Origin of the sequence: Streptomyces sp. GbtcB6, assembly GCF_019091475.1 — a bacterium.
Lineage (GTDB): Bacteria > Actinomycetota > Actinomycetes > Streptomycetales > Streptomycetaceae > Streptomyces > Streptomyces hyaluromycini.
The window spans coordinates 111,552-224,887 of record NZ_JAGXJL010000010.1 but is presented as its reverse complement, the minus strand read 5'-3'; the positions used below and the strand labels follow the sequence as shown (position 1 = coordinate 224,887).

General features: G+C 69.6%; 105 protein-coding genes, 3 tRNA genes, 2 pseudogenes and 1 riboswitch (1 of these 111 only partly in view). Of the genes and pseudogenes, 41 read left to right on the top strand and 69 right to left on the bottom strand.

Going from position 1 to position 113,336, the window contains the following annotated elements; translation table 11 throughout:
• Both KVT45_RS19370 and KVT45_RS19365 read left to right on the top strand, forming a co-directional pair.
• Positions 1 to 943 carry the 3' portion of a pyridoxal phosphate-dependent aminotransferase gene (locus KVT45_RS19370; RefSeq protein ID WP_217549104.1) on the top strand. Its footprint begins 284 nt before the window's first position, so 943 of the gene's 1,227 nt are visible here — the last part of the coding sequence; the start codon falls outside the window, past its left edge; it ends in the stop codon at positions 941 to 943.
• Positions 944 to 1,105: 162 nt separating this feature from the next.
• Positions 1,106 to 2,146 (top strand): adenosine deaminase, encoded by a 1,041-nt coding sequence (locus KVT45_RS19365; protein ID WP_217549102.1) that lies wholly within the window; start codon positions 1,106 to 1,108, stop codon positions 2,144 to 2,146.
• A 7-nt stretch (positions 2,147 to 2,153) separates the two neighbouring features.
• Here the strand turns inward: KVT45_RS19365 and KVT45_RS19360 are convergent, their stop codons facing one another.
• Entirely contained in the window at positions 2,154 to 2,783 is a 630-nt protein-coding gene (locus KVT45_RS19360) for a TetR/AcrR family transcriptional regulator (RefSeq protein WP_217549100.1), read from the bottom strand.
• A 151-nt stretch (positions 2,784 to 2,934) separates the two neighbouring features.
• On the opposite strand from KVT45_RS19360, the gene KVT45_RS19355 reads away from it, so the two are divergent.
• The gene (locus KVT45_RS19355; RefSeq protein WP_217549098.1) at positions 2,935 to 3,564 is read left to right on the top strand and encodes an NAD(P)-dependent oxidoreductase; all 630 of its coding nucleotides are present in this window, start codon (positions 2,935 to 2,937) and stop codon (positions 3,562 to 3,564) included.
• A 26-nt stretch (positions 3,565 to 3,590) separates the two neighbouring features.
• Here KVT45_RS19355 and KVT45_RS19350 read toward each other — a convergent pair whose 3' ends face one another.
• The 8 genes from KVT45_RS19350 to KVT45_RS19315 form a co-directional block, all read right to left on the bottom strand.
• The gene (locus KVT45_RS19350) at positions 3,591 to 4,646 is read right to left on the bottom strand and encodes a UDP-N-acetylmuramate dehydrogenase (protein WP_217549096.1); all 1,056 of its coding nucleotides are present in this window, start codon (positions 4,644 to 4,646) and stop codon (positions 3,591 to 3,593) included.
• A gap of 102 nt (positions 4,647 to 4,748) precedes the next feature.
• A complete protein-coding gene (locus KVT45_RS19345) occupies positions 4,749 to 6,185 on the bottom strand; it encodes a DHA2 family efflux MFS transporter permease subunit (RefSeq protein WP_217549094.1) in 1,437 nt (478 codons plus the stop codon).
• Positions 6,186 to 6,279: 94 nt separating this feature from the next.
• Positions 6,280 to 6,861 carry a TetR/AcrR family transcriptional regulator gene (locus KVT45_RS19340; protein WP_217549092.1) on the bottom strand — a complete coding sequence of 194 codons (582 nt, stop codon included), beginning with the start codon at positions 6,859 to 6,861 and terminating at the stop codon, positions 6,280 to 6,282.
• Between the two features lie 122 nt (positions 6,862 to 6,983).
• Positions 6,984 to 7,412 carry a MaoC family dehydratase gene (locus tag KVT45_RS19335; RefSeq protein WP_217549090.1) on the bottom strand — a complete coding sequence of 143 codons (429 nt, stop codon included), beginning with the start codon at positions 7,410 to 7,412 and terminating at the stop codon, positions 6,984 to 6,986.
• A gap of 7 nt (positions 7,413 to 7,419) precedes the next feature.
• A complete protein-coding gene (locus KVT45_RS19330; RefSeq protein WP_217549088.1) occupies positions 7,420 to 7,881 on the bottom strand; it encodes a MaoC family dehydratase N-terminal domain-containing protein in 462 nt (153 codons plus the stop codon).
• A 116-nt stretch (positions 7,882 to 7,997) separates the two neighbouring features.
• On the bottom strand, positions 7,998 to 8,162 hold the full coding sequence (gene rpmG / locus KVT45_RS19325) for a 50S ribosomal protein L33 (RefSeq protein WP_003948671.1): 165 nt from the start codon (positions 8,160 to 8,162) through the stop codon (positions 7,998 to 8,000).
• A gap of 89 nt (positions 8,163 to 8,251) precedes the next feature.
• Positions 8,252 to 8,324 (bottom strand) — tRNA-Met (locus KVT45_RS19320).
• A gap of 46 nt (positions 8,325 to 8,370) precedes the next feature.
• Positions 8,371 to 8,443, bottom strand: a tRNA-Thr gene (locus tag KVT45_RS19315).
• A gap of 266 nt (positions 8,444 to 8,709) precedes the next feature.
• Between KVT45_RS19315 and KVT45_RS19310 the strand changes: the two genes are divergently transcribed.
• Complete coding sequence (locus KVT45_RS19310) at positions 8,710 to 9,978, top strand: amidohydrolase family protein (RefSeq protein WP_217549086.1); 1,269 nt, start codon at positions 8,710 to 8,712, stop codon at positions 9,976 to 9,978.
• A gap of 188 nt (positions 9,979 to 10,166) precedes the next feature.
• Positions 10,167 to 10,823 carry an SDR family oxidoreductase gene (locus KVT45_RS19305; protein WP_217549084.1) on the top strand — a complete coding sequence of 219 codons (657 nt, stop codon included), beginning with the start codon at positions 10,167 to 10,169 and terminating at the stop codon, positions 10,821 to 10,823.
• Positions 10,824 to 10,833: 10 nt separating this feature from the next.
• Here the strand turns inward: KVT45_RS19305 and KVT45_RS19300 are convergent, their stop codons facing one another.
• Together KVT45_RS19300 and KVT45_RS19295 are read right to left on the bottom strand one after the other, a co-directional pair.
• Positions 10,834 to 11,046, bottom strand: a complete 213-nt coding sequence (locus tag KVT45_RS19300; protein WP_217549082.1) for a hypothetical protein — start codon at positions 11,044 to 11,046, stop codon at positions 10,834 to 10,836.
• A gap of 194 nt (positions 11,047 to 11,240) precedes the next feature.
• Positions 11,241 to 11,322 (bottom strand) — tRNA-Tyr (locus KVT45_RS19295).
• Between the two features lie 227 nt (positions 11,323 to 11,549).
• Between KVT45_RS19295 and KVT45_RS19290 the strand changes: the two genes are divergently transcribed.
• Positions 11,550 to 12,038 carry a YajQ family cyclic di-GMP-binding protein gene (locus KVT45_RS19290; protein ID WP_217549080.1) on the top strand — a complete coding sequence of 163 codons (489 nt, stop codon included), beginning with the start codon at positions 11,550 to 11,552 and terminating at the stop codon, positions 12,036 to 12,038.
• Between the two features lie 88 nt (positions 12,039 to 12,126).
• Here KVT45_RS19290 and KVT45_RS19285 read toward each other — a convergent pair whose 3' ends face one another.
• Complete coding sequence (locus KVT45_RS19285; protein ID WP_217549078.1) at positions 12,127 to 12,393, bottom strand: GlsB/YeaQ/YmgE family stress response membrane protein; 267 nt, start codon at positions 12,391 to 12,393, stop codon at positions 12,127 to 12,129.
• A gap of 202 nt (positions 12,394 to 12,595) precedes the next feature.
• Here KVT45_RS19285 and KVT45_RS19280 point away from each other — a divergent pair, with 202 nt between their 5' ends.
• On the top strand, positions 12,596 to 13,840 hold the full coding sequence (locus KVT45_RS19280; protein WP_308310825.1) for an amino acid permease: 1,245 nt from the start codon (positions 12,596 to 12,598) through the stop codon (positions 13,838 to 13,840).
• 73 nt (positions 13,841 to 13,913) lie between these two features.
• Here KVT45_RS19280 and KVT45_RS19275 read toward each other — a convergent pair whose 3' ends face one another.
• Together KVT45_RS19275 and KVT45_RS19270 are read right to left on the bottom strand one after the other, a co-directional pair.
• Complete coding sequence (locus tag KVT45_RS19275) at positions 13,914 to 14,480, bottom strand: SMI1/KNR4 family protein (protein ID WP_217549074.1); 567 nt, start codon at positions 14,478 to 14,480, stop codon at positions 13,914 to 13,916.
• A gap of 129 nt (positions 14,481 to 14,609) precedes the next feature.
• Positions 14,610 to 14,900: pseudogene (locus tag KVT45_RS19270) on the bottom strand (YccF domain-containing protein); the annotation flags it as partial.
• 118 nt (positions 14,901 to 15,018) lie between these two features.
• Here KVT45_RS19270 and KVT45_RS19265 point away from each other — a divergent pair.
• Entirely contained in the window at positions 15,019 to 15,420 is a 402-nt protein-coding gene (locus tag KVT45_RS19265; protein ID WP_217549072.1) for a YccF domain-containing protein, read from the top strand.
• Between the two features lie 538 nt (positions 15,421 to 15,958).
• Entirely contained in the window at positions 15,959 to 18,103 is a 2,145-nt protein-coding gene (locus KVT45_RS19260; protein WP_254647002.1) for a protein kinase, read from the top strand.
• Positions 18,104 to 18,365: 262 nt separating this feature from the next.
• Here KVT45_RS19260 and KVT45_RS19255 read toward each other — a convergent pair whose 3' ends face one another.
• Complete coding sequence (locus KVT45_RS19255; protein ID WP_217549068.1) at positions 18,366 to 18,998, bottom strand: hypothetical protein; 633 nt, start codon at positions 18,996 to 18,998, stop codon at positions 18,366 to 18,368.
• 53 nt (positions 18,999 to 19,051) lie between these two features.
• On the bottom strand, positions 19,052 to 19,498 hold the full coding sequence (locus KVT45_RS19250) for a hypothetical protein (RefSeq protein ID WP_217549066.1): 447 nt from the start codon (positions 19,496 to 19,498) through the stop codon (positions 19,052 to 19,054).
• Between the two features lie 506 nt (positions 19,499 to 20,004).
• Between KVT45_RS19250 and KVT45_RS19245 the strand changes: the two genes are divergently transcribed.
• The gene (locus tag KVT45_RS19245; RefSeq protein ID WP_217549064.1) at positions 20,005 to 20,925 is read left to right on the top strand and encodes an aminoglycoside phosphotransferase family protein; all 921 of its coding nucleotides are present in this window, start codon (positions 20,005 to 20,007) and stop codon (positions 20,923 to 20,925) included.
• Positions 20,926 to 20,936: 11 nt separating this feature from the next.
• On the opposite strand, the gene KVT45_RS19240 is transcribed toward KVT45_RS19245, so the two are convergent.
• Entirely contained in the window at positions 20,937 to 22,301 is a 1,365-nt protein-coding gene (locus KVT45_RS19240; protein WP_217549062.1) for a tetratricopeptide repeat protein, read from the bottom strand.
• 207 nt (positions 22,302 to 22,508) lie between these two features.
• On the opposite strand from KVT45_RS19240, the gene KVT45_RS19235 reads away from it, so the two are divergent.
• Both KVT45_RS19235 and KVT45_RS19230 read left to right on the top strand, forming a co-directional pair.
• Positions 22,509 to 23,066: an ATP-binding protein gene (locus KVT45_RS19235; protein ID WP_308310824.1), complete on the top strand. Its 558-nt coding sequence runs from the start codon at positions 22,509 to 22,511 to the stop codon at positions 23,064 to 23,066.
• A gap of 314 nt (positions 23,067 to 23,380) precedes the next feature.
• Positions 23,381 to 23,683: a hypothetical protein gene (locus tag KVT45_RS19230; protein ID WP_308310823.1), complete on the top strand. Its 303-nt coding sequence runs from the start codon at positions 23,381 to 23,383 to the stop codon at positions 23,681 to 23,683.
• Positions 23,684 to 24,090: 407 nt separating this feature from the next.
• Here the strand turns inward: KVT45_RS19230 and KVT45_RS19225 are convergent, their stop codons facing one another.
• Positions 24,091 to 24,870, bottom strand: coding sequence for a GntR family transcriptional regulator (locus KVT45_RS19225; RefSeq protein WP_217549060.1), 780 nt, complete (start codon positions 24,868 to 24,870; stop codon positions 24,091 to 24,093).
• Between the two features lie 161 nt (positions 24,871 to 25,031).
• On the opposite strand from KVT45_RS19225, the gene KVT45_RS19220 reads away from it, so the two are divergent.
• The 5 genes from KVT45_RS19220 to KVT45_RS19200 all read left to right on the top strand — a co-directional run bounded on the left by KVT45_RS19220 (position 25,032) and on the right by KVT45_RS19200 (position 30,706).
• Positions 25,032 to 25,379, top strand: a complete 348-nt coding sequence (locus KVT45_RS19220) for a hypothetical protein (RefSeq protein ID WP_217549058.1) — start codon at positions 25,032 to 25,034, stop codon at positions 25,377 to 25,379.
• On the top strand, positions 25,379 to 26,680 hold the full coding sequence (locus KVT45_RS19215) for an FtsK/SpoIIIE domain-containing protein (RefSeq protein WP_217549234.1): 1,302 nt from the start codon (positions 25,379 to 25,381) through the stop codon (positions 26,678 to 26,680). Before KVT45_RS19220 ends, KVT45_RS19215 begins: the two co-directional genes overlap by 1 nt.
• Positions 26,677 to 26,865 (top strand): hypothetical protein, encoded by a 189-nt coding sequence (locus KVT45_RS19210; RefSeq protein WP_217549056.1) that lies wholly within the window; start codon positions 26,677 to 26,679, stop codon positions 26,863 to 26,865. The genes KVT45_RS19215 and KVT45_RS19210 overlap by 4 nt, the downstream gene beginning before the upstream one ends.
• A 299-nt stretch (positions 26,866 to 27,164) precedes the next feature.
• A complete protein-coding gene (locus KVT45_RS19205) occupies positions 27,165 to 28,520 on the top strand; it encodes a replication initiator (RefSeq protein ID WP_217549232.1) in 1,356 nt (451 codons plus the stop codon).
• A 218-nt stretch (positions 28,521 to 28,738) separates the two neighbouring features.
• Positions 28,739 to 30,706 (top strand): recombinase family protein, encoded by a 1,968-nt coding sequence (locus KVT45_RS19200; protein ID WP_217549054.1) that lies wholly within the window; start codon positions 28,739 to 28,741, stop codon positions 30,704 to 30,706.
• Here the strand turns inward: KVT45_RS19200 and KVT45_RS19195 are convergent.
• The 12 genes and pseudogenes from KVT45_RS19195 to KVT45_RS19140 all read right to left on the bottom strand — a co-directional run.
• A pseudogene (locus tag KVT45_RS19195) lies at positions 30,684 to 30,800 on the bottom strand (YccF domain-containing protein); the annotation flags it as partial. The gene KVT45_RS19200 and the pseudogene KVT45_RS19195 overlap by 23 nt on opposite strands.
• The gene (gene htpX / locus KVT45_RS19190) at positions 30,797 to 31,660 is read right to left on the bottom strand and encodes a zinc metalloprotease HtpX (RefSeq protein WP_089099496.1); all 864 of its coding nucleotides are present in this window, start codon (positions 31,658 to 31,660) and stop codon (positions 30,797 to 30,799) included. The gene htpX and the pseudogene KVT45_RS19195, both read right to left, overlap by 4 nt.
• A gap of 250 nt (positions 31,661 to 31,910) precedes the next feature.
• Positions 31,911 to 33,434, bottom strand: a complete 1,524-nt coding sequence (locus KVT45_RS19185) for an NADH-quinone oxidoreductase subunit N (RefSeq protein WP_217549052.1) — start codon at positions 33,432 to 33,434, stop codon at positions 31,911 to 31,913.
• Entirely contained in the window at positions 33,431 to 35,005 is a 1,575-nt protein-coding gene (locus KVT45_RS19180) for an NADH-quinone oxidoreductase subunit M (protein ID WP_217549050.1), read from the bottom strand. The genes KVT45_RS19185 and KVT45_RS19180 overlap by 4 nt, the downstream gene beginning before the upstream one ends.
• A gap of 6 nt (positions 35,006 to 35,011) precedes the next feature.
• A complete protein-coding gene (locus KVT45_RS19175; RefSeq protein WP_217549048.1) occupies positions 35,012 to 37,006 on the bottom strand; it encodes an NADH-quinone oxidoreductase subunit L in 1,995 nt (664 codons plus the stop codon).
• Positions 37,003 to 37,380, bottom strand: coding sequence for an NADH-quinone oxidoreductase subunit NuoK (gene nuoK / locus KVT45_RS19170; RefSeq protein WP_089099500.1), 378 nt, complete (start codon positions 37,378 to 37,380; stop codon positions 37,003 to 37,005). Before nuoK (KVT45_RS19170) ends, KVT45_RS19175 begins: the two co-directional genes overlap by 4 nt.
• Positions 37,380 to 38,057 carry an NADH-quinone oxidoreductase subunit J gene (locus KVT45_RS19165; RefSeq protein WP_217549047.1) on the bottom strand — a complete coding sequence of 226 codons (678 nt, stop codon included), beginning with the start codon at positions 38,055 to 38,057 and terminating at the stop codon, positions 37,380 to 37,382. Before KVT45_RS19165 ends, nuoK (KVT45_RS19170) begins: the two co-directional genes overlap by 1 nt.
• Positions 38,054 to 38,653, bottom strand: a complete 600-nt coding sequence (locus KVT45_RS19160) for an NADH-quinone oxidoreductase subunit I (RefSeq protein ID WP_217549045.1) — start codon at positions 38,651 to 38,653, stop codon at positions 38,054 to 38,056. Before KVT45_RS19160 ends, KVT45_RS19165 begins: the two co-directional genes overlap by 4 nt.
• 2 nt (positions 38,654 to 38,655) lie before the next feature.
• The gene (locus tag KVT45_RS19155; RefSeq protein ID WP_217549043.1) at positions 38,656 to 39,624 is read right to left on the bottom strand and encodes a complex I subunit 1 family protein; all 969 of its coding nucleotides are present in this window, start codon (positions 39,622 to 39,624) and stop codon (positions 38,656 to 38,658) included.
• A complete protein-coding gene (locus KVT45_RS19150) occupies positions 39,621 to 40,955 on the bottom strand; it encodes an NADH-quinone oxidoreductase subunit C (protein WP_217549041.1) in 1,335 nt (444 codons plus the stop codon). Before KVT45_RS19150 ends, KVT45_RS19155 begins: the two co-directional genes overlap by 4 nt.
• The gene (locus KVT45_RS19145) at positions 40,952 to 41,557 is read right to left on the bottom strand and encodes an NADH-quinone oxidoreductase subunit B (RefSeq protein WP_217549039.1); all 606 of its coding nucleotides are present in this window, start codon (positions 41,555 to 41,557) and stop codon (positions 40,952 to 40,954) included. Before KVT45_RS19145 ends, KVT45_RS19150 begins: the two co-directional genes overlap by 4 nt.
• Positions 41,548 to 41,958, bottom strand: a complete 411-nt coding sequence (locus KVT45_RS19140) for an NADH-quinone oxidoreductase subunit A (RefSeq protein WP_217549038.1) — start codon at positions 41,956 to 41,958, stop codon at positions 41,548 to 41,550. Before KVT45_RS19140 ends, KVT45_RS19145 begins: the two co-directional genes overlap by 10 nt.
• Before the next feature lie 248 nt (positions 41,959 to 42,206).
• On the opposite strand from KVT45_RS19140, the gene KVT45_RS19135 reads away from it, so the two are divergent.
• From KVT45_RS19135 to KVT45_RS19115, 5 genes are all read left to right on the top strand, one after another.
• Complete coding sequence (locus tag KVT45_RS19135) at positions 42,207 to 43,397, top strand: sensor histidine kinase (RefSeq protein WP_217549037.1); 1,191 nt, start codon at positions 42,207 to 42,209, stop codon at positions 43,395 to 43,397.
• Between the two features lie 162 nt (positions 43,398 to 43,559).
• Positions 43,560 to 44,909, top strand: coding sequence for a sensor histidine kinase (locus tag KVT45_RS19130; protein ID WP_217549036.1), 1,350 nt, complete (start codon positions 43,560 to 43,562; stop codon positions 44,907 to 44,909).
• Between the two features lie 320 nt (positions 44,910 to 45,229).
• Complete coding sequence (locus tag KVT45_RS19125; RefSeq protein WP_150133667.1) at positions 45,230 to 45,937, top strand: response regulator transcription factor; 708 nt, start codon at positions 45,230 to 45,232, stop codon at positions 45,935 to 45,937.
• Between the two features lie 202 nt (positions 45,938 to 46,139).
• On the top strand, positions 46,140 to 48,068 hold the full coding sequence (locus KVT45_RS19120; protein WP_217549035.1) for a 2-oxoacid:acceptor oxidoreductase subunit alpha: 1,929 nt from the start codon (positions 46,140 to 46,142) through the stop codon (positions 48,066 to 48,068).
• 4 nt (positions 48,069 to 48,072) lie between these two features.
• Entirely contained in the window at positions 48,073 to 49,134 is a 1,062-nt protein-coding gene (locus KVT45_RS19115; protein ID WP_217549230.1) for a 2-oxoacid:ferredoxin oxidoreductase subunit beta, read from the top strand.
• 101 nt (positions 49,135 to 49,235) lie between these two features.
• On the opposite strand, the gene KVT45_RS19110 is transcribed toward KVT45_RS19115, so the two are convergent.
• On the bottom strand, positions 49,236 to 49,574 hold the full coding sequence (locus KVT45_RS19110) for a helix-turn-helix domain-containing protein (RefSeq protein WP_217549228.1): 339 nt from the start codon (positions 49,572 to 49,574) through the stop codon (positions 49,236 to 49,238).
• Between the two features lie 155 nt (positions 49,575 to 49,729).
• Between KVT45_RS19110 and KVT45_RS19105 the strand changes: the two genes are divergently transcribed.
• The 3 genes from KVT45_RS19105 to KVT45_RS19095 all read left to right on the top strand — a co-directional run bounded on the left by KVT45_RS19105 (position 49,730) and on the right by KVT45_RS19095 (position 52,172).
• Positions 49,730 to 50,581 (top strand): SDR family oxidoreductase, encoded by an 852-nt coding sequence (locus KVT45_RS19105; RefSeq protein WP_217549034.1) that lies wholly within the window; start codon positions 49,730 to 49,732, stop codon positions 50,579 to 50,581.
• Positions 50,582 to 50,710: 129 nt separating this feature from the next.
• Entirely contained in the window at positions 50,711 to 51,676 is a 966-nt protein-coding gene (rarD, locus tag KVT45_RS19100) for an EamA family transporter RarD (RefSeq protein ID WP_217549033.1), read from the top strand.
• A 31-nt stretch (positions 51,677 to 51,707) separates the two neighbouring features.
• Entirely contained in the window at positions 51,708 to 52,172 is a 465-nt protein-coding gene (locus tag KVT45_RS19095) for a VOC family protein (RefSeq protein ID WP_217549032.1), read from the top strand.
• 9 nt (positions 52,173 to 52,181) lie between these two features.
• Here the strand turns inward: KVT45_RS19095 and KVT45_RS19090 are convergent, their stop codons facing one another.
• The 6 genes from KVT45_RS19090 to KVT45_RS19065 form a co-directional block, all read right to left on the bottom strand.
• Entirely contained in the window at positions 52,182 to 53,333 is a 1,152-nt protein-coding gene (locus KVT45_RS19090; RefSeq protein ID WP_217549030.1) for a tetratricopeptide repeat protein, read from the bottom strand.
• Between the two features lie 196 nt (positions 53,334 to 53,529).
• Positions 53,530 to 54,420, bottom strand: a complete 891-nt coding sequence (locus KVT45_RS19085; protein ID WP_217549028.1) for an ABC transporter permease — start codon at positions 54,418 to 54,420, stop codon at positions 53,530 to 53,532.
• Positions 54,407 to 55,444, bottom strand: coding sequence for an ABC transporter ATP-binding protein (locus KVT45_RS19080; protein ID WP_217549026.1), 1,038 nt, complete (start codon positions 55,442 to 55,444; stop codon positions 54,407 to 54,409). The genes KVT45_RS19085 and KVT45_RS19080 overlap by 14 nt, the downstream gene beginning before the upstream one ends.
• 58 nt (positions 55,445 to 55,502) lie before the next feature.
• Positions 55,503 to 56,756: a DUF2092 domain-containing protein gene (locus tag KVT45_RS19075; RefSeq protein WP_217549024.1), complete on the bottom strand. Its 1,254-nt coding sequence runs from the start codon at positions 56,754 to 56,756 to the stop codon at positions 55,503 to 55,505.
• Between the two features lie 319 nt (positions 56,757 to 57,075).
• On the bottom strand, positions 57,076 to 58,029 hold the full coding sequence (locus KVT45_RS19070; protein ID WP_217549022.1) for a CHRD domain-containing protein: 954 nt from the start codon (positions 58,027 to 58,029) through the stop codon (positions 57,076 to 57,078).
• A 132-nt stretch (positions 58,030 to 58,161) separates the two neighbouring features.
• Complete coding sequence (locus KVT45_RS19065; protein WP_217549020.1) at positions 58,162 to 59,172, bottom strand: polyprenyl synthetase family protein; 1,011 nt, start codon at positions 59,170 to 59,172, stop codon at positions 58,162 to 58,164.
• A 1,025-nt stretch (positions 59,173 to 60,197) separates the two neighbouring features.
• Positions 60,198 to 60,394, top strand: a riboswitch (cyclic di-AMP (ydaO/yuaA leader).
• A gap of 5 nt (positions 60,395 to 60,399) precedes the next feature.
• On the opposite strand from KVT45_RS19065, the gene KVT45_RS19060 reads away from it, so the two are divergent.
• Entirely contained in the window at positions 60,400 to 60,888 is a 489-nt protein-coding gene (locus KVT45_RS19060) for a transglycosylase SLT domain-containing protein (protein ID WP_217549018.1), read from the top strand.
• Between the two features lie 13 nt (positions 60,889 to 60,901).
• Here KVT45_RS19060 and KVT45_RS19055 read toward each other — a convergent pair whose 3' ends face one another.
• Entirely contained in the window at positions 60,902 to 61,708 is an 807-nt protein-coding gene (locus KVT45_RS19055) for an HAD family hydrolase (protein ID WP_217549016.1), read from the bottom strand.
• Positions 61,709 to 61,857: 149 nt separating this feature from the next.
• Between KVT45_RS19055 and KVT45_RS19050 the strand changes: the two genes are divergently transcribed.
• Positions 61,858 to 62,463, top strand: a complete 606-nt coding sequence (locus KVT45_RS19050) for a hypothetical protein (RefSeq protein WP_217549014.1) — start codon at positions 61,858 to 61,860, stop codon at positions 62,461 to 62,463.
• Between the two features lie 17 nt (positions 62,464 to 62,480).
• On the opposite strand, the gene KVT45_RS19045 is transcribed toward KVT45_RS19050, so the two are convergent.
• The gene (locus KVT45_RS19045; RefSeq protein WP_217549012.1) at positions 62,481 to 63,692 is read right to left on the bottom strand and encodes an FAD-dependent oxidoreductase; all 1,212 of its coding nucleotides are present in this window, start codon (positions 63,690 to 63,692) and stop codon (positions 62,481 to 62,483) included.
• Between the two features lie 27 nt (positions 63,693 to 63,719).
• Positions 63,720 to 64,985 (bottom strand): ATP-grasp domain-containing protein, encoded by a 1,266-nt coding sequence (locus KVT45_RS19040; RefSeq protein ID WP_308310822.1) that lies wholly within the window; start codon positions 64,983 to 64,985, stop codon positions 63,720 to 63,722.
• A 256-nt stretch (positions 64,986 to 65,241) separates the two neighbouring features.
• On the opposite strand from KVT45_RS19040, the gene fahA reads away from it, so the two are divergent.
• The 8 genes from fahA (at position 65,242) to KVT45_RS19000 (ending at position 74,842) form a co-directional block, all read left to right on the top strand.
• Complete coding sequence (fahA, locus tag KVT45_RS19035) at positions 65,242 to 66,453, top strand: fumarylacetoacetase (RefSeq protein ID WP_217549224.1); 1,212 nt, start codon at positions 65,242 to 65,244, stop codon at positions 66,451 to 66,453.
• Positions 66,454 to 66,828: 375 nt separating this feature from the next.
• The gene (locus KVT45_RS19030) at positions 66,829 to 67,767 is read left to right on the top strand and encodes a M56 family metallopeptidase (RefSeq protein WP_217549010.1); all 939 of its coding nucleotides are present in this window, start codon (positions 66,829 to 66,831) and stop codon (positions 67,765 to 67,767) included.
• A 187-nt stretch (positions 67,768 to 67,954) separates the two neighbouring features.
• A complete protein-coding gene (locus tag KVT45_RS19025; protein ID WP_217549008.1) occupies positions 67,955 to 68,746 on the top strand; it encodes a GntR family transcriptional regulator in 792 nt (263 codons plus the stop codon).
• Between the two features lie 33 nt (positions 68,747 to 68,779).
• Positions 68,780 to 69,007, top strand: coding sequence for a ferredoxin family protein (locus tag KVT45_RS19020; RefSeq protein ID WP_217549007.1), 228 nt, complete (start codon positions 68,780 to 68,782; stop codon positions 69,005 to 69,007).
• A 16-nt stretch (positions 69,008 to 69,023) separates the two neighbouring features.
• On the top strand, positions 69,024 to 70,370 hold the full coding sequence (locus KVT45_RS19015; protein WP_217549004.1) for an ABC transporter substrate-binding protein: 1,347 nt from the start codon (positions 69,024 to 69,026) through the stop codon (positions 70,368 to 70,370).
• Positions 70,367 to 71,281, top strand: coding sequence for an ABC transporter permease (locus KVT45_RS19010; RefSeq protein ID WP_308310821.1), 915 nt, complete (start codon positions 70,367 to 70,369; stop codon positions 71,279 to 71,281). Before KVT45_RS19015 ends, KVT45_RS19010 begins: the two co-directional genes overlap by 4 nt.
• Entirely contained in the window at positions 71,265 to 72,035 is a 771-nt protein-coding gene (locus tag KVT45_RS19005; protein ID WP_217549002.1) for an ABC transporter ATP-binding protein, read from the top strand. Before KVT45_RS19010 ends, KVT45_RS19005 begins: the two co-directional genes overlap by 17 nt.
• Before the next feature lie 11 nt (positions 72,036 to 72,046).
• A complete protein-coding gene (locus tag KVT45_RS19000) occupies positions 72,047 to 74,842 on the top strand; it encodes a fumarate reductase/succinate dehydrogenase flavoprotein subunit (protein WP_217549000.1) in 2,796 nt (931 codons plus the stop codon).
• 27 nt (positions 74,843 to 74,869) lie between these two features.
• On the opposite strand, the gene recQ is transcribed toward KVT45_RS19000, so the two are convergent.
• Positions 74,870 to 76,885: a DNA helicase RecQ gene (gene recQ, locus KVT45_RS18995; RefSeq protein ID WP_254647035.1), complete on the bottom strand. Its 2,016-nt coding sequence runs from the start codon at positions 76,883 to 76,885 to the stop codon at positions 74,870 to 74,872.
• Positions 76,886 to 77,178: 293 nt separating this feature from the next.
• Here recQ and KVT45_RS18990 point away from each other — a divergent pair, with 293 nt between their 5' ends.
• Positions 77,179 to 77,703, top strand: coding sequence for a hypothetical protein (locus KVT45_RS18990; protein WP_217548998.1), 525 nt, complete (start codon positions 77,179 to 77,181; stop codon positions 77,701 to 77,703).
• A 116-nt stretch (positions 77,704 to 77,819) separates the two neighbouring features.
• On the opposite strand, the gene nuoN is transcribed toward KVT45_RS18990, so the two are convergent.
• Genes nuoN through KVT45_RS18920 form a run of 14 tightly spaced genes read right to left on the bottom strand, consistent with a single transcriptional unit; the run spans position 77,820 to position 93,656 of the window.
• The gene (gene nuoN / locus KVT45_RS18985) at positions 77,820 to 79,469 is read right to left on the bottom strand and encodes an NADH-quinone oxidoreductase subunit NuoN (RefSeq protein WP_217548996.1); all 1,650 of its coding nucleotides are present in this window, start codon (positions 79,467 to 79,469) and stop codon (positions 77,820 to 77,822) included.
• Positions 79,466 to 81,037, bottom strand: a complete 1,572-nt coding sequence (locus KVT45_RS18980) for an NADH-quinone oxidoreductase subunit M (RefSeq protein WP_217548994.1) — start codon at positions 81,035 to 81,037, stop codon at positions 79,466 to 79,468. Before KVT45_RS18980 ends, nuoN begins: the two co-directional genes overlap by 4 nt.
• A 5-nt stretch (positions 81,038 to 81,042) precedes the next feature.
• A complete protein-coding gene (gene nuoL / locus KVT45_RS18975; protein WP_217548992.1) occupies positions 81,043 to 82,938 on the bottom strand; it encodes an NADH-quinone oxidoreductase subunit L in 1,896 nt (631 codons plus the stop codon).
• A gap of 14 nt (positions 82,939 to 82,952) precedes the next feature.
• Positions 82,953 to 83,252, bottom strand: coding sequence for an NADH-quinone oxidoreductase subunit NuoK (nuoK, locus tag KVT45_RS18970; protein WP_046726439.1), 300 nt, complete (start codon positions 83,250 to 83,252; stop codon positions 82,953 to 82,955).
• On the bottom strand, positions 83,249 to 84,091 hold the full coding sequence (locus KVT45_RS18965) for an NADH-quinone oxidoreductase subunit J (RefSeq protein WP_217548990.1): 843 nt from the start codon (positions 84,089 to 84,091) through the stop codon (positions 83,249 to 83,251). Before KVT45_RS18965 ends, nuoK (KVT45_RS18970) begins: the two co-directional genes overlap by 4 nt.
• Positions 84,088 to 84,696: an NADH-quinone oxidoreductase subunit NuoI gene (gene nuoI / locus KVT45_RS18960; RefSeq protein ID WP_217548988.1), complete on the bottom strand. Its 609-nt coding sequence runs from the start codon at positions 84,694 to 84,696 to the stop codon at positions 84,088 to 84,090. Before nuoI ends, KVT45_RS18965 begins: the two co-directional genes overlap by 4 nt.
• Positions 84,689 to 86,059, bottom strand: a complete 1,371-nt coding sequence (nuoH, locus tag KVT45_RS18955) for an NADH-quinone oxidoreductase subunit NuoH (protein WP_217548986.1) — start codon at positions 86,057 to 86,059, stop codon at positions 84,689 to 84,691. The genes nuoI and nuoH overlap by 8 nt, the downstream gene beginning before the upstream one ends.
• Positions 86,056 to 88,560 carry an NADH-quinone oxidoreductase subunit G gene (locus tag KVT45_RS18950; protein WP_217548984.1) on the bottom strand — a complete coding sequence of 835 codons (2,505 nt, stop codon included), beginning with the start codon at positions 88,558 to 88,560 and terminating at the stop codon, positions 86,056 to 86,058. Before KVT45_RS18950 ends, nuoH begins: the two co-directional genes overlap by 4 nt.
• Positions 88,557 to 89,906 (bottom strand): NADH-quinone oxidoreductase subunit NuoF, encoded by a 1,350-nt coding sequence (gene nuoF, locus KVT45_RS18945; protein ID WP_217548982.1) that lies wholly within the window; start codon positions 89,904 to 89,906, stop codon positions 88,557 to 88,559. Before nuoF ends, KVT45_RS18950 begins: the two co-directional genes overlap by 4 nt.
• On the bottom strand, positions 89,903 to 90,673 hold the full coding sequence (nuoE, locus tag KVT45_RS18940; protein WP_217548979.1) for an NADH-quinone oxidoreductase subunit NuoE: 771 nt from the start codon (positions 90,671 to 90,673) through the stop codon (positions 89,903 to 89,905). Before nuoE ends, nuoF begins: the two co-directional genes overlap by 4 nt.
• A complete protein-coding gene (locus KVT45_RS18935) occupies positions 90,670 to 91,992 on the bottom strand; it encodes an NADH-quinone oxidoreductase subunit D (protein ID WP_217548977.1) in 1,323 nt (440 codons plus the stop codon). The genes nuoE and KVT45_RS18935 overlap by 4 nt, the downstream gene beginning before the upstream one ends.
• Positions 91,989 to 92,732, bottom strand: coding sequence for an NADH-quinone oxidoreductase subunit C (locus tag KVT45_RS18930; protein ID WP_217548975.1), 744 nt, complete (start codon positions 92,730 to 92,732; stop codon positions 91,989 to 91,991). Before KVT45_RS18930 ends, KVT45_RS18935 begins: the two co-directional genes overlap by 4 nt.
• A complete protein-coding gene (locus tag KVT45_RS18925) occupies positions 92,729 to 93,283 on the bottom strand; it encodes an NADH-quinone oxidoreductase subunit B family protein (RefSeq protein ID WP_053654534.1) in 555 nt (184 codons plus the stop codon). Before KVT45_RS18925 ends, KVT45_RS18930 begins: the two co-directional genes overlap by 4 nt.
• A gap of 13 nt (positions 93,284 to 93,296) precedes the next feature.
• Positions 93,297 to 93,656, bottom strand: a complete 360-nt coding sequence (locus KVT45_RS18920; RefSeq protein ID WP_007383963.1) for an NADH-quinone oxidoreductase subunit A — start codon at positions 93,654 to 93,656, stop codon at positions 93,297 to 93,299.
• 745 nt (positions 93,657 to 94,401) lie between these two features.
• On the opposite strand from KVT45_RS18920, the gene KVT45_RS18915 reads away from it, so the two are divergent.
• The gene (locus KVT45_RS18915) at positions 94,402 to 95,208 is read left to right on the top strand and encodes a C40 family peptidase (protein WP_217548973.1); all 807 of its coding nucleotides are present in this window, start codon (positions 94,402 to 94,404) and stop codon (positions 95,206 to 95,208) included.
• 262 nt (positions 95,209 to 95,470) lie between these two features.
• Positions 95,471 to 96,097: a peptide deformylase gene (def, locus tag KVT45_RS18910; protein ID WP_217548971.1), complete on the top strand. Its 627-nt coding sequence runs from the start codon at positions 95,471 to 95,473 to the stop codon at positions 96,095 to 96,097.
• Positions 96,098 to 96,106: 9 nt separating this feature from the next.
• Here the strand turns inward: def and KVT45_RS18905 are convergent, their stop codons facing one another.
• Positions 96,107 to 97,390 (bottom strand): geranylgeranyl reductase family protein, encoded by a 1,284-nt coding sequence (locus KVT45_RS18905; protein ID WP_217548969.1) that lies wholly within the window; start codon positions 97,388 to 97,390, stop codon positions 96,107 to 96,109.
• Positions 97,391 to 97,488: 98 nt separating this feature from the next.
• On the opposite strand from KVT45_RS18905, the gene KVT45_RS18900 reads away from it, so the two are divergent.
• On the top strand, positions 97,489 to 98,025 hold the full coding sequence (locus KVT45_RS18900) for a GNAT family N-acetyltransferase (protein ID WP_217548967.1): 537 nt from the start codon (positions 97,489 to 97,491) through the stop codon (positions 98,023 to 98,025).
• 110 nt (positions 98,026 to 98,135) lie between these two features.
• A complete protein-coding gene (locus tag KVT45_RS18895; protein ID WP_308310820.1) occupies positions 98,136 to 98,444 on the top strand; it encodes a PASTA domain-containing protein in 309 nt (102 codons plus the stop codon).
• Between the two features lie 15 nt (positions 98,445 to 98,459).
• Here the strand turns inward: KVT45_RS18895 and KVT45_RS18890 are convergent, their stop codons facing one another.
• From KVT45_RS18890 to KVT45_RS18875, 4 genes are read right to left on the bottom strand one after another with little or no spacing between them, the layout of a single operon-like run.
• A complete protein-coding gene (locus tag KVT45_RS18890; RefSeq protein WP_089099844.1) occupies positions 98,460 to 99,155 on the bottom strand; it encodes a demethylmenaquinone methyltransferase in 696 nt (231 codons plus the stop codon).
• A gap of 24 nt (positions 99,156 to 99,179) precedes the next feature.
• A complete protein-coding gene (locus tag KVT45_RS18885; protein ID WP_217548962.1) occupies positions 99,180 to 100,565 on the bottom strand; it encodes an acyltransferase in 1,386 nt (461 codons plus the stop codon).
• Positions 100,565 to 103,000: a bifunctional polysaccharide deacetylase/glycosyltransferase family 2 protein gene (locus tag KVT45_RS18880; protein ID WP_217548960.1), complete on the bottom strand. Its 2,436-nt coding sequence runs from the start codon at positions 102,998 to 103,000 to the stop codon at positions 100,565 to 100,567. The genes KVT45_RS18885 and KVT45_RS18880 overlap by 1 nt, the downstream gene beginning before the upstream one ends.
• A 22-nt stretch (positions 103,001 to 103,022) precedes the next feature.
• The gene (locus KVT45_RS18875) at positions 103,023 to 103,400 is read right to left on the bottom strand and encodes a hypothetical protein (protein WP_217548957.1); all 378 of its coding nucleotides are present in this window, start codon (positions 103,398 to 103,400) and stop codon (positions 103,023 to 103,025) included.
• Between the two features lie 305 nt (positions 103,401 to 103,705).
• Here KVT45_RS18875 and KVT45_RS18870 point away from each other — a divergent pair, with 305 nt between their 5' ends.
• The gene (locus KVT45_RS18870) at positions 103,706 to 104,743 is read left to right on the top strand and encodes a chitinase (protein ID WP_217548955.1); all 1,038 of its coding nucleotides are present in this window, start codon (positions 103,706 to 103,708) and stop codon (positions 104,741 to 104,743) included.
• 82 nt (positions 104,744 to 104,825) lie between these two features.
• Here the strand turns inward: KVT45_RS18870 and KVT45_RS18865 are convergent, their stop codons facing one another.
• The 9 genes from KVT45_RS18865 to KVT45_RS18825 form a co-directional block, all read right to left on the bottom strand.
• Positions 104,826 to 105,278, bottom strand: coding sequence for a hypothetical protein (locus tag KVT45_RS18865; protein ID WP_217548953.1), 453 nt, complete (start codon positions 105,276 to 105,278; stop codon positions 104,826 to 104,828).
• 12 nt (positions 105,279 to 105,290) lie between these two features.
• Positions 105,291 to 106,490 carry a cyclic dehypoxanthinyl futalosine synthase gene (mqnC, locus tag KVT45_RS18860; protein WP_217548951.1) on the bottom strand — a complete coding sequence of 400 codons (1,200 nt, stop codon included), beginning with the start codon at positions 106,488 to 106,490 and terminating at the stop codon, positions 105,291 to 105,293.
• A gap of 163 nt (positions 106,491 to 106,653) precedes the next feature.
• On the bottom strand, positions 106,654 to 107,442 hold the full coding sequence (locus KVT45_RS18855; protein WP_217549220.1) for a 2-phosphosulfolactate phosphatase: 789 nt from the start codon (positions 107,440 to 107,442) through the stop codon (positions 106,654 to 106,656).
• Positions 107,439 to 108,380, bottom strand: coding sequence for a sulfatase-like hydrolase/transferase (locus KVT45_RS18850; protein WP_217548949.1), 942 nt, complete (start codon positions 108,378 to 108,380; stop codon positions 107,439 to 107,441). Before KVT45_RS18850 ends, KVT45_RS18855 begins: the two co-directional genes overlap by 4 nt.
• A complete protein-coding gene (locus KVT45_RS18845) occupies positions 108,377 to 109,612 on the bottom strand; it encodes a hypothetical protein (RefSeq protein ID WP_217548947.1) in 1,236 nt (411 codons plus the stop codon). The genes KVT45_RS18850 and KVT45_RS18845 overlap by 4 nt, the downstream gene beginning before the upstream one ends.
• On the bottom strand, positions 109,609 to 110,388 hold the full coding sequence (locus tag KVT45_RS18840; protein ID WP_217548946.1) for a hypothetical protein: 780 nt from the start codon (positions 110,386 to 110,388) through the stop codon (positions 109,609 to 109,611). Before KVT45_RS18840 ends, KVT45_RS18845 begins: the two co-directional genes overlap by 4 nt.
• A gap of 13 nt (positions 110,389 to 110,401) precedes the next feature.
• Positions 110,402 to 111,361: a hypothetical protein gene (locus KVT45_RS18835; protein ID WP_217548944.1), complete on the bottom strand. Its 960-nt coding sequence runs from the start codon at positions 111,359 to 111,361 to the stop codon at positions 110,402 to 110,404.
• Positions 111,348 to 112,109 carry a hypothetical protein gene (locus KVT45_RS18830; protein WP_217548942.1) on the bottom strand — a complete coding sequence of 254 codons (762 nt, stop codon included), beginning with the start codon at positions 112,107 to 112,109 and terminating at the stop codon, positions 111,348 to 111,350. The genes KVT45_RS18835 and KVT45_RS18830 overlap by 14 nt, the downstream gene beginning before the upstream one ends.
• Positions 112,110 to 112,201: 92 nt before the next feature.
• Positions 112,202 to 113,146, bottom strand: coding sequence for a putative PEP-binding protein (locus KVT45_RS18825; RefSeq protein ID WP_217548940.1), 945 nt, complete (start codon positions 113,144 to 113,146; stop codon positions 112,202 to 112,204).
• Positions 113,147 to 113,336 lie beyond the last annotated feature (190 nt).

Genomic DNA, 113,336 nt, shown 5'->3' with positions numbered 1-113,336 from the left:
CTACGAGGTGGACGCCTCCCAGGTCCTCGTCACCAACGGCGGCAAGCAGGCCATCTACGAGGCCTTCGCCGCGATCCTCGACCCGGGCGACGAGGTCATCGTCCCCGCCCCGTACTGGACGACATACCCGGAGTCCATCCGCCTGGCCGGCGGTGTCCCGGTCGAGGTCGTCGCGGACGAGACCACCGGCTACCGCGTCTCCGTGGAGCAGCTGGAGGCGGCCCGCACCGAGAAGACGAAGGTCGTGCTCTTCGTCTCCCCGTCCAACCCGACCGGCGCGGTCTACAGCGAGGCCGAGACCGAGGCGATCGGCCGCTGGGCCGTGGAGCACGGTCTGTGGGTCCTCACGGACGAGATCTACGAGCACCTGGTCTACGGCGACGCGAAGTTCACCTCGCTGCCGGCGATCCTGCCCGAGCTGCGCGACAAGTGCATCGTGGTCAACGGTGTGGCGAAGACGTACGCCATGACCGGCTGGCGGGTGGGCTGGGTCATCGGCCCCAAGGACGTCGTCAAGGCGGCCACCAACCTCCAGTCGCACGCCACGTCCAACGTCTCCAACGTGGCGCAGGTCGCCGCCCTGGCCGCCGTCTCCGGCGACCTGGAGGCCGTGGCGAAGATGCGCGAGGCCTTCGACCGGCGCCGCCAGACGATCGTGCGGATGCTCAACGAGATCGACGGCGTGCTCTGCCCGGAGCCCGAGGGCGCCTTCTACGCGTACCCGTCGGTCAAGGCGCTGCTCGGCAAGGAGATCCGCGGCAGGCGCCCGGCCTCCTCGGTGGAGCTGGCCGAGCTGATCCTGGAGGAGGCCGAGGTCGCCGTCGTCCCCGGCGAGGCCTTCGGCACGCCCGGCTACCTGCGCCTGTCGTACGCGCTGGGTGACGAGGACCTCGTCGAGGGCGTGAGCCGGATGCAGAAGCTGCTGTCGGAAGCCAAGGACTGACGTTCTCCGCGAAAACACGCTCCACGCGCGCGTACGGGCCGTCTCCCTCCGGGGAGGCGGCCCGTTCCCGTGTGCGGACTTCGGTGCGCTCTCGTGTGCGAGCAAGGCCACTAACGGGGAATCCGCTACCGGTACGACAGCCGCGTACGGCAGGATCCTGGAATGGAGCACGTACGTGATGTCACTGAGCTGCCGAAAGCTCATCTGCATCTGCACTTCACCGGTTCGATGCGGCCGGAAACCGTCCTGGAACTGGCCGACAAATACGGCGTACGCCTCCCCGAGGCGCTGACCGACGCCCTGACCAGCGGCGAACCACCGAGACTACGAGCCACCGACGAGCGGGGCTGGTTCCGCTTCCAGCGCCTGTACGACGCTGCGCGCTCCTGCCTGAGAGAGCCCGAGGACATCCGGCGGCTGGTGCGGGAGGCCGCCGAGGAGGATCTCAAGGACGGTTCGGGCTGGCTGGAGATCCAGGTGGACCCGACGTCGTACGCCCCGCGGCTCGGCGGTCTGATCCCTGCCCTGGAGATCATCCTGGACGCGGTCGAGACGACCTCCAGGGAGACCGGCCTCGGCATGCGTGTCCTGGTGGCCGCGAACCGTATGAAGCACCCCTTGGACGCACGGACGCTGGCGCGGCTCGCCGTCCGGTACGCGGACCGGGGCGTGGTCGGCTTCGGGCTGTCCAACGACGAGCGGCGGGGCATGGCGCGGGACTTCGACCGGGCGTTCCACATCGCGCGCGAGGGCGGCCTGCTGGCGGCCCCGCACGGCGGCGAGCTGACCGGCCCGGCGTCGGTCCGGGACTGCCTGGACGACCTGCACGCCTCCCGGATCGGGCACGGGGTGCGCGCGGCGGAGGACCCGAGGCTGCTCAAGCGGCTCGCGGACCGGGGCATCACCTGCGAGGTCTGCCCGGCCTCCAACGTGGCTCTGGGCGTCTACGAGAAGCCCGAGGACGTCCCGCTGCGCACCCTCTTCGAGGCGGGCGTCCCGCTGGCCCTGGGCGCCGACGACCCGCTCCTGTTCGGCTCCCGGCTGGCCGCGCAGTACGACATCGCGCGCGTGCACCACGCCTTCACGGACGCCGAACTGGCGGAACTGGCCCGCCAGTCGGTCCGGGGCTCGGCGGCACCGCAGGACATGAAGGCAAAGCTCCTGGCGGACATCGACGCCTGGCTCGTCGCGCCGGTGTCCTGATTCCCGGTCACGCCCCGGTGGCTGGGCGGGCGCGCTCCTCGGCGACGGAGAGCCCGCCCAGCAGGGTGCGGGCGATGCGGGCGGCGAACGTGTCGACCGGCGGGCGCTCGCCGGTCGAGGTCGCCTCGTAGGCGAAGACGCGCTGGACACAGGCGCCGAGGAGCAGGGCGGCGGCCGCGGTGGTGTCGGCGTCGGGCCGGATCCGGCCGACCGCCTTCTCGGCGCACAGGTAGGCGTCGAGGGCTCTCATCGGCACATGCGGTCCCGCGCCGATGGTGCGCAGCCTGTCGTCGAGCTTCCGCTTGAGCTGCTGCTCGGCGTAGAGGGAGGCGGCGATCGGGAAGCTCTCCTCGTAGAAGAGCGCGGCCTGGCGGGCGATCTGAGTGAGGTTGTCCTCCAGGCTGCCCCGGCCGGGTTCCACGGTGAGCTCGCCGAGCAGCGGGAGAAGCCGCGGCAGCCGCTCGGTCAGCACGTGCACGAACAGTTCTTCCTTGCTGGGGAAGTACTTGTACAGGGCCGCCTCGGAACAGCCGGCCGCCCTGGCGATCTCCTTGGTGGTGGCACGGGCGAGCCCGACGGTGCGCATCAGCTCGTGAGCGGCGTCGAGGATGCGGACGCGGGCCGGTTTCTGCTCCATGGCACCCAAGGATCACATGCCCCTTCCTGCGGCTTCGACGGACTTCCCCGAAGGGCCTTGACTGGTGAGTGAATACTTACCCACTCTAGGAGGAGACAAGGGTGAGTGAATACTCACCCACCACTCTTGCTGTCCTGGAACGGGAGCAGTCATGAATCTCACTGTGTTCGGCGCGACCGGCGGGATCGGTCGGGAGCTGGTCCGTCAGGCGCTGGCGTCCGGCCACCGGGTCACGGCGGTCGTCCGCGACCCCGCCCGGCTGACCGTGACCGGTACGGGCCTGGAGGTGGTCCGCGCGGACCTCACCGACCCCGAGGTGATCCGCCCGGCGCTGAGCGGCCGGAACGCGGTCCTGTCCGGCCTGGGCCCGCGCGGCCGGGGCGATGCCGGCGTCGCCGCCCGGCTGACCCGCACGGTCCTGGCCGCCATGGAGGCGGAGGCCGTACGACGGCTGGTGGTGGTCAGCGCCGCGCCGGTGGGCCCGGAACCGGACGACGGCCTCCTGGACCGCTCCATGCGCGGTCTGGTCTCCACCATCCTCAAGCCGGTCTACGACGACCTGCGCGAGATGGAGGCCGAACTGTCCCGCAGCGGCACCGACTGGACCTCCGTACGCCCGCCGCGCCTGCAGGACAAGCCGCTGACCGGTACCTACCGCACGGTGGTGGGCGGCTTCCCGCGCAAGGGACGCTTCATCGCGCGGGCGGACGTGGCCCACGCGATGCTGGCGATGATCGAGGACGCCGGGACGGTGAAGCAGGGGGTGGGAGTGGCGTACTGAGCCTCCGGCTCGCGGCTCCTGCCTCTCTAGAGGCTCACGCCGACGGTCACCGGCTCGTTGACCAGGGTCACGCCGAAGGCCTCCCGGACCCCGGCGACGACCTCCCGCGCCAGCGCCAGCAGATCCTCGGTCGTGGCCCCGCCCCGGTTGGTCAGCGCCAGCGTGTGCTTCGTGGAGATCCTGGCCGCGCCACTGCCGTACCCCTTGGTGAACCCGGCCTTGTCGATCAGCCAGGCCGCCGAGGTCTTGGTTCGCCCGTCCCCCGCCGGGTAGGCGGGCGGCTCGGCCACGTCCCCCAGCCGCTCCCGCACGCGCGCGTGGAAGGCGGCGAACTGCTCGTGCGTGAGGATCGGGTTGGTGAAGAAGGACCCCGCCGACCAGGTGTCGTGGTCCTCGGGATCCAGCACCATCCCCTTCCCGGCGCGCAGCTTGAGCACCGCCTCGCGGGCCTCGGCGAGCGGCACCCGGTCCCCCGGCTCCACCCCGAGCGCTCGCGCGGCCTCCGCGTACCGCACCGGCGCCGACAGCCCGTCGGCGTCCTCCAGCCCGAACCGGACGCGCAGGACGACGTACCGCTCGGGGTCGGCCTTGAACCGGCTGTGCCGGTACGAGAACGCGCACTCCTCGTTGGTCAGCGTCACCGTCTCGCCGGTCCGCCGGTCGTAGGCGACGACCTGGGTGACGGTCGCGGAGACCTCCTGCCCGTACGCCCCCACGTTCTGGATGGGCGTGGCCCCGGCGGAACCCGGGATCCCGGCGAGGCACTCGATGCCCGCGAGGCCGGCCTCGACGGCGCGGGCGACCGCGTCGGTCCACACCTCGCCGGCCGCCAGCTCCAGCGTCGTGCCGCGCAGTTCGAAGCCGGTGGTGGCGATGCGCAGGGCGGTGCCGTCGAAGCCCTTGTCGCCGATGACCAGGTTCGAGCCGCCGCCGATGACCAGCAGCGGGGTCCCGCTGTCGTCGGCCGCGCGGACGGCGGCGACCACCTCGGCGTCGGTGGTCGCGGTGACCAGCCGGGTGGCGGGGCCGCCGAGCCGGAAGGTGGTGAGGGGGGCGAGGGGGGCGTCGTGGAGTTCCTGCACGCGCCCAAGACTACGAGACGCCACCGGCAGTCCCGCCGCCAAGAGCGGCACGCGCGCGTGGGGCCCCGTCCGCCGGAAACGGGGCCCCATGCGCGCGTGCCGTCAGCCGCCGACGGTCTCCAGCGCCGGGGCCGGCTCCTCCTCGGCGACGAGCCGCGCGGCGCGCCGCCGGCCGGGGATGACCAGGGCCGCGATCCCGGCGAGGGCCACCACGGCCGAGCCGGTGAACAGGGCGGGCTTCAGCCCGTCCACGAAGCTCTGGGCGCTCTCGTAGCCGCCCTGGGCGGAGAAGATGGACGACATGACCGCGACGCCGAGTGCGCCGCCGACCTCGCGCAGCGCGTTGTTGGCGCCGGAGGCGATGCCCTGTTCCTGCGGCCGTACGGCGGACATCACCAGGTTTGCGGCCGGGGCGAAGTACAGGGCCATGCCGATACCGCTGACGATCAGGCCGGGCAGCTGGGCCGCGTAGGAGGCGTCGGCGGTGACGACGTAGGCCAGGTAGCCGAGCCCGGCGGCCTGCAGGAAGAGTCCGGCCGCGACGACCGGGCGGCCGCCTATCCGGTCGGACAGGATGCCCGCGATCGGCGCGACGATCATCGGCATGCCGGTCCAGGGCAGCATCCTGAGGCCCGCTTCGGTGGGCGAGTAGCCGAGCACACCCTGCATGTACTGGCTGAGCAGGAAGATCGACCCGAACATCCCTAGGAACATCAGCAGGCTGGCCGCGTTGATCCCGGAGAAGGCGCGGGAGCGGAAGAGCCGCATCGGCAGCATGGGGTTCCTGGCGCGGCTGCCGTGGAAGACGAAGCCGACGAGCAGGGCGGCGCCCGCGAACAGCCCGGTGAGCACGAGCGGGCTGGTCCAGCCGTCGGCGGGGCCGCGGACCAGGCCGTAGACGATCCCGAAGAGGCCGCCGCTGGCGAGCAGGGTGCCGGGTATGTCGAGCGGGGCGCCGGTGCCGTGGGACTCGGCGAGGCGGAGGCGGGCGAGCGGCAGCAGGGCGAGGCCGAGCGGCACGTTCAGCCAGAAGATCCAGTGCCAGGACACGTGTTCGGTGAGGCTGCCGCCGATGAGCGGCCCGGAGGCGACCGCGAGCCCGTTGACGGCACCCCAGATGCCGTACGCCATCCCGCGCTTGGCCTCGGGCACGGCCGCCGTCAGCAGGGTGAGGGTGAGCGGCATCATGATCGCCGCGCCGACGCCCTGCACCGCGCGGGCGGCGATCAGGGAGTCGATGCCGGGCGCCATGGCCGCTGCGGCGGAGGCGGCGGTGAAAACGGTGAGCCCTGCGAGGAAGAGCCGGCGCCGGCCGAAGCGGTCGCCCAGGGCGGCGCCGAACATCAGCAGGACGGCGAAGGTGAGCGTGTAGGCGCTCACCGTCCATTCGAGGTCGTCCAGGGCTCCGCCGAGGTCCTTGCGGATGGAGGGCAGGGCGGTGGTGACGACGAGGTTGTCGAGGGCCGCCATGAATCCGGCGACACTGGTGATGACGAGCGCCCATCCGGCGCCCCCGCGGCGTGCTGTCTCTTGTGACATCGCTCCCCCAGAGCGTGCTATGCGTTGGTTAGTTAGTGATCACTAAATTTCTGGCCCACGAAAAGGCCCGGGTCGGGAACGGCGGACCACCCCGTCACCCGTCGTTGCACTTCTCCAGCCCTCCCGTGGCCCCGGCATCCGGGAACATCCCCTGCCAGACCCGGTGTTCCGGCGGAAACCCCATGGCCGAGTACGTGTTGATGAGCATCCCCTTGGCCAGGAAGGCCGTGGTGGCGTCGACATCGACCCCCGAGAGCAGATGGACGGCGTCCCAGAGCCGCATCCAGCCGTCCCGCACCAGCTCACCGAACTCGTGCTCGCCCTCCGCCTCCGCGGCCGCGACGGTGATGTACGTCTGCATCTGCATCTGGAGCCGCTCCGGCCGCTCCTGGATCAGCCGCACATACGCCTCACCCATGGCACGCAGGGCCTCCTCGCCCTTCAGCCCCTCGGCCGTCTTCTCGAAGACCTCGCGCATGTCGTCGATGCAGCGCTGCGAAGCCGCGGCGAACATCGCCTTCTTGCCCGGGAAGAGCCGGAAGAGGTACGGCTGCGAGACCCCGACCCGCTTGGCGATCGCCTCGGTGGAGGTGCCGTAGTAGCCCCTCTGCGCGAACTCCGCGATCGCCGCGCGGATGACGCTCTCGCGCCGCTCCTCTGCGCTCATCCTGACCATGCGAGAAAGTTAGTACTCAATCACTAACTACGTCAAGGGGGCCCGGACCGCTGCACTACAGGGACCGCATGCGCGTAAGGAGCGCCCCGCAAAGGAGGGCGCTCCTTACCGAGTCGCCGGGCTCAGCCCAGCCGCACGACCGCACGCGACATGCCCAGCACCTTCTGCCCGGCGCTCATCGCCGTCAGGTCGACGCGCACGGTGTTGTCGTCGAGCTTGGCCGCGACCTTGCCGCTGACCTCGATCAGGGCGCCCTGGTCGTCGTTCGGGACGACGACGGGCTTGGTGAAGCGGACGCCGTAGTCGACGACCGCGCCCGGGTCACCGGCCCAGTCGGTCACCACCCGGATCGCCTCGGCCATGGTGAACATGCCGTGCGCGATGACGTCCGGCAGGCCGACCTCCTTGGCGAACTTCTCGTTCCAGTGGATCGGGTTGAAGTCCCCGGAGGCGCCCGCGTACCGCACCAGTGTGGCGCGGGTCACGGGGAAGGTCTGCGCCGGGAGTTCGGTGCCGACCTCGACGTCCTCGTAAGCGATCTTCGCCGTCATCGGATCCTCACACCCCCTCTTCCACGTCCGCCGCGCGGGCCACCAGCTTGGTCAGGGCGCTCACCACGAGCTCGCCCGCCTCGTCGTGGACGTTGCCGCGGATGTCGATGACGTCGTTGCCCGCGAGGGACTTGATGGCCTCGATGGTCGAGGTCACGGTCAGCCGGTCGCCGGCGCGCACCGGGCGCCGGTAGGCGAACTTCTGGTCGCCGTGCACCACCCGGCTGTAGTCCAGGCCCAGCTGCGGGTCCTCGACGACCTGTCCGGCCGCACGGAAGGTGATCGAGAAGACAAAGGTCGGCGGGGCGATCACATCGGAATAGCCGAGCGCCTTGGCGGCCTCCGCGTCCGTGTACACGGGGTTGGCGTCGCCCACCGCCTCGGCGAACTCACGGATCTTCTCCCGGCCCACCTCGTAGGGCTCGGTGGGTGGGTAGGTCCGTCCCACGAAGGACTGGTCGAGCGCCATTGGCCCGGCACCTCCTGATATCTGCTGTGATGCCCCACAAAGTAGCGGGAAAGCCGTCCCCCGAAACGCCGTGAGGCCGCCCCCGGGTGGGGACGGCCTCACGAACGAGCCTGTTGTTATCGCGTCTCGCGGTGCGCAGTGTGCGCGTTGCAACGCGGGCAGTGCTTCTTCATCTCCAGTCGGTCCGGGTTGTTACGCCGGTTCTTCTTGGTGATGTAGTTCCGCTCCTTGCACTCCACGCAGGCCAGCGTGATCTTCGGGCGGACGTCGGTGGCAGCCACGTGAGTGCTCCTTGACGAACGGATGGGATGGTTTAACGCATAAAAGAGTAGCCGATCGAAGGACCGACCCCACAATCGGCTACTGTCAGTAGCGGTGACCGGACTTGAACCGGTGACACAGCGATTATGAGCCGCTTGCTCTACCGACTGAGCTACACCGCTTTGATGAGATCGGCCCCCGTCTCGCGACGGGAACCTCTCACACCAGAGCCCCAATACGGAATCGAACCGTAGACCTTCTCCTTACCATGGAGACGCTCTGCCGACTGAGCTATTGGGGCGAGCGATGAAGACATTACACGCTCGGCCGCCGTTCACCCAAATCCGTTTCCCGCCGCCCTTCCCGGCCCCTTCCGCACGGCTCACGGCAGCCTCCCGGACCCCTTCCGGAACTCCCCACACGCGCGCGGCGAACCGTTCCCCGCAGGTCCGACGGCTGCGGTACGACTATTGCGCTCCTCCCCGCCGCACGCGGCTCGCCACCCTAGGCTCGACTCACTCTGCGTGATCTTGAGTCCAATGCCTGGACCGACCCTCATGGAGCGCGATGCCCGACAGCCAGCCGCAGCCGCCCTCGTCGTCGTCCAACCCGCAGGGTTCCTCGGGCCAGTCCGACCCGGCCGCGCTTCTGCTGTGCGGGGCGCGGCTCACCGACGGCCGGACCGTGGACGTACGGCTGGGCTGCGGACGCATCGAGGCGGTGGGTACGGCCGGCAGCCTGACATCGGGCCCGCCCCGCGCGGGCGGCACGCGTGTGGACCTGACCGGCTACCTCCTCCTCCCGGCCCCCGCCGAACCGCACGCCCACGGCGACACCGCGCTCTCCGCCGAACACGGCGGCCCCGTCTCGTACGAACCCGAGGACGTCCAGCGCCGCGCCACCGAGGCGGCCCTGCTCCAACTCGGGCACGGTGCGACGGCGGTACGCGCGCACGTGCGCGTGGGCGACGTCCAGGGGCTCGGCGCCCTTGCCGCCGTCCTCCAGGCGCGCCGTTCGCTGCGCGGGCTCGCGGAGCTCACGGCGGTCGCGATGCCACGCGTGCTGACCGGGATCGCCGGCGCCGACGGGCTCGCGATACTGCGGGACGCCGCGAAGATGGGCGCGTCCGTGGTGGGCGGTTGCCCGGACCTGGACCCCGATCCGACGGGCTATGCGGAAGCGGTCCTGGAGGTGGCCTCCGAACACGGCTGCCCTGTCGACCTGCACACGGACGCCGCCGACCCGGCCCGGCTGGCCAGGCTCGCGGCGATGGCCGGCGGAATGCGCCCCGGCGTGGTACTCGGCCCGTGCGCCGGGCTCGCACGCCTGCCCTCCGAGGTGGCCGCGCGGGTCGCGGACCAGCTCGCCGCGGCCGGCATCACGGTGGTGTGCCTGCCACAGGGCGGCTGCGGCTCCGTCGACCGCCGCGGCACGGCTCCGGTACGGCTGCTGCGCGCGGCCGGGGTGCGAGTCGCCGCCGGCAGCGGCGCTCTGCGCGACCTGTCGAACCCCGTCGGCCGCGGCGACCCCCTGGAGGCGGCCTACCTCCTGGCCTCCCGCCACGGCCTGCGCCCCGAGGACGCCTACGACACCGTGAGCGCGGCCGCCCGCGCCGCCCTCGGCCTCCCCGAGGTCCGCGTGGAGGCCGGCTTCCCCGCCGAGCTCCTCGCCGTACGCGGCGACCACCTGGCCGGCGCGCTCTCCCTCGCCTACAGCCGGATCGTGGTGCACCGGGGGCGCGTGGTGGCACGCACGAGCGCAGTCCGCGAGTACTGCAACTCGGCGGTGGCGGCGGAGCTGGGCCTGCCGCGGCAAGGGCGGGGCGAGTTGTCCTGAGGGACACGGGCGCATGGCGGGAGCGTGGGCGCCGGCGGGCAGGTGGGGGCGCGGGAGCACGCGGCACGGAGCGAGGCGCCCCCACAGGAAGCTCGAACCGGACCGGCGCACTCGGTGGCACCACGCGTGCGTGTGGGGCGCATGAAGTCGTGCGGCGGATGCGGGGCTTCGGGCGTACGGTCTGAGACATGCGCATTGTCATCGCTGGTGGTCATGGTCAGATCGCGTTGCGGCTGGAGCGGCTGCTCTCCGCGCGCGGGGACGAGGTCGCGGGGATCATCCGGAGAGCCGAGCAGGGCGACGACCTGCGGGCGGCCGGTGCCGAACCGGTGCTGCTGGACCTGGAGTCGGCGTCGGTCGAGGAGGTCGCGACGCATCTGCAGGGAGCGGACGCGGCGGTGTTCGCGGCGGGCGCGGGCCCGGGCAGCGGTGCGGCCCGCAAGGAGACGGTCGACAAGGGCGCGGCGGTGCTGTTCGCGGACGCGGCCGTGCGCGCGGGCGTACGCCGTTTCGTGGTCGTCTCCGGAATGGGCGCGGACCCGGCGCACCAGGGTGACGAGGTCTTCGATGCGTACCTGCGGGCCAAGGGCGAGGCCGACGCGCATGTGTCCCGGCAGAGTGCCCTGGACTGGACGATCCTGCGTCCCGGTGCGCTGACGGACACGCCGGGCACCGGTCTGGTGCGTCTGGAGGCGCACACGGGCCGAGGTGCGGTCACGCGCGACGACGTGGCCGCCGTACTCGCGGAGTTGGTGGACACCTCGGCGACGGCGGGCCTGACCCTGGAGCTGATCGGCGGGTCGACGCCGGTCACGGTGGCCGTGAAGTCGGTGGCCGGGAACTGAGTTCTCGTTCTCAGAACAACGGCAGCTGTCCGGGGAACTCGGGCACGACGTAACCGTCCAACGCGGGCTGTAGGGCACCGATCTGGGCCTGCTGCCGCGAGCCCGAGCACGAGACCAGTTCCCCGTTCTCACGCGCCCCGGGCGGGTCGTGCCGCGCGAAACGGCCCGCCACGACGGCGATTTCGCGGCGGCACACCGGGCAGGTTCTACGTCGGGAGGACATGTGTTCAGTGTGCCCCGGAGCATGGCCCACACGACGGACCACTGCCCCCGGCCGCAGCACTTACATGATCTTCATCACGCCTCCGAACGCCTCCGCGTCCACGCGGCCGGGTTCCCGTGAAGGCGTGCACACGGACACACGACGAAGGGCCCGTGACCTGCTCGAAAGCAGGTCACGGGCCCTTCGTTCCCGTGTGGCGGCGCCAGGATTCGAACCTGGGAAGGCTGAGCCGGCAGATTTACAGTCTGCTCCCTTTGGCCGCTCGGGCACACCGCCGGGGTTTTGCCACCAGCTCGAACCGCTTTTCGGCGGTGCTCCCTGGCAACGACGTAAACAATACCCGATCCACAGGGGTGCTCCGCCACCCGATTGATCGCCGCCCGCGGGACGCGGGATGGCTAGGCTGGTGAGGATGCGGCCCGGTCCCCACACCGGGCTCGGCGGCCGCCGCCGCGCGCCGGAACGCATCCCGTTACGCCCCCCGATACAAGGAGCCACAGGACATGGCCGACTCCAGTTTCGACATCGTCTCGAAGGTCGAGCGGCAGGAGGTCGACAACGCCCTCAACCAGGCCGCCAAGGAGGTCTCGCAGCGCTACGACTTCAAGGGCGTGGGCGCCTCGATCGCCTGGTCCGGCGAGAAGATCCTGATGCAGGCGAACTCCGAGGAGCGGGTCAAGGCGATCCTCGACGTCTTCCAGTCGAAGCTGATCAAGCGAGGCATCTCGCTGAAGGCGCTGGACGCGGGTGAGCCGCAGCTCTCCGGCAAGGAGTACAAGATCTTCGCGTCGATCGAGGAGGGCATCTCCCAGGAGAACGCGAAGAAGGTCGCGAAGATCATCCGTGACGAGGGTCCCAAGGGCGTGAAGGCGCAGGTCCAGGGCGAGGAACTGCGTGTCAGCTCCAAGAGCCGCGACGACCTCCAGGTCGTGATCGCGCTCCTGAAGGGCCAGGACTTCGACTTCGCACTCCAGTTCGTGAACTACCGGTAGGCAGCGCCGTCGAAGCACGAGAAGGGCGGGTACCTCGTGGTGCCCGCCCTTCTCGTGCCCTCTCGTGCGCCGGCTCCGGCCGGGGTGGTCAGTCGCGCGAGTTGCCGAACAGGATGCGATAGGCGATCAGCAGGACCAGTGAGCCGCCGATCGCCGCCACCCAGGTCGCCCCGTCGTAGAAGTTCTTGGCGATCGGATGGTCCAGCCAGCGGGCCGATATCCAGCCGCCGAGGAACGCACCCACGATGCCGATGAGGGTCGTGCCGATGAAGCCGCCCGGGTCGCGTCCCGGCAGCAGGACCTTGGCGACGGCGCCGGCCAACAGTCCCAGGATGATCCAGCTGATGATGCCCATGACCTGAACCTGCCCTTCCGCGCTGTGTTCGCACTGTTCCGGCCCTGTGACTTCGGTCTGGGCCGGCTGTGCCGGACAGGTTGTGCCGGACAGGCTGTCCGAGCCATCCGTATGTGTCCGTCGCGCGTGTGTTCGTGCCTTGTCGATGACGAGGACGCCTGGGCGACACCGCACGGTTGCGGTGATCAGTAGGGTGCGGCTCGTGGTTTCCTCCCCTTCCGGTCTGCGGCGCACGCTGGGCGTGCGCGACGCTGTGGTCGTCGGACTCGGCTCGATGGTCGGGGCCGGCGTGTTCTCCGCCCTGGGCCCCGCGGCCCGCGCGGCCGGGTCGGGGCTGCTTCCCGGGCTGGCCGTCGCCGCGCTGGTCGCCTACTGCAACGCCCTGTCGTCGGCGCGCCTGGCCGCGCGGTACCCGCAGTCGGGCGGCACCTATGTGTACGGACGGGAGCGGCTCGGCGCCTTCTGGGGGTATCTCGCGGGCTGGGCGTTCGTCGTCGGCAAGACGGCGTCCTGTGCCGCGATGGCGCTCACCGTGGGCGCGTACGTCTGGCCGGGGCAGGCGCACGCGGTGGCGGTCGCGGCGGTGGTGGCGCTGACCGCCGTGAACTACGGCGGCATCCAGAAGTCGGCCTGGCTGACGCGGGTGATCGTGGCCGTGGTGCTGGCGGTCCTCGCTTCCGTGGTGGTCGTGTGCCTGACGTCCGGGGCGGCGGACGCGGGGCGGCTGAACATCGGGCTGTCGTCGGGCGTGGCCGGGGTGCTCCAGGCGGCCGGCCTGCTGTTCTTCGCGTTCGCCGGGTACGCGCGGATCGCGACCCTCGGCGAGGAGGTACGGGACCCGGCGCACACCATCCCGCGTGCGATCCCGCTGGCCCTGGGGATCACGCTGGTCGTGTACGCGTGCGTGGCGGTGGCCGCGCTCTCGGTGCTGGGCACGGACGGGCTCGGGCGGGCGGCCGCGCCGCTGGCCGAAGCGGTGCGGGCGGCCGGGGTGCCGGGGCTGGTGCCCGTGGTTCGGGTGGGGGCCGCGGTGGCCGCACTCGGCTCGCTGCTGGCTCTGATCCTGGGCGTGTCGCGGACGACGCTGGCCATGGCCCGCGACGGTCATCTGCCTCCGGCGCTGGCCGCCGTGCACCCGCGTTTCCAGGTCCCGCACCGCGCCGAGCTGGCCGTCGGCGCGGTGGTCGCCGTGGTCGCGGCGACCGCGGACGTCCGGGGTGCCATCGGGTTCTCCTCCTTCGGTGTGCTGGCGTACTACGCGGTGGCCAACGCCTCGGCGTGGACGCTGGATCCGGCGCCGCGGGCGCGGCTGGTTCCGGTGGTGGGACTGCTGGGGTGCGTGATCCTCGCGTTCGCGCTGCCGGTGACGTCGGTGGCCACGGGGGCGGCCGTACTGGCGGTGGGTGCGGCGGCATACGCCGTACGGCGGTGGGCTGCGGCCCGGTAGACATGGTGACCGCGACCGCTGCCGCTACCTCCGGCGGAGGGCGATGGCAGCCGTGCTCGGAAGGCCCCGTGTCTCAGGAGGCCTGCTCCGGAGCCGTGCGTATCCGGAAGTCGGCCCAGGGCGCCAGGTCCGTGCCCTCGTCGGTCTCCTCGTACCAGCCCGTGCCCTCCAGCCATACGCACAGCCAGTCGGTGAGGCTGGGCGCGTCCACGAACCAGGCGCCGTCGGCGTCGTCGGCGTTCGGCTCGTAGAGCAGGACCGTGGCCTGCGGGGTCCTGCAGTCCACGCACGCGTACATACCGCAACCCCAGTGGGATATCGGCAGGATGCCCTCGGGCCAGGGCCAGTCCGGATTCTTGCGGCCGTACTCACGGTTGCTGAGGTACTGGGCGACGGCGGCCGGTTCACCCGAGGGCGCTGCGTCGAGCAGAGGCAGCAGGCCGTACGACGGGCCGAAGCCGCCGTCGCCCACCCGCTCGTAGAGCGCGGCGAGGAGAGGCGGCAGAGGGAAGCCCAGGGCCTGACCGGCGCGGTCGAGCGTGGCGGCGTCGACGGGCGCGGGGAGCGAAGGCCAGCCCCACGGCCGGGAGTTGCGGGCCTGCGCGGTCACCCGTGTCAGCAGCTGCTCGATCTCGGTCATGGCTTCATGATGCAGGCCGCCACTGACAACCGGGCCGGCCTGTGGACAACCTCCCGCCGACGCTCCGGCCTGTGGACAACTCGTGGGCCGGAGACGTCGGATGAGGTCGGACGAGGGGATGAGGAATGGTCAGCGGGTCGCGAACGGCTGGTCCGTGGGAACGATCTCGCGTCCGAGCGGGAGCAGGGAGACCGGGATCAGCTTGAAGTTGGCGATGCCGAACGGGATCCCGATGATCGTCAGGCACATGGCGATGCCGGTGACGATGTGGGCGAGGGCCAGCCACCAGCCCGCGAGAACCAGCCACAGGACATTGCCGATGCAGGACGGGGCACCCGCGTCGCGTCGCTCCACGGTCGTGTACCCGAAGGGCCACAGGGCGTACACGCCGATACGGAACGCCGCTATGCCGAACGGGATCGTCTCGGGACGTTCCCAATCACGCTACAAGGGCGCTGCGCTTCCGCCTGGACGCCTGACCGGCTGATACTTGTGGCAGCAGGCATGCCGACGGAGTGACCTGGAGAGGGTACCGATCATGAAGCTGTTCAACCTGCTACTCAACATCCTGTGGCTCGTCTTCTGCGGCTTCTGGATGGCGATCGGCTACGCGATCGCAGCGCTGATCTGCTTCGTCTTGATCATCACCATCCCGTTTGGCATCGCGTCCCTGCGCATCGCCGGCTACGTCCTGTGGCCGTTCGGGCGGACCACGGTGGAACGACCGGACGCCGGCGCCGGATCCTTCATCGGCAACGTGATCTGGGTGATCTTCGCGGGGTGGTGGCTGGCTCTGGCCCATCTGATCACGAGCATCCCGCTGTTCCTGTCGATCATCGGGATCCCCTTTGGATGGGCGAACCTGAAGCTCATCCCTATCTCGCTCATGCCTTTGGGTCGCGAGGTAGTAGCCACGGACGAAGGGTTCGGCGGGCGCTGACCACTCTGGGTTCACAGCGGCCGGGAACCGAGTGCGCCTGCCGATCGCGGTCTGACCACAACCTGCGGGCAGTCCGCGGTCCGAGTGACCCGAGGCCAAACGGAAGCGCGGACCGCCTGATCTTCCTGGCAGAGGAGAGTTGAACCGCTGGAGTCAACGCATCGCCGGATGTAGCACAAGATGGGGCGCGCTGAACACGCACATGTGTGACTGATCGCTTTAGTTGGTTCTGACCGTGGTTACGTGATGGCTACGCCAGATCTATCGCCCACTGCTACATCCGGCTGTCACACCACAGGAACGCGGTCAGAGTCGCGCCGGAAGCTTTGCCCGATGGTGACGCGGTGCCGTGTTGGGTCGGGCCACGGTTAGCTCCTCGGCGATGCGCCACCGTGCCCTGCCTTGTGATCGCACTCCGTCAAGCGACACCACGAAATGCGCTAGCGTCCGTGCTGCCCGCAGCAGCCGGGACTGCAAGCCTCTAACCCACCTTGAGGTGTGGGGAGGGCTCGATTACCGCGGAGTCGCAGGAGGGGCCTTGAGCTGGCAGGACGAGAATACGCCGCCGGTGGTCGGGGAGTACCGTGTTGAGCGCCGCATCGGCGCGGGTGGCATGGGGGTCGTCTATCTGGCTGTGTCGCCGTCGGGCCGACGTGTCGCCCTGAAGATCATCCGAGGGGAGTTTGCGTACGACGCCGATTACCGTGCCCGGTTCCGGCACGAGATCGAGGCCGCTCGGCAGGTCAGCGGGGCGTTTACGGCCTCGGTGGTGGGCGCCGATGCAGATGCCGATCCTCCCTGGATGGCGACGCAGTATTTTGACGCCCCGACGCTCTCGGAACACGTGCGCGAGAACGGCGCGTTCGGCGAGGACGCTGTACGACGGCTGGGCCGGGGACTCGCCGAGGCCCTGCGTGACATCCACCGGGCCGGCTTGGTGCACCGCGACCTCAAGCCGGGCAATGTGCTGCTGCCCGAGGACGGCCCCCGTGTCATCGACTTCGGCGTCGCCCGGGTACTGAGCGCGGAACCGCTGACACGGAGCGGCAAGATCCTGGGCACGGTGTCCTTCATGGCACCGGAGCAGCTGAGCACGCCGCGCGAGGTAGGGGCGGCGGCCGACGTGTTCGCACTGGGCGGGGTCCTGACGTATGCGGCGACGGGCCGGGGACCGTTCGACGGCGACACGGGCGCCCCACCCATCGCGGTCGCCATGAAGATTGCGCATGACGCTCCGGACCTCGCGGGAGTCCCGTCGGCTCTGCGTCCCGTCATCGCGAAGTGCTTAAGCAAGGACTCCACCGGCCGACCCTCCCCCGCCGATCTGCTCGCTTTGCTTCAGGAACAGGGGATAGAGACAGCAGGGTCAGAGGAACCTGAGAAGACGACGGAACCGGAAGGCTCCGCACATGGTCCCCGGCGACGGCCCCGGACGCGCACCTACCTGCTTGCCGCTGTCACCGCTATTGCGGTGACAGCGGCGGTCCCAGAGTTTCTGGGGGGCGATGCGGGAGGAGCTCAGGGTGACGCCAAGGACTCGGCATCGCCCTCGGTCCACGCCTCATCGACACGAACTGCCCCCGCCATCGAACCAGTTGCGGCTCTGCGGCCGAAAGGGTGGGGTTTGTGGGAGAAAAAGCCGACCATCACCACAGGGCACCACGACTATGACAGCCTCCCCTCCTGTGCCGGTACCGGGGATGTACTTGTGTGCACGGAGGTCGGTGTGGTGGCTGAACGGATCGACGTCGCCTCCGGACGGACCGTGTGGAGCAAGCCGTACACAGGCCCGTCCACGGATACAGGCTCGGTCGTGGGGTTCGCCGGAGACACGGTCCTGGTCGACGACGCTCGGATCGATGCAAAAGGCAGGGAACAGCTCAAAGGCTTCGACGTGAAGACCGGTGACCTGCTGTGGTCCGCCTGGATGACATCGCCGAGCTTCAGCGTGCAGAAGGCCACGGTCACGACGGTTGACCACCCGGAGGCGGACCGAGTCCGGATCGACCGCAGGGATGCGCGCACGGGAAAGCTGGTCGGGTCCAGAACCTTTCCCGCCGGCGAGTACTACACCGTCTTCTGCGGTGAAGACGGTGCGCTGTATCTGCTCAAGGCCGGGGCAGATGAAGGCTTCATCACATCCGTCGCCGTCCTTGATGACGCCACGCTGCGCACGACCAAGGTTCTCGCCACTTTCGACAAGGACCCCGGTACGCCGGTGGCGGCCGACGGCGACACGGTGTCCTTCCTGCTCGACGGCCAGAGCGTCACCCGCGTCACCAGGGCGGACGGAAGCATCGAACGCCTTCCCCTCCGGGATGCCCCGAAGGGCACTGCACGCACGCAGGGGGACACGCTCTACATCAGCCGGGCGGACGGCATGCTGGCCTCGTACGACCTCCGGACAGGCCGGCGAAACTGGACCGTGGAGACGGGAGGCGAATCTCCCGTTCGCCCGGTGCTTGCCGGCGGCCGGCTGTACAGCGCGGCCATTGACGGGCGGATTACCTGTGTCGATGCTGCGACAGGAAAGACCCTGTGGCGCAGTGCGGCACGACGCGACCCGAACTTGAGCATCGAGAGTCCCGTCGACGAGCGCCCTGAACCCGTGGTGCTGAACGGCGTGGTGTACGCGGGAGCCAGCACGGGATCCGTCTTTGCGGTCGCCCCGACCACAGCGTGAGCGTGCGTGAAGAGAAGAGCAGCCCACCCGCGAGACTGAAGCTGTAGTCAGGTAGGCGCTAGGACGGTGCCGACTCGTCACGCACAGAACGACGCTGATGGCCGGAGTGGCAACTGGGACGCTGAGTCCCAGTGAACCGTACGTCGGCTGCAGGCCAATCGGATACGCACCCGAGGCGAGGCATCACGGAAGCGCGGCCACAGCCAACTATCGCGCTCAGTGGCCAACTGGAGCACTCTGAAGACTATGCGGTGGCCGCGGGTCACATGAGCTGGTCATCTGTGCGCATCACGCGGCGCACGTCAACCAATTTCTTTTCTGCGCTATCAGAGTCCGACTCCACACGCGCCATCATCTCTTCAGTGAATGTCCGCCCTCCATACTTCTTCTTCACCTCGACAAAAAGGTGGTCTACTCTATCCAGACACAAAAGGGAAGCTTGGGCCGCAATCAATGACTTCCGCAACCGTTCTTCGACACTTGCAGTCTCCAGAGCCATCTGCCGAATTTCCGAATCCTCACTTGCGATCAAAGACAGCTGCAAGCCAAGAAGGTTGAGATGGGAGTTCAGGACGTACAGTTCAAGTCGCTGATCGATCGAGAGTCCTGCGTGGCCCTGAATTCCCTCAATCCGTTCACAGAGCCGCTCCACGTCATAATAGACGTGCGCAACATCTGACAACTGCGCGTTCGCCTTCATGCCTATCAGGGTGTCGCGGATTTCGATAGCCTGCGTGCGAGTTCCATGGAGCTCGGGCAAGAGGGCGGACGCAAGAGCATTCTTTCGCTGTCGCCACTCGCGAAACTGCCCAACGGCTGGTACGAGACCTGCGCCAAAAAGTAGCAGAGTGGCAACTACCAGCCCCCATGTGGCCAGAACGAGCGGTTCATCCATTTTTGACTCCTTCTGTAATGACGCTTAGCTGATGAATGACTCCGACCACCCTTCTACCCAACGAGCGCGTTGACCGCGATGGCGGCGCCAACGAGGCCGAAGGTCGAGAGCCCCGCGATCCACACGGAGTAGGCGCGAGGACGGGCCACGCGCGGCATGGGTACGCCGAGCTGAGTGCACCGGTCGTTCAACGGCCTGTGGAGCACCTCCCACCCCTGGTCTCGCTCGAACCTCTCCAGCCAAACTGCATCCGCGATTGCACTGAGTCGGTGCCTCATCAGCAACTCAACGGACATGAACGCGACCACTGCCGAGAGAAGTCCAGACCCGAGCCGCGCGAGTTGACCGGATCCGGGCCCGAGGCCAATCGTCATCAGGAACGCCTGCGCAGTGAGGGCGATGCCGGGTACCTGCCAGACCATCTGATCGAGACCCACATGCCGTGCTGCAACAACTTGATACATGACGAGGCGCTCGTCCGGACTCGGTTGCGTCGCCATCTGAGCCCCCATTGATCGGCGTTGGAGAACAAGCTCTGCTCGTGACTGATACCACCGAGCGATGGCAAGCATCCCCGGGAGGCCGGGAACACCGCCGCCCGCCTCAATTTCCGTCTCATTAACTCCTGTTCACAGTGGTTCAGGCGAGACGTGTAGTCGTCCCTTCGCGGGCTGCGGGTTGCTCATGAACCCATGTGAACACCCCTGCACCCACCACCACAGTTGGAAAGCGTGTTGGTGAGTTTGGAGGGGGGCCGGACACAGCGAACTGCACAACGTCGCATGTGAAAGCAGTCGGGCTCGGCGAGGCCGCTTGGCGGTCGTTCGCCCAGGGCAGTGGCGGAAACAGCCCCAAATGATCGCCGCTTCCCAAGCCGAGGGCTCCTGTCCTCGCTGAGATGGCCTGCTGTGGGTACTGTCCTCGACGTGTGTCCGGTGCGCGTCGGGTTGGTCACCCGTGGGCGTGCGCTGGTTGATCGCGCGCGACTAGGGGAGCTGGTACGGGCATGGCGGTTGACGCTGCTCGGGAGTCGGAAGATGCGTTCACGTCGGCAGGGGCGACACGTGTGATGGTCGGCGCTTGCCGGATGGCTGGGCTCGATGCCGCCGGCGCGGAGCTGATCAGGTTAGGGGAGAACGCTCTCTTCAGGCTGGCCTCGGCTCCGATGATCGTGCGTATCGCCCGCTCGGTCGAGTATCTGCCGTCGGTGCGTCGAGAGGTTGCCGTGTCGCGCTGGCTGGCAAGTGAGGGGTTTCCGGCGGCTCGTGTGGTCGATGACCTTGAGCAGGTGGTCGTGGTCGATGGGCACCCGGTGACCTTCTGGCATCTGATCGTTGAAGGCGGCCGTGGGGCTACCTATGGAGAGTTGGGTGCCGTCCTGCGGGATCTCCACTCGCTGACGCTGCCTGACGGCTTGGAGCTACCTCGGTACGACGCTTTCGGGCGTTCGGACTTGCGGCTTGAGCGGAGTGTCGGGGTAGCGGATGACGATCTCGACTTCCTGCGCAAGCGGGGGCAGGAACTGAAGGAGCAGTTGGCGGGGTTGCGGTTCGAGTCGTCGTTGGGGCCGGTGCACGGGGACGCTCACACGGACAACCTGATGGTGAGTCGGACTGGCGTCGTGTATCTGATCGACTTCGAGAACTTCTGCATTGACCACCCGGAATGGGATCTTGAGGTGGCGGCACACGAGTACGACCGGTTGGACTGGGTGACTGATGAGCAATATGACGCCTTCGTAGGCGCCTACGGACGTGACCTGAGGGAGTGGCCGGGGTTCGAGACGCTGTGTGCCGTTCAGGAGTTCAAGATGACTACCTGGCTCATGCAGAACGTGGCTGAGGGAGAGAAGTTGGCTGCGGAGTTCGCTCGACGGATGGCGTCGTTGCGAGACGAGAGTGCACCGCGCCGGTGGCTCCCTTATTGAGGACGTAGTGCCTACTCGTCCAAGCTGGCCAGTGCTTCGGAGACTCGGTTGTTGAATTGTTTCACGATCGACGTCCCTGTATGGGTACTGATTCCTTGCTGAAAGTCTGTGACGTAGCGAAGGAATCGGGCCGATTGCAGTGATTCGCCTTCTTCGACTGCCTGAGTGGCTGCAACGATTGCGCTGTCCAGGTCGCCGTTCAGGATGTGGCTCTCCGCCAGTACCATGCGACAAAATCCCAGTGTGCGCGCGTATTGCGGATCTGTTTTGGCGACGGCTTTTTCGGCGAATCGGAGTGCCTCGGCCGGCCGCTTGAGGTCGCGGAAGCAGTGGGAGAACTCGCCGATTAGTTCTGCTTCGTCGAAGTAGGCGAGCCATTCGGGGTCGTCGGCTGTGGCTCCCTCGAAATGGCGTTCTGCCTCGTTCATCGCGCGTGACGCTCCGGTGAGGTCTCCGGCGCTGGATAGGGCGCGGGCCTCGTGGACCGCATACATGGCCCTGGCGCGTGGTATTGCGCTGCCTTTGGCGCCTTCGACTGCGGATCGCGCCAGTTGCAAGGCGCGTGACGTGTGTCCCAGGTAGTTCGCCTGGTGGCTGAGGTTGGCCAGGACGGATGCGCCGAACATCCGGTCGCCGGTAACCTGGGTGAGTCGTAGGGCATGGAGGAGATAGCGGTTCGCCAGTCCGTGATTCCCGATGTCGTATGCCATCCACCCCAGTACTTCGGCAGTCTCCGCAGTCACTGTGAAGAGGGCATGGCCGACTTTTTCCGAGTAGCTGGCATTCAGCAGGGGTAATACTTCGTGCCGAAAGTAGTGTCTTAACGCCTTGTGGCCGTGACCTCCGCCGTACAGGAAGTCCAGACGCATGAACATTTCGGTAGCGGTGCGGATCGCGCGCACGTCGCGCATGCCGACACGCTGTGAAGCGTGCCTGTCGGCGTCCACTCCATCGGGACGGGCCACGATCCATGAAAGAACTGCGGCGTTTATCTCTCCGTCCGGGACGATCAGAAGGCTGCCCGATTCCGGCTCGGTGCGCTCCTCAGCGAGATTCTCCAGCGCTGTCAGGGCGTCAGGTAGGACGGCGAGGTAGGCAACTGGCTGGGGCGCGGCCGGCTCCGGGGCTCCGAACAGGCCTAGATCTCCCGGAGTGATTCGGCGTCCCAGCTTGGAGCCGAACACGTCCGCCATGATTGCGGCTGCCTCCGCCCGGATGCCCGCTCCATCCCGCCAGCGCTGTACGGCGACGTGGGTCGTTCCGAGTGCGCTGCCGCGCTGCTGCGCAAGATCTCGCATGCGCTTGGCGAGACCCTTGTTCGAGAACCCGGCCTCATCCATGAGGGAGATCAACTGCGCGTTTGGCTCCCGGCTCATGCTTCCCTGCCAACCCGAGAATGACGGCGAGTGTTCATCGTGTCACAGCGAACTCATCCGAGGGGGTTCATTGGTGAACCCCCTTTGCCTTTGCCGGTGTTCACGTGAACCCCCTGGTGAACGCTCCCGACTGAGCCCCTTGCGCCGTTCACTGGTCGTGACAGATCGGCGGGCTACGAAGCTCGCCCGCGCTCGGGAGGGAACGCCGTGGAAGCGCAGCAGAGCAAACACACAGCGAACGTCTCGGCGACGGGCGCTCAGCGCCTCTCCATGTACGACCCGGGCAACGGCCACTCTCGGATGTTGAAGGTCTATGCGGAGGACCCGGACTGCGTGAAAGCCGCGCGGGACATGACCGGCTCCTACCTCCAGGCCTGGGGGTTGGCGTACGCGGTCGACGACGCACGGCTTGTTGTGTCGGAGCTGGTCGGGAACGTCGTCCACCACTCGGTGCCGGATGACCGCTTGTCGAAGCCCGATGCCAGACGCCGGATCGGCGTGTGGCTGATCAACTGGCCCGGACTGCTCGGGATCGGCGTCTCCGACGAGGACTCGAACCCGCCCGACCTTCCAGCCGGCGAGTTCATCTCGCCCGAACTGGCCGATGACTTCCGTGAGGTGCTGCTGCCAGACAGGGGGCGCGGGCTGCTGATCGTTCAGCGGCTGGCGGATGCCGTCTGGTGGTCGCCGGGGCTCAAGGGCAGTGGCAAGACCGTGTGGGCCCGCCTGGATCTCGATCGACTCTGGGCCGAGAACTCGGCCTGACGGGCCCCGGGGCGCCGTCCGCCTTGCTCCCACGCGATCGGGAGCGACGGCAACCCGGTAACCGGCCGGAGCCCGACCCCTCCGGCCACAGGCGTGGCCCCTCCTGCGGGCCCATTCCTTTCCCTCCCTGCGGGAGGGGCCGCGCTTCACAACCTCATACCGAGACCGGGCCACCCCATCAGCCCTGGAAAAGCGAAGGGTGGCCCGGCTGGGAACACGGCGGTTCCCGGTGCCTGATGGTACCGGGGCCGTTGTGCTGCATGTCGGCCTTGGTCCAACGAAGTTGATGACCCGTTACATGGATCAGGGCAGAGGTGGACAACGTGACTGGCTCCGATGAGGACTGGCTGAACGACGGTCTCGACTCGACGGGATCGGGCTCCGAGCTTTGGGTGTCCGGCGTCGACTACATCGCGGGGTGGCGTGAGGCGCAGGAGGCTGCCGATCGACTGAACCGGGCGCTCCTAGCCGTGGGCTTCGAGCTGTCTGCCGTGCGAGCCGTGGCCTCGACGGATGAAGACGGCCACGGGGTTGTGCGGCTTGCGGGCTGGCCTGGTGCGGTGGAGCGGCTCGCTCAGCTCCTGGAGAGCGCTCGCGGCGATGGTGATGCGGCGTGAGGCGCCTTCTCGCTGGTGAGCGGTGCGCGTGGGCACGTCGCCGGCCGTCGAGACTTTGGGCGGTAGCTGCCATGGGGCGAGTGAACAGGGGGCCTTACGCTCGCCAGCGGATCGGGCAGTCCTTGGACCTGCCCGCAAGAGCCCGATCGGCCCCCTGTTCTTCGAGGCTCGCCCCATGGGAGCTGCCTAAAGTCTCGGCAGCCGGCGACCCCCAGCCCCATGGGCCCCGGCCTACGTCGGCCGGTCGTCGCCTCGACTCCTTGGGCGTGCTGTGGGCGGGGGCGTCGGGCGACCGGACGGGATCGGCGGTCACGCCGCACGCCCGGCCGGGGCGGCCGGGCGCCCCGGCGCGCCGAAGGCGCGCCCTTGAGGAAGTGAAGGCTGTTTCGACCGATCCTCGCCCGCGGTCATGGGCGGGTGCGTCGCGCGGGCTGCTTGTCGGCGGTGATCCGATAGGCGAGTTCGGCACGGTCCGCCCCGAAGCGCAGCTCTTCGAGGATCAGGGGGCGGTCGTCGGCATCGTGCGCGACGCGGGCGACGTGCAAGACCGGGGTCGCGTCCGGGAGCTGGAGTGCGGTGCGCTCGTCGGGCAGCGGCATGTGCGCGCGTACCGTCTCGGTCCACGACAAGGCGTGCCCGGCCTGGGTGAGCACCCAGTAGACCGCTGCCGCAGGCTTGCACGGCTCCTCACCGAGCAGGGGGACGGCTTCGGCGACCTCGAACGGGATCAGCGTCCGGTGCATCGCACGCGTACCGGTGCTGGGATCGATGAGCAGCCGATCGCACCCGAACAGGGCCTCTTCCTCGCCGAGTTGGAGCAAGCGGCCGGTGGTCTTCGTGGTGCGGGTGCGGTAGGTGTTCGGTTCCTCGGCTTCCTGCCAGATGTCGCCAGTGGGCATCACGAACTTGCCCTCCGCGGTGCGGGTGATACGCCGTTCCAGGGTGAGAGTGGGCTGCCCCGAGGAGCGGACGAAGCTGCCCTTGCCGTGCCGGACGTCGATCAGTCCTTCCGCCCGCAGGGCTGCGATGGCGTTGCGGACGGTGGGCCGGGAGACGCCGTAGCGGGTCATGAGCTGGGCTTCGGACGGCAGCAGGGAGTCGGGGGCGAACTCGCCCGACAGGATCGCTTCGCGGATCGCGGCGGCCACCTGCTGGTAGAGGGCTCCGGGGCGTTGGATCTCCGACATCTGCTCTCCGGGGTGTCGTCGTAGGCACGTCGCACGCGCGACATCACTCGTCAGCATAAGTACTTGCGCACTCGCCGTACAGGACTTCATAGTCGTCACTCGTAAGGACAAGTGACGTCAGAGTGAGTCTAGTGTCTCGATTGGCCAGGGAGGCCGAAGTAATGCAGTCCATTCCCGTGGACACGGCGCGGCTGGGCGTACTGCGGTGCGCCATCGCGCCCGAAGCGAAGATCACCAACACCGAGACACAGGAGGTGAAACGCGACCGGGACGGCAACCCGGTCTGGACCGTCGCCGTCACCGTGCGGCAGGACGGGCGGCGGATCTCCGTCATCGAGATCGCCGTCAGCGGCCAACCTCGGGGCATCGAGGAAGGCCAGATCCTCAAGGTCACCGGACTGACCGCGTTCATGTGGTCGATGGGCGACCGCCACGGCGTCAGCTTCCGCGCCGACACCATCACCCCCGCGCACGGAACTCCCGCGCAGAGCAAGGGCGGTGAGGCGTGATGGGGCCGATCCTGCTCGCGTTCGCTCTCGCCGTACTGGCCTGGATGCTCGTGGTCGGTGACCTGGTGCGCCGGCACCGGCCGGTCTGGCACTGGTACCTCGCCGGCTACCCCGTCACGGCCTTCCGGGTGGTGGCGACCTGGCGCAAGGTCGCGATGCTTAACGACCTGTCCGTGTCCCGGCGCCCGCCCCGCGGGCTCCTCGGCGACCTGGTCGTCAAGGGCGATCCGCTGCGGCCGCTCATCCCGCGCGCCTCGTTCCCCCGCGCCACCCGCCTGGGCCTGACCGTGACCGTACGCCTGCACGCCGGACAGACCCCGGCGACCTACATGAAGGCGGCGGACGCCCTGGTGCACGCCTGGAAGGTCCACGCGGTCCGGGTCACCTCGCCCGAACGCGGACTCGTGCTGCTGACGGCGACCGCCACCGATCCGCTCCAGAGGCCCGGCTTAGCCACCGCGCCAGCCGAACTCCTCTCCGCGCTCATCGGTGTGATGGAGTCCGGCGGCGCCTGGGTGATGAACCTCAGGTTGGTGCCGCACTGGCTGATCGCCGGGGCCACCCGATCCGGCAAATCCACCCTCCTGGCCCGGCTGATCACACAGCTGGCCCCGCAGCGGGTCGCCCTGGTCGGGATCGACTGCAAGGGCGGCATGGAACTCGGCCTGTTCGCCGAACGGCTCAGCGCACTCGCCACCTGCCGCAGTGAAGCGGTCACCGTGCTCTTCGCGCTGGCGGCCGACATGCGGGAGCGCATGAGCGCCTGCCGGTCGGCCGGCGTCCGCTCGATCTGGGAGCTCCCCGACAAGCTCCGCCCGGTGCCCGTCGTCGTGATCGTCGACGAGATCGCGGAACTGTACCTGTCCGACGGCACCCGCGAGAGCAAGGCAGAGGCGGAGCAGTGCTCCACGCTCCTGCTGCGGCTGGCCCAGCTCGGGGCTGCCCTCGGCCTGCACCTCGTCGTCGCCGGCCAACGCGTCGGCTCCGACCTCGGCCCCGGCGTCACCGCCCTGCGCGCCCAGCTCGGCGGCCGCATCTGCCACCGCGTCAACGACCCCGGCACCGCAGAAATGACCCTCGGCGACCTCAACAAGGACGCCGTGGCCGTCGCCCAGTCCATCACCGCCCACGAGCGCGGGGTGGCCGTGTGCACCGGCCCGGACGGCGGCTGGAGCCGCGCCCGCTCCCACCTCACCCCCACCGAAGAAGCCATAGCCACAACCCGCAAGTACGCCGCTCTCACCCCCGAACTGCCCACCCTCCACCGTGTCCTCGCGGTGCCGGAAGGAGACGCCAAGTGATCAGCGAAGGCACGGCCTATGGGTTCGCGGTGATCTTCGGGATCATCACCGTCCTCCTCGTCCGCTCCCGCGACGTCCGCCCCTGGGAAGCCGTCTGCGTCGGCCTCTACCTCGGCCAGACCCCCGTAGGCCTGACCGTGCACGAACTCGTCACCTGGTTCATCAGCGGCTTCTCCCACAACTGAGCAGAGAAGGGACCACCAGCATGCCCATGCCTCGCGTGAGGTGCCCGTACTGCAAGGGCGACGGAGCACGGAAGACCTGGACCGGACGACTGCGGCGCTGCCGCATCTGCCGGGGCACCGGCACCATCCGCTGACCCACAACCCCACCCACCGGACCACCAAAGGGACAACCCCATGACCCACGGCGCACCACCACCCACCCACCGTGTCGCCTCGGCGGCTCACCTCGGAAGGTCACCACCATCACCCCGGAGTTCACCCCGGCTGACAGGCGCGCCGCCCTCGACCGCGCGGCGCGCCTGCGTCAGCTCCCCGAAACCGACCGCGACGCCATCCGCCTCGCCCAAGATCCGAACTTCCCCCGCTGGCTGGAGCAGATCACCGCAACCGGCGGATGCTCCCACCCCGTCCACCTCTCCGGCTCCACCACCACCCTGGACGGCACGACCGGCGAGATCCTCCACCACTACGACACCCGCACCGAACCGGGTGAACGACTTCTCGTCCGTTGCCGCAACCGCCGGGCGACCATCTGCCCCGCCTGCTCCCGCCTCCACGCCGGAGACACCTTCCACCTCGTCCGCGCCGGCCTCCTCGGCGGCAAGAACGTCCCCGAGACAGTCCGCCATCGGCCCCGGCTCTTCGTCACCCTGACGGCCCCGTCCTTCGGCCCCGTCCACCGCGCCGGGGATGTGTGCCGTCCTCGACGCGACGGCGGAACCTGCAAGCACGGGCGCCCCCTCCGCTGCGGCGCCGTCCACGCCTCGGACGCCCCGGTCATCGGCCAACCTCTTTGCCCCGACTGCTACGACTACACCGCCCACGTTCTCTGGCACGCGCACGCCTCCAAGCTGTGGGACCGGTTCGCCATCGACGTCCGACGACGCCTCGCCACCTCCGCCGGACTCGTACAGGCCCACCTCGCCGAGCACGCGCGGCTCTCCTTTCCACGCGTCGCCGAGTACCAGAAACGCGCTGCCGTCCACGTCCATGCCGTCGTGCGCCTCGACGGCCCGGCCGGACCTGATGATGAACCCCCGGCCTGGGGCACGACGGAACTGCTCATCAAGGCGGTACGCGCCTCCGCCCGGCGGGTCCTGGTCCGCACCCCCTACAGCCTCGCTGTGGGTGAACTGGCGCTGCGCTGGGGTGCCCAGGTCGACGCCCGGCCCCTCCGCATGAACGGCGACGGCACCGACGATGACGCGGTGGCCGCGTACGTCGCCAAATACGTCACCAAGGGAGCCAGCGAAACAGGCGCCGGCACCGACCACCCCGTCACCGATCAGGTGGACATCGAGTCGGCACCCGTGAGCGAACACGTCCGCACCCTCATGCGCACCTGCTGGCGCCTCGGCAGCCTCCCCGAGTACGCGCCACTCCGCCTCCGGGACTGGACACACACCCTCGGCTACCGGGGCCACATCCTCACCAAATCCCGCGCCTACTCGACCACCTACGCGGCACTTCGCGCCGAACGCGCCCACCACATGGGGCACGCCGTCATGCCAACTGCGATAACCGACCGCCAATGGCGCTACGTGGGCTCGGGCCACTCCCCCGGCGCTGCCCTTATCGCGACCGGAGTTGCCGAGGATCTCGCCAACAACCGCGAATGGAGCCGGGAGGCCGCGTCTGATCGGGGGTGGACTTGATGCCCCAGACAACGGTGATCTGGACGCCCGACAAGGCACTTTCTGCGGCTGAGCGGGCTCTACTGCTGCGGATCCTCTTCGGACCCCGAACCCGGCGTCTACGAAGTAATCAAAGACCTGATGAGACGTCAGTATGTGACAGTAAACTGGAGTTAGAGACAGACGCCCCGGCAGCGGCTGGCACCGCCCCGGGGCTGGCCGACTGATTGGGAGTCGACGTGTCCAATAAAAGCACAGCCCTGCGCTCACCCATCGAGACCGCTGCTCGGGTGGCCGGCACACGCACGCTGCGTGCCGTCGACTACCTCCGCGTCTCGACCGAGGAACAGAAGAAGGGCTACGGCGTAGCCAGGCAAAGCCGTAAGACAACAAGGCACATCGCGCTCAAGCAGTGGGCGCATGTCGGGACCTACAAGGACGAGGGAGTCTCCGGGTCCCTGGAAGCTGCGGACCGAGGTGACCTCAAGCGCCTCATGGATGAAGCTCAGGAGACTCCGCGCCCCTTCGACATCGTGGTGGTACCGGACGGCCGTGTGATCGGTCGTAAGGGCCGCGCCTTCTGGCGCTGGGTATGGGCCCTCGAAGACATCGGCGTTTACGTCGCCGTCGTGGCCGACGACTACGACAACACGACGGCCGAAGGGCGCAAGAAGATGCGCCGCGATGCCGACTACGCAGAGACCGAGTGGGAGACGATCCGAGACCGCACCCAGGGCGGGTTGCAGGAAAAGGCAGAACTCACGCCGGCTGCGCACATCGGTGGGCGCCCTCCCTACGGCTACCGAATCGCCAACAAAGGAACTCCTGGCTCATACCTTGTGGTCGACGAGGATGAGGCGAAGGTCATCAGGCACGTGTACGACCTGGTCGTTGGCGAGGGCCTCAACCTCCGTAAGGCAACGATCCGTCTGAACTCGGAAGGCATCAAAGCCCGTTCGGGCAAGTCCTGGACGCGTGACAACCTCCGTGATCGGGTGATGTCGACGCCGGTGCTCGATGCCGTGCTCGTCTTTCGCGGGAAGCATGCCAAGACCGACGAGGACGGCACCCCCCTCTGGGGCGACTCGATCAGGATCGAGCTTCCTCGGATCCTGACCGAAGAACAGAGCGCTGAGCTACGGCGCAAGGTTGCTGAGACCGCAAAGCACAGCAGCGGGCAGCGTTCCTTCTATCCGCTGAGTGGCCGGGTTGTGAGCCTCTGCCAGAGGACATACTCAGGGATGAGCTACGCGTCGGAACGTGAGTGCGCCCGGTTCTACCGGTGCACTGGAAACGCGTCCAAGGATCTCAGCCAGAAGTCATGCGGCTGCTCTCGCATCGACGCTGACGCTCTTGAGGCACACGTCTGGACCCGCGTCACTGAAATCGCGAGCGACAGCGAGAGACTTCAGGCGCTGGCTGCCGAGTGGATCGGGATGGCGGAAGGGGACACCGCCGCTCTGGTCGACCGGATCGCCGACCTTGACCGACAGATCGAGGGCATGAACGCGTCGATTGCCGCTGTCATCGTAGCCACCGCCAAACAAAGCAAATCAGCAGACGCCATTGAGGCGGCCTCGGCCGTGCTGAATGAAGAACTCCAGCAGCTTCAGAATCTGCGCGACGAGGCGGCCGAATGGCTGGCGGAGATGGAGGAATCGGATCAGCGTGCACGTGATCTGATCGCCCTGGCTGCCATGGCGAAGAAGACGTTTCCGGACATGGCCCCAGAGCAGCAAGCCGCCATCCTGTCCATGCTGGAGCTAAGGGTCACGATCACCGGGCCCGTCCCGGACGATCGGCGTGGTGGTGTCCCCTGCACAGTGCGGGCCTGGTACGCCGCCAATGGTCTCGGCATCCCGGCCGCCGGCCTCTCTGACGAAGAATGGGCCAGGGTCGCTCCCCTGCTACCCAAGGGACGCAGGGGCACCGTCCGCCAGTCCTTGGACGCCATCTTCTACAAGGCGCGTACTGGCAAATCGTGGCCTGAGGTAGTCAAGGACACTGGCGCCACTATCCAGGCTTCGAAGCACTTCAATGCCTGGGCATCAGACGACACGTGGACCCGCGTGAACGCCGCACTGTCGGACGTGGAACAGGTCCCTCTTCCCGAACTTCAGCTCCTGCCGCCGATGATCATCGAAGGGCGAGTCGACCCGAGCGCGATGCTGCACCCTGAGGGACGATCCCGAACGGGATGCCGATGATCGTGATGCAGAGGATCACGCCCGCGAGCAGGTAGCCGAGGAACAGCCAGAAGCCGCTCAGGACGAGCCAAATGATGTTCAGGATGGTCTTCACTGCGGGCGACCTGCCATCTTCTCTAGCCGGGCGATCCGTTCCGCCATGGGCGGGTGCGTCGAGAACATCTTGGACAGTCCCTGGCCCGGACGGAAGGGGTTCGCGATCATCATGTGGCTCGCGGTCTCGATCCGGGGCTCGGGGGGCAGCGGGAGCTGCTTGGTGCCGGCGTCCAGCTTGCGCAGGGCGCTGGCGAGGGCGAGCGGGTCGCCGGTGAGCTGGGCGCCGGAGGCGTCCGCCTCGTACTCCCGGGAGCGGCTGATGGCGAGCTGGATGAGGCTGGCGGCGAGCGGGCCCAGGATCATGATCAGCAGCAGGCCGAGGAAGCCGGGGCCGTCGTCGTCGTCCGAACGGCCGACCGGGATCAGCCACGCGAAGTTGACCAGGAACATGATCACCGAGGCGAGGGCGCCGGCGACCGACGAGATGAGGATGTCGCGGTTGTAGACGTGGCTGAGTTCGTGGCCGATGACACCGCGCAGTTCCCGCTCGTCCAGGATGCGCAGGATGCCCTCCGTGCAGCACACGGCGGCGTTGCGCGGATTGCGGCCCGTGGCGAAGGCGTTCGGGGCCTCTGTCGGGGAGATGTACAGGCGGGGCATGGGCTGGCGGGCCTGGGTGGAGAGATCGCGGACCATCCGGTACAGGGCCGGGGCCTCGAATTCGCTCACCGGGCGCGCGCGCATCGCGCGTAGCGCCAGTTTGTCGCTGTTCCAGTACGCGTACGCGTTCGTCCCGAGGGCGACGAGGACCGCGACGATCAGACCCGTTCGGCCGAAGAAGCTGCCGATGACGATGATGAGTGCCGACAGTCCCCCGAGGAGAACTGCGGTCCTGAGCCCGTTGTGCCGGCGGTGCACGGTACGCCCTCCAAGTCGTGCGGCAGGGGAACCCTTTGCCTGCGGTGCTGCCTTCCGATCTGCGATGCCACCGGTGTCGTGGTGTCACGTCCAGTGGACCCTTTCGCACTGGTCAACGCCAGGCGACGGCCACTAGTTCCCTTGTGTCCGCTGTGCGCCGGGGGAGCCGTCCGGGTGAGAGCCGTACCGGGCGCGCGTGACGGTTCGCACGGGCGCGTGCAGGGTGTCCGCCACGCGCGCGTGCAGGACGTCAGAACAGGCCGGTGGCGGCGAAGCGGAGCACCAGCTGCGGTGCCCCGGAGAGGACGACGCCGAGGGTGCCGGTGAGGGCGAGCGCGGCCGTGAGGGGGGCCGGGAGCCGGTGCCTGGCGGGCTCGCCCTCGGGGGTGCGGAACAGCAGGGCCGTCCACTGGAGGTAGTAGTAGAGGGCGATCACGACGTTGACGGCCATGACGACGGCGAGCCAGCCGAGGCCGGCGTCGACGGCCGCCGAGAAGACGGTGACCTTCGCGAACAGGCCGATGATGCCGGGCGGGAGTCCGGCGAGGCACAGCAGGAAGAACGTGAGGAGCAGCGCGGTGAGCGGGTTCCTGGCGTACAGGCCGCGGTAGTCGGAGATCCGGTTGAGCCGCGCGGTGCGGGCGACGGCGGCGGCCACCGCGAAGGCCCCGAGGTTCACGGCCGCGTACATGAGGGCGTAGGCGACGGTGGAGCCGACGGCCTTCTGGGCGTCCTCGGTGTATCCGGCGGCGGCGATCGGCACCAGCAGGTAGCCGGCCTGGCCCACCGACGACCAGGCGAGCAGTCGTACCGCGCTGTACGCGCGCGTGGCCTGCTGGCGCAGGGCCGCCACGTTGCCGACGGTCATGGTGAGGGCGGCCAGGGCGGCGAGCGCGGGTCCCCAGACGTCGGCGTACGACGGGAAGGCGACGACGGTGACGAGGATCAGGCCCGAGAAGCCGACGGCCTTGCCGACGACCGACAGGTAGGCGGCGATGGGGAGCGGGGCGCCGACGTAGGTGTCGGGTACCCAGAAGTGGAACGGGACGGCGGCCGTCTTGAACGCGAAACCCACGAGGGTGAGGACGACACCCGTCTGGGCGAGCGTGTGCAGCTGTCCGTCGACGTGCTGGATCCGGTCGGCGACCTGGGTGAGGTAGAGGCTGCCGGTGGTGGCGTACACGAAGCTGACGCCCATGAGGCTGACGGCGGTCGCGGTCACCGAGGACAGGAAGAACTTCAGGGCCGCTTCGGAGGACCTCTTGTCGCCGTGCCGGATGCCGACGAGGGCGAAGGCGGGCAGGGAGGCGACCTCCAGGGCGACGATCAGGGTGGCGAGGTCGCGGGAGGCGGGCAGCAGGGCGGCGCCGGCGGCCGAGGAGAGCAGCAGGAACCAGAACTCGCCCTGGGGGTAGCGGCGGTTTCCGTCCTTCAGGGTGGTGACGGAGAGCAGGGCCGTGAGCAGTGCGCCGCCGAGGACGAGGAACTGCACGACCAGGGTGAACCGGTCGGCCGTGTAGCTGCACGCGTGCGTGGTGCCCGTCAGGCAGAAGGTGCTGCGGTCGTGGTCGAAGAGCGGGAGCAGCAGAAGGGCGGCCGCGGCGAGTCCGGCGACCGAGACCCAGCCGAGGAGCGGTTTCCTCGCCTCGGGTACGAACAGGTCGGCGACCAGGACGATCAGGCCGACGACCGCGGTGAGGGTGGGCGGGGCGATGGCGAGCCAGTCGACGGACTGGACCAGGTTCGCGGCCAGTGGCTGGGCCAGGGCGCTCATCGGGTGCCTCCTGCGAGGAGCTGCTGCACGGCCGGGTCGGTCAGACCGAGCAGGGCCTTCGGCCACAGTCCGGCGACGACGGTGAGGGCGACGAGCGGGGTCCAGGCCGCGAACTCGTAGGTGCGGACGTCGGCGAGTTCCGGCGTGTCCTGCGGTACGACGCCCATACAGACGCGGCGGACCACGGCCAGCATGTAGGCGGCCGTCAGCAGGGTGCCGAAGGCGGCGATCGCCATGAAGGTCAGGAAGGCCGGGCGGCTGAGGCCGGCGGCGGGCTTGAACGCGCCGAAGAGGGCCAGCATCTCGCCCCAGAACCCGGCCAGTCCGGGCAGGCCGAGCGAGGCGACGGCGGCGAACGCGAGCAGTCCGCCGAGCCGTGGTGCCTTGCCGTACAGCGCGGCGCCGGTCTCCTCGGCCAGGGTGTCCAGGTCGGTGGTGCCGGTGCGGTCCTTCAGGCCGCCGACCAGGAAGAACAGCAGGCCGGTGATGAGGCCGTGGGCGATGTTGGCGAACAGGGCGCCGTTGACGCCGGTCGGGGTCATGGTGGCGATGCCGAGCAGGACGAAGCCCATGTGGCCGACGGAGGAGTAGGCGATCAGCCGTTTGAGGTCGCCCTTCGCGCCCCGCTTGGCCAGGTTCAGGCAGGCCAGGGACCCGTAGATGATCCCGACGACCGCGAAGGCGGCGAGGTACGGCGCGAAGGTGCGGAATCCGTCCGGCGCGACCGGCAGCAGGATCCGGACGAACCCGTATGTGCCCATCTTGAGCATGACACCGGCGAGCAGGACCGAGCCGACGGTCGGCGCGGCGGTGTGGGCGTCCGGCAGCCAGCTGTGCAGGGGCCACATCGGGGTCTTGACCGCGAGCCCGATCCCGATCGCCAGAACGGCGATGACCTGCACGGATGTGGTCAGCGATCGGCCGTTGTCAGTGGCGAGTGCCACCATGTCGAACGTGCCCGCCTTGATTCCGATCAGGAGCAGGCCGAGCAGCATGACGACGGACCCGAGCAGGGTGAAGAGGATGAACTTCCAGGCGGCCCGGGTCCGCCCCGCGCCGCCCCAGCGGGCGATGAGGAAGTACATCGGGATGAGCACCGTCTCGAACGCGAGGAAGAACAGCAGCAGGTCGAGGACGGCGAAGCTCGCGAGGGTGCCGGACTCCAGGACGAGGATCAGTGCGACGAAGGCCTTCGGGGACGGGCCTGCGGGCGGGTTGAAGTACGAGTAGAGCGCGCAGAGGAAGGTCAGCAGCGCGGTCAGGACCACGAGGGGGAGGGAGATGCCGTCGATGCCGAGGTGGATGCGCACGTCGAGTGCGGGGATCCAGCTGATGTCGGTCGTGGCCTGCATCCTCGACGGATGGTCCTGGTCGAAGCCGAGCGCGAGGACGATCGCGGCGATGAGGATCGCGCCGGTCACGGTCACGCCGTGGCGGAGCACGGCCTGCTCGGGCGACTTCCCCTTCAGCCCGGGCGGGGCGGGCAGCAGGGCGGCGACGGCGCCGAGAAGCGGGCCGACGACGATCAACGCCAGAAGGAACTGCATCACGGACTCGCTGATATCGATCACGCCTGCTCACACTCCCGTGGCGACGAGGAGGACGGCGACCGCCAGGACGACGGTGCCGGCGAGCAGCGCGCTCACATAGGTCTGGACGTTGCCTGTCTGGGCTCGCCGTACGGCGGCGCCGAGCAGGCGGGGCAGAGCACCCGCCCCACGCACGTAGGTGTCGACGACCTCGCGGTCGAGGAACTGGACGAGACTCGCGGCGGCCAGTACCGGGCGGACGAACAGCGCGTCGTAGACGGCGTCCAGGTGGAAGCCTTCGGCCGCGTGCCGGTACAGCGGACCGAGCAGCAGCCGGCCGGGATCCGCCGGGTCGGGTGCGTAGGCCACGTCGCCGAACACGGGCTTGTGGGCGGCGATGACCTCGGCCTCGACCAGCCCCGCGTCGGCCTCCGGGTGGGCGGCGACGGCACCCAGCGGGGCGCGGGCGGCCAGTGCTCTGGTGCGCTGCCAGGCACCGTAGGTGACGAGTCCGCCGACGAGCGCGAGGCCGGTGCCGAGGACCGACGTGGTGAGGGTCGGGGTGAGGGCGCGGCCGTCGAACCAGCCGGGCAGCGAGCGGTAGGCGAACCCGCCGAACGCGAGGGAGGGCACGGCCAGGACCCACAGGACCACGGTCATGGACCGCGGCTGCCTGCCGTGGTCAGGTGCCTCGGCCCCCCGGCCCCGGAAGGTGAGCAGCCACAGCCGGGTCGCGTACGCGGCGGTGAGCAGGGCGGTGGCCAGGCCCGCGACCAGGACGATCCAGCCGGCGCTGCCGGGGGCGTGCTCGGTGTGGCCGGTGGCGACGTGCTCGGCGGCGCCGAGGACGGACTCCTTCGAGAAGAAGCCGCTGAAGGGAGGGATCGCGGCGAGCGCGAGCAGGGCCACGGTCATCGTCCAGTAGACGTCCGGGACACGGTCGGGCAGGCCTGAGGCGCGGGACATGACGGCCAGCGAGTTGGTGCCGGCGGCGTGGATGATCACGCCGGCCGCGAGGAACAGGAGCGCCTTGAAGGCGCCGTGGGACAGGAGGTGGAAGACGGCGGCACCACGGTCGCCGACGGCGAGGGCGCCGGTCATGTAGCCGAGCTGGCCGATCGTCGAGTAGGCGAGGACGCGTTTGATGTCGTCCTGGGCGAGCGCGGCGAGGGCCGAACCGACCATCGTGACGGCAGCCATGACGGCGAGGACGACCATCACGGCCGCGCTGGCCTCGAAGACCGGGAGGAGACGGGCGACGAAGTAGACACCGGCGGCGACCATCGTCGCGGCGTGGATCAGTGCGGAGACGGGGGTCGGGCCGGCCATGGCGTCGGGGAGCCAGGTGTGCAGCGGGAACTGCGCGGACTTGCCGGCCACACCGCACAGGAGCAGCAGACCGACCAGGGTGGGATGGTGCAGCCCGCCGTTCGCGACGGTGGCGAGGACCGTGGTGATGCGGAACGACCCGGCGTCGGTGGCCAGCGCGAACAGGCCGATCAGGAACGGTACGTCGCCGAGCTTGGTGACCAGGAAGGCCTTGACGGAGGCGGCGCGCGCCTCGGGGGTCTCCCAGTAGTGCCCGACCAGGAAGTAGGAGCAGATACCCATGACTTCCCAGCCGACCAGCAGCACGATCAGGTCGCCGGAGTAGACGACCAGCAGCATCGCGGAGGTGAACAGGGAGACGAGGGCGGCGTACGAGGGGTAGCGCGGGTCGTCGCGCAGGTAGCCGGTCGAGTAGATCTGCACGCAGGTGGCGACGAAGGCGACCAGGAGGGCGACGAGGGCGGCGAAGCCGTCGATGTGCAGGGCCAGTTCGATGGGGACCGAGCCGGTCGGGGTGAGCTCGGTGTGGGCGTCCACGGCTTGGCCGCCGCCCTGGTCGGCGGCGACCGTGCAGGCGAGGGCCAGCGCGGCGAGCGTCGGCAGGACCGCGAGCGGGCGGACGAACCCGGGGGCGGTGCGCCCCAGGAGCAGACCGGCGGCGGCGCCGAGGAACGGCAGGAGAGGGACGAGGACGGCGAGGGTGGTCGTGGTCACGCGGTGGCCTCAGCCTTCTCGTCGGCCGCCTCGTCCGGGGGCGTGCCGTCCTCGTGGCCCTCGGCGGTGTCGCGGAGCCGGTCGATGTCGGAGGTGCCGCGGTTGCGGTAGACGGCGAGGACGATCGCCAGGCCGATGCCGATCTCGGCGGCGGCGATGGCGATGGTGAACAGGGTCAGGGCCTGGCCGGAGTGCAGGGTGTCGCGGGCGGTCTTGCTCAGCCAGACGTCGAAGGCGACGAGGTTGAGGTTGACGGCGTTGAGCATCAGCTCTACCGACATCAGGACCAGGATCGCGTTGCGGCGGGCGAGGACGCCGTACAGGCCGGTGCAGAAGAGGAGAGCGGAGAGAACGGCGGGATAGGCGAGGTGCATCAGCGGGCGCCTTCCTGCTCGGATTCCTGTTCGGATTCCTTCTCGGCCCTCTGCTCGATCGGGTGAATCCCGGAACCCGTGACGGAAGGGGAACTCTGCGTGACAGCCCGGCCGTTCACAGGGGGCGGGGCCGACTCCGCCTTCGCCTTCCGGGACAGGACGATCGCGCCGACCAGGGCCGCGAGGAGGAGGACGGAGAGGGCCTCGAAGGGCAGGACCCAGTTCTGGAAGAGGCTCGCGCCGGTGACCTTCGTCGAGCCGGCGGCGGCGCCGTCCAGGTCGATCCAGGTGGTGCGGAAGGCGTCCACGACCACCCAGACCAGGGCAGCGGCGGCGACGGCGGCCACGGCCAGCGCGACCCAGCGGTTTCCGGAGTCCGCGTCCGGGGAGCGGCCGATCGGGGCCTTGGTGAGCATCAGACCGAAGAGAAGGAGGACGACGACGGAACCCACATAGATGAGGACCTGCACCCAGGCGATGAACTCGGCGGTGAGCAGCAGGTATTCGACGGCGAGCCCGCCGAGGGCGACCACCAGCCACAGGGCGGCGTGCACCAGTTGGCGGGTGGTGACGGTGACAAGGGCGGCGCCGAAGGTGACCATGCCGACGAGGAGGAAGGCGATCTCGACACCGGTCGGCGACAGGAAGCCGTGCGGTGCTTGGGCGAGAGGGGTCACCGCTCCCCCTCCCGCGGCTCGGCCGGGGCGGCGGCCGACTCGTCCTGCGCGGTCTGCGGGGTCTGCTCGGCCTGAGCGGCCGCGAGCTTCTCGGCGGTCTTGCGGGCGGCGGCGATCTCCTTCGGTTCCTCCGCGCCGGGGTCGAGGGCGGGCGGGGCCGGGACCGTCCACATCCACTCGCGGAGCTTGTCACGCTCGTGGGTGAGTTCGTGGATGTCGGTCTCGGCGTACTCGAACTCCGGGGACCAGAACAGCGCGTCGAAAGGACAGACCTCGATGCAGATACCGCAGTACATGCACAGGGAGAAGTCGATGGCGAAGCGGTCCAGGACGTTCCGGCTGCGTTCGCGGCCGCCCGGGGCCGCCGCCGGGACGGTCTCCTTGTGGGAGTCGATGTAGATGCACCAGTCGGGGCACTCACGGGCGCAGAGCATGCAGACCGTGCAGTTCTCCTCGAACAGCCCGATCACACCCCGGGTGCGGGGCGGGAGGTCGGGAAGGGCGTCCGGGTACTGCTCGGTGACCGACTTCCGGGTCATCGTGCGCAGGGTGACGGCCAGGCCCTTGGCCAGGCCACTGCCGGGAATGGGAGCCACGGTTAGGAGATCACCACCTTGACGATGCCGGTGAGGGCGATCTGGGCGAGAGAAAGGGGGACAAGGAGGGTCCAGGAGAACTTCTGCAACTGGTCCTCGCGCAGCCGGGGGTAGGTCACGCGGAGCCAGATGACGACGAAGGCGAGGAGCGCCGTCTTCAGGAGGGTCCACAGCCAGCCGAGGCCGTCGGCACCCCACGGGCCGTGCCAGCCGCCCAGGAAGAGAACGGTGGTCAGGCCGCACAGGACGACGATCCCGGCGTACTCGGCGAGCAGGAACAGGGCGAAGCGCAGGCCGGTGTACTCGGTGTACGCGCCGAAGATGATCTCCGAGTCGGCGACGGGCATGTCGAACGGGGGCCGCTGGAGTTCCGCGAGGCCGGCGACGAAGAAGACCAGGCCGCCGGTGATCTGCCAGGGCAGCCACCACCAGTGGAAGGAGCCCACGATGCCCGGCAGGGAGACGGTACCGGCCGCCATCGCCACGGAGGCGGCGGCGAGCAGCATCGGGAGTTCGTAGGCGAGGAGCTGGGCGGCGGTGCGCAGGCCGCCGAGAAGGGAGAACTTGTTGGCGCTGGCCCAGCCGGCCATGAGCGAGCCGAGGACGCCGACGCCCATCACGGCCAGCACGAAGAACACACCCGCGTCCAGGACCTGGCCGACCGCGCCCTCTCCGGGGCCGATCGGGATGGCGAGCAGCACGAGCAGATACGGGAGGAGGGCCACCGCGGGGGCCAGCTGGAAGACACGGCGGTCCGCGCCCGCCGGGACCACGTCCTCCTTCTGCGCGAACTTCACGCCGTCGGCGATCAGCTGGGCCCAGCCGTGGAAACCACCGGCGTACATCGGGCCGAGGCGGCCCTGCATATGGGCCATCACCTTGTGCTCGGTCTGACCGACGATCAGAGGGAAGGTGAGGAAGACGACGAACACGACGAGGAGTCGCAGGGCGACGTCCAGAGCGTCGTTCACTGCGGGCCTCCTGGAGGGTTGTCGTGGGCGGCTGGGTGTTCGGGGTCGGCGGCGGGGGTCGGGGCTTCGGGGTTGGGCGGGGCGTCGGAAGCGGGGGCCTCGGAGCCGGACGGTTCAGGGCCGGCGTCCTCGGATGCCTCAGGTTCGGCCGGGTCCGACTCGGGCTCTTCGGGCGCGGCAGGGCTCGGCTCGGCAGGGCTCGGCTCGGCCGGCCCCGGTGCCGTCGGCTCCCCCGTCCCCGGCTCCTCGAAGGCCGGACGGGCGTGGTGCCACGGCGCGTCCGAGCTGCGGGAGGTCGCGGGGCGGGCCGGGGTGGCCGGTAGCGCCGGCGTCTCGGTCTCCTGCGCACGCTGCGAAGCGGAGCCACTCGAGGCAGTACGTGCCCGGCGCGGCCCCCGGGGAGCAGCCGACGGCCCTGCGGCAGGAGCGGTCGCCTCCACACCGGTGCCTTCCGCGGCGCTCCCCTCGGCAGGCGCTGTCTCCGCACCGGAGACCGTCCGCTGCGTGGCGGAACCCTCGCTCGCGCTCCGGGCCCGGCGTGGAGTGGCCGTCGGCCCCGCCGTCCCCTCGGCAGCCGTCTCGGCCACTTCGGTCGGCTCGGCCACCTCGGTCGGCTCGGTCGCCCCGGCGGCCTGGCTCGCCGAGCCCTCCGCGGTCGTACGTGAGCGGCGTACCGGGCGGTCGCCGGTCGCACGGGCCGGGCGGTCGCCGGCGGCGCGGCCCGCTGCGGCTCGCGCCGGGCGGGCGGGGGCGGCCGGAAGCCGGCCCTTGAGGGGACCCCACTCGTTGGGGTCGGGGACGCCTGGGGGGAGCATCTGGCGGCGCTTGGGGCCGCCGTGGTCGGACTCGCCCGGTTCCTTGGCGCCGGGCCAGGCCTTGGCGACGCGGGCCGCGAGGACGAAGTCCTTGCGGAGGGGGTGGCCTTCGAAGGTCTCCGGGAGGAGAAGGTGCTCCAGGCCGGGGTGGCCGGTGAAGCGGACGCCGAACATCTCGTGGGTCTCGCGTTCGTGCCACCGGGCGCCCGCGAAGACACCGACGGCGGACGGGAGTTCGGGGGCGGAGTGCGGGACGGTCGTACGCAGGAGCAGGCGGCGGACCGGGGCGAGGGCGACGACGTGGGCGGAGACGCGGAAGCCGGTGCCGGGTTCGTCGACCGCGCTCAGCCAGTCGAAGTAGGTGCAGGAGAGGGTCGTACGGGCGACCTCCAGGGCGGCGAGCCAGGAGGAGGGAGGAACGTCGACCGTCAGGACGTCGTAGGACTCGTCGGCGGTGGCGTCGGTGCCGAAGAGTTCCTCGACTGGGGCCGGCAGCCAGCCGGTCGGGGCCGTCATCGCGCGCCCCCCTCGCCCTCGTTCGCCGTGGGGACCGGCGGCCGGACCAGGCCGCTCTGGAGGGCCGCGGCGGAGGGGCGGGGGGTGCCGTAGCGCTCGCCCAGGGACTCCGCGGCGATCTTCTCCTGGAGTTTGAGGATGCCCTGGAGGAGCGCCTCGGGGCGCGGCGGACAGCCGGGGACGTAGACGTCGACAGGGATGATCTGGTCGACGCCCTTGGTGACGGAGTAGGAGTCCCAGTAGGGGCCGCCGCAGTTCGAGCAGGCACCGAAGGAGATGACGTACTTCGGTTCGGGCATCTGCTCGTACAGGCGCTTGACCGCCGGGGCCATCTTGTCCGTGACCGTGCCCGAGACCACCATCAGGTCCGCCTGGCGGGGGCCCGGTGCGAAGGGGATCACGCCGAGGCGGATGAAGTCGTGGCGGGCCATCGAGGCGGCGATGAACTCGATCGCGCAGCAGGCGAGACCGAAGTTGAAGACCCAGAGCGAGTAGCGGCGGCCCCAGTTGAGGACGACCTTCATCGGTTCGGGGGCGAGGCGGGCGAGCGCGCCCAGCCTTTGCGGCTCCGGCAGCGGCACGGGCTCCAGCGTCACGTCCATGTCAGGACGCCCTTCTTGTATGCGTACAGCAGGCCGACGGCGAGGAAGCCGAGGAAGATGAACATCTCCACGAGCGTGGTCGCGCCGTAGCCGGGAGCGGCGAAGACCGTCGCCCAGGGGAACAGGAAGATCGAGTCGACGGCGAAGATGACGTAGAGGAAGGCGTAGACGTAGTAGCGGACCTGGGTATGGGCCCAGCCCTCGCCGACGGGGTCGACACCGCACTCGTAGGTGAGGAGTTTCTCGGGCGTGGGGACCACCGGGCGCAGCAGCCGGCCGGCGCCGAAGGCGACGGCGACGAAGAGCACGCCGACGAGCGCCAGCAGTCCCACGACCGAGTAGGACGCGAAGTAGTCCGCGGCGACGACCGCGGTCGGTTCACCGCCCACCGTCTCCCGCATCGCCCGTCCCTCACTCCCTCGACAGACCACAGGCCCGACCGGCCCGGTGCCGTGACCTCAGTCAACTCTTGATTCGACGATCTGTACGCACGGGAGTCTAGGCCCTGATAAAGACACGGTAAGCAGGCCGTCACACCGTGGGACACCGTGGGACACGAGACGGGGGCCGGCTGGTGGGGTTTTCCCCAGGGCGGCCCGGGCGGCGAACTCCATGGCGTCGTGCCACGGCACACGGCACGCTGGCGCATATGACCGCACCAGCACCCCGATCCCCCGGCCTCGCCGACGGCAGGGAAGACCGCGAGCGACTGCCGCCCGTGCGCTTCGCCTACGACGTTCACACCTGGAAGGAGATCTCGCACCTCCTGCTGAACCTGCCGATGTCGCTCTTCGGCTTCGTGTACGTCGTCACGACGGTGTGGGTGAGCGGTGTCCTGACGCTGACGGTGATCGGCATACCCCTGCTCGCCGCGACGCTGCTGGGCGCCCGGCAGCTGGGGAAGCTGGAGCGGGGACGCGCGCGTGCGCTGCTCGGGGTGCGGGTGGAGGAGCCGACCCCGCTGCCGTGGGCCAGGCGCGGTGCGGGTACCCAGCGGCTGTGGATGACGTTGAAGGACCCGGTGGGCTGGCGGACGCTGCTGTACGACTTCATCCGGCTGCCGTGGGGCATCCTCACCTTCTGCACCACGCTGACCTCGCTGTTCGTGCTGTGGCCGGTACTGCCGTTCATCGCGCGCGGGCTGGCGAACGTGGACCGGGCGATGGTGCGCGGCCTGCTGTCGCCCTCCGACGAGCTGGAGCGCCGTATCGCCGAACTGGAGTCGGACCGGGGGGTGGTCGTCGACACGGCCGCCGCCGACCTGCGGCGCATCGAGCGTGATCTGCACGACGGCGCGCAGGCCCGGCTCGTCAATCTGGCGATGGGGCTCGGCCTGGCGAAGGAGAAACTGCTGGAGGATCCCGACGCGGCCGCCACGATGGTCGAGGAGGCGCACGGCGAGGTGAAGCTGGCGCTGCAGGAGCTCAGGGATCTCGCCCGGGGCATCCATCCGGCGGTGCTGACCGACCGGGGGCTGGACGCGGCGCTGTCGTCGGTCGCCTCGCGCTGCACGGTGCCGGTCCAGGTGACCGCCGACCTGCCGTCCAGACCGGCGCCCGCGATCGAGGGCATCGCCTATTTCACCGTCTCCGAGCTGCTGCAGAACATCAGCAAGCACAGTGGGGCGCGTACCGCCTCGGTGGACGTGTGGCGGGCCGACGACCGGCTGCTGATCCAGGTACAGGACGACGGGCGCGGCGGGGCGAGCCTGGACGGCGGCTCCGGAATGCGCGGGCTCGCGGACCGGCTGGGCGCGGTCGACGGCCTGTTCGTCGTGAACTCACCGGCCGGCGGTCCCACGACGGTCACCGCGGAGCTGCCCTGGCGCGACCGGGCGTAGCCCCGGGGCCGGGGTGGGGGTGGGGTGGGGGTGGGGGTGGGGAAAACCCCCCTCTCAAGACTCCGATGGCCTCCATGGTCCCCCGACCTGCGGCACAGCAGAGTGGAGATTCGGCAGGACAGGGCCGGTGAGACTGGGACAGGACGGGACGGGACGGCGCCGATGGCCACGGAGTACGGACACGGGTACGCGCAGGAGCAGGGGTACGGCTACGAGCCGTACGGTGGGCGTCGGCATCGGGTGCCGGCCGTGCTGCGGGCGCCGTTCGAGGCGCGCAGCTGGCGTGAGTTCGCCTATGTCCTGCTGGGTCTGCCGGTCGGCGTCACGCTGTTCGTGTGGGCCGTGACCATGCTGTCCCTCGGCGTCGGTCTGCTGGTGACCTTCATCGGGATCCCGCTGCTCGCGGTGGCCCTCGCCGGATGCCGTGGCTTCGGGACGCTGGAACGGGCACGCGCGCGTGGGCTGCTGAAGCTGGCGGTGGCCGACCCGGAGCCGCTGCGGATGCGCAAGCCGGGGTTCTTCGCCTGGGTCGGCGCGGTGCTGAAGAGCGGCACGTCCTGGCGTCATCTGCTGTACGCGGTCCTCCAGTTCCCCTGGTCGATGTTCTCCTTCGTCGTCGCCCTCAACTTCTGGGCGTACGGCTGGGCCCTGCTGACATATCCGCTGTGGTTCTGGGTGTTCCCGGTATGGGCCGGGCAGGGCGGGCTCCAGCTGTACGGCGACGCGCACCACAGCGTCTACCTCGACAACCCGTTCGAGATCACCGTGACGTCGCTGGTGGGACTGCTGTTCACGCTGGCCACGCCGTGGATCGTACGGGCACTGACGCTGGTGGACCGGCTGATGGTGCACGGGCTGCTGGGGCCGTCGAAGCTGGCGTCGCGGGTGGTGGAGCTGGAGTCCGACCGGGGGATCGTCGTGGACGCGGCCGCCGCCGATCTGCGGCGGATCGAGCGGGATCTGCACGACGGGGCGCAGGCGCGGCTGGTGGCGCTGGCCATGGATCTGGGGCTGGCGAAGGAGAAGCTGCGGGAGGATCCGCAGGCCGCGGCGCGGATGGTGGACGAGGCGCACGGTGAGGTGAAGACCGCGCTGCAGGAGCTGCGGGACCTGGCCCGCGGGATCCATCCCGCCGTGCTGACCGACCGGGGGCTGGACGCGGCGCTGTCCGCGGTGGCCTCGCGGTGCACGGTACCGGTACGGGTGGAGGTCGACCTGGCGGAGCGGCCGGCGGCGGCGATCGAGGGGATCGCCTACTTCACGGTGTCCGAGTTGCTGCAGAACATCAGCAAGCATGCGCGGGCGAGTGGGGCGGCGGTGGATGTGTGGCGCAGTGAGGACCGGTTGATGCTGCAGGTCGCGGACGACGGGGTGGGGGGGGCGGACACGGCGAGGGGGTCGGGGCTGGCGGGGCTGGCCGAGCGGCTCGACGCGGTCGACGGGATTCTGGTGGTGGACTCGCCGGTGGGTGGGCCTACCCGGGTGACGGCGGAGCTGCCCTGGCGTGGCTGAGGGCGGGTTCTCGCCCCCGCCGCCCCTACCCGTCCCGTCCTCCAGGGGGTGGGCCCCCTTCGACCCCCCGTCCCTGGGGGCGGCGCCCCCAGACCCCCGCTTCGGCCTGAACGGCCTCGTCCTCAAACGCCGGACGGGCTGAGAGGGCGGGCGTAGGGGTGCGGGGGCGGCTGTCGTCCTCAAACGCCGGACGGGCCGGAGGGGGTGCGGCCGGCTCTCGTCCTCGCGCAGCGTGCGGCCTGATTTGGTTCGCCTCGTCTCGTTACCCGCACGCACTCCGATCCGAATGCTGGAATGCTGGACTTTCGGACAGGGCAGGCATGTACGCCGGACGGGGTGTGGGGGGCCGGGAGATCGTGGAGGACAGAGTGCGGGTGGTCATCGCCGAGGATTCCGTGCTGCTCAGGGAGGGGCTGACCCGGCTGTTGACCGACCGGGGGCATGACGTCGTCGCGGGCGTCGGGGACGCGGAGGCACTGGTCAAGACCATCGCCGAGCTGGATGCGCAGGACGCGCTGCCGGACGTCGTCGTCGCGGATGTGCGGATGCCGCCGACGCACACCGACGAGGGTGTGCGGGCCGCCGTACGGCTGCGGAAGGCGCATCCGGGGCTCGGGGTGCTGGTGCTGTCGCAGTACGTGGAGGAGCGCTACGCCACCGAACTGCTGGCCGGTTCCAGCAGGGGCGTGGGGTACCTGCTGAAGGACCGGGTCGCCGAGGTGCGGGAGTTCGTGGACGCCGTGGTGCGGGTCGCCGAGGGCGGTACGGCACTCGATCCGGAGGTCGTCGCACAGCTGCTGGGCCGGAGCCGGAAGCAGGACGTCCTTGCGGGCCTCACCCCGCGGGAGCGGGAGGTGCTGGGGCTGATGGCCGAGGGGCGGACGAACTCGGCGATCGCGCGGCAGCTGGTGGTGAGCGACGGAGCCGTCGAGAAGCACGTCAGCAACATCTTCCTCAAGCTCGGGCTCTCCCAGAGCGACGGTGACCACCGGCGTGTTCTGGCCGTTCTGACGTATCTGAACTCCTGACGGGCCGACGGCACCGTGTCGGCACCGGAAGGCAGCCAGGGGGAGGGAACATCATGACAAGTCAGGGCGAAAGGTCGTCTCAGAACCCCGTCCAGCATGCGAGCGGGCACGGGAAGGCGACCCTAACCGACGTAGGGTTGATTACGGGATGGTCCGTGGGACGACCGCCCCCGGACAGCCGCCTCGAAGGAGGTCCAGTTCAGTGACCAGCCAGGTCAGCAGGACAACGGAACAGGCCGACGGAACCGTCGTGGGAGAGCAGCGCAAGCCGGGCGGTGTGAAGGCCGTCCGGCGCCTCGATCGGGTGATCATCCGGTTCGCGGGGGACTCGGGTGACGGTATGCAGCTCACCGGTGACCGGTTCACGTCGGAGACCGCGTCCTTCGGTAATGATCTGTCCACCCTTCCGAACTTCCCGGCCGAGATCCGGGCCCCCGCAGGCACTCTGCCGGGGGTTTCCTCGTTCCAGTTGCACTTCGCCGACCACGACATCCTCACCCCCGGGGACGCGCCGAACGTGCTGGTCGCGATGAACCCGGCCGCGTTGAAGGCGAATATCGCGGATCTGCCGCGCGGCGCGGAGATCATCGTCAATACGGACGAGTTCACCAAACGGGCGATGCAGAAGGTCGGCTACGACACCTCGCCCCTTGAGGACGGGTCACTGGACGGCTACAGCCTCCACCCGGTGCCGCTGACCACGCTGACCGTGGAGGCACTGAAGGAATTCGACCTCAGCCGCAAAGAGGCCGAGCGCAGCAAGAACATGTTCGCGCTCGGCCTCTTGTCATGGATGTACCACCGGCCGACCGAGGGCACCGAGAGATTCCTCCAGCAGAAGTTCGCCAAGAAGCCCGAGGTCATGAAGGCGAACCTGGCGGCCTTCCGGGCGGGCTGGAACTTCGGCGAGACGACCGAGGACTTCGCGGTCTCATATGAGATCGCCCCGGCGACCACCGCTTTCCCGGTCGGCACGTACCGGAACATCTCCGGGAACCTGGCGCTGGCGTACGGCCTGGTCACCGCGGGCCGGCAGGCGGATCTGCCGCTGTTCCTCGGGTCGTACCCGATCACCCCGGCCTCCGACATCCTGCACGAGCTGTCCAAGCACAAGAACTTCGGTGTGCGGACCTTCCAGGCGGAGGACGAGATCGCCGGCATCGGCGCGGCGCTGGGCGCGGCGTTCGGCGGTGCGCTGGCGGTGACGACGACGTCCGGTCCGGGTGTCGCCCTGAAGGCGGAGACGGTCGGCCTCGCGGTCTCGCTGGAGCTGCCGCTGCTGGTGATCGACATCCAGCGGGGCGGGCCGTCCACCGGTCTGCCGACCAAGACCGAGCAGGCGGACCTGCTGCAGGCGATGTTCGGCCGCAACGGCGAGGCCCCGGTCCCGGTCATCGCCCCGCGGACGCCGGCGGACTGTTTCGACGCGGCCCTGGAGGCGGCCCGGATCGCGCTGACGTACCGGACCCCCGTGATGCTGCTCTCCGACGGCTACCTGGCCAACGGCAGCGAGCCCTGGCGGATCCCGGAGCTGGAGGAGCTCCCCGACCTGCGGGTGCAGTTCGCGAGCGGGCCCAACCACACCCTCGACGACGGCACCGAGGTCTTCTGGCCGTACAAGCGCGATCCGCAGACCCTCGCCCGGCCATGGGCGATCCCGGGCACGCCCGGCCTCGAGCACCGGATCGGCGGCATCGAGAAGCAGGACGGCACGGGCAACATCTCCTACGACCCCGCCAACCACGACTTCATGGTCCGCACCCGGCAGGCCAAGATCGACGGCATCGACGTACCGGACATCGAGGTGGACGACCCGGACGGGGCGCGCACCCTGGTGCTGGGCTGGGGGTCGACGTACGGGCCGATCACGGCGGCGGTACGGCGGCTGCGCGCGGCCGGCGAGCCGATCGCGCAGGCGCATCTGCGGCACCTCAACCCGTTCCCGAGGAATCTCGGCACCGTGCTGAGGGGTTACGACAAGGTGGTGATCCCCGAGATGAACCTCGGTCAGCTCGCCACCCTCATCCGGGCGAAGTACCTGGTGGACGCGCATTCGTACAACCAGGTCAACGGCATGCCGTTCAAGGCCGAGCAGCTCGCCACGGCGCTCAAGGAGGCCATCCATGACTGACGCCATGACCGACGCCACCGACGGACTGCTGCAGCTCGTCCCCAAGGCCGAGGCCAAGCAGTCCATGAAGGACTTCAAGTCCGACCAGGAGGTGCGCTGGTGCCCGGGCTGCGGTGACTACGCGATCCTGGCGGCCGTGCAGGGGTTCATGCCGGAGCTGGGGCTGGCGAAGGAGAACATCGTCTTCGTCTCGGGCATCGGCTGCTCGTCGCGTTTCCCGTACTACATGAACACGTACGGCATGCACTCCATCCACGGCCGCGCCCCCGCGATCGCGACCGGGCTCGCCACCAGCCGGCGGGACCTGTCCGTGTGGGTCGTGACCGGTGACGGTGACGCCCTGTCCATCGGCGGCAACCACCTCATCCACGCCCTGCGCCGCAACGTCAACCTGAAGATCCTGCTCTTCAACAACCGGATCTACGGGTTGACGAAGGGGCAGTACTCACCGACGTCCGAGGTCGGCAAAATCACCAAGTCGACACCGATGGGCTCGCTGGACGCCCCGTTCAACCCGGTGTCGCTGGCGATCGGCGCGGAGGCGTCCTTCGTCGCACGCACGATCGACTCCGACCGCAAGCACCTGACCGAGGTGCTGCGCGCCGCCGCGGCCCACCCGGGCACGGCCCTGATCGAGATCTACCAGAACTGCAACATCTTCAACGACGGCGCCTTCGACGCCCTCAAGGACAAGCAGTCGGCGGACGAGGCGGTGATCCGCCTGGAGCACGGGCAGCCCATCCGCTTCGGCGCGGACGGCACGCGCGGTGTCGTACGGGACCGGCTCACCGGCGACCTGTCGGTGGTCGACGTGACCGCGGAGAACGAGTCCGAGGTCCTCGTGCACGACGCCCACTCCCCCTCGCCCACCACGGCCTTCGCACTGTCCCGGCTGGCCGACCCCGACACCCTGCACCACACGCCGCTCGGCGTCTTCCGCTCGGTGGAACGGCCCGTCTACGACGTCCAGATGTCCGAGCAGCTGGACACCGCCGTCGAACAGCACGGCAAGGGCGACCTGGCGGCGCTGCTGGCCGGCGGGGACACCTGGACGGTCGTGGGCTGACCCGGGGAAGCCGCGAGTCAGGAAAGCCGCGAGTGGGGCCCGGACGGTGCGTCCGGGCCCCACTCGCGTCCTCAGGGGCCTCAGGGGACCAAGGGGCCGCCTCAGGCCCGCTTCGCGTCGTCGTACGCCGCCCGGGCCCGCTCCACGTCCGCCATCCGCCGCTCGGTCCACAGCGCCAGGTCCCGCACCTGCTGGGCGGCCTCGCGACCGAGGTCGGTGAGGGAGTAGTCGACGCGGGGCGGGATGACGGGCTTGGCGTCCCGGTGGACGAGGCCGTCACGTTCCAGGGTCTGCAGGGTCTGGGTGAGCATCTTCTCGCTGACCCGGCCGATCGCGCGGCGCAGTTCGCTGAAGCGGTGGGGGCGGTCGAGGAGCTCGATCAGGACCAGGACGCCCCAGCGGCTGGTGACGTGCTCCAGGACCAGGCGGTACGGGCACATCTCCGCGCCGACGACGTACTTCCCGGCCTTCGGCGGATCGACTTCAGCGGCACTTACGGTCATGCCAGTACCTTACTTCAAAGTGGGTACTTTCTTTTGGTTAGCGCACCTCCTAGGGTTAGTGACATCGGAACCCCACAAGGAGATCGCACACCATGAGCATCGTTGTCACCGGAGCCACCGGACACCTCGGCCGTCACGTCGTGACGCAGCTGCTGGAGAAGGTCCCGGCCGAGCAGATCACCGCCGTCGTGCGCGACGAGACCAAGGCCGCCGACTTCGCCGCCGCGGGCGTGAAGATCGCCGTCGCGGACTACAACGCCCCCGAGACCTTCGACGGCCTCTTCGCCGCCGGCGACAAGGTGCTGCTGATCTCCGGCAACGAGTTCGACAAGGGCCGCCCCGCCCAGCACCAGGTCGTCATCGACGCCGCCAAGGCGGCCGGCGTGGCCCTGCTGGCGTACACCAGCGCCCCGGGCAGCCTGCACGCCTCCCTGGTGGACGACCACCGCGCCACCGAGGAGGTGCTGCTCGCCTCCGGCCTGCCGTACACCCTGCTGCGCAACGGCTGGTACCACGAGAACTACACCGAGAACCTCGCCCCGGTCCTTGCCCACGACGCCGTCGTCACGGCCGCCGGCGAGGGCCGGGTCTCCTCGGCCTCCCGCGCCGACTACGCGGCCGCCGCGGTCGCCGTGCTGACCGGTGAGGGCCACGAGAACCAGACGTACGAGCTGGGCGGCGACGTCGCCTGGAGCTTCGCCGAGTACGCGGCCGAGCTCGCCCGGCAGACCGGCAAGGAGATCGCCTACAACTCCGTGCCCGGCGAGGTGCTCCAGGGCATCCTGACGGGCGCCGGCGTGCCGGAGCCGTTCGCCGCGATCCTGGTCGACGTCGATGCGTCGATCGCCAAGGGCGAGCTGGTCGTCGACTCCGGCGACCTCTCCCGCCTGGCCGGCCGCCCGACCTCCCCGATCTCCGAGGCCATCACCGCCGCGCTCAAGTAGGCCGCCCGGGCCCGCGGAGACCGCACCCCGCCCTGTCACGACCGTATGTCGATACGGCCATGACAGAGCGGGGTGCTCGGCGCTACCTTCGTCCCGGTGTGCTGAAGAAACTGGGCGTGAGGAGGGCCGGTGGCCGACATATCGAAGGGTGAGCGGCGGACAGGACTGGTGAACGGCTTCGCGGCCTACGGGATGTGGGGGCTGGTCCCCCTGTTCTGGCCGCTGCTGAAGCCCGCCGGGTCGGTGGAGATCCTGGCCCACCGGATGGTGTGGTCCCTGCTCTTCGTCGCCGTCGCACTCGTCTTCGTACGGCGCTGGGCCTGGGCCGGTGAGCTGCTGCGGCAGCCACGCCGGCTGGCCCTGGTGACGGTCGCCGCCGCCGTGATCACCGTCAACTGGGGCGTCTACATCTGGGCCGTGAACGCCGGGCACGTGGTCGAGGCCTCGCTCGGCTACTTCATCAACCCGCTCGTCACCATCGCGATGGGCGTGCTGCTGCTGAAGGAACGGCTGCGGCCCACGCAGTGGGCGGCGGTGGGCGTCGGTTTCGCCGCCGTGGTCGTGCTGACCGTGGGCTACGGGCAGCCGCCGTGGATCTCCCTCGTCCTCGCCTTCTCCTTCGCCACCTACGGGCTCGTCAAGAAGAAGGTCAACCTCGGCGGTATCGAGTCACTCGCCGCGGAGACCGCGATCCAGTTCCTGCCCGCGCTCGGCTATCTGCTGTGGCTGGCCGGCCACGGCGAGTCCAGCTTCGTCAACGACGGCGCCGGGCACGCGGCCCTGCTGGCCTCCACCGGCATCGTCACCGCCGTCCCGCTGGTCTGCTTCGGCGCCGCCGCGATCCGCGTCCCGCTCTCCACGCTCGGCCTGCTGCAGTACCTGGCGCCGGTCTTCCAGTTCCTGCTCGGCATCCTCTACTTCCACGAGGCGATGCCCGTCGAGCGCTGGGCCGGCTTCGCCCTGGTCTGGCTCGCCCTCGCCCTGCTCACCTGGGACGCGCTGCGCACCGCCCACCGGGCCGCGCGGGCACTCGCGGCGGCGCCCGTACCACGGCCGGCGGCCCCGGTCGCGGAGACTCCCGCAAGTCAGGTGTGACTGTCAGAGCCGTCGGCTATAAGTGGGCGGCATGACGCAGACGCCCGCACCCCTGCACTGGAAGCTCGTCGTCGACGCCCGCGACCCGCACGCGCAGGCCGACTTCTGGGCCGCCGCGCTGCACTACGTGGCCGAGGACAACAGCGCGCTCGTCGAACGGCTCCTGGAGCTGGGCGCGCTGCCCGGCGCGGCCACCCTGGAGTACCACGGCCGTGCCGCCTTCCGTGACCTGATCGCCGTACGGCACCCGGACGATCCCTACGACGAGGAGCGCGGAACGGGGCTGGGGCGGCGGCTGCTCTTCCAGCGGGTGCCGGAGGCGAAGTCCGGGAAGAACCGGCTCCACATCGACCTGCGCGCCGGGGACGGGAAGCGGGCGGACGAGGTGGCACGCCTCGAGGCGCTGGGCGCGACCGTGGTGCGGCACGTCTCCGAGCCGGCCGGCGCGTGGACCGTGATGGCCGACCCGGAGGGCAACGAGTTCTGCGTGCAGTGACGACGACGCTCAGGCGTTCCGGGCGGCTCGGCGGGCGCGTTCCGTGAGCCGGGCCATCCGGGCGCGGGCCGACTCCAGTTCGTCGATGTCGTCGGCCGCCGGGCCGTCCTCGGTGGTGAGCCGCGACCACAGGTCGATCAGTTCGCGGCCGAGGCGCAGCCCGTGTTCCGGGTCGCGCACCGCGCGCCAGGCGGTCGCCGCGCTCCGCACGTTCCCGTACGCCGCCTCGCCGTCCCGCGCGCTCCGGCGCTGCCGGGCCAGGTCGAGGGAGAGGTGGAAGGCCCGCTCCGGGTCGCCCGCCAGGTAGGAGATGTACGCGGTCAGCTCGCCCAGGTGCAGCACCTCGGTGTGGTCGTCCCCGAGGACCGCGGCGACCTCGGCGACGGTGCGCTCCGCGAGCTCGGCCGCCGCTTCGATACGGCCCGTCCGGACGGCCTCGTTGATCCGCGCCACCGGCTCGGTGAGCAGCGCGGCCCCTTCCGCCGTCAGCGTCACGGGCTCGTCCCCGAGCACCTCCTCGGCGACCGCGTCGAAACCGCGGGCGGGGGTGGGTGTGGGGGTGGACCGGAGGTCGGGGTCCCGGTCCACCGGCAGCTCTTCGGGTACGAGGGCGGTAACGGGAGCCGTCTCAGGGGCCGAGGCCGGGGCCGGGGTGCTCATCACGGGCGGCGGACCGAAGACGCCGACAGGGGGCTGGACGGTGCCCGGCGCGGGCGGCAGGGACGGGGCCGGCGGTACGGACAGTGCCGGCGGGGCGGCGGGCGGCTTCGGTACCGCCCGCAGGGGGAACGCCGGCGCCGCCTCCGGCGCGGGTTCCCTCGGCGCGGCTTCCTTCGGCGCGGATTGCCCCTTCGGTTCGGCGGCCGGTGCGGCCAGCCGTACCGGGTCGCCGGTGAAGCTGCTGGAGCCGTCCAGGTTCACCTGGAGGGGGACGACGTAGCCGATGCGGGTGTCGTGGACGGTGGCGAGGACCGGGCGGCCTGCGGCGCGGGCGAGGCGCTGGAGGTGGTTGAGGACCGCCTGCTGGGGTTCCTCGCCGGGGCCCGTGAGCAGCGGTACGCCGTCCACGGACGCGGTCGCGCCCGCCACCCGGACATCGACCGGTACCAGGCGTCCCTCCTGCTGGACTTCCCGCTTCTCCTCGCGGCTGAGTCGGGACATCGGCCCTCATTCCCCCGGCGTCACCATCCGGTCGTGCGTCCGGTCGTACTCGTGCGTACGGTCCAGTCTCGTCGCTCGGCGCGGCTCCCACGTCACCGCGACGTCACAGCCTCGCACCAGGAAGGGACGCCCGGCGGGGCGCCGGCGGACCCGGACCGTACGGACGTACGAACGTGTACGGACGTACGGACCACCGCTAGGCCGTGATGTCCCTCGTCGTGAACCGCGCCCAGGCCGCCGATCCGAACACCGCCGTGTACAGGGCCTGCAGCTCCAGGTTCTTGACCAGGTCGTCCCAGTAGACGGGGTCGCGCATCAGGTCGGCGAAGGACAGCCAGTAGTGGGAGAAGAAGTACGGCTGGAGCGCGTGCAGCTGGGGGATCTGGTCGAGGATCTGGACCGTGATGAGCAGGCCCACGGTCGTCGCCATCGCCGCGATGCCGCTGTTGGTCAGCGTGGACACGAACAGGCCGAGAGCGGCGATGCCGGCCAGGGAAACGGCGACCACCAGGGCGATCAGCAGGGCGCGGCCGAGGCCGTCGGCGAAGGATATCCGGGTGCCGGAGATCGTCGTCAGGTCGCCGAGCGGGAAGAGGAGCGCGCCGACGGCGAGCGCGGAGGCGGCCACCACCAGGGTCGCGACCAGGCAGAAGGCCATCGTCGTCGCGTACTTGGCGAGCAGGAGGCGGGTACGGCCCGCCGGGGCGACCAGCAGATAGCGCAGTGTGCCCGCGTCGGCCTCGCCCGCGACCGCGTCCCCGGCCACCACCCCGACGGCCATCGGCAGGAAGAACGGGAGGGTCGCGGCCAGCGCCGTGAACACCAGGAACAGCCCGTTGTTGGTCACCTGGGCGATGAACGCCGGGCCCTCGCCGCCGCCGCGGCCGACCTGCCCGCCGCCCCGGGTCTCGATCCTGACGGAGACGCCGACGAGGATCGGCACCGCGGCCAGTACGCCCAGCAGTGCGAGGGTGCGCCAGCGCCGGAACGTGGTGCCGAGTTCGCTGCGCAGCAGACCGAGGCTCCACAGCGGGTTCGGCCGCCGTACGGCCGCTGTCTCGACGACGGCCAGGTCAGCCTGCGACATCGAAGCCCTCTCCGGTCAGTGCCACGAACGCGTCTTCCAGCGAGGCCCGTTCCACGGTGAAGCCGCGGACCCGGACGCCCGCCGTGACGAGCGCCGCGTTCACCTCGGCGAGGTCGCGCTCGGGCGGCTCGCCGGTCACCCGGTCCTCGGCGACGACGACGTCCGCGACGCCCTGTTCCTTGAGCACCCGGGCCGCCTCCACGGGATCCGGGGTGGTCACCAGGAGCCGGCCGCGGGCCCCGGCCACCAGGTCGGCCACCGCGCCCTGGGCGATCAGCCGGCCCTGCGCCATCACGGCCGCGTGGGTGCAGACCTGCTCGATCTCGTCGAGGAGGTGGGAGGAGAGGAACACGGTCGTGCCGTCCCCGGCCAGTTCCCGGACCAGGGCGCGGATCTCCCGCATGCCCTGCGGGTCGAGGCCGTTGGTCGGCTCGTCCAGGACCAGCAGTTTGCGGGGCTGGAGCAGCGCGGCGGCAAGGCCCAGGCGCTGCTTCATGCCGAGGGAGTAGGCCTTCGCCTTCTTCGCCGCGGCGGCCGCGAGGCCCACCCGGTCCAGCGCGGCCTCGACGCGTGCGCGCCGGGTGCGGGGGTCGGCGGCCGGGTCGGCGGCGTCGTACCGCAGCAGGTTGTCGCGGCCGGAGAGGAAGCCGTACAGCGCCGGGCCCTCGATGAGGGCTCCGACCTGGGGCAGTACGACGCGGGAGGCGCGCGGCATCGGGTGGCCGAGGACGCGGGCGGTGCCCGAGGTGGGCGCGATCAGGCCCATCAGCATGCGGATGGTGGTGGTCTTGCCGGAGCCGTTCGGGCCGAGGAAGCCGAAGACGCTGCCCGCGGGGACGGTCAGGTCGAGACCGTCCACGGCGAGCTGTCCGCCGCGGTAGCGCTTGGTGAGGCCGCGGGTGTCGATGACACCCGCTCCCACCGGAGCACGGTCCCCCGGGTTCCCGGGATCTCCCGGGTCCCCGGGGTCGTCTGGGGCCTCCGGGTCCTCCGGCTCCCGCTCCGTGGCGGACGGTCGGTCCATCGGCTCCCTCGATTCGTCGTACGGCAAAGGCTGCTTACCGCACCCGTGCCACCCCGGGCTAGCCCGCGTTCGCCGCCTTCAGCAGCGCCGCCTTGTCCACGGCGCCGACGTACACCTTGCCGTTGTCCGTGATCAGGGCGTTGATCAGCCGGGTGGAGAAGACGGTGCCCTTGCCGAACTTGCCGGAGACGGGGTCGCCGAGCGAGCCGAGGAAGCCGCTCAGGTCGCCGCCGCCGGAGGCGGAGCCGGTGGGCAGCCCGCCCTTGCTGCCGGTTTCGAGGACGGCTATGGAGTTCCAGCCCTTGCCGAGGACGTCGAAGCCGGACTTGTCGAGGTCCTTGGCGGTGCCGTGGCCGGGCGTCTCGGAGGCCTTGCCGCCCTTGTCCCACCCGTCGGTCTTGCTGTCCTTGCCCGCCTTGTCGCCCTCGGTCACCTTGGCGCCCTTGGGCGGGGTGAAGTCGAAGGTGGAGGCGGCCGGCTTCGCGAAGCTGACCTGGGTGTAGCCGGCGTCGACCACGGCCGCGCCGCCGCTCGACGGGGTGAGCGTGAACTTCAGCGGCGTACCGGTCTTGGCGTCCACCGCGATACTGATCGCGCCGACCGTCGTACCGGACTGCTTGGGCTTGATGACGAGCCGGTAGGCGTCCCGGCCGGCCACCTGGGCGGTGCCGTCGACCGTCACCGACGTGGTGTCGTCGACCGACTTGAGGACCTCGTCGGCGAAGTCCTTGGGCGTGGCCGGGGTTTCGTGCTGCTCGGCCTTGCCGGAGTCGGCGGCGGTGGAGTGGTAGACCTCGTTGGACTTGCTGTCGTAGCCCCACACGTCGGTGCCGTTGTGGATGAGGCTGTACTCGGCGCCGCTCTCCAGCACCGACACCTTCTGCTTCTCGGGACCGTCGGCGGCCACCCGCAGGGTGTGCGTGCCGGAGGCCAGCTCGGTGAGCTTGCTGGTGGGGTCGGCCGACGAGCCGTCGCCGCTGCCCTGCGTCGCGCCGGACAGCAGGCTGCTCTCCAGACCGCCGAGGTCGGGCAGGCCGAGGTCGGTGCTGATCTTCACGGTGCCGGACAGCTGCTGCACGTCCGACTTGGCGATCTTGTTGATGAGTTCCTGCGCGGTGATCTTCGGCAGGTCGGGGTCGCCGGAGTCGGCGAGTGCCGGGACCAGGCCGATCGTGGCCGCGGCCACGCCCACCACCGCGACCGGGACGACGTACCGTGCGGCCTTGCGCCGCCGCTCGGTGCGCAACTCGGCGCGCAGCTCGTCGTCGGCCTGCGCGGCCCCCGTGCTGTCGTCGGATTCGTACGGTGCCATGTGTGCCCTACCTCCGTCGTCGGCGGCGGCCGTCCTCGCACGTGTCCCACCCTGAGCCGCCATTCTCACCCGAATCGGTGAGTGGTGGTGATTTCCGTGGTTTCCATCTCACCAAATCGGGGGCGGAGAAGCGTCAGACCACGGAGCCAACTCCGTGTACACCTGCGGTATGACACAAGGGTGGAGGCGCCTTCCCCGACCCGTAGGGGTCGGGCGGTGAAGGCGCCTCCTGTCACGTGCCGTGTCCGGTCGGTTCACGTGCCGTGTCCGCTGCTGTGCCGGCTGCGGAGTCCGCTGCCGTGTCCGCTGCCGTGTCCGCTCAGTGCTGCACGAACACGTAGTCCGCCCGGTAGGGGACACCGACGACGGCACCCGGGGTGCAGGAGCCGGCCGGGGCGACGCCGCCGACGGTGTTGAGGCGCAGGATCTCGCCCGTGTGGGCGAGCAGCCCGTGCTTCTTGCCGGACCGGGTGGTCTTGAGGTCCAGTTCGGGGATGTTGCCGGTGCCGTTCGCCGTCTTGGTCACGACGGCTCCGGTGACCGCGCTGCCGTCGGGCGCGACCCACTGCGGGGTGCCGGAGTTCGGTGCGACGAAGGAGTGGCGGATGCCGCCGCCGAGCTTGGCGCTGACGTCCCGCTGGGCGAAGGCGTAGCCGCCGCCGTCGGCGGGCTTGCACTGGTAGATCTGCTTGCCGGTGACGACGGAGGCCTGGAAGCCGCCGTCCTTGAGGTCGGAGACGGTGGTGACGGCGTGCAGCTGGCCACGGAGGGCTCCGCCGGGGAACTGGGCGGTGTGCAGGTTGGCGTAGAAGGCTCCGGGGTCGGTGGTGAGCTGCTTGAGCAGGGCCTTGTCGGTGACCTTGACGCTGCCGGTGACGCTGTGGCCCTCGGCCTTCTGCAGCAGCTTCCCGAAGTCGATCTTGACGCCGCCGTTGGTGCCCTTGGCGCCCTGGTGGATGTGCAGGTCGGTGGGCCCGCCGGTGCCGCGCCAGGTCACGGCGACGGTCACCTTGTCCCCCTTGACCTGGATGAACTCCAGCGCGGCGCCGTCCTTGTCCCCGACGGCGGGCCCACCGGCGACGGGCACCTCGTTGGCACCGCGCAGACTGGCGGCGAGGACGACGGATTCGGCGGAGGCGGCGGAGCTGTGGCTGGTGGTGGAGTTGTGGCTGGTGGCGGCGGATGCCGGGACGGCGGCACCGCCGAGAGCGGTGACGGTGACGGTGATGGCTGCGGCGACGAGGCTCTTGCGGCGCGTTGCGTCGATGACCATGATTCCGTTTTCTCCCCCTGTGTCAGCCGACGCCCCCTGCGTCGGCTTCTGAGAAGGAGTACGGAACACATCTTGGATTAGACTCAGTCCAATGATGTGACCTGAGTCACACAAATGCAGGTCCTCCGGAGGCTATCCGGCTCGGTGCACCACCGCGTCGCACAGCTCCACCAGCGCGGCCTTCGGGTCGCACTCCGGCAGCGGAGCAAGCGCGGCACGCGCCTCCTCCGCGTACCGGACCGCGTCCCGGCGGGCCAGCTCCAGCGCCGGGTGCGCCCGCAGCGCCGCCAGGGCCTCCGCGTGCCGCGCGTCGTCCGTGAGGTCGGAGTCCAGTAGCTCGCACAGGGCGATGTCCTCGGCCAGCCCCGACCTGGCGGCCAGTTCCCGCAGCCGCAGCACGGGAAGCGTGGGCACACCCTCGCGGAGGTCGGTCCCCGGGGTCTTCCCCGACTCGTGGGAGTCGGAGGCGATGTCCAGGACGTCGTCGGCGAGCTGGAAGGCGACACCGAGCCGTTCGCCGTACTGAGTGAGGACGTCGACGACCGTCTCGTCGGCACCGGACAGCATCGCGCCGAAGCGGCAGGAGACAGCGACCAGCGAGCCGGTCTTGCCGCTGAGCACGTCAAGGTAGTGGTCGACCGGGTCGCGACCGTCCGACGGGCCGGCCGTCTCCAGGATCTGACCGGTCACCAGCCGTTCGAACGCGAGGGCCTGGACCCGGACCGCCTCGGGGCCGAGGTCGGCGAGGATCTGGGAGGCGCGGGCGAAGAGGAAGTCGCCGGTGAGGACGGCGAGCGAGTTGCCCCAGCGGGTGTTGGCGCTGTCGACACCGCGCCGTACGGACGCCTCGTCCATGACGTCGTCGTGGTACAGCGTGGCCAGGTGGGTGAGCTCGACGACGACGGCCGACGGCACGACACCGGGCGCGTACGGGTCGCCGAACTGCGCGGCGAGCATCACCAGCAGCGGGCGGAACCGCTTGCCCCCGGCCCGCACGAGGTGCTGCGCGGCCTCCGTGATGAACGGGACCTCGCTCTTGGTGGCTTCTAGCAAGCCTTCCTCGACAGCCGTCAATCCGGCCTGGACATCGGCTTCCAGAGCCTGGTCCCGCACGCTCAGCCCGAACGGCCCGACGACGGTCACGAGGGGTCTCCTGTCTGCTGGTGTCTACTGGCGATTACGCGGTTTGTCGATAGGTCGCTGCCCTCACTCAAGTCAGCGTATCCGGTCGGGTTTCGATCACCGATAGCGCCCACGGTTACACCCCGGGCGCTATCGGATCACGACCGTTATGTTTTTGATCAGCCGATACGATCTGACATCCACTGACTTAACAGGAAGTACGGGCACTTGTCCCGAACCAAGGCATAGGTCGTGTCCCGCACCGGCGGCAAACCTCCCACCCGACTGCCGCCCGGAAACGGCCCCACCCCCTGGCCGGCATCACCTGCCCGGGCGTACCCCTCCGCCACCCGCCGACGCCACCGATGCCGGCGCCGACGCCGCCGAGGGCACCCGGTGCACGAACGGCGGCACCTGGTGCACGCCCGTACACCCTCCTCCACGCGACCACGCACGGCGATCTCCGCACTCCCTCGATCCGCGTTCCCCCGATCGGCACCCACTCGACCGTCACCCCCTTGACCGACGGAACGACGCCCCCCAGCACGACCTGCTTCGCGTGCGCACTCCACTTCCCACCCCGGGCCGGTCAGTGGCACGCGCGCGTACCCGGGGGCTCCGAGGTTGACGGAGGGCGCGCCAGACAGGCGCCTAATTGGACAATTCGGACTACTCATAAAAATCACCCACATTAGCTCCCACTCCGCCACTCCCCGATTGGGCAATCCACACGAATGGGGGCGAGGGGGTTTTCCGTCGAACCAGGAAATAGGGGGATTCCAAGAATCCCTCATGTCTGATTTGCCGTTATTGCGGATTCGTGAAGTAGGTCACGCGGACTGGGCAACGCGAGGTCCATAAGGGGACCCTTCCTTCCCTTTCCCCGTGGGCCAGTTGAGGGTTGGCAGCTGCAAAGGATCAAGTACCCCATACGCCTCAACACAAGGTCAATCGGTGTGTTCTGTGAATCAGGTACTTGTTCCGGACATGTGCCCTCGCATACGTTCCCGCTCGCCGGGCGGACGCCGAATCCTGCCGCCGCCCGTCGTAACCCATCGACGAGTTCATTCGCACGGCAGGAGCGGGGGACCCAGGTAAGTCGCCGGACCGGGCGGCCGACGTCACCAGACAGACGTCGTTCCGGAACGGCCAGGGGTGAAGTCGCATCGTCTTCGGGCGATGCGGCCGGGCACTCCCCGGGCCCGAACCCGACAGCTCACCTCGCAGGCGACGGAGAGGAACAACGCCATGCTTGCTGCCGCTCAGCACCGCACTCCCCGCCGTAACCGCATCATCCGCACGCTCGTCGTCGCCGGCACCGGCGCCGCCGTCCTCGCCCTCCCGCTCATCGGGGCGACCGCCGCCTCCGCCGCCGGGTCCTCCACCTCGACGGCCTCGACCACCCTCGCCGGGTACCCGAACAACCTCGACGGCTGGATCCGCGAGTCGCTCGCGATCATGAGGGAGAAGAGCATCCCGGGCACCTACAACGGCATCTACCGCAACATCATGCGGGAGTCCTCCGGCAACCCGCGGGCCATCAACCTCTGGGACTCCAACGCGGCCAAGGGCATCCCGTCCAAGGGCCTGCTCCAGGTCATCGACCCGACGTTCAAGACCTACCACGTGGCCGGCACGTCGTTCGACATCTACGACCCGGTCGCGAACATCACCGCCGCCTGCAACTACGCCGCCGCGCGGTACGGCTCGATGGACAACGTCCACGGCGCGTACTGACCGACGTCCCACGTCAGTCGAAGAGTCTTTCGAGGACGACGGCGATGCCGTCGTCCTCGTTCGACGTGGTGATCTCGTCGGCCAGTGCCTTGAGTTCGGGGTGGGCGTTGGCCATCGCCACCCCGTAGGCCGCCCACTCGAACATCGGGATGTCGTTGGGCATGTCACCGAAGGCGATGGCCTGTGCGGGGCTCAGCCCCAGATGGCCGGCGGCCAGCGCGAGCCCGGTCGCCTTGGTCACCCCGCAGGGCTGGAGTTCGACGGTTCCCGGCCCCGACATGGTGACCGTCGCCAGCGACCCGACCACCGAGCGGGCGGTCGCCGCCAGTTCGTCGTCGGACAGGGTGTGGTGGCGCAGCAGCACCTTGCTGATGGGCGCGCACCACAGGTCGTCACGCCGGGCGACGCGCAGCGCGGGCAGTGTGGGGTGGGGCATCAGATAGCCCGGCTCGATGAGCGTGAGCCCGTCCACGCCGTCCTGGTCGACCGCCGCGTACACCTGGCCGACCTCGGCCTCGATCTTGCCGAGCGCGGTCTCCGCCAGTTCCCGGTCCAGGGTGACCGACCACAGCAGCCGGTCCGCGCCGGCGTCGTACACCTGCGCGCCCTGGCCGCAGACCGCGAGTCCCGTGCAGCCGAGGTCGTCGAGGAGCGGGCGCACTCTCGGCGCGGGACGGCCGGTCACCACGAGGTGCCGGGCACCGGCCCGGCCCGCCCGCGCGAGCGCGGCGAGCGACCGTTCCGACAGGGTGTCGTCGTCGCGCAGCAGCGTGCCGTCCAGGTCGGTGGCGATCAGTGAGTACGGGGAGGGTGCGACCATGATCAGAGAATACGGACAGTACGCCCCTGGGACTCACTGTGCGTTTCGGCCTCAAGTGGCGCCCGCCGCCTCCGTGATGGGGCCGTTGTCAGTGGCGGGCGTTACGTTTCGGGTGAGCCGGTTTCACTGATCCGACGGGGGTGCTGGTCGTGACGGACGGGCGGGGGGACTTCCGGGCGTATCTGCTGGCGGCGGCGACCGGGGTGCTGGAGCGCTTCCGGGAGGAACTGCGGCCGGAGATCTACGCGTTGTCGTTCCGTATCTGGCGGGTGGACGACGACGACCGCAGACCATATGTGGCGATCGGCTACAACACGGAGAGCCGGTACGAGGCCGAAAGACGCCCCGAGGACCCGGGCGAGGCCCGCTGCAACTACGCGTGCCGGCTCCTCGGCGGGTTCGAGATGCTCGGCAACTGCCCCGAGGACCCGGCCGGCGGTGCGCTGTACGCCGAGGAGGTCCGGCGGCTCGGACTCTGGTTCGACGGGGACGGCGACGCCGCCGAACTGGACGCGACGCGCGAGCCGTTGAGGCTGCACTTCGCCGACGCGTGCGTCCGGCCGGCCCGGGATCTGCACGACGGCGGCCTGATCGGGAGAGTCCTCGGGCGGCCGCTGCCGGTGTGGGTCTTCGACATGTACTGCCCGGGCTGGGAGATCGAGGCCACGCAGGCGGCCAACCCGCCCGAGCTGGTCGAGGAGTTCCTGGCCTGGCAGCGGGCGGCCGAGGAGGCTCAGCCCCTCGGGGCCGGGTGACGGTCCGGCCCGGGGTGTCAGGCGTGGGCCGCCGCCAGGTGCCCGGCCAGGCGGGGTGAGGCGAACTCCGTACCGCACACGAACCGCATGACCGGGCCGTACGACGCCGCCGCCGGGAGCCCTGTGAAGTAGAGGCCGGGTACGGAGGAGACGTATCCGGCGCCGAGTACCGGGGCGCCACGGCTGGCCGTGACGCGGGTGCGCAGCCCGGGGCCGAGGAAGTCCATCGCGGCGATGTCCACGCGGTAGCCGGTGGCGGCTATGACGTGGTCGGCGGTGAGGCGCTCGGTGCCGCCTTCGTGGGTGCGGACGGTGAGGACCGGGGCGCCGGCGCCGCCCGAGGTGTCGGCGCCCGTCACGGCGGCGACCTCGCGGACCTGGACCTTGCCCTCGAAGCGGTCGCGCAGCCACCAGGCGCCGAGCGGACCGAGCACCCGGCGGACCAGGTAGTGGCGGGTCCCTGCCGGAAGGTAGCGGTAGGGGTGCGGGTAGTAGCTCAGCGCCCACAGGGACCAGGCCCGGCCGAACGGCGACTCGGGGCGCAGCTTCGGCTGGTCCCAGGGCGGGGCGCCGAAGGCCACCCTGCCGCGTCCTCGGGAGACCACCCGCACCTGGGCGCCCGCCTCGGCGGCGAGGGCCGCCGTCTCCAGCGCGGACTGCCCGGCACCGACGACGATCAGCTCCTTGCCGGAGAAGCGGGTCAGGTCGTGGTGCTGGGAGCTGTGCGAGACCGTCCCCGCCGGTCCGTCCGCGCCCGCCCCGGCGAGCTCGGCGGGAAGGCGGGCGAGCCCGGACAGGCCGGTGGCGACGACGACCGCGCGGGCCGTCAACGACTCCCCCGAGTCCAGCTTCAGTTCGAAGCCCGCCGGGCCTTCGGCCTTGTGCCGGTCCACGGAGACCACCCGCACCCGCTCCAGCTCGGGCACCAGTTTCTGCTGGAACCACTCGCCGTAGCCGATGAAGGTCTCCACCGGGATGATGTCCTCGTCGGTGACCAGCCGGCGGATGCCCGCGGCGTCGCAGTAGTCGGCGAGGGTGTGCCCGCGCTGCGGGCAGTCCAGGCTGGAGGCGGCCGGGGTGGACTTCAGGATCATCCCGGCCGGCATGTGGTCACGCCAGCTGACCATGGGATCGCCGAAGACCCGGACGGGGATGCCGCGCGCCCGCAGATGGGCGGCGGTGGACAGGCCGAAGGGCCCGGCACCTATGACTGCTACCGGCTCGATCACGAAGTCCCTCCCCAGGAACGTGGTGCCCTACTTCGTGGCGGTGCTGGAGCCGCGGCGGTTGGTGCGCCACAGCTGATAGAGGTGCTTCGCGCCCGGCCGCACGAAGCGGGCGAGCATGGTGACGAACGGCAGCGGGTCGTCACCCGCCAGCCAGGCCAGCTCGGTCCCGCTCGGTCGCTTCGGCGCGTGCGGCGTCGTATAGCCGCTGCGGCGGTAGGCGAGGAGGGCGGGCAGGTCGATGTTCTCCACGACGTACCGGTGGCCGGCGCGCTGTTCCCCCTCCGGAACTCGGCGCCCGGTCAGGTCGAGGTGCATGGCGCGGACGACGTCCACCCCCGACTCGCTCTCGAAGAGCCGGAACTGGGCGCCCATGCGCGGGTTGAAGTCGAGCAGCTTGTACTGCCCGTCGCGCCGGTCGAAGCGCAGGTCGAGATCGATGATGCCGGTGAAGCCGATCTGCTTGATGAAACGTGCGGCGAGGTCGGCGAGTTCCGGGTTGTCGACGACGTAGGCGTTCGCGGTCATGCCTGCGTGCGGCGGCCAGGAGCGGACCTTGACGCCGGTGAAGAGGGCGCGCGGATTGGAGTCGGCGTCGAAGTAGGCGTGCACGATCCAGTCCTCGGCCTCCTCCCTCGGGAGGTACTCCTGGAGGATGACACCCGGATGGGTGCCCCAGTCACGGGCGAGGGTGAGCAGTCCCTCCCTGGTGGCGATCCGTGTCGTTCCGTTGACGGCGGGCTGCTTGCGCCGGACGAACGCCTCGCGGTTCTTGGCCACGATCGGGAAGCGGGCCTTCTCCGCGAAGTCGACGATCTCGTCGTACGAGTCCGGGAAGGCGGCCGCCGGGCTCGGGATGCCGTGTTCCACGCACAGTTCGTGCAGGCCCTGCTTGCTCGCCAGCCGACGGGGCAGTTCCGGGTCCACGCGCGGAAAGATGAAGCTGTCGCCGAGCGCGTCCTGGTGCTCGGCGATCAGGACGGCGGCCTCCTCGTCGGTGGGGATCAGCACGGTCGGACGACCGATACGGCGGCCGATGCGCAGCAGTCCCTCGACGAGATGGTCCGGTTCCTCGGCGCCCGTTGTCGGCCACACGAACGCCCGTCTGAGATAACGGGACGAGGCCGCCGGCGTGTACGCGTCCTCCGTGATCGCGTACATGGGAACGCCCAGGCGGCCCAGACTGCGAATAGCGCCGACCCCGCCGTGATGCAGCGGATAGTCGCCGAACTTGACGATCAGGCCGGGCACGTCACGGTCCGCCTCGAACGGCACGCTGACGGCATTCCTGGCCACGGGTCCCCCCACGTGTCCCCCTCTACGGACCGGACCCACCCCGTCCGTGTCCCCCAAAGGACGCTAAGCCGGAATTGCCCCCTCCGACAAGGGCTATTAGGACATTGCGAACTCTTTAGACACTGCCACGACAGCCAACTCACCCGTAACGTGTGGCGCGACCACATGGAATGCCGCGCAACGCCATAGTGACGTCGCCACATGGCCGTCCTCCGCGCGGCACGGATGAGAGCGAGGCAGTCACCCCATGCCCCCCTTGCCCCCCTTCGAGGTCCCCGAGGGTGACCCCTTCGGCTCGCACAACCTTCCGTATGGCGTGTTCTCGACCTCCGGGAGCACGGAACGGAGGGTCGGCGTCCGCCTCGGCGACCACGTCCTCGACGCCGGTGCCGCGGCCCTCGCACTCGGCTCCCCGTACGCCTCCCTGCTCGCCCGCCCGACCCTCAACCCGCTGCTGGCCGCGGGCCGCACCGCCTGGTCGGATGTACGGCGTGCCCTGACCGCCTGGGTGACCGTGCCCGGGCACCGCGAGACACTCGCCCCTCTCCTGCACCCGCTGCCCGAGGTGACCCTGCACCTTCCCTTCGAGGTCGCCGACTACGTCGACTTCTACGCCTCCGAGAACCACGCCCGGAACGCCGGCCGCATCTTCCGCCCCGACGCCGCCGACCCGCTCACCCCCAACTGGAAGCACCTGCCGATCGGCTACCACGGCCGCGCGGGCACGGTCGTGGTGTCCGGGACGGATGTCGTACGGCCCTCGGGACAGCGGAAGACGCCGTCGGACCCGGCACCGGTGTTCGGCCCGTCGGGACGGCTGGACATCGAGGCCGAGGTCGGCTTCGTCGTCGGCACGCCGTCACAGCAGGGAAGGCCGGTGGCGCTGGGCGACTTCAGGGAGCACGTGTTCGGCCTGTGCCTGCTGAACGACTGGTCGGCGCGGGACATCCAGGCCTGGGAGTACGTCCCGCTCGGCCCGTTCCTCGGCAAGTCGTTCGCCACCTCGGTCTCGGCCTGGATCACCCCGCTGGACGCGCTGGAGGACGCGCGGGTCGCCCCGCCGAAGCGGACGCACCCGCTGCTGCCGTACCTCGACGACGCCACGGAGGAGCCCGCCGGCTACGACCTTCGGATCTCGATCGCGATCAACGGGCACACGGTGTCCGAGCCGCCGTTCTCCACCATGTACTGGACCGCCGCCCAGCAACTCGCCCACCTGACGGTCAACGGCGCCTCACTGCGCACCGGCGACCTGTACGGCTCCGGCACGGTGAGCGGCGCGGAGCCCGGGGAACGCGGGTCGCTGCTGGAACTGACGTGGAACGGTCGCGATCCGCTCGAACTCCCGGACGGGAAGCGGACGTACCTGGAGGACGGCGACGTGGTGACGCTGTCGGGGTGGGCTCCCGGGCCGGGTGGCAGCCGGGTCGGGCTCGGGGAGGTCAGGGGGCGGATCGTGACGGGGTGAGGGAGCGGCGGCCGGTACTGCCCGACTCGCGGAGGCGGGCCGGGACTTCGTGACACGCGCGCGGTCGGTGCGATCCGCGGGCGAGGCGGCCCCGGAGGCGACGCGGCAGGCAGCGCGGGAGCAGGGATGACCCGCGAGCCGCCGAGCCGGAAGCGGGGCGCCCGGATCGTCGTCGACACCTGACTCGGGGCACCCGGCACCGTCATACTGACGGGACACGCACCATGCGATGCGCCCGCACGCGCACCATGCGAGGCGTCGGCGCACGCGTCAGGTGATGCGTGCGGCGGCGCACGCGCCATGTCACGCGACGGCGTATCACCCCGCACCACCTGCCACCCGCACACCTCTCCGATCAGGAAACGGAGCCCCGGCATGACCGTCTGCCTGCTCCTGCTGACCGCCGTCGCCCTGACGGCCGCCGTACCTGCGCCGCGCGCCCTGGTGCGGTCCCTGTGGCCGGAGCGGGAACCGGTGGTCGCGCTGTGGGTGTGGCAGTGCCTGGTCGCCACCGTGCTGATGTGCTGCCTGACCGCGCTGACCCTGGGCGCGGCGGCCGTCTTCCACACCGTGCGCGACCGGGTGTTCGCGCCGGCGCCACCGGCGGTCACCGCCGCGTACGACCTCTCCGTCGCGCCCCTGTGGGCGGTCGCCCTCACGATGCTGCTGGCGTGCGGGGCCGCCTGGACGACGGCGATGCTCGCCCGCGAACTCGTCGAGGCCCGGCGGCGCCGCGACCAGACCCGCGCGCACCTGCGCGAGCGGGCACCCGAACTGCCGGCGGGGCTGCCTGCGGCACGCGGGCCGATGCTGGTACTGGAGGACGAGTACCCGGACGCCTGGTGGATGCCGGGCCATCCACCACAGCTGGTCGTGACGACGGGGGCACTGCACCGCCTCACCGACCACCAGCTCGACGCCGTACTCACCCACGAACGGGGCCACGCCCGCGCCCACCACGACTGGCTGCTCCACCTGTCCAGCGCCCTGGCCACGGGCTTCCCGCGCGTGCCGCTCTTCTCCCACTTCTGCGACCAGACCCACCGGCTCGTCGAACTCGCCGCGGACGACACGGCGTCCCGCCGTTGCGGCCACCTCACCACCGCGCTGGCCCTGATCGAACTGAACCAGCACCGCGGAGTCCTGTCCTGCGCGTCGAGCCGCCGTCTGCTGGGCGAACGGGTCGACCGTCTGCTGGAACCACCACCACGGCTGCTGCGCCGCCAGCGGGCCCTCACGACGACGGTGGCCGCGCTGGTCCCCCTGCTGCCGCTCCTGATCATGTTCGCACCGGGGCTGACCGCGCTCGGTTAGGACGTTTCGGCCGGATCGGCGGGATGTCCGGGCGTGCAGGGGCGCTCCCGCGCAGACCGTCCCCCTGGTGGCAGATCTTCCTCACGTCGCCGTAGAAAGCCAGCTCAGCGGCGTACCGGACAGGGCTTCAAGTGGCGCAACATTTCCGCAACACCCCCTTCCCTACCTCGTGGGTATGGTTCCAGCCATGCCACCCGCCGACCGCATCCGAGACCACTCCGGTCAGGGCGCCGCGACCACGGTCGCCGCCCACCGGACGCGTCGCCGGCTGCGTGCGGACCAGGCCCGGCAGCTCGCCGACCTCCTGCGCCACCAGATCCTCACCGGCGCCTTCCCGGACGGCGCCCTCCCGCACGAATCCACGCTCGCCGACGACTACCGCGCCACTCGCAACACCGTCCGCCAGGCCCTGGACCTGCTGCGGGCAGAAGGGCTGGTGGACCGGCTGCCCGGCGTGGGCACCGTGGTCGTCGCCCGTAAGTACCCGCACGGGCTGGACCGTCTGATGGGCCTCGCGGAAACCCTTCGCGAACACGGCCAGGTCACCAACGAGGTCCGCACCATGGGACCCGCCCCGGCGCCCACCCCCGTGGCCGAACGCCTCTGCGTCCCGCCCGGCGCCGACGTCCTCTACATCGAACGCCTGCGCCGCCTGAACGGCCTCCCCCTCTCCCTCGACCTCACCTACATCCCCCTCGACATCGGCACCGCCCTCCTCGGCGCCGACCTGGAGAACAACGACGTCTTCAGGCTCCTGGAGTCGATCACCGGACAGCCCCTGGGCCACGCCGAGATCACCCTGGAGGCGGTGAACGCGGACGCCCACTCCGCCGCCGTACTCCAGGCCCCGCGCGGAGCGGCCGTCCTGATGCTGGAACGGCTCACCCACCTCGCCGACGGCCGGCCCGTCGACCTGGAGTTCATCCGCTTCCGCGGCGACCGCATCACCATGAGCGGCCTCCTTCACCGCACCCTCTGACACCCCTGCCTGACCCGTTTCCTGGAGACAGCCTTGCCCTTGGCGCCCCAGCGGGCCGACGTGCCCGTGACCATCGACGAGTCGAAGTGCATCGACGGCTGCACCCTCTGCGTGGACATGTGCCCGCTGGACTCCCTCGCCATCAACGAGAGCAACGGCAAGGCCTACATGCACGTAGACGAGTGCTGGTACTGCGGCCCGTGCGCGGCCCGCTGTCCCACCGGAGCCGTCACGGTCAACATGCCCTATCTGCTCCGGTGAGAGGCCCAGAACTCCCATGAAGCGAAAAACGATCGCCGCATCCGCAGCCCTCCTCCTGCTGCCGCTCTCCGCGTGTGGCGGCAACGCCCAGGCCGGCGACGGCAACACGGTCACCATCACCGTCGGCTACCAGTCCAAGACCATCAACACCGTCACAGCGGGCACCCTGCTGCGCTCCCTCGGCTGCTTCGAGCAGCAGCTCAACGCTCTCCACGACGGCCACACCTACAAGGTCGACTGGCAGGACTACGCCACGGGCGCCCCGATCACCGCCCAGATGACCGCGGGGAAGATCGACATCGGTTCGATGGGCGACTTCCCGCTGCTGCTCAACGCCGCCCGCGGCAAACAGCTAGGCCAGCCGACCCGCCTGGTCTCCGTCACCGGCTACAACCTCCGCGGCGGCCTCAACACCGTGGTCACCGCACCCGGCTCCAAGCTGGCGTCCTTGGCGGACCTCAAGGGCAAGAAGGTCTCGACGAGCATCGGGTCGGCCGCCGACGGCACCCTCGTCCGCGCCTTGCAGCGTGCCGGAATCGACCCGGACAAGGGCATCTCCAAACTCAACCAGCAGCCCGCGGTGGGCGCTTCGGCCCTGTCGGCGGGCAGCGTGGACGCGCTGTCTCAGTTCGTGGCCTGGCCGGGTCTGCTCGCCTACCAGGGCAAGGCGAAGGCGCTCTACGACGGCGCGCAGCTGAACCTTCCCACCTTCCACGGCGTCACCGCCCGCGAGGACTTCGCCAAGCAGCGGCCTGCGGTCCTCGAGGCCTTCCTCAAGGCTCAGGCGGAGGCCACCGACTACCTCAACGCCCGTCCCGTGACCGCCGCCGAGAAGGTCGCCGAGGCCACCGGCCTGCCCGCGGAGGTCGTCTACCTCTACAACGGCGCCCACGGCATCGCCACTTTCGACCCGGCCGTCAAGCCCGCGCTGGTCTCCGCGCTGAAGCAGGACGTTTCGGTGCTCAAGGCCGCCAAGCTGACCGGTGACGTCGACGTGGACTCCTTCGTCGACGACCAGTACGTGAAGAAGGCCCTGGGCAGCTCCGACTACGCCAAGCGGCTCGCCGCCGTACCGCCGGCGTCGGCGAGCGAGGTGTGGCCGAAGGGCAGCGAGAAGACGACGAGCTTCGGCTCCCCCAAGGAGCTGCTGGCCTACGTCGCCCGGCACAGCAATGACGTCCGTGCCGCCTACGTCCCCGACGCCACCACCCGCACCCTGTGGTTCGCCGACAAGGCCGTATGGGTGGCCGACGGTGAGCAGTTGCTGCCGTTCGTGACGCAGGCGACCGCGCAGGTGTACGTCGACGCGCACGGCGGCGCGCAGGTCGTCAGTTACGCCGACGCGCTGCGGCGGGCGTCGTGAGCCGGTATGTCCTGCGGGTGGCGTCGCTGGCCGCCGCCCTGGGGCTGTGGCAGTTGCTGACCAGTCTGAAGGTCAACCTGTGGCTGCGTTTCTCGCAGTTCCCGACGGTCACCGACGTCGCCCGCGCCTTCGCCGACCGGGTCTCCGGCGGCGACTACTGGACGGATCTCACCGACAGTCTCACCCGCATCCTGACCGGTTTCGCGCTGGCGGCCGTGCTGGGCGTGGCGACGGGGGTGCTCGTGGCCCGCTCGCGTCTCGCCGAGGATCTGCTCGGCCCCGTCCTGGAGGTGCTCCGGCCGATCCCGGCGATCGCTCTCGTGCCCGTCGCGATCCTGCTGTTCCCCTCCAACGAACAGGGCATCGTCTTCATCACCTGCACCGCCGCCTTCTTCCCGGTGATGGTCTCCACCCGGCACGCGGTGCGCGCCCTCACTCCCGTGTGGGAGGAGGCGGTGCGCACGATGGGCGGCGGCAGGTGGCGGATCCTGGGTTCGGTCGTGCTGCCGGGTGCGCTGCCGGGCATCTTCGGCGGACTGTCGGTCGGTATCGGTGTGTCGTGGATCTGTGTGATCTCCGCCGAGATGATCTCCGGCCAGTACGGCGTCGGCTACCGCACCTGGCAGGACTACACGATCGTCAACTACCCGGGGGTGTTCGTCGGGATGGTGACGATCGGTGTGCTCGGCTGGATCACCTCCACGGCCGTGGAGCTGCTCGGCCGGTGGCTGACCCGCTGGCTGCCCCGTACGTCGTACGTCCCCGGCGGCCGGCCCCGCACCGCGGTGCCCGCCGTCGTCGCCGCTCCGGTCGCAGTGCAGGCCGACGGCGAGTCCCAGCAGCAGTCCGATGCCCAGCAGCAGGGCCGCGGCGACACCGGCCAGGAGGCGCGAGATGAGCACTTCGTCTGAGGTGGCCGCACCGGAGGCAGCACGCGGGGCCCGGCTCACGCTCGGTGCGGCCGTGCTCGGCCGTCCGGACGCCCCGGTGCTGCACGATGTGGCGCTGGATGTCCGGCCCGGGGAGATCCTCACCGTGGTCGGGCCGTCGGGCTGTGGCAAGTCGACGTTGCTGCGGACGTTCGCGGGGCTGTTGTCCCCGCTGGCCGGGACGGTGTCGCAGGACGGCGCGGTGTTGACCGGGCCGTCGGCCGACCGGGCGCTGGTCTTCCAGGAGGACGCGCTGCTGCCCTGGCGCACGCTGCGCGGCAATGTCGAACTGCCGCTCGCCATCAAGGGGGTCACCCGTTCCGAGCGCCGCGCCCAGGCGGAGTCCTGGCTGGGCCGGGTCGGACTGGCCGCGCAGGCCGGACAGTTGCCGCACCGGGTGTCCGGCGGGCAGCGCCAGCGGGCGCAGCTGGCGCGGGCGCTGGCAGGCTCGCCGCGTGCCGTGCTCATGGACGAACCGTTCGGGGCGCTGGACGCCCAGACCCGTTCCGGCATGCAGGACCTGCTGGTGGAGGTGCTGGGCGGCACGGGTGCGACCGTCGTCTTCGTCACCCATGACGTGGACGAGGCGCTCTTCCTCGGTGACCGGGTGGCCCTGCTCGCCGCCGGCCGGGTGGCCTCCGTGCGTGATGTTCCGCGTCCGCGTGAGCGCGGCGCCCTCGACGACCCGGCCCGTGTGGCCCTGCGCCGTACCGTCCTCTCCTCGCTCGGCATCTGAAAGGCATCCCGGTGACCACCCCCGCGAACGCCCCCGCCCCCGCCCTCCTGCGGATTCCCGCTGTCTCCGACGCCGAGGAACTGACCTGTGACGTCCTCGTCGTCGGCGGTGGCACCGCCGGCACCATGGCCGCCCTGACCGCCGCCGAGCACGGTGCGAACGTGCTGCTCCTGGAGAAGGCCCACGTCCGTCACTCCGGGGCGCTCGCCATGGGCATGGATGGCGTCAACAACGCGGTCGTCCCGGGCCGTGCCGAGCCCGACGACTACGTCGCCGAGATCACTCGCGCCAACGACGGGATCGTCGACCAGTCCACGGTCCGGCAGACGGCGACGCGTGGTTTTGCCATGGTCCAGCGCCTGGAGTCGTACGGGGTCAAGTTCGAGAAGGACGAGCATGGCGCGTACGCGGTCCGCCAGGTGCATCGCTCCGGTTCGTACGTACTGCCGATGCCGGAAGGCAAGGATGTCAAGAAGGTCCTGTACCGGCAGTTGCGGCGTCGTGAGATGCGGGAGCGGATCCGGATCGAGAACCGGGTGATGCCGGTGCGGGTGCTGACGGCGGACGGGCGCGCGGTGGGTGCGGCGGGGTTCAACACGCGTACGGGGGCCTTTGTCACCGTCCGCGCGGGTGCGGTGATTCTGGCGACCGGTGCGGCCGGGCGGCTGGGGCTGCCCGCTTCCGGGTACCTGTACGGGACGTACGAGAATCCGACCAATGCCGGTGACGGTTACGCCATGGCCTACCACGCGGGTGCGGAGCTGACCGGGATCGAGTGCTTCCAGATCAATCCCCTGATCAAGGACTACAACGGGCCTGCGTGCGCGTACGTCGCCAATCCGTTCGGGGGTTACCAGGTCAACCGGCACGGTGAGCGGTTCGTCGATTCGGACTACTGGTCGGGGCAGATGATGGCGGAGTTCGCCGCCGAGGTGGCCTCCGATCGTGGCCCGGTCTACCTGAAGCTGAGCCACCTTCCCGAGGAGTCGGTCTCCGCTCTGGAGTCCATCCTGCACTCCACCGAGCGGCCCACCCGTGGCACGTTCCATTCCGGGCGTGGGCACGACTACCGGACCCATGACGTCGAGATGCACATCTCCGAGATCGGCCTGTGCGGCGGGCATTCCGCCTCGGGGGTCCGGGTCGACGACCACGCCCGTACGACCGTCCCCCGCCTGTACGCCGCCGGTGACCTGGCCTGTGTCCCGCACAACTACATGATCGGCGCGTTCGTCTTCGGTGATCTGGCGGGTGCGGACGCCGCCCAGTACTCGGCGTACGACGGCGAGTTGCCGGCCGGCCAGGTGCGTGAGGCGCATGAGTTGATCTACCGTCCGCTGCGCAATCCGGACGGCCCGCCGCAGCCCCAGGTCGAGTACAAGCTGCGCCGCTTCGTCAACGACTACGTGGCTCCGCCGAAGTCCGGGGCCCGGCTCTCGCTCGCCCTGGAGTCCTTCGAGCGGATGCGGGACGACATCGCCGCCATGGGTGCCCGTACCCCGCACGAACTGATGCGCTGTGCCGAGGTGAGCTTCATCCGCGACTGTGCCGAGATGGCCGCGCGTGCCTCCCTGGCCCGTACCGAGTCCCGCTGGGGTCTCTACCACGACCGGCTCGATCACCCCGAGCGTGACGACGCCTCCTGGTTCCATCATCTCGATCTGCACAAGTCCCCCTCTGGTGCGATGGAGTTCACGGCTCGTCCCGTGGCTCCGTATCTGGTGCCGGTCGAGGAGTTCACCCCGGTCGGCGGTCTGTCCCGGCACATCGGCGAGGTGCGTCCGCTGGACGTGGCGACGGCGGGTGCCCGGGACGTGCCGCCGGTGGCCGCGGGGCCGGTGGCGGACGCTGCCGCGCGGCCGGTGGGGCCCGACCGGGCCGAGCCGGCCTCACCCCGTCTGCTGGGGCTCCTCGCCCTCGCCGAGGAGGAGCCCGAACTCGCCGCTCTTGAGCCCTACTTGACCGACCTCGATGCCTCGGTGCGCCGTACCACCGTGTCGGTGCTCACGGAGACGGCTCCGGTGGGGGTCGGGCTGGCGTTGGCCGGTGCGCTGGCGGATCCCGATGCCGGGGTCCGTTCGGTGGCCGCGGCCTCGCTGCGCGAGCTGGTCGAGACGCTTCCGTCCGATCCGACGCTGGGCGGCGCCCTCGTCGACGCGCTCGGTGTGACCGACTCCCTGGTCCGGGCCGCCGCGCTCGACGTGCTGCGGGCGCTGCGCCTGGGCGACGCCGGGCTGTTCGCCGGTTTCCTGGCCGACTCGGATCCGGCGGTGCGGATCGAGGCGGTGCGGGCGCTGGTCTCGGTGGACGCCGGCGACGCCCTGGCGCGTGCCGTCGCCGACCCGTCCCGTGAGGTGCGGGTGACGGTGGCGAAGGCCCTCGGCACGGTGGGGGCCAAGGCCCTCGGCACGGTGGGGGCCACCGGCGCCGCCGCTGAAGAGGGCGGCGTTCTGGAAGCGCTGACCGTGCTCGTGGGCGACGCCGATGTGCTGGTCCGGGGGGCAGCTTACGAAGCCCTTGCGGGCGTCGGCTGTCCACCGCCCCTGGCCGAGGTCGCGGTGGCCGCGCTGGCCGACCCGGCCTGGCAGGTGCGGGTCGGTGCCGCCAGGGCGCTGGGTGCCGCCGGTGCCGCGGTGGCGGTGCCGGCCCTCGCCAAGTCCCTCGCTGACCTGAACGCCGATGTCCGTAAGGCTACCGTGCTCGCCCTGACCCGGCACGCCGGTGTCGAGGAGGCCCGCGCGGCTCTGGCCACGGCGACGGCCGACCCGGACGCGGATGTCAGGGCGTATGCGGCGAGGGGGCTGTGAGCGGCTCCCCCGCCGCCACCGCGGGCCCTATATCCAGTCCTCCGGTTCCGGCTCGGCGTCCATCTCGGGCCAGTAGTCCTCGTCCCTGCTCTCCGGCGCCGCCGGAGCCGGGGCGGACGGAGAAGAGGCCGGCGGAGCCGAGGCGGGTGGCGTCTTCAGGGCGGCCAGCGCCCCGAGTACGCCCTCTCCGTACGTCATGAGTTTCTTCTCGCCGACGCCGCCGACGGTGGCGAGTTCGGCGATGGACTCGGGCCACCGGCTGACGATCTCCCGCAGGGTGGCGTCGTGGAAGATCACGTAGGCGGGTACGCCCTGTTCGCGGGCCTGCTCGGCACGCCAGGCGCGCAGGGCCTCGAAGGCGGGGAGCAGTTCCTCGGGCAGCTCTGCCACGGCCGCCTTCGCCTTGCCCTTGCCGGTGGAACCGGAGCTCCCGGCCGACCGTGAGACCGCCGGCTTCTTCGGCTCCTTCCGCAGCGGGACGTCCCGCTCGCGCCGCAGTACCGTCCCGCTGGCCTCGGTGAGCACCAGGGTGCCGTACTCGCCCTCGACGGCGAGCAGCCCCTGGGCGAGCAGCTGCCGGACGACGCCACGCCATTCGCCCTCGTCGAGGTCGGTGCCGATGCCGAAGACGGACAGCTGGTCGTGGTCGAACTGTATGACCTTGGCCGTGCGCTTGCCGAGCAGGATGTCGACGATCTGGACGGCGCCGAACTTCTGCCCGCGTTCGCGCTGGAGCCGGACCACGGTGGAGAGGACCTTCTGGGCGGCGACGGTGCCGTCCCAGGTCTCGGGCGGGGTGAGGCAGGTGTCGCAGTTGCCGCAGCCCGTCGGGTCGGGGTCCTGGCCGAAGTAGTTCAGGAGCTGCCCGCGGCGGCACTGGGCGGTCTCGCACAGGGCGAGCATGGAGTCGAGGTGGGCCTGGGCGCGGCGGCGGAAGGCCTCGTCCCCCTCGCCGGACTGGATGAGTTTGCGCTGTTGTATGACGTCGTTGAGGCCGTAGGCCATCCAGGCGGTGGAGGGCTGGCTGTCGCGGCCGGCGCGGCCGGTCTCCTGGTAGTAGCCCTCGACGGATTTGGGCAGGTCGAGGTGGGCGACGAAGCGGACGTCGGGTTTGTCGATGCCCATGCCGAAGGCGATGGTGGCGACGACGACCAGGCCGTCCTCGCGCAGGAAGCGGGACTGGTGGGCGGCGCGGGTGCTCGCGTCGAGGCCGGCGTGGTAGGGGACGGCGTCGATGCCGTTGCGGGTCAGGAATTCGGCTGTGGACTCGACGGACTTGCGGGACAGGCAGTAGACGATGCCCGCGTCGCCCTCGTGTTCCTGGCGGAGGAAGGTGAGGAGCTGTTTCTTGGGGTCGGCCTTGGGGACGATCCGGTACTGGATGTTGGGCCGGTCGAAGCTGGCCACGAAGTGCCGGGCGGCCGGCATGTGCAGCCGCTGGGTGATCTCCTCGTGGGTGGCATGGGTGGCGGTGGCCGTGAGCGCGATGCGCGGGACGTCGGGCCAGCGCTCGCCGAGGAGGGACAGGGAGAGGTAGTCGGGCCGGAAGTCGTGGCCCCACTGGGAGACGCAGTGCGCCTCGTCGATGGCGAAGACGGCGATCTTGCCGCGGGTGAGCAGGTCGAGGGTGGAGTCCAGGCGGAGCCGCTCGGGGGCGAGGTAGAGCAGGTCGAGTTCGCCCGCGAGGAACTGGGCCTCTACTACGCGCCGCTCGTCGAAGTCCTGGGTGGAGTTGATGAACCCGGCGTTGACGCCGAGGGCGCGCAGGGCGTCCACCTGGTCCTGCATGAGGGCGATGAGCGGTGAGACCACGATGCCCGTACCGGGTCTGACCAGGGCGGGGATCTGGTAGCACAGTGACTTTCCGCCGCCGGTCGGCATGAGGACGACGGCGTCGCCGCCCGCCACCACATGCTCGATGATCGCTTGCTGCTCGCCCCGGAAGGCGTCGTACCCGAAGACCCGGTGCAGCGTGGCCAGTGCCTCGCTGTCCGTCGGTCCGGGCGTCTGTTGCGCCCCCGGTGTCTCGGTCGTCCCTGGCATCTCGTCGGTTCCGCCCGTCCCGCCCATCGTCGTGTCCCCCGTACGTCGTCCGTCGACCACTGCCACCACGATAGGGGTCCGGACCGACAGCGCCGGAGTTATCCACAGGCTGACCGCCCGGGAGGGGCGCGGATGCGGGGTTCCTCCGTCCGGCGGTGCCCTCAGCCCTTTGGCGGTCTTCGCGTGGCGACCCGGAAGCGGCGCGGGCCATGCTGCACGGGCGGGACCGGGGAGGCCCGCGCTGTACGGAGGTGTCGCGTTCGCGTGCCTCTTCCGCCCCAAGGAGCATCAGGATGTCTCTCAGGTCCCGCACTGCCGGCGCCGCTCTGGCGCTTGCCGTGCCGTTCGCTCTGGCCGGGGTGCCCGCCGACGCGGCTCCCGTCCCCGATCCCGACCCGTTCGTGTGGACGGATCTGACCCCGACGTACACGGCGACGGCGGACTACCAGTACGAGCCGTTCGCGGTCACGGACGGGTACGTCAGGTCCGACACCTGCGACAAGGACACCCAGAACGGCAAGGGAGGCGCGGGCTACCACTACGTCAGGACCGCCGGCCTCGGCAGTCTGGATCCGGCCGAGCCCGCGGGTCTCCTCTACGAGACCGACGCCGGCGGCGGCCGGGCCCTGGTCGCGGTGGAGTGGATCGTACGGGCGGGCAGCGGGACCGCCGCGCCGACGCTGTTCGGGCAGCCGTTCCAGGGGCCGACGACGGTTCCGGGTGTCGTGGGACCCGTGTACACGCTGCGCGCCTGGATCTGGAAGGACAATCCGAGCGGTCTGTTCGCGCCGTGGAACCCGACGGTGATGTGCCCGTAGCCGTACCCGCCCGTACCCGCCGTGACGGTGTGCCGGTAGCGCCGTGCCACGCACGCACGCGTGGACCCCGGCTCCTCCGCGGGGAACCGGGGTCCATGGCCGTACGGGACGACGGGTCAGCGCACGAACACTCCCGCCTGGCTCGCCAGGTTCAGGAAGTACTGCGGTGCCACACCGAGCACCAGGGTGACCGCCACGCCGAGGCCGATCGCCGCCATGGTGAACGGTGACGGCACGGCGACCGTCGGTCCCTCGGGACTCGGCTCGCTGAAGAACATCAGCACGATCACGCGGATGTAGAAGAACGCGGCGATCGCGGACGAAATCACACCGATCACGACCAGCGGGACGGCTCCGCCCTCGGCCGCCGCCTTGAAGACGGCGAACTTCCCGGCGAAGCCGGAGGTGAGCGGGATACCGGCGAAGGCCAGCAGGAACACGGCGAAGACGGCTGCCACAAGGGGTGAGCGGCGGCCGAGCCCGGCCCACTTGGACAGGTGGGTCGCCTCGCCGCCCGCGTCGCGCACCAGGGTGACCACGGCGAACGCTCCGATGGTCACGAAGGAGTACGCGGCCAGGTAGAAGAGGACCGACGACACGCCGTCCTTGGACGTCGCGATGACACCGGCGAGGATGAATCCGGCGTGCGCGATCGACGAGTACGCGAGGAGCCGCTTGATGTCGGTCTGGGTGATCGCGACGATCGCGCCGCCCAGCATGGTGATGATCGCGACGCCCCACATGACCGGCCGCCAGTCCCAGCGCATGCCGGGCAGGACCACGTAGAGCAGCCGCAGCAGCGCACCGAACGCAGCGACCTTGGTGGCGGCCGCCATGAAGCCGGTCACCGGGGTGGGCGCGCCCTGGTAGACGTCGGGCGTCCACATGTGGAAGGGGACGGCGCCGACCTTGAAGAGCAGGCCCATGACGACCATGGCGGCGCCGATCAGGAGCAGCGCATCGTTGCCCATGGTGTCGGCGAGGGCCGGGTCGACGCTGGTGACGGTGCCGTCGACGACCTGGGCGATGGTGGCGTACGACACCGAGCCGGCGTAGCCGTAGAGCAGGGCGATGCCGAACAGGGTGAACGCGGAGGCGAAGGCGCCGAGCAGGAAGTACTTGACGGCGGCTTCCTGTGACATGAGGCGCTTGCGGCGGGCCAGGGCGCACAGCAGGTAGAGCGGGAGGGAGAAGACCTCCAGGGCCACGAAGAGCGTCAGCAGGTCGTTGGCCGAGGGGAACACCAGCATGCCGGCGACGGCGAAGAGCAGGAGCGGGAAGACCTCGGTGGTGGTGAAGCCGGCCTTCACCGCGGCCTGCTCGCTGTCGCTGCCGGGCACGGAGGCGGCCTGGGCGGCGAAGGAGTCGACGCGGTTGCCGTGGGCCTCGGGGTCGAGGCGGCGTTCGGCGAAGGTGAACAGGCCGACGAGGCCGGCCAGCAGGATCGTGCCCTGGAGGAACAGGGAGGGCCCGTCGACTGCGATGGCGCCCATGGCGGCGATGTGTGCCTTGGTGGTGCCGTATCCGTCGGCGGCCAGGGCGACGACCGCCGCGAAGGCGGCGCACAGGGCCACGGCGGAGACGAACACCTGGGCGTAGTAGCGGGACTTGCGCGGGACGAACGCCTCGACCAGCACCCCGACGACGGCTGCGCCGACGACGATCAGGGTGGGCGACAACTGTCCGTATTCGATCTTCGGTGCCGGGATCTTGGAGATCGGCTCGGCCGCGGTTGTCCACAGGCTGTGGACGGCTGCTGTGCTCACTTGGCCGCCTCCACTGCAGGCTTGGGGTCGGTCTTGTGTACGTCCGACATGGTCTGTTTGACCGCCGGGTTGACGATGTCCGTGACGGGCTTCGGATAGACGCCCAGGAAGATCAGCAGGACGATCAGCGGGGTGACCACGAGGAGCTCGCGCGCCTTCAGGTCGGGCATCGCGGAGACCGCCGGTTTCACCGGGCCCGTCATCGTCCGCTGGTAGAGGACGAGGGTGTAGAGCGCGGCGAGGACGATGCCGAAGGTGGCGATGATCCCGATCGCCGGGTAGCGCGTGAACGTGCCGACCAGGACCAGGAACTCGCTCACGAAGGGGGCGAGGCCGGGCAGGGACAGGGTGGCCAGGCCGCCGATCAGGAAGGTGCCGGCGAGTACCGGGGCGACCTTCTGCACACCGCCGTAGTCGGCGATGAGCCGGGAGCCGCGCCGGGAGATCAGGAAGCCGGCGACCAGCATCAGCGCGGCGGTGGAGATGCCGTGGTTGACCATGTAGAGGGTGGCGCCGGACTGGCCCTGGCTGGTCATCGCGAAGATGCCCAGGATGATGAACCCGAAGTGCGAGATGGACGCGTAGGCGACCAGACGCTTGATGTCGCGCTGTCCCACGGCGAGCAGCGCGCCGTAGATGATGCTGATCAGCGCGAGGACGAGGATGGTGGGCGTCGCCCACTTCGACGCCTCCGGGAAGAGCTGGAGGCAGAAGCGGAGCATCGCGAACGTGCCCACCTTGTCGACGACCGCGGTGATGAGGACGGCGACGGGGGCGGTGGACTCCTGCATGGCGTTGGGCAGCCAGGTGTGCAGCGGCCACAGCGGGGCCTTCACCGCGAAGGCGAAGAAGAAGCCGAGGAACAGCCAGCGTTCGGTACTGGTCGCCATGTGCAGCGTGCCGTTCGCGCGGGCCTGCGCGATCTCGGCGAGGGAGAAGTTCCCGGCGACCGTGTAGAGGCCGATCACCGCGGCCAGCATGATCAGTCCGCCGACCAGGTTGTAGAGGAGGAACTTCACGGCGGCGTACGACCGTTGGGCCGCCGCGTTCTCGTCGGAGCCCGCGTGGGCACGGTCCCCGAAGCCGCCGATGAGAAAGTACATCGGGATGAGCATGGCTTCGAAGAAGATGTAGAAGAGGAAGACGTCGGTGGCCTCGAAGGAGATGATCACCATCGCCTCGACGGCCAGGATCAGGGCGAAGAAGCCCTGGGTGGGCCGCCACCGCTTGCTGCCGGTCTCCAGCGGGTCGGCGTCGTGCCAGCCGGCCAGGATGATGAACGGCATCAGCAGGGCGGTCAGGGCGAGCAGGACGACCGCGATGCCGTCGACGCCCAGTTCGTACCGGACGCCGAAGTCACTGATCCAGGCGTGGGATTCGGTGAGCTGGTAGCGGGCGCCGCCGGGGTCGAAGCGGACCATGACGACGATCGCCAGGACGAGCGTGGCGAGCGAGACCAGCAGCGCGAGCCATTTGGCGGCGGTGCGCCGGGCGGCCGGTACGGCTGCCGTGGCGACCGCGCCGACGGCCGGGAGGACCGCCGTCGCTGTCAGCAGAGGAAAGGACATCGGTATCAGACCGCCCTCATCAGCAGGGTCGCGGCGACCAGGAGGGCAGCGCCGCCGAACATCGAGACCGCGTACGAGCGCGCGTAGCCGTTCTGGAGCTTGCGCAGTCGGCCGGAGAGCCCGCCGAAGCCCGCCGCCGTGCCGTTGACGACGCCGTCAACCAGGGTGTGGTCGACATATACAAGGGAGCGGGTGAGGTGTTCGCCGCCGCGGACCAGGACGACGTGGTTGAAGTCGTCCTGGAGGAGGTCGCGGCGGGCCGCGCGGGTGAGCAGCGAACCGCGCGGGGCGACGGCGGGGACGGGACGGCGGCCGTACTGGAGGTAGGCGATGCCGACGCCGATGATCAGGCAGACCATGGTGGCGCCGGTGACCGTGCCCGCGCTGAGCGGGGAGTCGCCCTCGCTGTGGCCGGTGATCGGCTCCAGCCAGTGCAGGAAGCGGTCGCCGATGCTGAAGAAGCCACCGGCGAAGACCGAGCCGATCGCCAGGACGATCATCGGGATGGTCATGACCTTCGGGGACTCGTGCGGGTGCGGCTCGTGGCCGTGCTCGTCGGGCTGCCAGCGCTTCTCGCCGAAGAACGTCATCAGCATCACGCGCGTCATGTAGAACGCGGTGATGGCCGCGCCGACGAGGGCGCAGGTGCCGAGGATCCAGCCCTCGGTGCCGCCCTTGGCGAACGCCGCCTCGATGATCTTGTCCTTGGAGAAGAAGCCGGACAGGCCCGGGAAGCCGATGATGGCGAGGTAGCCGAGGCCGAAGGTGATGAAGGTGACCGGCATGTACTTACGGAGGCCGCCGTACTTGCGCATGTCGACCTCGTCGTTCATGCCGTGCATGACGGAGCCGGCGCCGAGGAAGAGCCCGGCCTTGAAGAAGCCGTGCGTCACCAGGTGCATGATCGCGAAGACGTAGCCGATCGGGCCGAGGCCGGCCGCAAGGACCATGTAGCCGATCTGCGACATGGTCGAGCCGGCGAGGGCCTTCTTGATGTCGTCCTTCGCGCAACCGACGATCGCACCGAAGAGGAGGGTGACGGCGCCGACGACGGTGACGACGAGCTGGGCGTCGGGGGCCGCGTTGAAGATCGCTCCGGAGCGGACGATGAGGTAGACGCCCGCGGTCACCATGGTCGCCGCGTGGATGAGGGCGGAGACCGGGGTGGGGCCTTCCATGGCGTCCCCGAGCCAGGACTGCAGCGGCACCTGGGCGGACTTGCCGCAGGCGGCGAGCAGCAGCATCAGGCCGATCGCGGTGAGCCTGCCCTCGGAGGCGTCGGTGGCGTGGCTGAGGACCGGGCCGAAGGCGAAGGTGCCGAACGTCGTGAACATCAGCATGATCGCGATCGACAGGCCCATGTCGCCGACGCGGTTGACGAGGAAGGCCTTCTTGGCCGCCGTCGCCGCGCTGGGCTTGTGCTGCCAGAAGCCGATCAGCAGGTACGAGGCGAGGCCGACGCCCTCCCAGCCGACGTACAGCAGCAGGTAGTTGTCGGCGAGGACGAGCAGCAGCATCGCTGCGAGGAACAGGTTGAGGTAGCCGAAGAAGCGGCGGCGGCGCTCGTCGTGCTCCATGTACCCGACGGAGTACAGGTGGATGAGCGAGCCGACGCCGGTGATCAGCAGGACGAACGTCATCGACAGCTGGTCGAGGCGGAAGGTGACGTCCGCCTGGAAGCCGGCCACGGGGACCCAGGTGTACAGGTGCTGCATCAGGGTGCGGTCGTCGGCGTTCCTGCCGAGCAGGTCGGCGAAGAGGATCACGCCGAACACGAAGGACGTCGTCGACAGGAGTGTGCCGATCCAGTGTCCTGCGGCGTCCAGGCGGCGGCCGCCGACCAGGAGGACGGCCGCTCCGAGCAGGGGCGCCGCGATCAGCAGCGCAATCAGGTTCTCCACGATTCAGCGACCCCTTACAGCTTCATCAGGCTGGCGTCGTCGACCGAGGCCGAGTGGCGGGTACGGAACAGCGACACGATGATCGCGAGCCCGACCACGACCTCCGCGGCGGCGACGACCATCGTGAAGAAGGCGATGATCTGGCCGTCGAGGTTGCCGTGCATCCGGGAGAAGACGACGAACGCGAGGTTGCAGGCGTTCAGCATCAGTTCGATGCACATGAAGACGACGATCGCGTTCCGTCTGATCAGCACACCGGTGGCGCCGATCGTGAACAACAGGGCGGCGAGGTAGAGGTAGTAGACGGGGTTCACTTCGACGCCTCCTCGCTGCGCTTGAAGTGCGCGGGCTCGACCGGGGTGCGCTCCAGGCGTTCCTCGGAGCGCTGTTCCAGGGCCCGCAGGTCGCCCAGCGCCTCCGCGGACACGTCACGGACCTGGCCGCGGTCGCGGAGCGTCTTGCTGACGGTGAGCTCGGACGGGGTGCCGTTGGGGAGCAGGCCGGCGATGTCCACGGCGTTGTGCCGGGCGTAGACGCCGGGGGCGGGCAGCGGCGGCAGGTGCTTGCCGTCGCGGACGCGCTGCTCGGACTGCTCGCGCTGGGTCTTGGGGCGCTCGGTGCGCTCCCGGTGGGTGAGCACCATGGCGCCGACGGCGGCGGTGATGAGCAGGGCGCCGGTGATTTCGAAGGCGAAGACGTACTTGGTGAAGATGAGGGCGGCGAGGCCCTCCACGTTGCCGTTGGCGTTGGCCTGGCCGGTGCCTGCGAAGTTCTTCAGGGAGGCGTTGGCGATGCCCGCGAGGAGCAGGACGCCGAAGCCGACTCCGCAGAGAAGGGCCAGCCAGCGCTGGCCCTTGATGGTCTCCTGCAGGGAGTCGGCGGCGGTCACGCCGACCAGCATCACCACGAAGAGGAACAGCATCATGATCGCGCCGGTGTAGACGACGATCTGCACGATGCCGAGGAAGTAGGCGCCGTTGGCGAGGTAGAACACCGCCAGGACGATCATGGTTCCGGCGAGCGACAACGCGCTGTGCACGGCCTTCTTCATGAAGACGGTGGACAGGGCGCCGATCACCGCGACGGTGCCGAGGACCCAGAACTGGAAGGCCTCGCCGGTGGAGGTGGCGTAGGCGGCGAGCTGCGGGCTCATGCCTCCACCTCCTGGTCCTGCTCCTCGGGCTTCTCGCCCTTGGAGACGGCCACCTGGCGTACGGTCCCGGGCGCGGCCTCGGTGACCAGGCCCCGGTAGTAGTCCTGTTCGTCGGTCCCCGGGAAAATCGAGTGAGGGGTGTCGACCATGCCCTCTTCGAGGCCGGCGAGGAGCTGTTCCTTGGTGTAGATGAGGTTGGCGCGGCTGCTGTCGGCCAGTTCGAACTCGTTGGTCATCGTCAGCGCGCGTGTGGGGCACGCTTCGATGCACAGGCCGCACAGGATGCAGCGGGCGTAGTTGATCTGGTAGACGCGGCCGTAGCGCTCGCCCGGCGAGTAGCGCTCCTCGTCGGTGTTGTCGGCGCCCTCCACGTAGATGGCGTCGGCGGGGCAGGCCCAGGCGCACAGCTCGCAGCCGACGCACTTCTCCAGGCCGTCCGGATGGCGGTTGAGCTGGTGCCGTCCGTGGAACCGCGGGGCCGTGGTCTTCTTCTGCTCCGGGTACTGCTCGGTCAGCCGCTTCTTGAACATGGCCTTGAAGGTCACGCCGAAGCCGGCCACGGGGTTCTGGAAACCGGGCTTGGTCTCCTTGGGCTCCTCAGCCATCGGACGCCTCCTTTCCATCCGAAGGTCCGTCACTGACAGTGTCGGGTCCGCCACTGACAATCAGCTCCCGCTCCCGGCGGGGGCTGCGCCGGGGTACCGGCGGCAGTTCCTGTCCGGGCAGCGGTGGTACGGGGAAGCCGCCCGCCATCGGGTCGAACGCGGCCGGCTCGGCGGCCGGCTGCGGGGCTTCCTTGCCCTTGTCGCGGAAGATGTCGACGACGAAGGACAGGAGCAGCAGGGCGAGGAATCCGCCGCCGACGTAGAGCGCGATGTCGGCGAAGCCGTAGTTCTGGTTGCGCAGGGTCCGGACGGTGGCGACGAGCATCAGCCAGACGACGGAGACCGGGATGAGGACCTTCCAGCCGAGCTTCATCAACTGGTCGTAGCGCACGCGCGGGAGCGTGCCGCGCACCCAGACGAAGCCGAACAGCAGCAGTACGACCTTGGCGACGAACCAGAGCATCGGCCACCAGCCGTGGTTGGCACCCGCCCAGACCGTGCTGATCGGCCACGGGGCGCGCCAGCCGCCGAGGAACAGGGTGGTCGACACGGCCGAGACCGTCACCATGTTGACGTACTCGGCGAGCATGAACATCGCGAACTTGATCGACGAGTACTCGGTGTTGAAGCCGCCGACCAGGTCGCCCTCGGACTCGGGCATGTCGAAGGGGGCCCGGTTGGTCTCGCCGATCATGGTGACGACGTAGATGATGAACGAGACCGGCAGCAGCAGGATGTACCAGCGGCCCTGCTGCTGGTCGACGATCGTGGACGTCGACATCGACCCGGAGTACAGGAACACGGAGGCGAACGCGGCGCCCATGGCGATCTCGTAGGAGATCATCTGGGCGCAGGAGCGCAGACCGCCGAGGAGCGGGTAGGTGGAGCCGGAGCTCCAGCCGGCGAGGACGATGCCGTAGATGCCGACGGAGGCGACCGCGAGGATGTAGAGCATCGCGATCGGCAGGTCGGTGAGCTGCATCGTGGTGCGGTGGCCGAAGATGGAGATCTCGTTGTCGGCCGGGCCGAACGGGATGACCGCGATGGCCATGAACGCCGGGATCGCCGCGACGATCGGCGCGAGGATGTAGACGGCCTTGTCCGCGCGTTTGACGACGACGTCTTCCTTGAGCATCAGCTTGATGCCGTCGGCGAGCGACTGGAGCATGCCCCAGGGGCCGTGCCGGTTGGGGCCGACGCGCAGCTGCATCCAGGCGACGACCTTGCGCTCCATGACGATGGAGATCAGCACGGTCACCATCAGGAAGGCGAAGCAGAAGACCGCCTTGAGGACGACCAGCCACCAGGGGTCGCGGCCGAACATGGAGAGGTCTTCCGCGGCGAGGTACGGGTACGGGCTCATGCCTCCACCTCCTTGGGGGCCTCGCCGGCGGTGGCCGCCGGGCCGATGCGGACGAGGGAGCCGGGCAGTGCTCCGGTGTCGGAGGCGACGCCGCCGCCGACCGAGTTCAGCGGGAGCCAGACCACGCGGTCGGGCATCTCGGTGATCCGGAGCGGGAGTTCGACGGTGCCGGAGCCTCCGGTGACGGCGAGGAGGCCGCCGTCGCCGACGCCCGCCTCGGCGGCGGTCGCCGCGGACACGCGCGCGTGGGCGGCGTGCCGGGTGCCTGCCAGTGCCTCGTCGCCGTCCTGGAGGACGCCCTGGTCGAGGAGGAGCCGGTGCCCGGCGAGCACGGCCTCCCCGGCCGCGGGCCTGGGCAGCGATGCCGCCGTCTCCAGCGGGTCGGAGGCCTTGGGCCCGTCCCAGGCGCCGAGCCGGTCCAGCTCCGCCCGCGCGGTGCGCAGGTCGGGCAGGCCCAGGTGGACGTCCATGGCGTCGGCGAGCATCTGCAGCACGCGCGCGTCGGTGGGCGGGAGCCGGCGGGTCATCTGCTCGGGCTTGAGGGCGGCCTCGAAGAGACGTGCCCGGCCTTCCCAGTTGAGGAAGGTGCCGGCCTTCTCGGCGACCGCGGCGACCGGCAGGACGACGTCGGCGTGCTCGGTGACCTCGCTGGGCCGAAGCTCCAGCGAGACCAGGAAGCCGACGGCTTCGAGTGCCGCACGCGCGCGTGCCGGGTCGGGCAGGTCGGCGACCTCGACGCCGGCGACCAGCAGGGCGGAGAGTTCGCCACGGGCGGCGGCCTCGACGATCTGGCTGGTGTCGCGGCCGTAGCGGAGCGGGAGTTCGGAGACGCCCCAGGCGGCGGCGACCTCCTCACGCGCGCGTGGGTCGGTGGCCGGACGGCCGCCCGGCAGCAGCGAGGGCAGCGCACCGGCCTCGACCGCGCCGCGCTCACCGGCCCGGCGCGGGATCCACACCAGCTGGGCGCCGGTGGCGGTGGCGGCCCGTACGGCGGCGGTGAGCCCGCCGGCGACCGATGCCAGCCGCTCGCCTACGACGATCACCGCGCCGTCGGTGCGCAGTGCCTCGGCGGCCCGGCTGCCGGGCTCCTCCAGGCCGACGCCGCTCGCGAGGGCGTCCAGCCACTCGGTCTCGGTGCCGGGAGCGGCCGGCAGCAGCGTGCCGCCGGCCTTCTCCAGCCCGCGCGTGGGGTACGTGGCGAGGGAGAACACCTGCTGCTTGCGCTTGCGCCAGGCCTTGCGCAACCGCAGGAAGACGCCGGGCGCCTCCTCCTCGGACTCGAACCCGACCAGCAGGACGGCGGGCGCCTTCTCCAGCGAGGTGTAGGTGACGCCCGTCCCGTCGAGGTCCCGGCCGCGCCCGGCGACCCGGGCGGCGAGGAAGTCGGCCTCCTCGCCGCTGTGCACGCGCGCGCGGAAGTCGATGTCGTTGGTGTCGAGGGCCACGCGCGCGAACTTGCTGTACGCGTAGGCGTCCTCGACGGTGAGCCGGCCGCCGGTGAGGACACCGGCCCGGGAGCGGGCGGCGGCCAGGCCCTGTGCGGCCGCTTCGAGGGCCTCCGGCCAGGAGGCGGGTTCGAGCACGCCCAGGGAGTTGCGGACCAGCGGGGTCTCCAGGCGGTCCTTCTGCTGCGTGTACCGGAACGCGAAGCGTCCCTTGTCGCAGATCCACTCCTCGTTGACCTCGGGGTCGTTGGCGGCGAGCCGCCGCATGACCTTGCCGCGCCGGTGGTCGGTGCGGGTGGCGCAGCCGCCCGAGCAGTGCTCGCACACCGACGGGGAGGAGATCAGGTCGAAGGGCCGGGAGCGGAAGCGATACGCCGCCGAGGTCAGCGCGCCCACCGGGCAGATCTGGATGGTGTTCCCGGAGAAGTACGACTCGAACGGGTCGCCCTCGCCGGTGCCGACCTGCTGGAGCGCGCCGCGTTCCAGGAGCTCGATCATCGGGTCGCCGGCGACCTGGTCGGAGAACCGGGTGCAGCGGGCGCACAGCACGCACCGCTCGCGGTCGAGGAGTACCTGGGTGGAGATCGGGACCGGCTTCGCGTAGGTGCGCTTGCGGCCGTCGAAGCGGGACTCGGCGTTGCCGTGCGACATCGCCTGGTTCTGCAGCGGGCACTCGCCGCCCTTGTCGCATACCGGGCAGTCCAGCGGGTGGTTGATGAGCAGCAGCTCCATCACCCCGTGCTGGGCCTTCTCGGCCACGGGTGAGGTGAGGTGAGTCTTCACCACCATGCCGTCCGTACATGTGATCGTGCAGGAGGCCATGGGCTTGCGCTGGCCCTCGACCTCGACGATGCACTGACGGCAGGCGCCGGCCGGGTCCAGCAGGGGGTGGTCGCAGAAGCGCGGGATCTCGATGCCGAGCTGTTCGGCGGCGCGGATGACCAGGGTGCCCTTGGGCACGCTGATCTCGATGCCGTCGATCGTCAGCGTGACGAGGTCCTGCGGCGGGACCGCCGCCGTTCCCCCCGAGGAGGGGGAACTCGTGGTCACGGTCATGCGTTCACCTCCGGGCGGTCCGCCCAGGCCGTCGACTTGGCCGGGTCGAAGGGGCAGCCCCGGCCCGTGATGTGCTGTTCGTACTCCTCGCGGAAGTACTTCAGCGAGGAGAAGATCGGGGACGCTGCGCCGTCGCCGAGGGCGCAGAAGGACTTGCCGTTGATGTTGTCGGCGATGTCGTTCAGTTTGTCGAGGTCGGACAGCACGCCCTTGCCGGCCTCGATGTCACGCAGCAGCTGCACGAGCCAGTAGGTGCCTTCGCGGCAGGGGGTGCACTTGCCGCAGGACTCGTGGGCGTAGAACTCGGTCCAGCGGGTGACGGCGCGCACGACGCAGGTGGTCTCGTCGAAGCACTGGAGTGCTTTGGTGCCGAGCATGGAACCCGCGGCGCCCACTCCTTCGTAGTCGAGGGGGACGTCGAGGTGCTCGTCGGTGAACATGGGTGTCGAGGAGCCGCCCGGGGTCCAGAACTTCAGGCGGTGGCCGGTGCGCATCCCGCCGCTCATGTCGAGGAGCTGGCGCAGGGTGATGCCGAGCGGTGCCTCGTACTGGCCGGGGCTCGCGACATGGCCGCTGAGGGAGTAGAGCGTGAAGCCGGGTGACTTCTCGCTCCCCATCGACCTGAACCATTCCTTGCCCTTGTGCAGGATCGCGGGAACCGAGGCGATGGACTCGACGTTGTTCACAACAGTCGGGCAGGCGTAGAGCCCTTCGACGGCAGGGAAGGGGGGACGGAGCCGCGGTTGACCGCGGCGGCCTTCGAGCGAGTCGAGCAGTGCGGTCTCCTCACCGCAGATGTACGCGCCGGCGCCGGCGTGCACGGTGAGCTGGAGATCGAGTCCGCTGCCGAGGATGTTCTCGCCGAGGTAGCCGGCCGCGTAGGCCTCGCGCACGGCCTCGTGCAACCGCCGCAGGACGGGGACGACCTCACCACGCAGATAGATGAAGGCATGCGACGACCGGATGGCGTAGCACGCGATCACGATGCCCTCGATGAGGCTGTGCGGGTTGGCGAAGAGGAGCGGGATGTCCTTGCAGGTCCCGGGCTCGGATTCGTCGGCGTTGACAACTAGATAGTGCGGTTTGCCGTCTCCCTGCGGAATGAACTGCCACTTCATCCCGGTGGGGAACCCAGCGCCGCCGCGGCCGCGCAGTCCGGACTCCTTGACGTAGGCGATCAGGTCGTCCGGTGACATGGCGAGCGCCTTGCGGAGCCCCTCGTATCCTTCGTGCCTTCGGTAGACGTCCAGGCTCCAGGACCGGTCCTCGTCCCAGAAGGCCGACAGCACGGGTGCGAGCAGCTTCTCGGGGCTGGTGTCCTTCAGTTCGGATGCCACCGTCATCACTCCCCCTCCTCTGCGTGCGGCGCTTCCTGGGATCCCTGGGCTCGCGGATGGACCACGCGCGCGGGTGCGGTCTCGCCCTTGGCCAGGCGGAGGCCCACCAGTGAGGCGGGTCCCGCGCTGCCGCCCTCCTCGACGGCCCCGGGCCGCTCGTCGGGGAAGCCGGCCAGGATGCGGGCGGTCTCCTTGAAGGTGCACAGCCGGGCGCCGCGCGTGGGCTCGACGTCCCGGCCCGCGCGCAGGTCGTCGACCAGGCGTGTGGCGCTGGCCGGGGTCTGGTTGTCGAAGAACTCCCAGTTGACCATCACGACCGGCGCGAAGTCGCAGGCCGCGTTGCACTCGATGTGCTCCAGGGTGACCTTGCCGTCGCCGGTGGTCTCCCCGTTGCCGACGCCGAGGTGCTCCTGGAGGGTCTCGAAGATCGCGTCGCCGCCCATGACCGCGCAGAGCGTGTTGGTGCAGACGCCCACCTGGTAGTCGCCGGAGGGCCGGCGCCGGTACATGGTGTAGAAGGTGGCGACGGCGGTGACCTCGGCCGTGGTCAGCTCCAGGACGTCCGCGCAGAACCGCATCCCGGTGCGCGTGACATGGCCCTCCTCCGCCTGCACGAGGTGCAGCAGCGGCAGCAGGGCGGACCGGGAGTCGGGGTAGCGGGCGATGATGTCGCGCGCGTCCGTCTCCAGGCGGGCCCGGACGTCGTCCGGGTACGCGGGCGCGGGCAGCTCGGGCATGCCCAGGCTGATACCGCGCTCCGAAGAAGAGGTGGTCACCGGTCGACGCCTCCCATCACGGGGTCGATGGACGCGACGGCGACGATGACGTCGGCGACCTGGCCGCCCTCGCACATCGCCGCCATGGCCTGCAGGTTGGTGAAGGACGGGTCGCGGAAGTGGACCCGGTAGGGGCGGGTGCCGCCGTCGGACACGGCGTGCACACCGAGTTCGCCCTTGGGTGACTCGACGGCCACGTAGGCCTGTCCGGGCGGGACCCGGAAGCCCTCGGTGACCAGCTTGAAGTGGTGGATCAGGGCCTCCATGGAGGTGCCCATGATCTTCTTGATGTGGTCGAGGGAGTTGCCGAGTCCGTCCGGCCCGAGGGCGAGCTGGGCGGGCCAGGCGATCTTCTTGTCGGCGACCATGACCGGTCCGGGCTGGAGCCGGTCCAGGCACTGCTCGACGATCCCGAGCGACTGGCGCATCTCCTCCAGGCGGACCAGGAAGCGGCCGTAGGCGTCGCAGGTGTCGGCGGTCGGGATCTCGAAGTCGTACGTCTCGTAGCCGCAGTACGGCTGTGCCTTGCGCAGGTCGTGCGGCAGGCCGGCGGAGCGCAGGATCGGGCCGGTGGCGCCGAGGGCCATGCAGCCGGCCAGGTCGAGGTAGCCGATGTCCTGCATGCGGGCCTTGAAGATGGGGTTCCCGGTGGCGAGCTTGTCGTACTCCGGGAGGTTCTTCCGCATCTTCTTCACGAACTCGCGGATCTGGTCGACCGCGCCGGGCGGCAGGTCCTGGGCGAGGCCGCCGGGGCGGATGTACGCGTGGTTCATCCGCAGGCCGGTGATGAGTTCGTAGAGATCGAGAATCATTTCACGATCACGGAAGCCGTAGATCATGATCGTGGTGGCGCCGAGTTCCATGCCGCCGGTGGCGATGCACACCAGGTGGGAGGAGAGCCGGTTCAGCTCCATCAGGAGCACCCGGATGATCTTGGCGCGTTCGCTGATCTGGTCCTCGATGCCGAGGAGCTTCTCGACGGCGAGGCAGTAGGCGGTCTCGTTGAAGAAGGACGTCAGGTAGTCCATGCGCGTCACGAACGTGGTGCCCTGCGTCCACGTGCGGAACTCGAGGTTCTTCTCGATGCCGGTGTGGAGGTAGCCGATGCCGCACCGGGCCTCGGTGACCGTCTCGCCGTCGATCTCCAGGATGAGGCGGAGCACTCCATGGGTGGACGGATGCTGGGGACCCATGTTGACGACGATGCGTTCGTCGTCGGCGCGGGCCGCAGACTGGACGATCTCGTCCCAGTCGCCGCCGGTGACCGTATATACGGTGCCCTCGGTGGTCTCCCGCGGAGTTGCGTGCTGCGTGCTCATGAGTACGACCTCCGCTGGTCCGGAGCCGGGATCTGGGCGCCCTTGTACTCGACGGGGATGCCGCCGAGGGGGTAGTCCTTGCGCTGCGGATGGCCCTGCCAGTCGTCCGGCATCATGATCCGCGTCAGGGCCGGGTGACCGTCGAAGACGATCCCGAAGAAGTCGTAGGTCTCGCGCTCGTGCCAGTCGTTGGTCGGATAGACGGAAACCAGGGACGGGATGTGCGGGTCGGCGTCCGGGGCGCTGACCTCCAGGCGGATCAGCCGGTTGTGGGTGATCGAGCGCAGATGGTAGACGGCGTGCAGCTCGCGGCCCTTGTCGTGCAGGTAGTGGACGCCGCTGACGCCGGTGCACAGTTCGAAGCGCAGGGCCGGGTCGTCGCGCAGGGTGCGGGCGACGCGCGGCAGGTGCTCGCGTTCGATGTGGAAGGTGAGCTCGCCGCGGTCGACGACCGTCTTCTCGATGGCGTTCTCGGGGAGGAGACCCTGTTCCTCCAGGGCGCCCTCCAGCTCGTCGGCGACCTCGTCGAACCAGCCGCCGTAGGGGCGGGCCGCGGGTCCCGGGAGCCGGACCGAGCGGACCAGGCCGCCGTAGCCGGAGGTGTCGCCGCCGTTGTTCGCGCCGAACATGCCGCGCTGGACGCGGATCTCCTCACCGCCCTGGCCGCGCTGGCCGGGAAGGTTGTCGGTGCCTAGGTCCTTCTCCGGGTTGACCCCGTTGTGGCCGTTCGCGTCGCTCACCGCAGCAGCCCCTTCATCTCGATCGTGGGCAGGGCCTTGAGCGCCGCCTCCTCCGCCTCCCGGGCCGCTTCCTTCGCGTTGACGCCGAGCTTGGAGGTCTGGATCTTCTGGTGGAGCTTGAGGATCGCGTCCATCAGCATCTCCGGGCGCGGCGGGCAGCCGGGCAGGTAGATGTCGACGGGCACGATGTGGTCGACGCCCTGGACGATCGCGTAGTTGTTGAACATGCCGCCCGAGGACGCACAGACGCCCATGGAGATCACCCACTTGGGGTTGGGCATCTGGTCGTAGACCTGCCTGAGCACCGGCGCCATCTTCTGGCTGACCCGGCCGGCGACGATCATGAGGTCGGCCTGGCGGGGTGAGCCGCGGAAGACCTCCATGCCGAAGCGGGCCAGGTCGTAGCGGCCGGCGCCGGTGGTCATCATCTCGATGGCACAGCAGGCGAGGCCGAAGGTGGCGGGGAAGACGGACGCCTTGCGCACCCAGCCCGCGGCCTGCTCGACGGTGGTCAGCAGGAATCCGCTCGGCAGCTTTTCTTCGAGTCCCATGTCTAAAGGCCCCTCAGTCCCATTCCAGGCCGCCGCGCCGCCAGACGTACGCGTAGGCGACGAAGACGGTGAGCACGAAGAGCAGCATCTCCACGAGCCCGAAAACACCCAGGGCGTCGAAGGTGACGGCCCAGGGGTAGAGGAAGACGATCTCGATGTCGAAGACGATGAAGAGCATCGCCGTCAGGTAGTACTTGATCGGGAAACGCCCGCCGCCGGCCGGCGTGGGGGTCGGCTCGATACCGCACTCGTAGGCTTCGAGCTTGGCGCGGTTGTACCGCTTCGGACCGATCAGCGTGGCCATGACCACGGAGAAGATCGCAAAGCCTGCCCCGAGGGCTCCCAGTACGAGGATGGGCGCATAGGCGTTCACCGCTCCTCGCTCCTCTCAGTCGGCACTGACTGGTGGCGGTTCGGATCGGGCTCCCCACCTGCCTCATCCGTCACGCGAACCTCGCGCGTCCCGGGCGAAGATCGCGAACATGTGAAGCAGGTCACAAGCCCAACTGCCTCGCATCTTATGCCCGCCGCTCTGTGATCTGCGACACGGGGTATTACACAAGCTTTGTGATCTCCACCACCTGACGATCGATCATGAAGTCGGATGAGTGGTGATCTTCGCACGCGAAGCGTTCAGCTGATCACCAGAAGTGACATTTTCGACCGTCGTCGCAGACGGGAGGGGGTTTCGAGCGGGCGTCTCTATATCAAGAGGGTTCCCCTGCATGCAAATTCGCGGTGGACGGGGTGCCTTGATAGTGAGCCGCATTCACACATCAGGGGGACGCATGGGAGGCGATGTGGACGCGTGCACGCGTTCACGAACCCGGACGCGCGAGACGCACCCCTCCCGGTAACCGTTCCGTGACCTCCGCCACATCGATGAGAGGCGCCTGAGAACCGGGCTTGGCCAACCATCCGAACCGATGGTAGGTCGCGGGCAATTCGGACGTAACAGCGAAAGAGCGTGATCACGGGCTTGATCGCGAGCGTCCGCAATGTCCGTTACGGCGTCAATAAAGAAAGACATGCGAGGGATTCACAGTCTCGATTGAGCAACTGTGGCGCAGCACACGTTTCTTGAAGATATGAAGGAGCCCCTGATACCGGTTGTTCCCATGTCCCACACCGCTCACATACGCAGCCACCGGAAGCCCCGCCGCAGCGCGACGACAAACATCGCCGTGCGCGCCGGAGTTGCCAGTGGCGTCCTCGGCATGGCAGCGGCGGGCGCGGCCTCGGCGAGTGCCGCCGAACCCGTGACGCAGACGCTCGAACTGCCCACTCTGACGGCCGATCTGGCCACCCAGGTGGCTCAGTCCGCCGACGCCACGCAGCAGGCCGCGGCGAACTACACCCTCCAGGCCGAGCGCGACGCGGCCGCCTCAAATGCCGCGAAGCAGGCCAAGGCGGACCTCGCCGAGGCGAAGCAGAAGGCCGAGGCCAAGAAGAAGAAGGCCGAGGAGGCCCGCAAGGCCGCCGCAGAGCGCGCCGCCTCGCGCAGTGCCGAGCGGACCACCCTGAGCGCTTCCACGAGCTCCAGCAGCTCCACGAGCACGTCCACGGCGACCGGTTCGGCCGCCGCGGTGGTCGCCTTCGTGAAGGCGCAGATCGGTGACGCCTACGTCTCCGGCGGCACGGGCCCCAACTCGTGGGACTGCTCGGGCCTCGTCCAGGCCGCCTTCAAGTCCGTCGGCGTCAGCCTGCCGCGCGTCTCCCAGGACCAGTCGACGCAGGGCACCCAGGTCTCGCTGAGCAACCTCCAGCCCGGCGACATCCTCTACTGGGGCAGCGCCGGCAGCGCGTACCACGTGGCGGTGTACGTCGGCGACGGCATGTTCGTCGGCGCGCAGAACCCCTCCAGCGGCGTCGGTGAGCACCCGCTGTCGTACGACCCGCCGACCGGCGCGGTGCGGGTGCTCTGACAACAGGGGCAACAAAGACAACTCGGGCATCGCACGAGCACGGTAGGGCCGCAGCCGCTCGGGGGCAGCGGCCCTTCCGGCGTGCCTGCCCTGCCTCGAATCACCCCTTCGTGGGCACACCCTTCCCCCGGTTGTCCACAGGCCGCGGGACCACCGCGAGGGTTTTCCACAGGCCCGCCCGTGATCCGGTGACTCCTGGGATGCTCGATGCAGGCCGCCCGCACGAAGCGGCGGCCCCGAGATCCGAGAAGGAGACACCGCGATGCCACGCGTCTTCGTCCAGGGAAACCCCGTGGACCACTACCCCCGGCACGCCCCCGAGGCCCGGAGCGGTTCGGTGCGCCGGATCACCGAGACCGGCGAGGACGTCCTGCACAGGCCGTGCCGGGACGTCACCGAGTTCGGCCCCGACCTCGCCGCGCTCATCGACGACATGTTCCTCACCATGTACATCGCCGACGGAGCCGGCCTCGCGGCCAACCAAGTCGGGGTCGACCTGCGGCTGTTCGTGTACGACTGCCCCGATGACGATGGTGTCCGACATGTCGGGCACATCGTCAACCCCGTACTGGCGGCGCAGGACCCGGTCGGCCGGCGGCTGCTCGACGACAGCGAGGGGTGCCTGTCGGTGCCGGGTGCCGCGATGGACGTGCCACGGCCGGATCGGGCGGTCGCGCACGGACAGGACAAGGACGGCAATCCGCTCACCCTTGAGGGAACGGGATATTTCGCCCGCTGCCTGGCGCACGAGACCGACCATGTGAACGGGCGCGTGTATCTCGACCGGCTCTCCAAACGGGAGCGGAAGGAAGCGCTGCGGCAGATGGCGGACCGGCGGGAGGACGTCTACGCCCGCCGGGCCGCCAACATCGAGGCGCTCACCTCGTAGCGCGGGCGGTCACGCCTTCGGGGTCACCCTGCTCAGGCCGTTGATGATGCGGTCCATCGCGTCGCCGCCGGTCGGGTCGGTGAGGTTCGCGAGAAGCTTCAGGGTGAACTTCATCAGCAGCGGGTGGGTCAGGCCGCGCTGGGCCGCGATCTGCATGACCTTCGGGTTGCCGATGAGCTTCACGAAGGCGCGGCCCAGCGTGTAGTAGCCGCCGTAGGTGTCCTTGAGGACGCGCGGGTAGCGCTGGAGGGCGAGTTCGCGCCCACTGGGCGTGGCCCGCGCGTGGGCCTGGACGATGACGTCGGCGGCGATCTGGCCGGACTCCATCGCGTAGGCGATGCCCTCGCCGTTGAAGGGGTTCACCAGACCGCCGGCGTCGCCGACGAGCAGCAGGCCGCGTGTGTAGTGGGGCTGGCGGTTGAAGGCCATGGGCAGGGCGGCGCCGCGGATCGGGCCGGTCATGTTCTCGGGGGTGTAGCCCCAGTCCTCGGGCATGGAGGCGCACCAGGCCTTGAGGACCTCGCGCCAGTCCAGTTCCTTGAAGGAGTCGGAGGTGTTCAGGACGCCCAGACCGACGTTGGAGGTGCCGTCGCCCATGCCGAAGATCCAGCCGTAGCCGGGCAGCAGGCGGTCCTGGGGGCCGCGGCGGTCCCAGAGTTCCAGCCAGGACTCCAGGTAGTCGTCCTCGTGACGGGGGGAGGTGAAGTAGGTCCGGACGGCCACGCCCATCGGGCGGTCCTCGCGGCGGTGCAGGCCCATCGCGAGGGAGAGCCGGGTGGAGTTGCCGTCGGCGGCCACGACCAGCGGCGCGTGGAAGGTGACTTCGCGCTTCTCCTCGCCGAGCTTGGCGTGCACGCCGGTGATCCGGCCGGTGCGCTCGTCGACGATCGGGGCGCCGACGTTGCAGCGCTCGAAGAGGCGGGCGCCCGCCTTCTGCGCCTGGCGGGCGAGCTGTTCGTCGAAGTCGTCGCGTTTGCGGACCAGGCCGTAGTCGGGGAAGGAGGCGAGATCCGGCCAGTCCAGCTGGAGGCGGGTTCCGCCGCCGATGATGCGCAGGCCCTTGTTGCGCAGCCAGCCGGCCTCCTCGGAGATGTCGATGCCCATGGCGACCAGCTGCTTCACCGCCCGCGGGGTGAGTCCGTCGCCGCACACCTTCTCGCGCGGGAACTCGGTCTTCTCCAGCAGGAGTACGTCCAGACCGGACTTGGCGAGGTGGTACGCCGTAGTGGAGCCGGCTGGCCCCGCGCCGACGACGATGACATCGGCGGTGTTTTCGGAGAGGGGCTCGGTCACGGCAGGGTCTCCCCAAGGCTCGAAATCGCGTGCCGACCGGCACTGGACATGGGCAGTCTATTCAGCGGTACTGATCACCCGGCTGAAGGGCTGCCCCTGTGAACCGAGCTCTCCCCGCGGTACGGCTGCGTGTACCCACGCACGAGGACGCGTTCGCCTGGCATCGGGTCTTCGACGACCCGGAGGTCATGGAGTTCCACGGCGGCAGGTCCGCCGAGCTGTCCGTCTACGAGGAGCTCACCGCTCGCCAGCGCCGGCACGACGCGGAGCTCGGCTTCTGCCTGTGGACGATGACCGACGAGACCGGGCGGGTCATCGGCTTCACGGGTGCGCAGCCGTGGGCGCCGGACTGGGGCCCCAGGGGCGAGATCGAGATCGGCTGGCGGCTCGGGCGAGCCCACTGGGGCAAGGGGTACGTGACGGCGGCGGCGCACATGACGCTGGGGCGGCTGCGGGCGGCGGGCGTGCCGAAGGTGGTGGCGATGGTGCGGCCGGGGAACGAGCGGTCCGTCGCCGTCACCCGGCGCCTCGGGATGGAACTCGCGGAGACGTTCCCGCACCCACGGCTCCCGGAGGAGGCGCTCTGCTTCCGGCTCGACCTGCGGGGCGGCACCACAGATGACTACACAGAGTAACGATCTGTTACAGAAAGACACTTAGCGCTTCCGGCCGCCATATGCCGGGGGTTACCCTTCCAGTACCGCTGGGGGTGACATCTGTGCATATAACACCCAAAACACCCGAAGTGCGCGTGCCACGGCTGGTCGGACTGATGGCCGTGGACGCGCGCGAGACGGCCCGGTCGCGAGGTCTGTTCCTCAATGCGCCGGACCGGCCGGACTTCCATCTCACGGTCGTCGACTACGTCGTACGCCAGTTCCCGCAGCCCGGTGCCGAGGTGCCGCAGGACTCGATGGTGTACGTGTGGTTCGACTTCGGTGAGGGCGAAGGCGGCGGGGGCGTGCGCGAGCCCCGCATCCCACGGCCGCCGACGGGCGGGCTGCAACGGGAGCTGGACCGGCCCGGGGACGCCTTCGAGGTGAGCAGCCTGTGAGTCCCTGGTCGGGGCTCAGGCCTCCTTGAAGCCCCGGTGCAGGGCGACGATCCCGCCGGTGAGGTTGCGCCAGGCCACCTTCGACCAGCCCGCCGCACGCAGCCGGCCGGCCAGCGCGGGCTGGTCGGGCCAGGCGCGGATGGACTCGGCGAGGTAGACGTAGGCGTCCGGATTGGAGGAGACCGCGCGGGCGACCGGCGGCAGCGCGCGCATCAGGTACTCGGTGTAGACGGTCCGGAAGGGCGCCCAGGTCGGGTGCGAGAACTCGCAGATCACGACCCGGCCGCCGGGCCGCGTCACCCGGTACATCTCGCGCAGGGCCGCGTCGGTGTCCTGGACGTTGCGCAGCCCGAAGGAGATCGTCACGGCGTCGAAGGTGTCGTCCCCGAACGGCAGCCGGGTGGCGTCCCCCGCGGTGAAGGGCATCCAGGCGTTGCGCCGCTTGCCGACCTGGAGCATGCCCAGGGAGAAGTCGCAGGGTACGACGTAGGCGCCGGCCCGGACGAACGGCTGGGAGGAGGTGCCCGTGCCGGCCGCCAGGTCCAGGATCTTCTGCGCGGGGCGCGCGTCGACGGCCTTGGCGACCTCCTTCCGCCACTGCCGGTCCTGGCCCAGCGACAGCACGTCGTTGGTCAGGTCGTACCGTTCCGCCACGTCGTCGAACATCGAGGCGACTTCGTGCGGCTGCTTGTTCAGGGAAGCGCGGGTCACGCTCGCCATTCTTGCAGCACGCCCTCAGGGGAGAAGCTTCGGCTTCTTCTTGGCGGCCACGTCCTCCACCCAGCCGCACGCCACGATGAACACCGCGATCAGGATCCAGCCGACGCCGAACATGAACCACTGGCTGTCCAGCGGGAGCCACTTCTCGAACGCGGGCACGTTCCACATCTGGTCGATCAGCGGGACCGCGAGGACCAGCGCGATCTCGTGCCAGAGGTAGATCGTCACCGCGCGGGCGTTGAAGATCGTGACCGTCCGGTCGAGCTTCTTGTAGCGGGTCAGCCAGGCGAAGTCGATCTTGAAGTAGGCCTTCGCCCACATCAGCAGCATCACGAATCCGGCAGACCAGAAGGCCTGTGCGAGGGGGTTCTCGTCCAGGTCGTAGGTGCCGAAGTCGGCCTGGTGCGAGAAGGCGTACCAGCCGCCGTAGCCGACGGCGGCGAGCGAGCCGACGACCACCAGGGCCGGCTTCATCCGCTGGAGCACGCCGTCGCGGTGTGCGAAGCCGAGGATCCAGCAGAAGAGGTACGTCGACAGGTCCCACAGGGCGCTGCCGAAGCGGTTGTCGGGGCCGGACCAGACGAAGTTCAGGACCAGGATCGGGGCCAGCGACCCCAGGAGCACCGGGATCGGGGCCTTGCGGAAGATCCACAGCAGGGCCGGGGAGAGCAGCACGAACCAGAGGTAGGTGCGCAGGTACCAGAGGATCTCCCAGGCCTGGGTGCCCCACGCGTTGCCCGGCGGGTCGCCGAGCGGCACGATCCAGTAGACGATCTCCCAGCCCGGCATCCAGTCGTGGATCAGCATCGCCAGGACGACGAAGAAGCCCCAGAACCAGAAGGGCGGCAGGAGGCGGCGGAGCCGGCTCTTGACCACCTTGAGCGCCGGACGCTCCAGGGACTTCGCCATGAGGGTGCCGGCGAGGCCGAACATGATGCCCATGGAGGGGAACACCATGCCGCACCAGGCCCAGCCGAAGGTGTGGTACGTGACGACCCTTATGAGGGCGACGGCACGAAGAGTGTCGAAGTAGCGGTCACGTGCCGGTTTCTTGGGCTGCGGGTTCGGGTCGGGCTCCCGGGCGTCGGCTGTTTCGGTGCCCGGAGCTGTCGGCTGTGCCCACCCGTTCCGCCCTGCGGAACGATTGCCCACAGCGGTGGCGGTGACAGCAGTCGGCTCCGGCTGCGGCTCCGGTTCGAGCACCGGTTCCGGTTCAGGTTTCACCAGGGGCAGTGGGGCCGTCTGGTCCGGCGCCGGGGTGTAGGTGTGGTCGGGGTACTGCTGCTGTTGCGGGTACGGCTGCTGGGCGTACTGCTGCTGGCCGTAGGGGCCGTAGTCGTAGCCGTTGTAGCCCTGCTGGTACGGGTTCTGCTGGTACGGGTTCTGCTGGTCCCAGCTCATCAGCCGCCCACCCCCGCCGGGGTGCCGACCTCGCCCGTGCGCTTGAGTTTCTGCCAGCGCAGGCGGCCGCCGGTGAGGGCGGTGATGCAGGAGTGGATGAGGACGAGGTACATCATCTGACGGTAGGCCAGCTGCTGCAGCGGCATCATCGCGAGATAGCGGTACTTCTCCTTGTCCAGGCGGAACGCGTAGGCCGCGCAGGCCAGTTGGATGCCGAGGACGGCGAGCCAGGCGAGCAGGGCCGCCTCGAAGTCGACGAAGATCATCGAGTAGATCGTGAAGACGTCGATCAGAGGGGCGAAGACCGGGGTGACGATCTGGAAGAGGACGACCAGGGGCATGCCGACGCGGCCGAAGCGGCCCGACGGGCCCTTGTCCGTCAGGGACTTGCGGTGCTTCCACAGGGCCTGCATGGTGCCGTAGGACCAGCGGTAGCGCTGGGACCACAGCTGCTTCAGCGAACCGGGCGCCTCCGTCCAGGCCTTGGCGTGCTCCTGGTAGACGACCCGCCAGCCCGCGCGGTGCATGGCGATGGTGATGTCGGTGTCCTCGGCGAGGGTGTCCTCGCTCATGCCGCCGACCTCCAGGACCGCCTCGCGGCGGAAGGCGCCGATCGCGCCGGGGATCGTCGGCATGCAGCGCAGCAGGTCGTACATGCGCCGGTCGAGGTTGAAGCCCATCACGTACTCGATGTGCTGCCAGGCGCCGATGATCGTGTTGCGGTTGCCGACCTTGGCGTTGCCGGCGACCGCGCCGACCTCGGGGTCGGCGAACGGCTGCACGAGGTGTCCCACCGTCTCCGGCTCGAAGACCGTGTCGCCGTCCATCATCACGACGATGTCGTAACTGGCGTTGCGCACGCCGTTGTTGAGGGCGGCCGGCTTGCCCGCGTTCTCCTGGCGGATGACCCGGACGTTGGGCATGCCGAGCTTGTCGGCGGCGGCGCGGGCGATCTCCGAGGTGCCGTCCGTGGAGCCGTCGTCGACGACGATGACCTCGATCGGGTGGGTGCTCTGCGCCAGCGACTCCAGGGTGTTGGCGATGCACTCCTTCTCGTTGTACGCCGGAACGATCACGCTCACCGGCCGGGTGACCGTCGGGCCCCAGCTGAAGCGGCGTTTGTTGCGCTGTCTGTAGTGGCGGCGGGCGATGAGCAGCATCATCCCGAAGCGGCCCATCACCGCGACGCCGACGACGAACAGCAGGCCGGAGAGGAGCGGGAGGGCCCACTCGGCTATCGCGACCGCCACGATGAGCGCCTTGCCCTCGTAGAGGGTCATGCCGGTGGCCGTGCGGTGGGCGGCCTGGAGGCGGGAGACGGTGGTGGTGCGGGTGCCGGTCCCGCTGTTGGGGGTGGTGCCGCCTTCACCGTTGGGGGCGGTGCCGTTCGGGGCGGTGCCGCCGGGGTGAGAGCCGGTGCCGGTGCCGCCGGTGCTCGCACCGGTTCCGGTTCCGGTGCCGGTGCCGGTGCCGGTCACGCCGGCCTCGGTGAGCCCGGTGGTGGTCTGACCGTTCGAGCCGGTGTTCGCGGCGGCGGCCTGCCCGTTGGTGGTGCTCCGCTTCTGGATGACGCCGCTGATGGTGGTGAAGGTGTAGCCCTTCGCCTTCATCTTCTTGATGTACTGCGGCAGCGCCTTGATCGTCTGCGAGCGCTCGCCGCCGGCGTCGTGGAAGAGGACGGCGGCGCCCTTCGTGCCGCTCGGCGTCGCCCACTTGACGATCTTCGAGACGCCCGGCTTCTTCCAGTCGTCGCTGTCGGTGTCGACGAAGACGCTGGTGTAGCCCTCGCCGCCGAGCTTCTTGTAGACCGGCCAGCTGTAGTTGTCGATGGCGTCGGTCTCGGAGGAGTACGGCGCGCGGAAGAGGGTCGTGGTGATACCGGCCGCGCCCGCCAGCGCGAGCTGCGTCTGCTGCATCTCGCGGTTGATCCGGGCGTCGCTCTGGTACGACAGGTCGACGTGCGTGAACGTGTGGATGCCGACCTCGTTGCCCTGCTGGACCATCGTCTTCACGATGCTCGGGTAGCGCGACACCATGGAACCGACCAGGAAGAACGTGGCGGGCACGTCGTACTGCTCGAGGATCTTGAGGACCTGCGGGGTGTAGGTCGGGTTCGGGCCGTCGTCGAAGGTGAGGGCGATGGTCTTGGAGGGGACCGAGACGGTGGACGCCTGGCCGCCCCGGAAGGTGAGGATCGGGCCGCCGTCGAGGACCTTGTCCGGCACCTTGCTCGAACTGGCGCCGGTGCGGACCCGCTGGTCGCCGCCGACCTCTGCGCGCAGATAGCCGTCGAGCAGCATCACGCAGGTCAGCGCCAGCAGGAGCAGCAGGGCGAGGATGACACGTGGTTTCTGCAGCGCCGCGGCCCTGCCCGCCGCCCGCTCGATGCGGGTGGGGGCACGCCTGCGGCCGCGTGAGGACGTCGGAGTAGTCATGGGAAGAGGCCTGCGTTTCCGGTCAGTCGGCGGTGGCGGATGCGGAGGCGGACGGGGTGGCGGCGGTCGAGGGCAGCGACGACGGGCGGCCGCTGGGCAGGCCGACCTGGCCGCCGATGCCGCCCTGCGGGCGTACGCCGCCGGGGGCGTTGCCGGCGCGCGCGAAGTCGGGGATCAGTGAGTCCGGGGTGAGCGAGGTTCCCCAGCCCATGAAGGCGGCGCCGAGCACTCCCGTGTAGGCGAGGCAGACGACGCCGAGGAGGAGGCCGACGCGCCGCAGCACCTTGGACCGGCGCCCGGAGGAGTCGACGAACACGGGCCCGTCGGCAGACCCGTTGCCTTGTTTGCGGCGGCGACCGCGCACGGCGGCGCGGCTTTCGATGGCAGGCTCGGATTGCATTCCCCGGATATTAGGGAGTCTTTATGTGATCGACTTCAGGGTTCTTGTGAAGTGCCCATGAGAAACCCCTTAACCTGTCTTTTAGCTGAGAGATTCTGTGAACACCTGCGGCGGTGGTCGAGGATGGGAAACCACCTGAACACCCCTTTTGCGTCGCACCTTTTGCTCTCTTCGCGCCCTTCATTCCATGAGGTTTCTATGTATTGATCGGAACGTTGAACGCGATGACCGTGTGAGACGTTTTCCTTTGGAATCAGGCTTTGTTTCGAGCCTGAGACACAAATCACGAGAGCGGGTGCATCTTAATGCGGAGTTTCCTCAGGCCGGCTGCTGGGCTTACCTGCCTGTTTGCCATGGCAGTCTCGGGGTGCTCCTCGGGCTCCGACGGCACGTCGGACGCGGCGCCCGCGCCGTCGAAGAAGGCGTCCGCCTCCGCGAGTGAGGCCGACGGCTCGGACGGGTCCAGTACGTCGTACGCGCCCTACGTCAGCGCGACGGAGGCCGCCGACACGGACGACGCCGGGTCACCCTCGACGTACAACCTCGCGTTCGTGATCGCCAGCGGCAGCAGCTGCACACCGGCGTGGAACGGAACGGACGCGATCGGCAGCTCGACCGTGAAGTCGCGGATCTCCAAGCTGAAAGAGGACGGTGCGACGGTCCGGGTGTCCTTCGGCGGGGCCTCCGGGAAGGAGCTGGCGACGACGTGCTCCAGCGCGTCGAAACTCGCCGCCGCGTACGGTGCCGCGCTGGACGCCGCGGGCTCCACGCAGGCCGACTTCGACATCGAGGGCGACACGCTGACCGACTCCGACTCGGTCGCCCTGCGGTCGGAGGCGATCGCGCTGCTCCAGAAGGAACGGCCGGACCTGGAGGTCTCCTTCACGCTGCCCGTGATGCCGTCGGGGCTGGACTCCGACAGCCTCGCGCTGCTGGAGTCCGCGAACAAGTACGACGTGCAGGTCTCGACGGTCGACATCATGACCATGAACTACGGCGAGTCGTACGACGGAGACATGGGCGACTACGCGGTCACCTCGGCGAAGGCCACGCACACGCAGCTGAAGAAGGTGTTCGGGCTGTCGGACGCGGGGGCGTGGGGCGGGATGGCGCTGACCTCGATGATCGGGGTCAACGACGTGGACGGTGAGACGCTCTCGCTGTCCGACGCGAAGGATGTGCGGGCGTTCGCGGAGGAGGAGGGGGTCGCGTGGGTGTCGATGTGGTCGACGTTCCGGGATGTGCAGTGTGAGAGCGGGGCAGCTTCGCAGGATGACGCGGCGACCGATTGCAGTGGGGTGACTCAGAGTTCGGGGGCGTTCGGGGAGGCGTTTGCAGGTTGAGTGTCGTCTGCGGGTAGGTGGGGGCTGGTCGCGCAGTTCCCCGCGCCCCTGAAGGGGCGCGATCCTGAACGGCGTTGAGAAGTCACCTTCGTCTGTGAACCAGTCGGCCCGCGCACACCGTCGCGATACATGCCCCCGCCGCGTCGAAGACCGCCAAGTCCGCTCGGCCGGTTTCGACGATCGTCGGCTCGCGCCACGGACTCGGCATGATCACGACGTCGTTGCGGTCCGCCGCCGCGCGGAGTTCGGGCGAGTCGGTGTACCGCTCCAGGACCGCGGTCGCTCCCTGCTTCAGCACGGCGTGCACGCGCTCCCGCGGACTTGGTGCGGCCGGGAGCGGGCCCTCGTGGATGCGGGCGGGGCCCAGGGCGCCCCCCGGCCAGGTGCGGACCCGCGCTCGCGGGAAGCGCTCACGCAGGTCCTCGTACCGTCCCACGGCGGCGATCCGGTCCTGTACGACGGCCACCGCACCGTTCTCGATCGACTCGGAGTCCCAGGTGACGAAGATCCGGTCCGCCGTGTGAATCGTCTCCACGGATACGGAACGTCAGTTGGAGGCGAGGAGCTTCAGCTCGGGGTGTGCGGTGCCACCCTCGATCGCCGTGGAGGAGATGTGGGACATCACCCGCTCGTCGACCGGGTCGTTCGCCGGGTCGTCGTGGACGACGAGGTGCTCGTACGTCGTGGCGCGCTGCGCCGGGACGCGGCCCGCCTTGCGGATCAGGTCGATGATCTCCAGGCGGTTGGAGCGGTGCTTGGCGCCGGCGGAGGAGACGACGTTCTCCTCCAGCATGATCGAGCCGAGGTCGTCCGCGCCGTAGTGGAGCGAGAGCTGGCCGACCTCCTTGCCGGTGGTCAGCCAGGAGCCCTGGATGTGGGCGACGTTGTCCATGAAGAGGCGGGCGATGGCGATCATCCGCAGGTACTCGAAGAGCGTGGCCTGGGTGCGGCCCTTCAGGTGGTTGTTCTCGGGCTGGTAGGTGTACGGGATGAAGGCGCGGAAGCCGCCCGTGCGGTCCTGGACGTCCCGGATCATGCGCAGGTGCTCGATGCGCTCGGCGTTGGTCTCGCCGGTACCCATGAGCATGGTCGAGGTGGATTCGACGCCCAGCTTGTGCGCGGTCTCCATGATCTCCAGCCAGCGCTCGCCGCTCTCCTTGAGGGGCGCGATGGCCTTGCGGGGGCGCGCGGGGAGGAGCTCCGCGCCGGCGCCCGCGAAGGAGTCCAGGCCGGCCTCGTGGATACGGGTGATGGCCTCCTCGACGGAGACGCCGGAGATCCGGGCCATGTGCTCGACCTCGGAGGCGCCCAGGGAGTGGATCACCAGCTGCGGGAACGCGTCCTTGATCGCCTTGAAGTGCTTCTCGTAGTACTCGACGCCGAAGTCGGGGTGGTGGCCGCCCTGGAACATGATCTGCGTGCCGCCCAGCTCGACCGTCTCCGCGCAGCGGCGCAGGATGTCGTCGAGGTCGCGGGTCCAGCCCTTGGCGGTGTCCTTGGGGGCCGCGTAGAAGGCGCAGAACTTGCACGCCGTGACGCACACGTTCGTGTAGTTGATGTTCCGCTCGATGATGTACGTCGCGATGTGCTCGGTACCCGCGTAACGGCGGCGGCGTACGGCGTCGGCGGCGGCGCCCAGCGCGTGCAGCGGGGCGTCGCGGTAGAGGTCGAGCGCCTCTTCCGGGGTGATCCGCCCACCGGCTGCGGCACGGTCGAGGACGGACTGAAGGTCGGCCTTCTCGGTCACCGGGCGCGTCCCTTTCGTAATGGCTTGTGGACGGACCGAACCAGCCTACGCCAGCCCTTCGGACGGCCCGACCTCAGGCCGTGTACGGGTAGGTTCCGGGTGCCCGTGTCCCCGGTTCGTCGCGCGCGGCGGACACCGCCGCCGGGCTGTGGGGGGATGTCACTCACGCGGTGTCTTGATTCGACGACCGTCTCACGTCGCCGCCGGCCGTGAAGGCCCCGTTCGTCAGAACGGGCACGATCGAGCTGGCATCCAGTTCGATCGCGATCGCGACATCGTCGGCGAATCCTCCCTGGACCAGTTCCAGACCCGAGGAACAGCAGGCCACGGTATCCGCTGCCCTGGGGGTCCCGGCGAAAGACGATCGTGCGACGGCGGCCTCGGGCGACAGGGGCCCGGCTCCTCGTTCCTGCAGTTCGGCGATGATCGCGCCGGCTCCGAACAGATCCTCCAACGCAGGTCGCAGGCTTCCGTCCGGCCAACGCTCGCCCGAGGCGATCACACCGACGGGACGCTCCGGGGTGCCGTAACCCTGAGTGGCGAGCCATCGCCCTACGGCCGTCGCATTGCGCAGACAGCCGGCGACCACGGTCGAGTTGCCGGCCGCCGCGGCGATGGCCGAACCGTTGGGCGACGGCAGCACCAGCCGGGGGGTGAAGGGAGCCTTGCGGAGCGCCGCGGGAGACAGCGACCATGGTGAGGCTGTCGTCGTCTCCCGTCGGCCCACCGCCAGTTCCGCGGCCTTCTTCCGGGCGAAGTCGAGCGCTGTCTCGTCACGCCACGCGTAGGGGAAGACCTGGGTACCCGACTCCACGGCGACGGTCACCGATGTCGTGAACGACAGGACGTCGACCACCACGAGGCAGGCGACGTCCGGAGCAAGCTTGCGGGCGCCGCTGGGGCCCCATTCGAACCGCACGCCGCATCCTTGCTGCAGGAACCAATCACTCATGGCACGGCAGTCTGGCATCCGGACGGGTGCAGCACGCCGATCCACATCGGTACCGACATCACTTCGGGCATCGGCTGATTGTGGCCCCACCAGCCTTTCTCGCCGAAGGCCTCGCCGTGGTCGGCGCAGACGACGACCACCGTCGGGCGGGTCAACGCGTCAAAGAGCCGACCGAGTTTGCGGTCGACGCTCTCCAGGGCGACCCGCTGGGCCTCGCGAAGGCGCGCCATGTCCTTTCGGGCAGCCGTGGTGAACGGCACGACCGCCCCGCCGTTCCAGCTGCCGCTCCACGACCGGGCAATGCGCTGGGTCTCGGTGTCGAATGGATCGTCGGTGCCACGCGTGTACGGTGCGTGCGTCTCGGCGGCGTTGACGAACAGGAAGGACCGCTCGGTGGCAGCGACCTCACCGACCAGCTCCTCAACGTGGTCGAGGGCGAAGTCTCCGAACCCGCGTTCGGCGAACTTGTCGGTGTCGTCCCCGTCCGGACCCCAGTAGCGGAAGGTGTCGAACAGCCCGGGGAAATAGCCGGAGGAGAACCAGCGGACTCCGCCCGCGCCAACGGTGCGGTAACCCGCCCGGCCAAAGCCCTCCACAATGTTGTCGCCGTTCAGCAGCATGCTCGCGCGCGGCACGGCCTGGCGCCGGGCCCGGCTCAGTCTCCACAGCTGACGCAGTTCGCGTGAATAGAAGTCCCACTGGGGTTCTTCGGTCACGTCCGGTAGGAACCCGCCGAAGATCGCCGCGTGGGAGGGCAGGGTGAAGGAGCCATAGCTCGTCGCTCGTCGCAGTGGGCCGAGCGCCTTGAGGTTCGGTGCCGCCGCCTCGGCCGCGACGTCGAAGCGCAGGCTGTCCAGCGTCACCAGGGCGACATCGTGGCGCGCCAGGTCGTCGGCGGCGGCCCTCAGCGTGTCCGTGTCCAGCGCGTGGTCGCTCAATCGGCCACCGTGTTGAGCATCATCGCCTGCTCCTTGGCATGGACGGGGTCGACGGCCCCGACGCTGATCCGGATGTACCGGGGACCGTCGGGTTGGTTGAGCCGGTCCACACCGTACGACCGTGTCGTTGTCCACGGCCAGCCGAAGCCGGCCTGGAGCCGTACCGGTTGGTCGAGGTCCGAGGTCGCGGCGATCCACCGGTTCACCGCGGCGGCACAGTCGGTCGTCTCGTCCAACGGGCGCAGGAACACCAGGCTCCCCATGCGCAACCTGGTGGGCACAGCGGCCCGGTCCAGGAGACCGGCGTCGGGCTCCATGACCTCCCAGACCGTCCGGTCGACGGTGGCTGTGAACTCCGTGGCCGCGGCCACGTGGGTGAGAATCCGCTGCCGCGCCAGCCGTATGTCCACCGGGCTGAGGTAGGCCAGGGCTGCACCCTGCAGCAGCTGTCCGGTGCGTCGCGCGAAGGTCCGTACGGCGTTGACCGCCTCCGGTTCGCCGTAGACGACACCTCCGGAAACCAGGCCCGACAGGTACTTGGCGAGGCTCTCGACGACCAGTACGGATGCGCCACCCAGCCAGGAGCGCAGGTCCTCGTAGGGGAAGGCGTGACCGAACACCGAGTTGTCCACAACGAAGCGGTCGACTCCCGGGCCGAGTGCCGTCGGGGCGTTCACATCCAGGGTCGGCGCGTTGGTGACCGGTTCCAGGAACGCCACCGCGCCCAGGGACGGATCGGCCGGCCGGCCCAGCGGCACGTTCTCGACCAGGTCGTGGGTTTCGAAGTACTGCCTCGGCGGCAGCCGAAGTGGGCGTCGGCCATGCTCCGTCGCGCACACCAGTGCCGTGAAGATGCCGGCCATCCCGCTGTTCACCAGCACGGCGTCCGGCGATCCGTACGCTTCGGCGAGTGCCTGCTCGAGTCGGCGGCGTCGGCCGTGTTCGTAGGTGTCCCAGAAGGTTCCGCCGGAGAGTCCCTTCTCCTGGGCCGCGACGTCGGACCAGAAGTCTTCCATCGTCGCGTACTGGTCGGCGACCAGGCATCGGGCGGACAGTGCGCCGGCAGTGATGCGGACAGCCTCGTCATAACGCTCGAAGTCGGTCATCCTCGGCAGGCGACGGCCTCCCTCGGCGAGGAGCGAATCGAGGAGGGCGACGGCCTCGTCCGCCCCGGCGTCGGCCGCGGCGGTGCGGGCGCCCCCGATGCGCTCGGCGAACCAGTCGGCGCTCACTCCTCGTCCCCCGGCCCGAGGTCCACGACGAATATCTCGTACGGGAACGGAATGCCCGTCACGTCCTTGAGCTGGTGCACCAGGCGCGCGTCACCGTACTGGCCAAGGAAGTCCAGCCATCCTTCGATCGTCCGGTGCTCACCCGGGCAGTCCACGGCGAAATCATTGAGGCACAGGTTGAAGAAGGCGTCCATGAAATCGTGGAACTCGTTGGACACCGTGTCGCTCAGGCAGTTCTCGACGACCGCGAGACGGGTGGGCCGCAGGGTGATCAGCACGCGCTCGACCAGTAAGGCGGGGTCGGGCTCGTGGTGAAGCACGGTGGCGAACAGCGCGGTGTCGTAGACCCCGGTACCCATGTCCCAGAGGGCGTCGAGGGGCCGAGTCTGCACAGCGGGTTCGGTGGGGTAGGCGCCAACACGTTCATAGGCGTCGACGTCGGCCGTCCGGGCCAGCGCTGAAGTCAGGGTGCCGCTGCCGCTGAGGACATCGGCGGTCCTGCCGGCCAGCAGCGGAGCAAGGTATGGCGCGACGGATCGCGGCCGGCCGCCGTCGAGGGCCGCGTTCCAGGCGGCACCCAGACCCGTCTCGGCGAGCCATTCCTTGACCTCACGGCTGCGGAACCCTTGCGCGTGCAGGAGGTCGAGCAGTTGGGACGCGCGCGCCAGGGACTGCTCCTGTTGGCCACAGTCGCGTTCGAAGACTGTCGCCACGGCCTGGAGGGCCTCCGCACGTATCCCGGGCCAACATCGCTCCAGCGACGGTGTCGCCTTCATTTCTCCCCCCGAATCAGTCGTCGAAGAAGGTCATCAATGTGCTGAGCGCGTGGATCTCGGCGTCGTTCAGATGCAGACCGTGTCGGGTGAACTCGGCGACAACGAAGTCGGCCCGCTCGAGGTCGTAGTCGGCAAGGGCCAGCAGAGCGGCGACGGAGGCGACGAGTTCGGGCGCCACCGCGGCCTCCAGTGCTCGGCCGTCCCGGGCCAGTCCCTCGATGAGCCGACCGAAGCGTTCGCGTTCGTCGTCGGGTGCCTCGATGGCCTTCTCGGCGAGCCACTCGACAAGGGTCCGCCGGACCCGCATGAGCCGGGCGAGGGCGGCCTGTGACCGCGGGGTTCCGTCGGCCAGACTCAGCGCGACGCAGCGGAGCAGCGAACACACGACGATCGCGTACCGGCTGACGTCGAACGACATCGGCAGCAGGGACCGGCAGTCCTGGACCACCGTCCACGCCTCGTCCGCGTAGCCGGCCAGGCCGTCGGTGGTGGCCGTGGCGGTGGGAGCGTCGAAGAAGAGCGCCGCCGTCGCCGCCGCATCCTCGGCGTCGTCCGGGGTGTGCACCAGGGACAGGCACCGGTCGCTGGTGCGGGACAGGGCGCGCAGGGAGCCTGGCCGCAGTTGCAGATAGGCGCTGGGCCCCTTGATGTCGTGCAGGCGCCGGCTGAGGCTTGTGCCGTCGCCGGGGTCTGTCTGCTGCTGGAGCAGGACAACCAGGCTGCTGTCGAGGGCGAAGAGGCGTCTCGTCAGGATGCCCCCGAACTGACGGCCCTTCTCCGATGTCTTCGATCGCGGGCGGCCCCGGTAGAACGCCGCCGCGTGGCTCGCGTCAAGGAGGACCGACCGCACCCGAACCGGGCGGGCCCCGAGGGAGAGCAGGCCTTCACCGAGACGCTCCACGCCTGTGCCGAGCAAGGCGTCTGGCAGCAGGACGACGACGGCGAGGTCGTCGGGCCAGTCAGACTGCCGCATGATCCTCCGCTCCGGTCGTCGGCGTGGCCTTCTGCAACAGCTCGCGGCGGGTCTTGAGGGGCGGTCCGGGTACCGCGGGCCGGAAGTGATCGTGTTCGACGGACGAGACGAAGTCGTGCATGGCCCGGATTACCGTCTCGTACTCGTCGGACCCCACGCTGTCGACGACGTGGGACTGGAACTCCCGAACCAGGGCGCGGGATTCGGGCGAGTAGTCCAGTCCGAACTTGCCCGCGGCGCCGAGCACAGCGATGTCCTCGGGGGACTCGGCCAGTGCTACCCGGATGGAGTACTCGCAGGCGTGCCTCCAGGCCTCCTGGCTCCACGGCGAGACCTGCTGGGTGGCGAGCAGGGCCTGGACTTCGTCTCCGTGGGCCTGCAGGGAGCCCAGCTGCTGCTTGATGGCGTCGAAGCCGTGGTCCAGAGTCCCGCGCCGGGCGATGTAGGTGTCGACCGAGTATTCGAGCATGGAGTGCGCCCAGCCCCGGCGGCTGTCATTGGGCACCGGTGTGGGAGCCAGGCCGCGTTCGTGTGCGAGGGCATAGAATTCCTCATACCGTCGCGCGACGACGCCCATGTTCAGATAGGCCCATCCCCGGCGTCTGGCCGGTTCCGTCAGGTTGTCGCCGAAATGGATCCACCAGTCACCCGCGATATGGGACCGGATGAGCCGACTGTCCGTGTCGCCCTCTTTCTCCCAGGCCCGGGTGTAGGCGAAAGCGTGGGAGTCCGCGAAATCCGGCACCATGAGGGCACGGATACCGCTTTCCTGTGCGTAGTCCCGATCGACTGACGACAGAGCCCTAGTCAACAATAAATGCCCGAGGACATACATAAGACCTACCCACCAATGGTTGCCGGGCGCATTCCGGCAATCGTTACGGCATTCTCCGCGTCGAGAAGCCCGGCTTCGATCAACCGTGCGTCGCTGGCCAGCCGAAGCGCCGCCGCGAGGTCTTTGTCGTGCGCGGCGAGCAGTGCGTCGTCCGGCCTGAAATCGGCCCAGTCCTGATAGTGGAACGAGAACTCCGACGCGGTCAGCTCGGGCAGCGCCGCCACCAGCTCCGGTCCGAAGTTGCCGGCCACTCGAACGGTGACGCCTCGCAGGCGGGCGACCTCCACGATCCGGTGCACGAGGTCGAGGACCGCCGGATGGCGGTAGTCGTGCAATGCGGTGCTGCGGGCGGCGCCCAGGGTCAGTCCGGTGAGGTCGTTCATGCCGACGACGACGTAGGTGACGCCGGTGTCGAGGATCCGCTCGATGCGGGCCGCGGCGCTCGGGATCTCCACCATCACCCCGAGTGCCCCCGCATACCCCGCCGACCGCAGCGCGTCCGCCCAGTCCGCGACCTCCTGTTCGTCCCGGACGAACGGTGCCAGCAGCCCCAGCTGCGGCAGGTCCCGGGACAGCGCGGCCATCGTGCGCAACTCGTCGGGCAGGTCGGAGCCGGCCGCCGCGCCACGGCGCAGCGCACGGACTCCGATGATCGGGTTGTCCTCCCTGACGAAGGCCGATCCGCAGGAGTCTCGCAGCACGGCCACGTCCCGCGCCTCCAGGTCGCTGAAGCGGTACCAGAGCGGCAGACCGCCGGCACGGCCGTACAGCGCGTGGAGGTAGTCCGCCACCGAGCGGCGGGTCGACTCACCGGCCCAGGACGTCCCGGCGTGCCGGACCAGGTACTCCGAGCGAATGAGACCGACTCCGCCGGTCCGAGCAAGGAAGTCCGCGGTCGGCAGTTCTCCACTCAACGTCACCGACGGCAGGCCGGTTTTCTTTTCCGGCATCGACTCATTCACCCCATTTCACGCAAGATATTGGTTGGTGCAGGGGGCGCACCAATCGATGCATTGCACGCCCCCTGCACCAAGAAAACGAGGATCAGGCGTCGCTGCGCATGACCGCCTTGCGGTCGACGGACGTGACGGTCGGCTTCTTGTAGGCCTTCACACTAATCACCTCCCCCCTCTGATTCGT

What these genes read in the sequence shown, in the direction of transcription:
- KVT45_RS19365 (WP_217549102.1), top strand. Translation starts at nt 1,106, where the DNA reads ATGGAGCACGTACGTGATGTCACTGAGCTGCCGAAAGCTCATCTGCAT.
- KVT45_RS19360 (WP_217549100.1), bottom strand. Translation starts at nt 2,783, where the DNA reads ATGGAGCAGAAACCGGCCCGCGTCCGCATCCTCGACGCCGCTCACGAG.
- KVT45_RS19355 (WP_217549098.1), top strand. Translation starts at nt 2,935, where the DNA reads ATGAATCTCACTGTGTTCGGCGCGACCGGCGGGATCGGTCGGGAGCTG.
- KVT45_RS19345 (WP_217549094.1), bottom strand. Translation starts at nt 6,185, where the DNA reads ATGTCACAAGAGACAGCACGCCGCGGGGGCGCCGGATGGGCGCTCGTC.
- KVT45_RS19340 (WP_217549092.1), bottom strand. Translation starts at nt 6,861, where the DNA reads ATGGTCAGGATGAGCGCAGAGGAGCGGCGCGAGAGCGTCATCCGCGCG.
- KVT45_RS19335 (WP_217549090.1), bottom strand. Translation starts at nt 7,412, where the DNA reads ATGACGGCGAAGATCGCTTACGAGGACGTCGAGGTCGGCACCGAACTC.
- KVT45_RS19330 (WP_217549088.1), bottom strand. Translation starts at nt 7,881, where the DNA reads ATGGCGCTCGACCAGTCCTTCGTGGGACGGACCTACCCACCCACCGAG.
- KVT45_RS19310 (WP_217549086.1), top strand. Translation starts at nt 8,710, where the DNA reads ATGCCCGACAGCCAGCCGCAGCCGCCCTCGTCGTCGTCCAACCCGCAG.
- KVT45_RS19305 (WP_217549084.1), top strand. Translation starts at nt 10,167, where the DNA reads ATGCGCATTGTCATCGCTGGTGGTCATGGTCAGATCGCGTTGCGGCTG.
- KVT45_RS19300 (WP_217549082.1), bottom strand. Translation starts at nt 11,046, where the DNA reads ATGTCCTCCCGACGTAGAACCTGCCCGGTGTGCCGCCGCGAAATCGCC.
- KVT45_RS19290 (WP_217549080.1), top strand. Translation starts at nt 11,550, where the DNA reads ATGGCCGACTCCAGTTTCGACATCGTCTCGAAGGTCGAGCGGCAGGAG.
- KVT45_RS19285 (WP_217549078.1), bottom strand. Translation starts at nt 12,393, where the DNA reads ATGGGCATCATCAGCTGGATCATCCTGGGACTGTTGGCCGGCGCCGTC.
- KVT45_RS19275 (WP_217549074.1), bottom strand. Translation starts at nt 14,480, where the DNA reads ATGACCGAGATCGAGCAGCTGCTGACACGGGTGACCGCGCAGGCCCGC.
- KVT45_RS19265 (WP_217549072.1), top strand. Translation starts at nt 15,019, where the DNA reads ATGAAGCTGTTCAACCTGCTACTCAACATCCTGTGGCTCGTCTTCTGC.
- KVT45_RS19255 (WP_217549068.1), bottom strand. Translation starts at nt 18,998, where the DNA reads ATGGATGAACCGCTCGTTCTGGCCACATGGGGGCTGGTAGTTGCCACT.
- KVT45_RS19250 (WP_217549066.1), bottom strand. Translation starts at nt 19,498, where the DNA reads ATGGCGACGCAACCGAGTCCGGACGAGCGCCTCGTCATGTATCAAGTT.
- KVT45_RS19245 (WP_217549064.1), top strand. Translation starts at nt 20,005, where the DNA reads ATGGCGGTTGACGCTGCTCGGGAGTCGGAAGATGCGTTCACGTCGGCA.
- KVT45_RS19240 (WP_217549062.1), bottom strand. Translation starts at nt 22,301, where the DNA reads ATGAGCCGGGAGCCAAACGCGCAGTTGATCTCCCTCATGGATGAGGCC.
- KVT45_RS19225 (WP_217549060.1), bottom strand. Translation starts at nt 24,870, where the DNA reads ATGTCGGAGATCCAACGCCCCGGAGCCCTCTACCAGCAGGTGGCCGCC.
- KVT45_RS19220 (WP_217549058.1), top strand. Translation starts at nt 25,032, where the DNA reads ATGCAGTCCATTCCCGTGGACACGGCGCGGCTGGGCGTACTGCGGTGC.
- KVT45_RS19215 (WP_217549234.1), top strand. Translation starts at nt 25,379, where the DNA reads ATGGGGCCGATCCTGCTCGCGTTCGCTCTCGCCGTACTGGCCTGGATG.
- KVT45_RS19185 (WP_217549052.1), bottom strand. Translation starts at nt 33,434, where the DNA reads ATGAGCGCCCTGGCCCAGCCACTGGCCGCGAACCTGGTCCAGTCCGTC.
- nuoK (WP_089099500.1), bottom strand. Translation starts at nt 37,380, where the DNA reads ATGCACCTCGCCTATCCCGCCGTTCTCTCCGCTCTCCTCTTCTGCACC.
- KVT45_RS19150 (WP_217549041.1), bottom strand. Translation starts at nt 40,955, where the DNA reads ATGACGGCCCCGACCGGCTGGCTGCCGGCCCCAGTCGAGGAACTCTTC.
- KVT45_RS19145 (WP_217549039.1), bottom strand. Translation starts at nt 41,557, where the DNA reads ATGGACGTGACGCTGGAGCCCGTGCCGCTGCCGGAGCCGCAAAGGCTG.
- KVT45_RS19140 (WP_217549038.1), bottom strand. Translation starts at nt 41,958, where the DNA reads ATGCGGGAGACGGTGGGCGGTGAACCGACCGCGGTCGTCGCCGCGGAC.
- KVT45_RS19135 (WP_217549037.1), top strand. Translation starts at nt 42,207, where the DNA reads ATGACCGCACCAGCACCCCGATCCCCCGGCCTCGCCGACGGCAGGGAA.
- KVT45_RS19130 (WP_217549036.1), top strand. Translation starts at nt 43,560, where the DNA reads ATGGCCACGGAGTACGGACACGGGTACGCGCAGGAGCAGGGGTACGGC.
- KVT45_RS19125 (WP_150133667.1), top strand. Translation starts at nt 45,230, where the DNA reads ATGTACGCCGGACGGGGTGTGGGGGGCCGGGAGATCGTGGAGGACAGA.
- KVT45_RS19115 (WP_217549230.1), top strand. Translation starts at nt 48,073, where the DNA reads ATGACCGACGCCACCGACGGACTGCTGCAGCTCGTCCCCAAGGCCGAG.
- KVT45_RS19110 (WP_217549228.1), bottom strand. Translation starts at nt 49,574, where the DNA reads ATGTGCCCGTACCGCCTGGTCCTGGAGCACGTCACCAGCCGCTGGGGC.
- KVT45_RS19105 (WP_217549034.1), top strand. Translation starts at nt 49,730, where the DNA reads ATGAGCATCGTTGTCACCGGAGCCACCGGACACCTCGGCCGTCACGTC.
- KVT45_RS19095 (WP_217549032.1), top strand. Translation starts at nt 51,708, where the DNA reads ATGACGCAGACGCCCGCACCCCTGCACTGGAAGCTCGTCGTCGACGCC.
- KVT45_RS19090 (WP_217549030.1), bottom strand. Translation starts at nt 53,333, where the DNA reads ATGTCCCGACTCAGCCGCGAGGAGAAGCGGGAAGTCCAGCAGGAGGGA.
- KVT45_RS19085 (WP_217549028.1), bottom strand. Translation starts at nt 54,420, where the DNA reads ATGTCGCAGGCTGACCTGGCCGTCGTCGAGACAGCGGCCGTACGGCGG.
- KVT45_RS19080 (WP_217549026.1), bottom strand. Translation starts at nt 55,444, where the DNA reads ATGGACCGACCGTCCGCCACGGAGCGGGAGCCGGAGGACCCGGAGGCC.
- KVT45_RS19075 (WP_217549024.1), bottom strand. Translation starts at nt 56,756, where the DNA reads ATGGCACCGTACGAATCCGACGACAGCACGGGGGCCGCGCAGGCCGAC.
- KVT45_RS19070 (WP_217549022.1), bottom strand. Translation starts at nt 58,029, where the DNA reads ATGGTCATCGACGCAACGCGCCGCAAGAGCCTCGTCGCCGCAGCCATC.
- KVT45_RS19060 (WP_217549018.1), top strand. Translation starts at nt 60,400, where the DNA reads ATGCTTGCTGCCGCTCAGCACCGCACTCCCCGCCGTAACCGCATCATC.
- KVT45_RS19055 (WP_217549016.1), bottom strand. Translation starts at nt 61,708, where the DNA reads ATGGTCGCACCCTCCCCGTACTCACTGATCGCCACCGACCTGGACGGC.
- KVT45_RS19030 (WP_217549010.1), top strand. Translation starts at nt 66,829, where the DNA reads ATGACCGTCTGCCTGCTCCTGCTGACCGCCGTCGCCCTGACGGCCGCC.
- KVT45_RS19025 (WP_217549008.1), top strand. Translation starts at nt 67,955, where the DNA reads ATGCCACCCGCCGACCGCATCCGAGACCACTCCGGTCAGGGCGCCGCG.
- KVT45_RS19015 (WP_217549004.1), top strand. Translation starts at nt 69,024, where the DNA reads ATGAAGCGAAAAACGATCGCCGCATCCGCAGCCCTCCTCCTGCTGCCG.
- KVT45_RS19005 (WP_217549002.1), top strand. Translation starts at nt 71,265, where the DNA reads ATGAGCACTTCGTCTGAGGTGGCCGCACCGGAGGCAGCACGCGGGGCC.
- recQ (WP_254647035.1), bottom strand. Translation starts at nt 76,885, where the DNA reads ATGCCAGGGACGACCGAGACACCGGGGGCGCAACAGACGCCCGGACCG.
- KVT45_RS18990 (WP_217548998.1), top strand. Translation starts at nt 77,179, where the DNA reads ATGTCTCTCAGGTCCCGCACTGCCGGCGCCGCTCTGGCGCTTGCCGTG.
- KVT45_RS18980 (WP_217548994.1), bottom strand. Translation starts at nt 81,037, where the DNA reads ATGTCCTTTCCTCTGCTGACAGCGACGGCGGTCCTCCCGGCCGTCGGC.
- KVT45_RS18965 (WP_217548990.1), bottom strand. Translation starts at nt 84,091, where the DNA reads ATGAGCCCGCAGCTCGCCGCCTACGCCACCTCCACCGGCGAGGCCTTC.
- nuoI (WP_217548988.1), bottom strand. Translation starts at nt 84,696, where the DNA reads ATGGCTGAGGAGCCCAAGGAGACCAAGCCCGGTTTCCAGAACCCCGTG.
- nuoH (WP_217548986.1), bottom strand. Translation starts at nt 86,059, where the DNA reads ATGAGCCCGTACCCGTACCTCGCCGCGGAAGACCTCTCCATGTTCGGC.
- KVT45_RS18950 (WP_217548984.1), bottom strand. Translation starts at nt 88,560, where the DNA reads ATGACCGTGACCACGAGTTCCCCCTCCTCGGGGGGAACGGCGGCGGTC.
- KVT45_RS18935 (WP_217548977.1), bottom strand. Translation starts at nt 91,992, where the DNA reads ATGAGCACGCAGCACGCAACTCCGCGGGAGACCACCGAGGGCACCGTA.
- KVT45_RS18925 (WP_053654534.1), bottom strand. Translation starts at nt 93,283, where the DNA reads ATGGGACTCGAAGAAAAGCTGCCGAGCGGATTCCTGCTGACCACCGTC.
- KVT45_RS18915 (WP_217548973.1), top strand. Translation starts at nt 94,402, where the DNA reads ATGTCCCACACCGCTCACATACGCAGCCACCGGAAGCCCCGCCGCAGC.
- def (WP_217548971.1), top strand. Translation starts at nt 95,471, where the DNA reads ATGCCACGCGTCTTCGTCCAGGGAAACCCCGTGGACCACTACCCCCGG.
- KVT45_RS18885 (WP_217548962.1), bottom strand. Translation starts at nt 100,565, where the DNA reads ATGAGCTGGGACCAGCAGAACCCGTACCAGCAGAACCCGTACCAGCAG.
- KVT45_RS18880 (WP_217548960.1), bottom strand. Translation starts at nt 103,000, where the DNA reads ATGACTACTCCGACGTCCTCACGCGGCCGCAGGCGTGCCCCCACCCGC.
- KVT45_RS18875 (WP_217548957.1), bottom strand. Translation starts at nt 103,400, where the DNA reads ATGCAATCCGAGCCTGCCATCGAAAGCCGCGCCGCCGTGCGCGGTCGC.
- KVT45_RS18870 (WP_217548955.1), top strand. Translation starts at nt 103,706, where the DNA reads ATGCGGAGTTTCCTCAGGCCGGCTGCTGGGCTTACCTGCCTGTTTGCC.
- KVT45_RS18855 (WP_217549220.1), bottom strand. Translation starts at nt 107,442, where the DNA reads ATGAGTGATTGGTTCCTGCAGCAAGGATGCGGCGTGCGGTTCGAATGG.
- KVT45_RS18840 (WP_217548946.1), bottom strand. Translation starts at nt 110,388, where the DNA reads ATGAAGGCGACACCGTCGCTGGAGCGATGTTGGCCCGGGATACGTGCG.
- KVT45_RS18835 (WP_217548944.1), bottom strand. Translation starts at nt 111,361, where the DNA reads ATGCGGCAGTCTGACTGGCCCGACGACCTCGCCGTCGTCGTCCTGCTG.
- KVT45_RS18830 (WP_217548942.1), bottom strand. Translation starts at nt 112,109, where the DNA reads ATGGTGCCGGATTTCGCGGACTCCCACGCTTTCGCCTACACCCGGGCC.
- KVT45_RS18825 (WP_217548940.1), bottom strand. Translation starts at nt 113,146, where the DNA reads ATGCCGGAAAAGAAAACCGGCCTGCCGTCGGTGACGTTGAGTGGAGAA.